Below are 115,343 nucleotides of genomic sequence, written 5' to 3'. Positions count from 1 at the left end.
TAAATGGAAAACTTACATCAACATATGTTGATGTTTATTCAGATAATCTGTATCAGTTGCTTCTTAGGAACGCTAGAGAAGCCAGAGAATTAAAAAAGAGTATTCGAAAAATAGATAAGCAGCTTGCAGAAGTTGGATATAGCCCTACTGAACTATCTGCAGATGTTGTTATGAATTTGGATTTCGCCAGAGCCAATATGAAATCAAATATCTATGATCAGGCTGTGTTGGAGGGAGTAGCAACGACCTTTCCACAGACAGAGGAAATATTGGAAAAAGGTATCGTCAATGGCATGACAGCAGATGATGTGCAAAAAATCCTGAATCTTAAGCATTCTTGGGAGTTTATTCTTGACCAGGATGTTATACAGGCTGAAACTGATTATCATTTACTTTGCCATGTAGCAAAGCTTGTTAATGAAGGATTTTTCTCTTATGGGGGAAAGATACGGAGTGTGCCTGTAACCATAGGCGGAACCAGTTATGTACCGCCTATTCCTATAGAGTCAATGGTTATAGAGAACATAAACGAAATAAGATCATCTGATAAGGTGGATATAGATAAAGCTATAGAATTATGCATGTATTGCATGAAAACGCAGGTCTTCGTTGACGGTAACAAAAGAGCTTCAGTAATATTTGCTAATCATTATCTTATATCCCATGGGCAAGGACTTCTTGTCATACCAGAGAAAGATGTGCCGGAGTTCAAGAAATTATTGGTTGCATACTATGAAGGTGAAGACATCAATGTGATAGCTACTTTTCTTAAAGAAAAATGCTGGAAACGGATGGACTAAAAATAAATTCTGTTATTTTATATTAACAAAATTTCCATAACTATGAAAAAATATGAATTGTGGAAGAAATGTTATCGTTTATATCCGAAGATAAATTGCCACGGAGGAGACAGAGTTTTAAAAGCTCTGTCTCCTTTTTGAAATAATACATTGACGAATATCTATGTATATGCTTTATCAACACATAGATAAACATCTATATAAGGAGAAGATTATGACCAAATTAGACGAAGTGCTGATATGTAAGGCTCTTGGAGATCCCAACAGAATGGAAATAGTTAAGATGCTTTCTGATCAGGAGAAATGCGGATGTAAGCTTCTTGAAAAGTTTGATATTACACAGCCGACTCTCTCTCATCACATGAAGATACTTGTGGATTCGGGCTTGGTTAAAGACAGGAAAGAAGGTAAGTGGCACTACTATTCAATAAACACGGACATCATGAAGGAATTCTGTGGTTTTATAAAAACTCTCTGTAATGAAACCACCGGCAAGTGCTGTAAGGGAGAACCGTAATGTGGAACTTTATTCAGACTCAGGTCTTTACCATATTCCCATTACATGCTGCATCAAAAGGCAGACAACTGTTATTCCGATCCAGCAACAGCCGCCAAGCAAAATCGGCTTCCCACCTGATTTAATTAGTTTGATTATGTTACTGTTCAAGCCAATAGCAGCCATGGCCATTATTATAAAGAACTTGCTAAGTTCCTTAAGTGGCTTAAAAACATAAGAAGGGACACCTGCTCTCAAGCAAATAGTTGTGATAATTGAAGCAATCACAAAGAAGACTATGAACATCGGAAATGCTCTTCTAAAGCTAAAGCCATTTGTCGAACTTCCATCCTTTTTTGCTTCCCTTGCCCTCAGATACGCAAGTACCAGTGTAATAGGTATGATAGCCAGTGTTCTTGTAAGCTTGACCGTAACTGCCTTATCAAGAGTCTGATTCCCCAGGTTCCACATACTATCCCAGGTTGATGCAGCTGCGGTGACGGAAGAAGTATCATTAACTGCAGTTCCCGCAAAAATACCGAAAGTCTCTCCTGTTGTGATATCAAAACCTATAAGCTTTCCCAGCGAAGGAAAAAGAAGTGCTGCCAGCACGTTAAAGAAAAATATCACAGAAATTGCCTGTGCCACTTCATCATCATCCGCATCAATGACAGGAGCCGTAGCTGCTATTGCTGAGCCGCCGCATATTGATGAGCCAACTCCGATAAGAGTAGCTGTGTTTCCTTTGATATTCATAACCTTATGAAGAATCCATGATAGGATAAGCGATGTTGAAATCGTGCAGATAATTATAGGAAGTGACTGTTTCCCGGTCTGAAGAACGACCGAAAGATTCATACCAAATCCAAGGAGGACAACAGCCTCCTGCAGAATTATCTTTGATGTGAACTTTATTCCATCAGCCGCCTTCCCCTTGTCATTCCAGAACAGGGCTATTATCATGCCCAGAATGATTGCAATCACCGCTCCGCCAACGACAGGGAAGCGCTTTCCCAGGAGCCATGAAGGAACTGCAATAGTGAAGCATACTATTACTCCCATGTAATTCTTTTTCAAAAAATCCATCTCAAGACCTCTCTCTCTTTTTAATCTGTTCTTTCGTAGGTCTTATTATATTCTGTCTTTTGAAAAAGATAAAATTATATATTATTATATATCCATAAACATTTCTTATCGTTAGGGAGGACTGATTATGCTGGATTTCAGAATAGATACTTTCCTCTGCGTTTGCAGACACCTCAATTTCACCAAGGCGGCTAAGGAGCTGAATATTACTCAGCCCGCTGTTTCTCAACACATACATCATCTTGAAAATGAATACGGGACAAAGCTGTTTACTCAGGATGGAAAAAAACTTTTTCTAACTGACAACGGAAAACTCCTGTATAAAAAAATGAATCAGATAAAAAATGATGATGAAAGTCTCAAAGAAATACTTTCACAGAATAACCATGGCTTAAAAGACATCTCTTTTGGTGTCACCATGACCATAGGAGAATACATAATTGCTGATCCGATCAGTGATTACATAAAAAATCACCCGGATACTAATCTTAAGATTACATTTGGCAACACATCGGAGCTTCTTAAAAAACTCTCCGAGGGGGTTATAGATTTTGCACTTGTAGAAGGATATTTTCCTGAAAATGATTATGAAACGCTGCTTTTTAGCAAAGAAGAGTTTGTTTCTGTCTGTTCGGCAAAGCACTCTTTCACTCAGAAACCGCGCGTGATAAAAGATCTCTTTCCCGAGCGAATTCTTATAAGAGAACCCGGTTCAGGAACGCGCAATATATTAGAAAGAGCTCTTGCCTTGAACAATTACTCTACAAGTGATTTTAGGAATTTTATCCAGGTGGAGAACATGCATGCCATAATAAGCCTTATTGAAAAAGACTGTGGCATCACCTTTTTATATAAAGCAGCGGTTGCATCCGGACTGCAGTCCGGATATCTGAAAACAATCCCCCTTGACGACTTTAGGGTAAAGCATGATTTTACCTTCATCTGGCCAAAAGATACTGTTTTCAGTGAAGAGATCCGTGCAATATGTGAGGAAATCCTACCGGTGGCATAAACATTTTAGTAAAATGAATAACGATAAGCATACCTATTCTTAAAAAAGCATTTAATGAGGAAGAGATGACCGCACTTGCATCATGGGACATATCAGATCTATGGGCGAACTGGCAGGGCGCATGTATCAATAGTGGAAGCATCTGGTTTAGGGATGTGGATACTGAAAAGAAAGAGTTTAAGATCGTTTCATTGTTTGATCTTAGAGAGGCTGGAGGAGAAATAACGGATTAATTAGAGCTGTGGGTACATTGTGAACCTTTGGTTTAAGTCCCGTGTGCTCCGCTAAGAAAGATATATCGGAAGATAATAACTTCAACTCTACTCTCCGTAGGTACCATCATTAGAAAAACTGATTTACAATCTATGCATGGAGGTGAGAACGAAAATGAACCAATATGTTACAGGTGCAGTTATTAAGGAATTGCGAGAAAAGAACAAGATGACACAGCTTCAGCTGGCAGAAAGGCTGGGAGTAACTGACAAAAGTATCTCAAAATGGGAAAACCTGAGAGGATTGCCGGATATTACTCTGCTGGAGCCTATAGCGAAGGCATTTAAGATTTCAGTTACAGAGCTGATATCGGGTAATACCATTCACAATGCGAATGTATCCGCAAATATGCTGCGGTCGAAGTTCTATGTTTGTCCAATCTGCGGTAATGTGATACACAGTATGGGGGAGGCGGCTATCCATTGTCACGGTATCCAGCTCATGCCTTTAGAGGCGGAACCAACAGATGAGCGTCACATGGTCTTTATCGAGCGTGTTGAAGATGAATATTATGTGCGTATCGATCACAGCATGACAAAGGAGCATTATATTTCGTTTGTGGCGGCGGCTTCATCCGATGATATGCAGATGGTGAAGCTCTATCCGGAAGGGAGCGCTGAAGCACGGTTTAAGATCAGGGGAGTCAGAAGGATATTCTTCTACTGCAACCGTGACGGCCTGTTTTTGATCGATCCGGTAAAGGGGATTGATGACAAGGAAAGCGGTTATGATGATTCTCAAGAGAGAAGAGAACTGGAAAAGGCTGCAGATATGCTGTTTGGATAGTGTGACGGAGGCCGGATTATGAAGAAATGGTTTGACGAAGAGTATGAATTTACCGTAGAGGTTGTGGGATTCCTTCGAGGGGATCATACTGAGCGATATTGCAGAAACGGAGAAGAAATCGACGATAAGTATACCTGCACATATGGCTGTCCTGTGAATCAAGATGGATACGGTATATGTTCTAAGACAATGATGATGCTTTATCCGTTGATGGAAGCAATACGGAGCGGCGGTGATTGGAGAATACATCATCTATTATCGTGGAAAAGTAGTCGGTGGCATTTATGATGACCGTTTTCTTGTGAAGCCTGTAAAGTCTGCTGTGAAAATGATGCCGGAAGTCGGTCTGGAACTTCCATACGAGGGAGCGAAGGAGATGCTCCTTGTCGATAATGTTGAGAACAAAGAGTTTCTTCGCAATCTGTTAGAGGCGATGTATGAAGAGCTACCTGCTCCAAAGAAAAAGAAGTGAGCTATAGTAAGGAAAATTTGAAGATAATCTTACAAAAGACAGACAAAGATTTAATGAGTAGAAAATAAAATAAGAGTATTATTTTTGATCGCAGTTATTAAAGTTGCCACCAGCAGCATACAGTAGCCCTGAGCTTTCTACCGTACGCAGCAGGTAAACAGCAACTCGTCCTAGAAATGCCACAAACACAGCACTTAAGGCAATGAAAAAGTTCTCAAAGAGATAATCTTTCGAGATTCAAAAAGAATTTACAAACCTCAGAAACTCAGTGTTTCTGGGGTTTTTCTTTTATCTATAGTTGATTGCTTCTACCAGAGACTGGATATGCAGGTGTGTCTTGTATCATGAGGAGTGTGCTCCATCCCAAGATTTTCAACTAGTGGTGTCCAGTAGCTGTCTTTATAATTTCTGTAGGTGAACTTTTTGTTTTCATCGGTGTGAAGAAGGTATTCGCAATCAGAGGATTCATACCAAGCCTTGTAGAATGGGAGAAGCTTGTCTGCTATAGGAACCTTTCTGATACCATTTTCTTCCAGTAAGACGTTCTAATTGAGGTGGCGAAAAAGTTGAATTTCTTGCCTGACGGATATACAATGTATATACAAAGGAGGTGTTGCTTATGCAAGCTCAAGTGAAAACATGGGGCAATAGTCAGGGGATTAGAATACCGAAAGAAGTACTTCAAGAAGCTGCATTTTCAGTTGATGATGTCCTTGATGTAAAGGTATCTAACGGAATGATTATGCTTGTTAAACCATTTAGACATAAGTCATTAGAGGAACGTGCTGCAGAGTATGGTGGGCAGCTCCATTTGGATGGCGAATTTGACTGGGGAGAACCGGTAGGAAGAGAGATTTGGTAATGAAGGAAGAGTTACATCAGGGGGATATACTTAAGATTGAGCATATCAAGAAGCCGGTTCTTGTTGTAAGCAAGGATTTCTTTAATCAGACCTATGAGATAATTGGCTGTCCTATTTACGAAAAAGGAGAAGCAGGGCCACTTCACATATATATCAAGACAGATGATGTTGAAGGATATGTGCAGTGTGAAAAAATGGCACTTCTTGATATGAACATTAGAGGATATTCAAAGATAGATAGGATACATTATCCAGACATTATAAATATTACAGATGCTATCCAAGGAATCTTTGATTACATCTGAGTATAAAACAACATATTCCAAGCAGATGCTTGAATAGAGTAATAAACTTGGCAGCATATGATTCGAATTACGGATTGTACGCTGCCTTTAATATGTATATAATAACCCGTAGACTCAAGATTATTTGATATGTTGAAAAAATGGAAAGAATCATCACAGATAGTAAACACGATAAATAGCAATAAATTGTTTGCTGTAAATACATATTTGTAAAAAACAATATATTTTTCCCTTGGCGATAGAGAGGCACGCACTCGCAACGCGCTTCTTAGCACAGTTGAAGATAAGACCGGAAAAGTTTATGATCAATACAAGAATAAGGGCATAGAAACTACGTTTGAAATGAATCCTGGAAATCATTTCAAAGATGCGGATCTGCGTCTTGCAAAGGGAATAGCCTAGATACTTAAATGATCTTAACTATTAAATAATTAACATCAAGAGAAAGACCAAAGAGAGCGGCCATGACAAATACAGAACAGACCACACAAAATATGACCTCAGGAAACAGTATGAAACAGATCATACTGTTCTTTTTGCCCTTATTATGGGGAAATCTTTTCCAACAACTATATAGTCTTGTGGATAGCATTATAGTTGGCAAGGGAATCTCGGATCAGGCGCTGGCTGCTGTTGGGGCAACCGGGACACTTAACTTCCTAATACTTGGATTTGTTGTGGGGATGACCAGAGGATTTGGCATAACCTTTGCCCAGAGCTTTGGAAAAAACGATATGGCTATGCTGAATGCATACATCAGAGCAGCCAAGAAGCTCAGTATCACGTTTGGAATAGCCTTTACTGTTGTATGCGTTTCTTTGCTCAATAAGATGTTGACGTTCTTGAACACTCCTGAAGATATCTTTGACGATTCGTATAGATATTTTGCTGTGATCTTATTGGGAATTGTAGTGACGGTTATGAATAACCTTGAGATTACAATTCTCCAGTCAATGGGAGATTCCAGAACGCCCCTCACTGCTATGATCTGTTCATCACTCGTGAACATCATGCTTGATATTATTTTCATAATGGCCTTTGGCACAGGAGTTGTCGGAGCAGCAGTGGCAACAGTGGTCTCTCAGTTTGTATCATACCTTTTGTGCCTTAAAAAGCTTAGAACCATCAATTTTATGAGTCTGGGAAAAAACACGCCAGAAATAGCAGATGAAAAGAATATATTGGTTGAACTGATGAAAATAGGACTTCCTGTGGCACTTATGAATTCGGTCACAGCTGCAGGGGCCATGGTATTGCAGTACTTCGTAAATCTTATGGGAAGCGCATATGTGGCAGCCTATTCAGCCTGCATGAAATTTGCATCACTCTTTGAGCAGTTCGGAATGTCCGTAGGTCTTTCCATGATGACCTTTGTGGGGCAAAATAAGGGCGCTGGCAAATATGACAGGATACGCACAGGAGTAAGACAGGGCCTGGTGCTCTCTACACTTGTGAATGTGCCTATATCGATCCTTATGATATTTGTGCCCGGAAGCCTGGCAAGGATGCTGCTGACTGACAACATGATAATCGGTTATTGTACCGATTTCATGCCGATCATGGGAATAAGCTTTTTTGCCCTGGGCTGGCTTTTTGTATACAGATACTCTGTTCAGGGGTTAGGCAATACCTTTATACCAATGCTCTCAGGCGGGCTCGAAGTCATTATGAGACTGATCTTTGGCTTTTTGGTAGGAAGGAACGGATTTAAGGGAATTGCCATTTCTGAAGTATCTGCATGGATAGGCGCTTTTCTGATGCTCATGGTGACATACTATTGTTTAATTGGCAAAAGAATTAAAGCAATAGCATAAAGTAGCAATAAAAAGACTCCCTGGATTTTTTATAAAATGTAAGAAAGCACCATGGAATAATATTGGATTAACCGATGAGAGAAGATAGATTATGGACAAATCATGGTCAGAAAACAATAAAGAAATACAGAAATTGTTGACAAAGGAAGCAACCTTTAAAGAGGCTATTCAGAAGCTTTTGGCTTTCCGTGAGGAAATGTTTGAGCAGATCACACAGATTGTGAGTGGATATCCGGATGAGGCCTTTGCTCAAATGCCCTTTGCGGGTGCGAACGGATATCACAGTAAAACCCTTGCCTATTCTATATGGCATATTTTCAGGATTGAAGATATAGTTGCCCATGAGATGATAGCAGAGGATAATCAAATTCTTTTTACACATGACTTTCATAATCGCATTGGCGCACCTATTATTACTACGGGTAATGAACTTCAGGGAAACGAGATTGCAGAGTTTTCAGAAAAACTGAATATTAAAGAACTATATCTGTATGTAAAAGCTGTAAAGGAGTCTACGGATCAGATTCTTGGAAATCTGACATACAAGGATTTAAAGCAAAAATTCGGCGGCGATGTAAAGGAAAAACTTATCCGCAGTAAATGTGTCAGTGAGAATGAGAATGCCTTTTGGCTGATTGATTACTGGTGCGGTAAGGATATAAAATGACTGATTCAGATGCCATTTAGCCGTCACTGGATCATGCATATCGAAGCCATGCGCCGCATCAAGAATAAACTCTGCAAGATAGCACGAAAGGGTGTTGATCCTGTTGCTTATTGTGGCTTTTCCTGTAATCACTGTTTCCTTTCAGAGTGGTGCGGATCCTGCAGAACGAAGTACAATGTCTGCTCTTTTGCCACCTGTGCGGAGGACAGAATATGTCCGAATGTGAAATGCTGTAAGGAAAAAGATTTGGACGGATGTTATGAGTGCGATGAGCTCGAAAATTGCAATAAAGGGTTCTATATTCCATCAAATGACGGAGCAAATGCAGCAAAGGCTCAGGCATTATATATAAGGAAATACGGAAAGAAAGAGTTCTTAAAGGTTCATGACAGACTACATGAGAAGTATGACTTCCAAAAGACACAGGAAGTTTTGGGACAGGATTATAAGGAAGGACTGAGAATTCTGGAGGAAAGCTATATGGAATACAGTAGCCCTGAGCTTTGGATGATATGACTAAAGAAATGAAGCAGGATATCGAAAGTAAGGTCAACCAATATGTGGACTCAGTGGTGAATTCGGAAATGAAGAAGGAATTCATGAGATACGCAACACTTGAAAATCCCAAGACTACACTGGGAAAACTAGTCTCGAAAACATTCAAAGAATGGTGGGATAAAACCAAGAAGCCTGAGGTAGCTGAAAAGGCTAGGACAAGTCTCTTACAAAAGCTTAGAGAGAACCAGGCAATCGTAGATCAGAGGAAGGAAAAGCAAGGTCCGAATCTCAAAAGGAATAATCTCAGTCCGGAGAGATGAATACTATGATAGCAGTAGGCAGGGGCGTGAAAACGCCCTTGTTTTATGTGGGTACATTGGATAGAATAAGGAATATTGGTTATAAATTCAATCATACCAAAGAAGTAATGATTATATTTCAGTAAAACTTTCTAAGGGGATAGGGATTATGAAGTATATGAGAATACAAGGGCGAGAAGAATCATACATTACAAAATATCCAAAGGGCATATTTAGTTTGTGTTGGAACTTAATTAGGGATGATATCCTTACATCAGAAGAGAAGGAATTATTTATTTCGATAGATAACTGGTTTAAAGATAATCTTCCTGAACCTGAACCATGTGTAAATCATGAGAAGGTGATAACTTTCTTTAAGTGCGAGAGTACACAGGAAATGTATGAAAAACTTAAGCCAGCTATCGCGTTATTAGATAAATACAATAAGCCTTATGATGTTGTATATACCAATTTCATAGGTGAAATTGTTTATGAAGATAAATGGCAGGTAGCTGTCAGAGTAGAAAATAGAGAAATGGTATAATTAAATCTGACCAATAAAACTTAAGTGAGGCGATAATCTGTTGGAAGTATAAAAAAACCTACGAAGGCATAGTCATTATAAATCTCTGTGTGAGATTGCGCAAAATTTTAGAGGCAGGGCGAATAACAGCGTTCGTCAAGCCTCTTTGTTTTCCTGAAAAGATGTTTGTTTGACAGTATTATGAGTCTATGTTAACCTAAAGGCTAATGGTATTAGCTTACAAGCTAAAATGATTAGCAAGGAGGGAAAATGTCCAGAAAACAAGAAATCATTGAAGTGTGTGTCGAAATGATAGATAAAGATGGTTTTCAGAATCTTTCTGTAAAAACTATTGCTGATAGATTGGGCATAAAGCCACCATCTTTGTATAAGCATTTTCAAGGCGGTTTGGATGAGATAAAAGAGGCAATCATAGTATATGGTTGGAGCAATATTGATATAAAGATCGCTAAATCAGCAGTAGGAAAGTCACGGGAAGAAGGATTAAAGGCAATGTGCTATGCGCTTCGTGAATTTGCTCATGATCATCCCGGAGTTTTTGAGGCAATTTGCTGGCACAATTCATATACATCCGAACTGAACAATGAAATTACAAAAGGGGTTATATCATCATTGTATTCTATTTTGGATTCTCTTGAGTTTAGCGAAACCCGGAAAATGCATGTTCTGCGAAGCTTGCGAGGCTTTGTGGAAGGATTTTCGATGCTGGAGTTACATGGTAGTTTTGGAGATGAAATCTCTTTGGATGAAAGTTTTGCATATGGCGTAGAGGCATTGATCTCAGGGATTATGAAAGGACAAAAAAATGTGGACTGATGAAAAAAAGAAAGCACCGATAGCAGATTTTCTTGGTTGGCTTCTGTTTATAACTGTATTTTTTCAAATTATTATGTTTGTTCTCGAACCTGTATCGGTTAGTTATGCGGAGACAGGAAAGCTGACATTTGCATATATTATGTATGCAATCATAGGGATTCTCTTTACGACACCGGCTCCGGTTATTTCTCTTTTTATCGTACTTAGGAAAGAAGAGCATATCACTGTAAAAGAATATTTGAAGCGCTTTTTATATACCCCAAAAAAGATGAAAACGCTTCTGATAACAGGCCTGTTCTGCATATGTGCTTTGATATTTGCTCTTTTTTACGGTGAACCCAACGGTTCGCCCTTGTATATGATGCCGCTTGGGTTTCTTATCATGCTTCCGTTTGTCGGATTTGCGGAGGAAACCGGCTGGCGCGGCTTTCTGCAACCTATGCTGGAAAAAAGATTTCCATTCCCGGTTGCAACTACTATTGTGGCGGTGATTTGGTGTGTATGGCATTTTCCGATATGGCTGCAGCCGTCCTCTAACCACTATGGCGATAGCATTGTAGGTTTTGCTATGAACATATTTGTATGGGCTTTTGTGGCCGCTGCAATTTATAAAGCAACAAAGAGTGTCCTGGCATGTGCCATATATCATTCTTTTATAAATTCCATAGGCGCAATTTATGATTGGAATAGACTATTTGACGCGTATCCGAAATCAAATGCAGCTTACATATACTTTGGAATTCTTTTTATAGTTGCTTTGATAATTTGGTATAAGGAAGATAAAAATAAAATATAAAGACATTCATGTTTTTTCTGAAAAGGAATTGGAAGAACCCTAGATTTTATCCGGAGTATATTCCGAGGCTGATTGCCTATCAGCTTGAATATGAAAAAATGATGAAGGATAGAGGGGAAGTTAATGACAATGAATGAAATAGTTTTATTTACAGACGGAAATACAGAGATTGAGGTACAGATTAGTCCTGAACTAGAAACGGTTTGGTTGACACAGAAGCAAATGGGAGAATTATTTGGCGTTAAGCAAGCTACTCTCAGTGAGCATATAAAGAATATTATCGATACTGGGGAGCTGGATGAGACTTCTATCGGTTTTTCCGATAAAAGTTCCGGAGGAAGAAAACCTAAGATTTACAATCTTGATATGATACTTTCTGTTGGATATCGAGTTAATTCAAAAAGATATTATGACTGCTATGGTAATGAATTTATTGAGAATATAAAGAATCCTTAACTTCAAAGTATATTGATAATATTGTTGCAGTCATGATGCTTTTGATATTTATGATGGGAGGGCGTTAAATGTTTTATAACGCAAAAGAAGAGAATTTAAAGATAAGTACGGGAAATGTACACTATATAACCTTCGGTAAAGGTAATAAGCCTCTTGTTATGATACCGGGACTCAGACTTTCAAATATAGAAGGCGGTGCAAGACCGGTTGCCTGGTTTTACAGGATGTTTGCCAAGGATTATAAGGTTTATATGTTCGACAGAAAGGATAACATTAAAGATCCCGTTACCATACATGATCTGGCTGAGGATACTGCAGATGCTATGAAAACGCTCGGTATAGAGAATGCCTATATTTTCGGGGCTTCACAGGGAGGTTCCATTGCGCAGGATCTTGCCATACATCATCCTGAGCTGATAAAGAAAATGGTTCTGGGTGTTACACTCAGCAGACCGAATCCCACAGTGGAAAAGAGTATCAATCTTTGGATAGATATGGCAAAGAATAAGGGACTTGGCGCGGTAGCCGAGGACTATACATATAGGGGATTTTCGGAAAGCTATCTGAAGAAGAATAAGATGTTTATCCCACTGTCATTAAAGATGCAGAAGTTTATGGATAAGGACAGATTCATAGCTCTAGCTAGGGCAGTCCTTACAGTTGATACCTATGACAGACTTGATGAGATCAAATGCCCGGTTCTGGTTCTTGCCGGAGGACAGGATAAGATAGCATCAAGGGCAGCATCGGTAGAGATAGCCGAAAAGCTTGGATGCGACCATTACATTTACGAAGAACTGGGACACGAAGCATATAGTGAATCAGGGGATTTTAACAGAAGGATATACGAATTCTTCAAAAAGGAAAATGTGAAACCGGTTTTGGTTAAAAACAAAAATATTGCCGAGAAGGCGACTCCTATTGAGTTCTGGAAAAAGAATGCTTTAGCTTCTTTCAAATATGCCGAAGGAAAACAACAAAGAGTATTTCTTGGCCCAATGATAAGCATTTTTGGTTTTGAGGATGCCGGTGATGAACAAAAAGAAGCGGCACGACTGATATGCGATTATGTAAGCGGATTTAAGGCAAAAGCACTGTTGGGCTTAGATGATGTATACAGAGAATGCTATTATACATGGGATACGTATAGATACAGATCAGAACCGTGGGGTTATTCTTTAGTATGCAAAAACATTGTCAGTACATGCGAAGATACGGAAGACAAAAGAAGGTTACTGATACTTTGTACTATTGATAGTGATGGTTATGTTCGCCAGGATGGCGTTAATTACCTCTCAGAGCTTAAGGGAAGTCTTCCTTTTCTTTTATTACGGCTAAATGACTGGGTTGATGAAATTAAAGATGCAGCATACCTTGCTTCGAAAAAGAGAATCAATGAGGCAGACTTAGAAGAGCTGGTTTATTCTTTACCTGTGCTTGATAAAGTGAAAAACTCCTATCGAAGAAGGGAAGAAGTCATATTAGAAATCTCTGAATCTATTGGGGAGAAGATTATTGAAAAGAATAATGAGTTTGATTATTCTTCTTTTAAAGACTACGAGCAGTTTGCCAAAAATGCTTTTTACAAGTTCTTATACAACAATAATTCATATTCAAAGCAGCAGCTGCTTAATATACTGTCATTAACAACAGGTAAATATGACAGCATGATGATCATCAGCACAATAATCCATCATTTTGGGATTACTGAAGAAGACTTTTTGAAATACAAAGCTTCCGGGAATACTTTTATCAGAAAGCTGGCTATAAAAAGATGGATTTCGGATTATGGTTTATGGGATGGGGCTGAAGAGAGTCTGATGGATAAGTCGGCAGGCATTAGAAATCTGATCCAGTTTTACCTGCGAAAAGAGAATTTTGATATAACACGTTTTTATTTAGATCATTTGCAGAGCGACGACAAGAGGGTGGCAATCAAAGGCCTGGGCGAAACTTCCGGCAAAGAGATTGTGGATCATCTGATTCCTTTTTTAGATTCGGATAATGTGATAACGGTAAGAACTACCCTTGCTTCTATCGGCAGGATTTTGAAGGAAGAAGGAACTGAGTATTATTTACGATTTTTAAATAGTGACAATACGCTTTTAGTGTACGAAGCATGCCAACAAAGCTTGAAATGGGGCGTATATCACGGAGAAAAAATACTGCGGGATCGGTACTTGAAAACGGATGACGACAGGAAAGGTTTTTATTATCTTCTATTGATGTTTAAAGAACCCTTTTGGAGGAGTTTACCTTTCTATTTATCAATTTACGGCCGGATTCCTGGCAAGCATCAGATCATCCTCGAAAAAGCAATCAATAAAAGGCCTATGTACAGCAGAATATCGAATGATTTAAAGGCAGAAATACTTGCAGCGATTGAAAATAACAAAAAATATTTACCGGAATCTTTGATAAATGATATTAAATTTGACATGGAACATTTATAGTTATATATGAAATGATTTTAGCAAATGAAGGAAATTATGGAACCTGAAGTGTTGGTGGAAGAGTGGTCACCTGTAGCTAATATACAAGCAATAGTTGAGAAGGAGAAAACACTATGGGACTTTTGGGTAAAAAAGATGATACTTTAGAAGTGTACAAGGAAATTGCAGATATTCTGGGAATACCGGAACAGAAGCAGGGAATGATCGACAATCCAAGGCAGTACTACGCTGATAATGCCGAGCGATACGAAGAAAGAAGTATTGAAGGCGATGATGTGGATGATGATGAAATCAGGTGGTTTGGTATTATTGATGAACTGATGGATATGCAAAAGGGGTGGAGCTTTGACTTTAGCTTTTATTTGGAAGATTTTACGGATTGCATTGAAGTAATAAAGCCAAAAGAGCTGTCATTAGACGGTATTTCACTTAATGAAGACGATGATATTACAATATGGGCAAAAGCCATTAATAATTCATGGGAACCCTTAGGATATGTATTTGCCGCGCTTGAAATAGACGGCGACGAGTTTAACACGTTTGTCTGCACAAAGAGTGATTTCGAGAAATTGGCTGATCTGGCAAAAAGAATCGGCCACAGGATCGATCTGGTCCAGAATTTGTAAAAGATAATCAAACAGGCAGCAATCAAGAATATCATAATGCCCTAATAAAGCGGGCTGTCATTATTGATGGCCACTTTTTTGTGCCCGGAAATCCTGCAAATTCCTGTATAATGGTTGTACTGGGGCATGGCATATGTCTCGGTACAGCAACTTTTGTTTCAGCGGATTTAGGAGAGAAAAAATATGAAGAAAAGAAAGGCACTGTTGTCATATATCTTAATTATATTCGGAGCTGTAATGGCGAGTTTTGCGGTCGCTCTGATACTGCTTCCGAATGATGCGATAGATTACGGAACAGCCGGCGTTGCGATCATTATCAGTAAACTTACCGGATTGCAATTATCGCTGTGCGTTCTCTTTGTCTTTTTGCCATTTATAATTGCAGGTTACGTATTTCTGGGGAAAAAGTTCACTGTAAAAGCTGCCGTGGGCTCGGTGGTTTACATGGTAGGACTGGAATTTTTTGAGAAAATTCCTTTTGAACTTAATACAGAGCACTTTCTTGCAGTTGCATTCGGCGGAGCAATTCTTGGCGCAGGCCTTGCGCTGATCCTCAGAAACGGAGGGTGCATTGACGGATCGGAGATACTTGCGAACATAGTGGTAAAAAAGCTTTCTGATAAGACTGGACGTAACTATAGCCTTACACCGATGCTTCTTGGATTTAACGCTCTGGTCTATATCACGGTATTCGTAGTCATTGATGCCACTGCGGCGCTCCTTAGCCTCTTAGTTTATGTTGTTGCTACAGCAGTTATCGACCACTACACCGATCACTTCGAAGCTATCAAGCAGGTAACGATAATAACCCAGGATCCAGACGGAATAATCAAGGACATAAAGGATAAACTGAACAAGACATGCACCATCATGGATTCCCGCGGCGCAATCGCCGGAGAGAACAACACCCTCATTTGCTATATCAGCTATTTTGAACTTCCGCTCATGAAGGAAATCATCTCAACTCATTCGGGAAGTTTTAGTACGGTTTCTACGATTGATGAGATTTTGAGATAGGAGCTTTATTTTCCGAAAGACGATTGGCTTTCGGTTTTCTATAATATACGTACAACGGAGGAATATGGGCATACTGATATGTGGTCTTAACGGAGTCGGAAAGAGTACGATTGGAAAAAAGCTGGCAGAACGCTTGTCATACTGCTTCATAGATAATGAAGACTTATATTTTCCGAAGGATGATAATTCATACATGTTTTCTAATCCAAGAAGCAAAGATGAAGTAATACATTTACTTGAAGAAAAAATAGAAACTGATGACAAATTTGTTTTTGCAGCGGTAAAAGGAGATTACGGAGACAAACTGCTTACAAAACTGGATTACGTTATCCTCGTTGAAGTTCCTAAAGAAACAAGAATGGAGCGGGTAAAGAGACGCTCGGCTCAAAAGTTTGGTGATAGAATTCTTGCTGACGGAGATCTTTCCGATGCAGAAAATTCATGGTTTGCGAAGGTTAATAGCAGACCGGAGGACTTTGTCACATCATGGCTTGAAGGAATTGAATGTCCGGTGATCAGGATCGACGGGATGGTTCCTGTTGAAGAGAACGTAGAATATATCCTTTCATTACAAGATAGAGCTTGTGTGTGAAGACAATGATCCCAAGCTCAGTAAGTTTTTTATATAAAAGAAATATGAGGAGAGTTATAGGCAAGTGGGGAGAGGATTGTTTTTTTCTCAAGTATGCATTGTTTGATATGTTATAAGCTTTTCTGTATTCTGAATTCAGAAGATGATTCTGCAGACATTTTCCGATACACAACGAGTTTATGCGGTTGATGAGTCAATCGGGAAAGGGAAAAAAGTGAAAAACAATCTGGGTGCCAATATACGAGGTTTTAGAAAAAATAAAGGTTTTACACAGGAAGAACTGGCAGGGATGCTGGGAGTTACACCACAGGCAGTAAGCAGGTGGGAGTCAGAAGCGGGACTTCCGGATGTTTCTATGGTCGTGCCGATTGCGCAGGCACTTAATGTCACTACTGACATGCTGCTTGGATACAATCCTTCTGACAAAGATGATTATCTTTTGGAAACTGTAAAAAACAAAATTAAGGCGATGCATGATATTTCCGATGCACGGGGAAGTGCGCTTAAGAAGGTGGAGTATCTTGCGGGTGAAGTCAGCAGAAATCCGATGAATTTTGAAATGAATCTATTGTATGTTCAGCAGGTTGCCGAATTGAGCTATTACATTGACATGGAGGGATTACTGGCTGAGGACCCTGAGAGAGCGAATGCTCTTTTAGAAGACGGAATAAAAAAGGGTGTAACTATAATCCGCTACACTGACAGTAGAAGTCTTGCGGAAAAAGCACATTACGCTCTTGCATGGATTTATATTCATAGGAAAGATTTTGAGAATGCCAGAGAGCATATCAACGTGTTGCCAAGCCTTGAAAATGCAAAGGTCAGGGAATTCTTATATTCTGAGCTTATCTTTTTTGAACATGGTTTTGAAGAAATGAAAGATAGTCTGACCGCGACCAATAAGAAGTTATGCAGTGTCTTGCTAAGCCAGCTTAATTGCATGATGGAAAACTATGCATATTGGGGAGAAAAGGACGAGGCGCTCAAAAATCTTGAGTGGTGCGAGCATGTTGCCAAAGCTTTTTCTTCAATTCCGGAATATACGTCTGACGATATGAAGCATTTTTGGAAGAAATTCAATCATAACCTCATGATCGTATACGAGAAGTTCGGAGAAAAAGAGAAAGCAAACGAAATCTGTGAGGAATATCTGAAAACGATAAGTGAGTCAAAAGAGTTTTCGAAAGAAGAATATGAATCCATCGCAAAAGAATTAAGAGAGAGGGTATATCTGTTTTAATATGCTATGATAGCGTAAGAGAGAATTATGTGTTTGAAGTGTTGACAGTAAGTTTTCTGTTACCATAAAGGAGACACCTTATGAAAACAAGAGAAGAAGCCCTAACCTACGGTATGTCTTTCCCGGACACCTACAGGGAGGCACCGTTTCATGATCCCAATTGGCAGCTTGTTCGGGTAAAAAAGTCCAAGAAAGCCTTTTTGTGGACATATGAAAAGGACGGCTATATCAATTTGAATCTAAAGGTTGATCCGCAGTGGCGCGACCTTTGGCGAAAGACATATAAATCGGTGCTTCCCGCATATCATCAGAACAAGGAGCATTGGAATACGGTTGTTCTCGATGGCTCGATTCCCGATGATGTCATAAAGCGGATGATCGCTGAGAGCTACGATCTTGTTACGGACTCTCCGACAAAAAGAATATATGAAGCGGTAAAAAAGATTCCTAAAGGGAAAGTTGCAACGTATGCAGATGTTGCAGAAATGGCCGGCGACAGGAAGATGGCAAGGGCTGTTGGGAATGCGCTTCATAAAAATCCCGATCCAAGCACGATTCCCTGTCACCGCGTTGTGAATGCCAAGGGTGAACTTGCCGGCGAATATGCATTCGGCGGAGCGTGGAAGCAAGCACAGATATTGGAGAGCGAGGGAGTTGAGATAACAGAAGGCAAGGTGAATTTGAAGAAATACAGGATTAGACTGTAAGAAAGGCATAACATAAACCGGATGTACATCGATTCATTTAAATTCCCTGGAGTTGACGCGGAAGAACAATTTGTAAACTACATAGAAAGAAGCTGCTACAGCTCTTTCTACCCATTTGGCGTGTTTGCCGAAAACATGCTGGAGTCTTTATCTTTCTCGGAAATAACGATTCTGTACGGAAATAACGGCTCCGGAAAAAGCACGGCGCTTAATCTGATGGCGGAAAAAATAGGGGCTAAGCGGGATACACTGTTTAATAAGACCAGCTTTTTTGGCGATTATCTGAAAATGTGCTCGTTTGAGATGACTCCCGGAGAAAAGCCCGAAGAGATCAGAATGATCACAAGCGATGATGTGTTTGATTTCATGCTCAATCTGCGTGCGCTTAATGAAGGTGTGGACCGCAAGAGAGAGCAGGTTTTTGATGAGTGGATAGAGAATAAGAATTCCACATTCCGGATGCAGTCGCTGGATGATTATGAGCAGCTCAAAAAAATAGTAGACGCCCGCTCAAAGACTCAATCGAGATATGTCAGAGAATCGATTGGAAAAAACGTTATTACACACAGCAACGGCGAAAGCGCTTTGCAATACTTTGCTGAGAAGATCAAGGACAACGGCTTGTATTTGCTGGACGAGCCTGAAAACTCACTTTCTCCGCAGAGGCAGTTTGAACTATTGGAGTTCATCCAGAACTCGGCGAGGTTTTTCGGTTGCCAGTTTATCATTGCGACTCATTCACCGTTTCTGCTTGCACTTAAAGGGGCACGGATCTACGATCTGGATGAAAGCCCGGTTGATATCAAGAAGTGGACGGAGCTTGAAGGAGTAAGGACATACTTTGAGTTTTTTGAGCAACACAGAGGTGAATTCGAATAAACATAGAATAATTCAGCCCAAAAATGCAATTGCAGAAAAACCGGTGTACAACGCGTGGGAACGGTAGAGGAAATTGATTGATATGTAGCGTAGAGACCTCAATCTCCAAAAAAAGGGATAGAGGCCTCTTTTTATAAATATTTATGAAACTCTATATTCCATCAAAGTAGTATTTTGCCAGTTGCCAAATCTGTCTTTGGCGATTCTTTCGCGGTAGCCGATTTCGCGGAAACCGCATTTTTTATGTAATTTTATACTTGCTTCGTTTATGGAGATTATTGCTGAATAGATGCTCCAATAACCGGCCTTTTGGCTCTCCGAGATTAGATGATTTACCAAAGCGGTGCCTATCCCTTTGCCGCGATAAGCCGAATCAATATAGATGCTCATTTCGACACATCCTTTATAAACGCAGCGGCTGGATGTCGGGCTTATGGCGATCCATCCAACAACTTTGCCGGACTCTTCGTAAACGTACCTGCATTCTTTGATGTGGCTGTTATTCCAGTCTTCATAGCTGGGACATTCGGTGTTGAAAGTCGCTGTCCCGCTTGATAAGCCCTGTTCATATATTTCAGCCACTCTTTTCCAATCTGTTTCACACATTTCCCTGATCACAACAATTTTCCTCCGTTTTTCTGCAAGCTTCATTAAAGATTTGTAGTGCTTCAAGAACCATATCTTTTTTATCTTTAGCAATATTAGAGAATACCCTTTTGAATTTCTTGTACATGTCCGCTTCTATTTTGTTAAAATGCGATGCTCCGATATCGGTAAGTGTCAAAACAACGCTGCGGCGATCGGATTTAGAAGGCTCTCTGATAACATAATCTTTTTGAACAAGCTCCTCTATGGCTCTGCTTATACCGCTTTTGTCAACGTGGAGCAGGCTGGCCAGATCTTTTAAACAAATACCGGGAGTCCTGCCTATTTCAACAACTATATAGCATTGCAAAGTATTAACATTGCACTGGCAACAATCGCTTCTATCCATATTTTCAAGATTACGATAGAGCTGTCGTGTATATTCTCTAAAAAGCTTCACTTGGTCCATTAAGATACAACCTCCTTTAGGTGATAATATTAGATGATATAGTTGCGGATGTCAACAATTTGTTATTGCAACTAAATATAAACTACCGTGTCATACCGCCTTCGCGAAAGATTCGCAAGATATTTTTTGTTCTGCTATAGTATATCTATATCTTTGCATCCGGATGAATCAATAACAACGAAGGACAGCTATGGATGATTTTTTAAGAGAAAGTTTTAGCTACTCAGCGATTTATAAAGAAATCGGGAAACACAGATCAGAATTGAGCGGGTGATATCATTTATCTGTGTTTGAATGAGGAATCCCGAGGGAAACAGCAGAAAAACACAGATAAGAACCGTAGAAATGCATATCGTTATCTGTGTTTGAATGAGGAATCCCGAGGGGAACAGCAGAAAAACACAGATAAGAACCGTAGAAGTGAATATCGTTATCTGTGTTTGAACGAGGAATCCCGAGGAAAACAGCAGAAAAACACAGATAAGGACCGTAGAAGTGAATATCGTTATCTGTGTTTGGCAAAAAGATGCTCGGGATGAGGTGTACAAAATGTCAGGAAAGAGGAGCTGTGGAAAGTCACAATAGGAGATTTTTTATGAAATCAATTCTTATAAAAGATACTACAAGAGAAGAGAGAGAACAGATCATCCGTTCATCGCTTGATTGCGGCGGGGGGTGTGAGAATTGTTCATCATGCTGGCTCGGCGGAGGAAGTCCCTGGGATATTTATCAGGATTATATCGATGGGAAAAAAGAAATTCGCGAAATAAACATGGAATATATGGAGAAGTACCGCCAGGACAGGCAGATTCATTGAGGAGATTAGAGCTTATGGGAGATGCGCCTGAGATAGCAGAATCTACATCTGAAGAACGAAGAGATTATATAAAAAAGAGATTCCCGTGCATTGCGGATTGCGATATGTGCGGTCTTTGTAAAGTTTTTCACGGAAAAGACGCCGAGACGGCTTATGCTGACTACATAAATGGCAGCAGGTCGTTTGTGGACGTATCGTCAGACTATAAATAATCAGTCTTTTTTTCACAAGAAGCAATTTAATAAAAAACAGACAGATTCAGCATATTGACTTATATCGAATATCGATATAGAATATTGACTATCGATATATATTGATAATCGATATAGGAGGAATACTGCGATGAATAATATAGACAAGACGCTGTTATCGGGAAGCATGGGCACAATGCTGCTTAAACTTCTTTCGGAAAAAGACATGTACGGCTATGAAATGATCGAGACACTTAGCGAGAGATCTCAAAATGTCTTTGAACTCAAAGTCGGTACGCTTTATCCTCTTTTGCATTCGCTGGAATCAAAGAAATATCTCGTGTCGTATGAGAAAGCCGGTTATGGGAAAGTAAGAAAGTATTACTCCATAACAGGTGAGGGAAAAAAGTATCTCAAGAGCAAACTTGAGGAATGGGACACTTATACGGCGGCGGTTGCAAATGTACTTGCGCTTTCGGTGTGATGTTACATTGATTGACAATTATCAACACATTGCAACTAACATGAGAGAGAGGAGACATAATGGGAATAGAAGAGTATTTGACTGAGATTAAGAATCAGATCCGTGATAAAAAGGCAAGGGAATTTGCGAGTGATGAATTAAAGGCTCATATAGAGGATCGCGCCGAAGGCTTGCAAAAGAAAGGCATGGATCATGACAGTGCGGTATTACAGGCGGTAAAAGAGATGGGAGATCCCGTGAGCGTTGGAGTGAATCTTGACCGCATACACAGACCTCGCCTGGAATGGAAGTTTTTGTTGTATGTTATTTACATAAGCATCCTCAGTGTGGGAGTGCTGGGGGTATTATTTGCCGCTATGCCTCGTGAAAGCGTTATCGGTAATCAGTTTGCCGAAGGCTTATTGCTTAAGCATACAATTGGTGTTTTATTCGGGCTGGTAATGATGATCATAGTCTATCGATTGGATTATACTATTCTGGCCGGAAAGAGCAGGTTGATCGCTGCTGTCTTATTGATTTCATTGGCAGTTCTGGTTTTTATATTCGGAGTATCAATAAATGGGGCTAAAAGATATATTTGCATTTTGGGGATAGCTTTTCAAACACATGCTCTTTATTTACTATATCTGCCAATGTTTGCAGGAATATTGTATGACTATAGAAACAAAGGCGCAGGTGCACTGTTCAAGATTTTTTTATGGATGATCGCGCCTGCTTTTTTACAAAGTTTATATGATGCCGGATGGATGCCTTTTGTAATATTCATGCTGTTTTCAGAGAGCATACTTTTTATGATCGCACTTAATAAGAACTGGTATAGAGTTAATAAGCGTAAAGTTTTTATAGGGATTGGAATCGGCTTTATAGCAGTTATTACGTATTTTTTTGGTAGTATGACTGCTGATTACCAAAAGGCACGTATACAGGCATGGCTTTCGCATTGGGGATTGAATTTTGGAAGTATTGACGGAAATACGATTAAGTATATGAATTATATCAATACATGCCTGGATAATATTTTTCTAAGAAGCAATTTCATAGGAAAAAGTGACAGTGCGATTGAAGCTGTACAATTAACGCCTGAAGCTTCGGTAGATTATATATTGGTATCAATTGCTGCCACATGCGGCAAATTGACAGTTGCAGTAATAATGATCAGCTTGATCATACTGGCAGTTTACGTATTCAGAATTTCTGTTAAGCAGAAAAACAGTCTCGGATCTATAGTTGGATGCAGCTGCGGAATTGTAATAGCAGTACAGGCGGTTTCGAATATTTTGATTGTAACAGGTCTTTTTCCGCTGACAGGGACAACACTTCCTTTTTTCAGCCTTGGCATCACCAATATCATAATCGACTACATCCTCCTCGGCCTTGTCCTGTCAATCTACAGATACCAGGACATCCGCGTGGAAAAAGAGCCTGTAACCACATTATTGGCATAATCAGAAAATTTTTTGACATGAATCCAGGCGACAATCTTATCGTACTTGGGAGCGAATGCAAGGCAATTTAAGTATTTGAAAACGGGTGTGAGATACATCAGCTGCTTAACTTAAAGAATTTCACAAGCGCTTCTTCAAAAAGCAGCGCCTCATTGCTGAGAATATTATTCTTGTTGTGGACGATGAACAGCTTCTTCGATAGCCAGTCCTCGTCGAAAGGAATGACTTTTATCTTGTCTGAGCGGATCTTGCGGGCGAGATACATGAGACTGATGCCAACAATCTGAGAATCCTCGGCCATTTGATGAATTAGATGAACGTCGGAAGTTTCAAGAATGATACTTGGTGCGTTCTTTGAACCGAGAAAAGTATAGATCTGATTGATGCTTGTAAAGGATGAAGAATCCTTGATGACGAGCGATTCGTTTGCTATTTTTGAAAAAGGAACGGAGTCGTATTCTGCCAAAGGATGAGTTTTATTTACCACAATACAAAAAGATTCCGTACACAAATGAGTATAAGAAATTTTGTGAGGGTTGAACGGGCCGGGAAGTATGGCCAGTTCAACTTCATTATTTTCAACCTTTTTAAGAGCATAGTCATCCGGATACTCTTTTATATTTATCCTTATGTTCGGAAAAGATTCATTAAACTCTCTGAAAAAAGATGCTGATATAAGCTGAGGAACATCGTAAGAACAGTATATTGTAACGGTCTTTACTGTGGATTTTTCCTGGAAAAGCCTGTTTGTTATCACATCATATTCATCGATTATATATTTCGCGTGGATCGCAAGTCGCGCAGCTTCTGCGGTCGGCAGGATCCTGTTGCTTTTATGTTTGAACAATTGCACACCCAGCTCTTTTTCAAGAGTTGAGATGGTCTTACTAAGTCCCTGTGGAGTGACAAAAAGATTGTTCGCAGCCTTGGTGATGCTGTTCTGCGAGTATACTTCCAAAAAATAATGTAACTGACGCTGATTCATTAGTATTCCCCCTGCGGTGCACTGCGTTACATTCAATGCACCAATACATATAATTACCGATCAAATAAAAAATAGTACGAAAAAAGGCGCGCGTTCTAAAAAACGTGCGCCTTTGCAAATTTGTTTTATATGATATATCAATCGGCTAAAAAAGTCAAAAAAGAACTTTGGCTAAACATTTTGGTTTAACTGCTAAATCCTTTTTCTGTTTTTCAAGAGCGGAATTAAATGTTATAACATACGAAAAGCAAGACATACAGCAGACAAGAACAAAGGCGTTCACACAAAAAAGTGTGAGCGCTCTTTTTTTACAAATTACTAATTTACGAAAGGCAGGGCAAGGATATGAAAATGGAAAGAACAAATTATAGCTCGGGAGCTCCGCTTGAGGAGAAGGTTGGATACTCCAGAATGGTAAAGATCGGACCGTATATAAAGATTGGCGGAACCACATCTGTTCAGCCCGACGGAACCGTTTACGGAGAAGACGCTTACGAGCAGACCAAATACGTACTCGAAAAACAGATCAAACTGTTGGAGCAGGCAAATGTCTCTGCCAAAGATGTATTTTCAGTTTTCATCTATACGACGGATATATCGCAGGGGGCGCGGATATGTGAAGCTTATTCGGAATTTTTCCACGATATAAAGCCGCTAAACACAATGGTTGAGATTTCAAGACTTAACAGACCTACACAGTTTGTAGAGATAGAACTTGAAGCAATGCTTTCAGAATAGGAGGAACAGGAAATGTCTAGAATATCGGAACATCCTATTTTAGGGAAAAAAGAAGAAGGCAGAGAAGTCGAATTTACCTTTGACGGTCAGAAGATGAAAGGCTTTGAGAATGAGCCTATCGCGATAGCACTAAAGGCAAACGGAGTGATGATCCACAGATATACAAAGAAAGAACACAAACCGAGAGGTCTCTTTTGTGCAATAGGAAGATGTACCGACTGCGTAATGGTAGTGGACGGGAAGCCAAATATCAGAACCTGCGTAACACCTCTTAAAGAAGGAATGGTAGTCAACACGCAGGACGGAGTCAAAGCAGTAGGCATGTAGGAGGTAACGTTCTATGAAAAGATACGAGGTAATAATCGTCGGTGCCGGCCCGGCAGGACTTTCGGCAGCTATTGAGGCAGCCAAGAAAGGACTTAAGGTAGTCGTATTCGATGAGAATGATAAACCGGGCGGACAGCTCTTTAAGCAGATTCATAAATTTTTCGGATCAAAAGAGCATCACGCCAAGATAAGAGGATATAAGATCGGCGAAGAACTCTTGAAAGAAGCAGGTGAGCTCGGAGTAGAAGTTGTTCTTAACGCAACGGTCGTAGGCTTATATCCTGACAAAGAAGTAAATGTAAGGATCAACGATGAGATACATCACTTTAAGGGCGACACGGTGATAATCGCGACCGGAGCATCCGAGAATATGGTTACTTTCCCGGGATGGACGCTCCCCGGAGTTATCGGAGCCGGTGCGGCGCAGACAATGATGAACATACACGGCATTCGTCCCGGAAAAAAGATCCTGATGCTCGGTTCCGGAAATGTAGGACTTGTAGTTTCATTCCAGCTCTTGCAGGCAGGATGCGAAGTGGTAGCAATTGTTGATGCGGCTCCGAGAATCGGAGGATACGGAGTTCACGCATCAAAGGTTTCAAGGACGGGAGTTCCTTTCTACCTCTCACACACGATCAAGCAGGTTCACGGAGAAGATTGTGTTACAGGCGTAACCATTACAGAGGTCGACGACCATTTTGCACCGATACCGGATACCGAGAAGTTCTTCGAAGTTGATACAGTCTGCATGGCGGTTGGCTTATCGCCCATGTCACAGCTTCTTAAGATGGCAGGTTGTGTTATGGAAGATAATCCAAAGCGCGGAGGTCAGGTGCCTATCGTTGATGAATATGGTGAGACATCCGTTTCCGGCATATTTGCGGCAGGTGACGTATCCGGAATCGAGGAAGCTTCATCGGCCATGATCGAAGGAAAAATGGCAGGCGTGTGCGTTGCTGAGTACCTCGGATATATCGATGAGGAAGAAAAAGACAGTCTCCTTAAAGTATTCGATGCGGACCTAAACAGCCTGAGACAGGGAATGTTTGCTCCAAAGAACAGAGGAAAACTCATAGAGAGCACCGAAGAAGGAATCGAGATATCCAAGAACCTTCTTAAAAAAGGATATGTAAAAGACGATGAGATCGAGAGATTCCCCGGTGTCGTTCATAAGTCGGGAGTTCATCCTGTGATCGAATGTACGCAGAATATACCCTGCAACCCGTGTCAGGATGCATGCAAAAAAGGCTGTATCTCAACAGGAAAGAATATCACATACCTTCCTTTTGTTAAGGACGGAAGCGAATGTATCAACTGCGGAATGTGCGTAGCAAGTTGTTCGGGACAGGCAATATTCCTTGTAAACGAAGATTGCGGCGACGGAAGCGCAACCGTAACTCTTCCATATGAATTCTTCCCGCTTCCCGAAGTCGGAACGGTCGGATTCGGACTTTCAAGAAAAGGCGAGAAGCTCTGTGAGGCGGAAGTTGTTTCCGTAAAGAGCGTCGGAGCATTCGATCATACAAATCTTCTTACCATGAAGGTTCCGAAGGAATATGCGATGAAAGCAAGGTTTTTCAAATGTAGTTAAAGAAGTGAAAAGGAGCGATCGTTATGAATACTGTAGTTGACAGATCAATAGATATAGGTGAATTCATCGCACAGCCGGATGACGACATGCTTATCTGCAGATGTGAGGAAATTACAAAAGGTGAGATCAGAAAAGCCGTACATGACGGGATGTGGACGCTCACGGAAATAAGAAGATATTTGCGAACGGGAATGGGACTTTGCCAGGGACAGACCTGCTCCAGACTTGTAAAAGGTATTGTTGCGAGAGAACTTGGTGTATCTCCTGCAGAGCTTGAGCCTGCAACTGCAAGATCTCCGATGCGTCCTACAGAAATGAGAATATTTGGCACAGAGGAGGTATAGGCTATGGTAATGGAAAATAAAGCGGATGTAGTAATTGTCGGTGCCGGAATCATCGGTTGTGCCATTAGTTATTATCTGAGTAAACGTGGAAAAAGCGTAATTGTTCTGGAGGGAAGCGATAATATCGGAAACGGTGGCTCATCCAGAAACGGCGGTGGTGTAAGACAGTCAGGAAGAGACCCAAGGGAACTTCCGCTTGCGATGTACGGAATAAAAGAGCTGTGGCCGACACTTTCGGAAGAGCTCGGAGTTAACTGTGAATATCACAAAGAAGGAAATCTTCGTCTTGGCAAGACACCCGAGCACCTCAAGATCTTGCAGGGACTTACAGATAGAGCGGTAGCTTGCGGACTTGATGTCAGAATGATTGATTCTGATGAGGTAAAAGAGATCAATCCTTACCTTTCTGATGAAGTTATAGGAGCAAGCTGGTGTCCTACAGACGGACATGCAAACCCGATGGTCACAACACTTGCTTTTTACAAAAAGGCAAGAGAGATGGGCGTTAGATTTATCACAGGTGAAAAGGTTGAGAGACTTAGAAAAGTAAAAGGACGCCTTCGCAAAGTTTATACAAAAGAGAATGAATATGAAGGAGAGTTCGTAGTTGTAGCTGCAGGTTACGAATCAAGAGAGATTCTCGGAACGATAGGAGTTGACGTTCCGATGCACAAGGAACTGTGTGAGTGCCTTGTGACCGAGGCTGAACCTCATATGTTCAACCAGATGCTCGGTACCGCAGAGGCAGATTTCTACGGACATCAGGCAGATCACGGATCATTCGTATTTGGCGGAATGTCGGGACTTGAGCTTAATAACAAAGACTGCGGACCTGTAAATTCACCGAGTAATGCGGCGATAACGGCACCGTGCATATGCAGAGGAATCATGAAATACTTCCCTGCACTTGAGGATGCCAAGATCGTAAGAACCTGGGCAGGATACCTTGATATCTGTCAGGACGGCGTACCGGTACTTGGATTTGTCGATGAAGTTCCGGGACTCGTTGTAGCATGTGCCTTTTCGGGACATGGATTTGGAATAGCACCGGCTGTCGGAGAGCAGCTGGCAATGCTTATAGATGAAGGAAAGACGGCAGTGGATATATCGGGGCTACGATACGGTAGATTCAAAGCCAAAATATAAGTAGTAAAAAAGGAGGCACATATTATGAAAGTTGCGATCGAAGAATTATCAAAAGTTGAGATTATCACAAAAGAAGCCAAGGTTGCAGAGCTTACAAAGAACTTCGGTAAGTTCGGTATTACCGGAATGACTATTTACGAAGCCAAAGGATGCGGTGTCCAGCTTGGAACACAGGAATATGAAGCAGAAAAAAATACAACACCTCAACTTTTGTCCAAGCAGGTTGTGATGGTTGTGCTCCCTTCAAGAGAAGTCGACGGCTTTTTGGATTTTGTGGAGAAATCACTTTACACAGGTCACATAGGTGACGGAAAGATTTTTGTTACTCCGGTTACAAATGCGGTAAGGGTAAGGACCGGTGAAGAAGGAATGGATGCGCTGAAAGAGGGCGCACTGGATTGAGAAAGGAGGCTTGTTGCCTATGAATGATAAAAAGATTGGTTTGGGTAGTGTCATAGCAACGGGAGTAGGACTCGTGGTGGCATCAAGTTGTCTTTTAACCCTTGGCATTGGTGCGGGCAGCATAGGAACTCCTTTCATAATAACTATGATAATCGCGTGTTGCGTAAACATATTTACTTTATTGTCAATTGCTGAATTAAACTCGATGATGCCCGACTTAACGGGCGGACTTGCACAGTTTTCACTTGCTTGTGTCGGACCTTTTATCACCATCATCTGTATGGTGGGCGGATATCTTCTCTGCAACTCGCTTGCGGGATCCGTTGAAGGAGCTGTTTTCGGAAATACCTTTGCGGAGATGTTCGCGGGACTGGGACTTCCGGCTTGGGTGTTCTCGCTGGTGCTTATAGCTTTTTTGGCAATTACGAATCTAAACGGCGTCGATGTGTTTATCAAGGTTCAGGATTTTGTGGCCTATGCACTTATCTTTTCACTGGCTGCAATGGGTGTTCTCGGAGCTCTTGGAATCGGAACAGGAGAGGTTATCGAACAGCCCGCGGCGCTTGCAACAGATTTTAAGAGTGTTACCGGATTGTGCGGACTTGCGTTCTTCCTGTTTGTCGGAGGCGAATACGTAATCCCTCTCAACAAGAGTTGTAAGAATGCAAAAAGAGATATCCCCCTCGGAATGGTGCTTAGCATGCTGATCATTTTGGCGATGCAGACATTTTTGACACTCGGATTTAAGAACTACACCGCATGGGAAGATATGACGGGAAGCACGACACCGCAGATGCTGTACGGAATGGCTCTTTTGGGACCGATGGGAAGATACTGGATGCTGATCATCACACTTTTGGCAGCAATAAGTTCCGTAAATACGATAATGGGCTCGCTCGCATACATCCTTATGGGAATGTCCAAGATCGGCCTTCTTCCCGAATTTTTTCAAAAGAAAAATTCAAAGGGCGCACCTTACATAGGGATCCTGCTTGAAGCTTCGATATTTCTGGTGCTTAATATCACGGGACTTTCATCGACAGATTCTATCTCATATATGATCTCGGTTTTGGCGGTGCTTTGGCTTATAAGCTACATTGTTTCAAATATAAACGTGATCCTTTTGAGAAAAAGACTCCCCGCGGCGCCAAGAAACTTTAAAACACCGGGCGGATATCTCGTTCCGATACTTGGAATTGCAGGATCTGCATATATGATCTACAACATTGACCCTTCGTGGGATGTAAAGCTCTCACTTTACAGAGTTGTGCTGATAACCATGGCGGCACTTGCGGTTTACTCATTCACATGGGTCAAATTCAGAATAAACAGACCGCTCTTCAAGCCATATCCGATAAAGGAAGTAATGGCGATGGAGAACGAATTGTACTTTAGATTTCATAGCCGTAAAGGACTTGATGAAATAGATAAAAAGGCGAATAGGAGGAAAGCAGTATGAGTGATACAAAATTAGATCTTTTATATTTAAGTGAGCCTGACATGATCAAGGCAGGTGTAAATGATGTGGTAAGTTGTACATCATGTATGGAGGAACTTCTGGTAACTCTCGATAAAGGAGATTACCTGATGGGCGGAGAAAACGGAAACTCTCACGGAACAATGATTACTTTCCCTGACAATCCTATTTTCCCCAACATGCCAAAAAGCGGCCCCGACAGAAGATTCATGGCGATGCCGGCTTATGTGGGCGGTGAGACGGCCATGGCAGGAATGAAGTGGTATGGCTCAAACGTTGAGAACAGAGAAAAAGGACTTCCGAGGTCTATCCTTATGGTGATGCTAAATGACAAGGATACGGGCGCTCCGCTGTCTCTTATGTCTGCCAACCTTCTCTCAGCCTATCGTACATCCGGTATCCCCGGAGCGGGCGTAAAAAACCTCGCTGTTAAGGATGCCAAAGTACTTGGAATTGTAGGCCCCGGCGTTATCAATATCACGGCTATAGAGACATTCGCGGCTTTAAGACCGACACTTGATACACTCAAGATCAAAGGCAGGGGCAAAGCTTCGATTGACAGATGTATATCTTTTGTAAAAGAGCACCTGCCTCAGTTCACAACTATCAAAGTAGTGGATACTCTTGAGGAGTGCGTAAGAGATTCTGATATCCTCAGCTTTGCGACTTCAACATCAATGGGTATGGACAGAAGTCAGTATCCTTTTGTAGAAGAAGAGTGGATCAAGCCAGGTGCACTGTTCTGCGTTCCCGGTTCCTGCGACTTCTCCGATGAGTATATCTGCAGCGGCAAAGCAAAACTTGTATGTGATAACATTAAACTCTATGAGGCATGGGCAGAAGAGTACCCTTACCCGACATACAACCAAATCTATATTCCCGGTTGTCTGTGGCTTGACCTTGTTCACGACGGTAAACTCACAAAGGACAAGATCATAAACCTCGGAGCTATCCTTGCAGGAAAGGAAGAAGGAAGAAAATCGGACGATGAGGTTATTATCTATTCTGTAGGCGGAATGCCTGTAGAGGACGTTGCCTGGGGCAAAAAGTGCTATGAAAAGGCACTTGAACTCGGTATCGGAACAAAGCTTAACTTGTGGGAGCAGCCTTATCTTTTCTGATAATAATTGCAATAATAAATAACAAAATAATTCGGTACACAAAGAGTCATCCCAATAAGAGGATGGCTCTTTTTTCCATAAATGTGAACTGCGCGTTTGTTGAATCGCCTGTGGCAATTAAATATAATATATGTGTTTTGAGTTTAGATTTTATATGCAAAGATAAGGATAAATATGGAAAAGAATATTGATTTTACCGAAGGGAAAATAGTAGCACCCCTTTTAAAATTTGCAGGCCCCGTTCTGATGGCTCTGTTTTTGCAGGCAATGTACGGCGCGGTCGATCTTCTTGTTGTAGGTAAGTTCGCAGGTTCCGCGGAGACCTTCCGGCATCTATCTTTTCGAACGATCACGATGTCATTCTTGCTGCGGCGGATTATCTTAGAGCTTATGCGATCGACTGTCTGTTTACATGTTTCTTGTTCTGCTTTATCGGCTTTTTTAACGGAATGGGACATACAAGGTTTGTAATGGTGCAGGGAATCATAGGCGCATTTGCGATTCGTGTTCCGTTTTCATTTATTATGAGTAAGTTTGAGCCCGTGACTCTTTTCCGCATCGGGCTTGCAACACCTTGCTCTACAATAGTACAGATAGCATTGTGCTTTGGATATCTAATGTTCATGAGAAGGAAAAAAGAATTATGAAAAAAGTTTTTATCGTTGAGGATGATGAGATAATAGCAAGTCAGGTTGCAAAACACCTTGAGACCTGGCAGATGAAAGCAAAGGCAGCAGAGGATTTTCAGAATATCATGGCAGAATTTGAGGAATTTAAGCCTGACATTGTGCTTATGGACTTAAAGCTTCCTGCCTACAACGGATTCTACTGGTGCGGTGAGATCAGGAAGGTTTCGCAGGTCCCCATCGTATTCTTATCATCTGCGGATGAGAACATGAATATAGTAATGGCGATGAATATGGGAGCCGACGACTTTATATCAAAGCCCTTCGACCTCCAGGTTCTTACAGCCAAGATTCAGGCAGTTCTTAGAAGGAGCTACGGAGAGAGCATTTCGGTACATGAGCTTGAGGTAAAAAATGTGCGCCTTAATCTCGATGATACTTCCGTTTCTGCAGGTGACAACAGGCTTGAGCTTACAAAGAATGAGTATCTGATCTTAAAGACACTTATGGAACAGCCCGGCAAAGTCGTATCGAGAGAGAGCATAATGGAAAGACTTTGGGGCGCGGAGGAGTTTGTCGATGACAACACACTGACCGTCAATATTACGAGAATCCGCAAGAAGCTTGAAGGAGCGGGCACTGAAGGTTTTATCACAACTAAGAGAGGACTGGGGTACATCGTTGGTGATTAAAAAAATCTGGGAGAACAACCGAATTTATTTTGTGGCAAATCTCATATATATGCTTGCAGTATGGGGAATTGGAGTTCTCTATAATATTGAGACTGAATTCATTTTCTATGAAATATCTTTTGCCCTGATAATAACAGTAATTGCTGCAATCGTTAACCGTAAGCCCAATGTTGATACGACGGGGATTGGCGGTGAGCGCGACATCGAGCAGGAAAAAGATAAGATGAGGTGGGAGAAAGTAAGAGAAAAAGAGGATTTCTTCGCACTCTGGGCGCATCAGATAAAGACGCCTATCGCAGCGCTCAAGCTCCTTTTTGAGGATGAAGCTCCAAATACTTATGAATGTAAGAGCGAGCTCTTTAAAATAGAAAATTATGTTGAGATGGCGCTTAACTACTTGAGATTCGAAGAGATGTCGGGTGACCTTGTTCTTGAGAAGTGCAGTCTTGAGCCGCTTGTAAAGCAGACGGTAAAAAAGTTTTCGACAGTCTTTATCTTCCGGCATCTTTCGGTTGAGCTTAATAACCTTGACTGCGATATACTTACGGATGATAAGTGGTTTTCTTTTGTCCTTGAACAGGTTTTGTCAAATGCGCTTAAATACACCAAAGAGGGCGGCATCAAGATTTTTTCCCGTGATACGGATGAGGGAAAAGAGATCGTTGTAAGCGACAGCGGCGTCGGAATAAAGAGCGATGATCTTCCGAGAGTCTTTGAAAAAGGCTATACCGGCTACAACGGCCGTGTAGATAAGAAGGCAAGCGGGATTGGGCTGTATTTATGCAAAGGCGTGTGCAATAAGCTCGGCCACAGAATACGCATAGAGTCTGAGCTTGGCAAGGGATGCGATGTCATAATCACGGTCCGAAAAGAAACGGTAAATGCGCGGGATTCAAAGTATATCTGAAGAAATATCGCTTAACTTACATAAACGTAAGATTAGCAGTGGGAAATGTAAGCCAATGAAAAGGTATTGCATTTCCCTTTTTGTTATTATGATATAGGTTTCAAAAGTGTGTTGGCTATAGAATTGCGGGAATGACGATAGTTATGGAGCAATTCGTATATCATAATAAAGCAATTGGATGGGAATAAATACAACTACGGAGGATAATAAAATGGCAGTACTTGAAGTTGAGCACGTAAAAAAGGTATACAAGACAAAAATGGGAATAGATTCAGTCACAGCGCTTAAGGATGTGCATTTCAGCGTAGAGAAGGGCGAGTTCGTAGCAATCATGGGCGAGTCCGGAAGCGGTAAGACAACTCTTTTGAATATCCTTGCAAGCCTTGATGTTCCAACAGCCGGCAAAGTACTGGTTAACGGAAAGGACTTCTCGGCGCTAAAAGACAACGAGAGAGCGATTATGAGAAGAAACAACCTTGGATTTATCTTCCAGGATTTCAATCTCCTTGATAATTTCACAATCGAGGACAATATAAAGCTTCCGCTTGTTCTTGCAGGCGAAGACCACAGAACAATGGACGATAAGGTTGCACCTCTTGTAAAAGAGCTTGGAATTGCGGATCTAATTCACAAATATCCTTATGAAGTTTCGGGCGGACAGAAGCAGAGAACAGCAGTTGCAAGAGCACTTATTACCAAACCTCAGATACTCCTTGCAGATGAACCCACAGGAGCGCTTGATTCAAAGGCAGCTACAAACCTAATGCACCAGCTTCGTGACATCCACAAGAGCGGACAGACAATCCTTATGGTAACTCACAGTAATGTTGCGGCAAGCTATGCAGACAGAGTTATGTTCATAAGAGACGGCGAAGTGTTCCACCAGATCTACAGAGGAAACCTCAAGAGAAGCGAAATGCTTGATAAGATCTGCGATGCAGTTACAGTGCTCATGAGAGGAGGAGAGGACAGTGAATAACAATTTGCTTTCAAAACTTGCTTTTACGGGACTTAAGAATAATAAAAAAGCTGTGCTTCCTTATGTTTTGGTAAGTGCCATTACAGTTATGGTATTTCACATCTTACAGTCGCTGATCGACAGTAAGTTTCTTGTTAATAACGGAAAAACTGCTTTTTATGGAGCGGATTACATAGTTCTTTTCATGGGAATCGGAAGTATTGCGGTAGGTATATTCTCGGTAATATTTATCCTTTACGGCAATCAGTTTGTTATGAAAGGTCGCAAAAAAGAGATCGGACTTTACGGAGTACTCGGACTTAGCAAAAAGGATGTTTCTTTTGTTCTCTTTATCGAGAACCTTATTATGAGCGCATCTGCTATCGTAGGCGGAATACTCGCAGGAACTTTTCTTAATAAGCTCATGGTTCTTCTGCTTTACAGGATAATCAGACAGCCGATGGTAAAGGGAATGGATTTTTCTCTCAGAGCAACGATTCTTACGGCAGTATTCTTTTCGATTATCTACGCAGTATGCTTTATCTACAATGTGCTTACGGTAAGACTTGGGAACCCTATCACAATTCTTAAAAGCGAGAATATAGGTGAGAAAGAGCCAAAGGTAAAATATCCGCTTCTTATCATCGGAGTATTGGCGATTGCGTGTGGTTATTTCCTGGCTGTTATTGCAGATAACACCATGGTGGCGTTAAACAGTCTTTTCATCGCTATCATTTTTGTAACTTTGGGAACATATGCCCTCTTTATTGCGGGAACTATCTTTGTTCTTAAAATGCTAAAAAAGAACAAGAACTATTATTACAAGACAAAGCATTTTATCAGTATTTCAAACCTGATGTTCAGAATGAAACACAACGCTGCGGGACTTGCTTCAATCTGCATTCTTTCTACGGCTGTAATATTACTCCTTGTTTGCTCTACATCACTTATGATGCTAGGCGAACAGAATATTGATTCCATGTTCCCAAAAGATGTGATGGTTCGCGGAGTTGTAAATGAAAATTGTTCTTTAAGTGACGCCGATAATGCGGTTGATGAGGTACTTAAGACAGTGGGTATCACTGCTCAGGACAGATCATCGGTAAGCTTTTATATGGATGTTTGTGATGTAGAGGATGATGGACTTTCTGTTCATCCAAACGATTCATTTGATTTTACCAAGCTTCGCAGTATCTATATTGTTACAGCAGAGCAGTATGAACTTTATACAGGAAAGCAGGCGAGCCTTGCGCCAGGCGAGATATATCGTTACAGTTCGGCAGATGATGTCAAAGACGGCGATAAGATCAAGATATTCGGTAATGAGTACAGTGTAAAAAAGAGTATTGATGAGAGCGGTCTTGAAGAGTTTTTTGATTCATCAATGAGGCTTTTTGGTAAAGAGGTTATGGTCGTTGCGGATAACAATGAGAAATCTGCAATGCTTGCAGATTGTAACAGCGAAGAACTCGGTGAAGATCTGTTCTACATCGGCTTCAATGCAAAAGATGATATAAGTGATGAGCAGCTTCAGACTGTAAGAGATACATTAAGCGGAAAGCTTGGAACCGTTATGTGCAGATACAAAGAGGAAGAAAGAAGCTCTTTCTACAGCCTCTACGGCGGAACATTCTTTGTTGGAATCTTCCTTGCGGCATTGTTCCTTATCGCAACGGTAATGATCATTTTTTACAAGCAGATGTCTGAGGGTATGGAAGATAAAAAGAGATTTGAGATCCTGTCAAATGCAGGACTTTCAGATAAAGAAGCAAGAGGAGTAATAAAGAGTCAGGTAATGCTAATGTTCTTTTTACCTGTATGCACAGCAATCATTCATATAATATTTGCAAGCAATATTTTAAGACTCTTTATGGCAGCAATCCTTATAGTGGACACTTTTACATTTAATATGGCGGTTGCGATCGTCAGCCTTGTGTTCCTTGGGGTATATGCCCTTGTTTACAGAATTACTTCAAAGCAATACTACAACATAGTTTATGGGGAGAAAAAGAATAATGAAAGTATTAAAGAAAATCGCGAAAGTTTTGTTGGTAATAATAGTTATAATCAGTGCGGCGCTGGGAATAGGGCTTAATTATAAGACTGTACTTGCAAGTCACAAGATTAAGGAAGTTGTCGAGGCGGCGGTTCCTTTTGAGCAAATCGAGATTCCGGATAATGTTCAGATTGTGGGACTTGGAGAAGCAAGCCACGGAAGCAAAGAGTTTCAGAAGTCCAAGCTTGAAGTATTAAAGATGCTTGTGGAAAAGAAAGACTATCGTGCGATCGTGGTAGAAGCGGATTTCGGCGACTGCCTTGCTGCAAATGCTTATGTTCAGGGCGGCGACGGCGATGCAAGAGAGATAGTAAACAACATGAGTTTTGTGATCTATCACACTGAAGAAATGGCAAACATTCTTGAGTGGATGAGACAGTACAATTCTTCGGTTTCTGAGGACAAAAGACTTAGATTTTACGGTTTTGATATGCAAAATCCCGAGCAGGGCATAAAATTCCTTACAGATTACCTTGGAAAGAATGGCATAACAGGAACAGACCTTACGGCTACAAACAATTATGTTGATGAAAACAGAACAGAGCCTTTGACAGATGAGCAGCGTGCACAGGTAAAAAATGAGATGACTCAGGTGAAGAAAGCTGTTGAAGACGCTGCAGGGGAAAATCACGACTTTGATACAATATGTGCTCTTAAGGTAACTGACAATGTATGTACCACAATAGACTATGGAATGCAGGATTCTCAGGAAATGAGCGATTTTAGGGACGCTTCAATGGCTGATAATGTAAGCTGGATCCTTGATCTTGAAAAAGAGATAGGCTCAGGCAAGATAATGCTCGCAGGCCACGACGGACATATTGCAAAGAAGGGCCAGAGCGCGTTTATGAAGGTTACAATGGGCGGCGTTTTAAAGGAAAAGTACGGCGATGCTTACTACAGCCTCGGAACGGATTTCTTTAAGGGCAAATCCAATATAAGAGTATTCAGCGCGGCTACCGATGAATATGAGCGCAAAGACTACTACGTAACAACCGCGGATCCTATAGCTTATCAGGCTAAGTATGTTGACGGAAAGCGTTTCTTTATGGATTTTGGTTCGCTGTCACCTGAAAACAACGCAAAGCTCCATACAATGGTTAATTCAAAGGTTTCTATGGGCTCACTCGGAGAAGGATTTATGGGAATGTATTATCTTATCCATTCAAGCTATCGTGTGAATATGGCTCCCACGGAACTTTACGACGGAATGATATTCTACTATGAGGTAGGAGCAATAAATCCGCAGTATTGACTAAAAATATGATGGTTATTATAATTTACAAATATTTATAGACTATAATTGAAGTTATATATGATTAATCGAAAATTCTGAAGAAGGGTAATAGTTTGATCAAATGGAAAAGACAAATACTTTTTTTCTGGTGCACAATTATAATACTGTGCCAAGCGAACTGCTTGAATATTGTAACGATCATCTTATAATCGATTGTTCAGATGACGGAAAGACACCGGATGAGCTTAAGGCAGCAGGATATAATTTTATACATGTAGAGAATACGGGACATAATCTTACCAGTTATTTTCATTATTTTATCGATAATTATGATAATCTCCCCGGTTTCATAGCTCTTTTAAAGGGGAACATAATAGGAAGACATGTTTCCAAAGAATTTTTTGACAGAGTATATGACAATAAGTGGTTTACCTATCTTTATCAGGATAAGAAAATGTGGGAGAGGTACAAAAAAGGCGGTGACGGGGAATCAATAGCATCTCTTTTATCTGAGGAGGGATACATTGAGCTCAACAGTTCATGGTATATGAACCAGAGTCATGCGTACAGATACTTCTATGATATGGATGATTTCTACAGATTTGTATATAAGGATCCCGTAGTTCCGAGGCATTGCAACTTTAGCCCGGGCGGATGCTACATAATCAGTAAAGAGCAGGTGTTAAAAAACTCAAAGACCTTTTATAAGAATCTGAATACTCTCATGGAGTACAGAAAAGAAGTGAACTTTCCCGCCGAGGCGTATCTTGTCGAGAGACTTATGCCATGGATATTCACATCAAGATATGAAGTGAATCCCTGGATGGAGGACGAGGAAGAGTTTGCAAAGATGCTCGAAAAATGTGAAAAGAGCGTAGAGCGTTATCGCGCATGGAACAGCCTTAGACTTAAGAGATTCAGACTGATGCTTGGAGCAAAGGCACCGGTATTTCTTGAAGATTAAGGATATGGCTAAGACTTCCCACTTCTCCGATAGCTGTAAGTGCAGCAAAAAGACTGCGCTTACAGCTATTCGGGGGGGAAGTTTCAGGATATGATCTAAAAACTTTAGATAAACGTTTTTTAACAGCGTTTTTCTAAAGTTTTTTTTATTTTGACCGATATAAAGATAGAAAGCTGGTAGTGGGCTTATCAACAGGAAAGAGTTCGGAAATATTACTTTTAGACAATTTGTGATTATAACTTACAAGGAGGTATGTTATGAAGATTCAGCAGAGCACGGATGTTCAGGTTACTAATGCACAAAAGCAGGATAATATTTCTAAGAACGATGTCGGTACTTCAAAAGGAAGCGATAAGGGAACGATAAAATCGATTTCAGGTACGGAATTAACGGGCGAGAGTATTATTGTTCAGCGCAGAAAGCTTGCAAGAAAAATGGCTTTCAGAGTTGTTGCGGATGCTTTTGACAATGAGATGAAGATTGACGAAAGGCTAAGAGCCATAAAAGAAAATATACAAAAGATATCGGATGAAATAGGCGAAAACAACCGTGAAATTGCGGAGAGCTATGAAACGCTCAAAAAACTTCAGGAAGAATTACATGTCGATCCTGACAGCGAAGAACATAGGAAACTGATGGGGTATGGCTGTGGAATAGCCAGAGAAGATCGCAGAACGGACAATGCTAATAATAAAGATCCGTTATCTAAGGAGGAATACCACAATCTCACGGAATATCAGTGTAAGGGATTGTATTCTGTATACAAGATTGCAGATAGACTGAGAAAAAATGCAGATTTACAGGATGAGCTGACTAGAAATGTCATGATATATGAACAGGTAAGAATCGAGCGTGAAAAATCAAATAATATGCTCGATGCGCAGAATGAAGCAGAGACTATTATGGATGCTTCTGTTAAAGAGGCGATAGCTCTTCTTTACAAGGATGGTGTTGATCGTATTGATGAAGAGGAGAAGGAGCGCAAAGAGGAAGCTAAAGAGGCTGCTGAAAAGAAGATAGAAGAGAAGAAAAAAGAAGAGAAGATGGAAGAGTTGCAGCTTATTACGGAAGAAATTTCCAAGAAGACAGTGATTTCCGATACGACCTCTCTTGATGAAGCACAGGAAGCTGTAAATTCCGAGATTACCAACATTCTTAACAAGTTTATTCTTGTTCCAAATGATATAAAAGGAAGTGTCGTTGACGACCAGGTATAAAAAAGTATGTATTCTTTACTGTTGGCAGTAATATATTTGATTTTTGTAAGTCTGGGACTTCCCGATTCTTTGCTGGGATCGGGATGGCCTACGATGCAGGTGGCATTTGGTGTACCTTCGTCTTATGCGGGATATGTATCAATGTCGATCTCTTTTTTGACTATTATCTCAGCTCTTTTCAGCCCGAGATTTATCAGTAGATTTCATACTAAGAAGATCGTGGTCTTTTCTATCTTTTTGTCAATTGTGGGATTGCTCGGATTCTCTTATGCGACGTCATATGCAATCCTGTTTCTTTTTGCATTGCCGTACGGACTTGGTGCCGGTGCGATTGATGCGTCGATAAATCACTATGTGGCAAATAATTACTCGTCGTCTGTGATGAATTTTTTACACTGTTTCTATGGAGTTGGTGCGGTAATAAGCCCTAACATCATGGCGCTTGCGCTCAAATACGCGAGGTGGAACGAAGGATATAGATGGACTGCGTATATTCAGACGGCAATCCTGGTCATTGTAGTATTGTCTTTACCCTTATGGGCGCAGAATAATAACAAGGCCGATGAAGAGGAAGTACATCAGGCAGGGATAAGAAAGACAATATTTGTTCCTGGAGTGATTCCTACGCTTATTGCATTCTATGCTTACTGTTCAGGTGAGTGTACATGCTTTCTCTGGACATCGAGCTATTTTGCAGGGACAAAAGAGGGACTTTCCGACGGATTGATCGCATCTTTTGGCTCACTTATATTTGCGGGACTTATGCTTGGAAGACTAATATCAGGTTTTGTGTCCGACAAGCTCGGTGACAAGTTACTTATCAGAATCGGAATCACCATAGAGATAATCGGAATAATAATTGTCATGCTACCTGTAAACGGATACATACTTGCGGCAGCAGGCTTTGTTATCATAGGAACCGGAATGGGCCCTGTCTATCCTTCGATACAGCACATGGCGCCTGAGAAATTCGGTAAAGAGTACAGCGCCGCCGTTATCGGACTTCAGATGTCATCAGCATACGTCGGCAGTACTTTCATGCCCACCGTCTTTGGGATTCTCCAGCAGTACATCGGCATTGGAATCATGCCCATATACCTCATGATCTTCGCGCTCCTAAATATCGGACTTCTTGAGTATTCTTATAAAGTTTCAGGGAAAAAATCTTGACTGTAAACCTTCTTTACAGCTTAAAGTTAGGGCATAATTCATAAGGAGGCGACCTAAATGACAATCAAGGAAGTTGAGGAAATTCTGGAAGTTTCCAGAGCCACAATCAGATTTTATGAAAAAGAAGGACTCATTACTCCACAGCGCGAAGGTAACCGCTATAGGGATTACTCTGATGCAGATGTTGAGAAGTTAAAGAAGATAATTATTTTCCGCAAGGCAGGTCTGTCCGTGAGTGATATCGCGGATCTTTTTGACGGTACAATAGCGGCCGATTCGGTATTTGAAGACACTCTTCAAAATCTCCGTGAGCAGATGAAAGAGCTGCAGGGCTCAATAAATCTTTGCAAGAAGATAAAAGACGATTCGCCTGAGATAGATTCTTTTAATCCGGAAATATATTGGAACTATATTGATGAAGAAGAGAAGAAGGGCAATGCCTTTCTTGATATTGCCAAAGAACTTGCGTATGAAGAGAAGAAAATATTTGCCGCAAGACTTGGATGGAAGCTCGACAGAGATGGCAATATATATGATCTGAAACAGTGCGTAATAAGTACAATTGTAGTATTGGGATGTTTTGGAGCTATTTATTGCAAAATAGAGGGCTGGAATATAAAAACCATGTTTGAGGGTATGGTGAAATATGTATTTTCAATTATTTTGGGAGCTACGTTTTTAGAACTTCCCATAATTCTTCTTGGCAAGAAATATTCTTGGTCATCGCGAACAAAGACTATACTTGGGCTAATTATAGCGTTTTTGCTCCTGATAGGTTCATGCATAGCAAATTATTATGCACATCATCCGTTGTAAGCTCTGGCAAGTAACGAGCACCGCACGGAATCATTGTGTAGAAGCTGTACGGTGCGAAAACTGGAACAAGCACCACACAGAATCATAGCGTAGAAGCTGTACGGTGCGAAAACTGGAACAAGCACCACACAGAATCATAGCGTAGAAGCTGTACGGTGCGAAAACTGGAACAAGCACCACACAGAATCATTGTGTAGAAGCTGTACGGTGTGAAAACTGGAACAAGCACCACACAGAATCATCGCGTAGAAGTTGTACGGTGTGAAAACTGAAACATGCACCACACAGGATCATTGCGTAGAAGTTATACGGTGTGAAAACCAGAATATGCACCGCACGGAATCATCGCGTAGAAACTATACGGTGCATAGTGCGAATTGTAATCTTGCAAGAAAAAAGGATGAATGGCTATAGGGGAAGTGTATTTGCCTTTGAGTAAGTTGCTACATTCAAGAGAATAACCAGTATATGGTTTTGCATTCTGCTTTCGCTCCATCTGTCTGAGCGCATTTATGCGCGAGTTTGGAGCGAAGAATGTAAAACCATATACTGGTTATTCCTTGAATGTCAACTTACGAAACGGCAAATACACTTCCCCTATAGCCATTCATCCACCTGCTTTTCAGCAAGAACTTCCGCCTGCACATTCACATACGTAACGCGATTGTGATAAAGTAGTGGATAGGAGAAATGAAACAAGTGCTACTGTCACCAAATAAGTCGACTTTATTACTTGCCTAAATTGTTATTTGTTTCGTTGTCGTCAATCGTCGTACCGCCCGGTACGACTCATTCCTTCGGCTCACAAAATAACAATTTATTCTGCGTAAAAAGTCGAGTTATTTGATGACAGCAGCACAAGGAGTGCGCATGAATACAAGGATTTTTTTATTGGAAGATGATGATGCGATAGGGGTGGGGCTTACGTACTCGCTTGAGAAGCAAAGCTATGTGGTGACGCATGTGAAAACATGTGAAGAAGCACAAAAAGAGTGGGTACACGATAAGTACGATCTTGCAATTCTTGATATTAACCTTCCGGATGGAAACGGATATGATGTATGCAAGATGATCAAGAAAGACAGTGATGTTCCCGTGATATTCCTTACTGCGTCAGATGCTGAAGTTAACGTAGTTATGGGACTTGAACTTGGTGCGGATGATTATATTTGCAAGCCGTTCAGGGTGAACGAGCTCATGGCTAGGATCAGAGTCGTGCTAAGAAGAAGCAATGCTCAAAACTATAGTGCTCAAACAGGCAATGTTGCAATAGGCAATGCCCAAAACGGCGCTTTTGCAGCAAACACATCAAACACCACGAATACAGCAATCTCATCAAATGCGGCAGAGTCATTAAACACTGCAAATCCATCAACCACAGTAAAAATCGCCACCATCACCATATACACAAATGAAGCCAAAGTCAGAAAGCTGAACACGAACACCGGAAAAGAAGAAACTGTCGAACTCACAGCTCTTGAATACAGGCTTCTTCTTGCATTCTGCAACAACAGAGGCATTGTCCTTTCAAGGAAAAGTCTTCTTGAGGATATGTGGGATGTCAGCGGAGATTTTGTGAACGACAACACACTTACTGTCTATATAAAGAGACTTCGCGACAAGATAGAAGATGACCCCGCAGATCCGCAGATCATCAAGACGGTTCGCGGACTCGGATATATTCTAAATTAAAGACACGATGTACCAAAAGCTACATCTATCAGGAGCCCGACATGCTGAAAAACAAAGACTTCCACAACTTAATAATATTCGGAATGACAGGTACACTTCTTTTTGCTGCGTGTACCTTTATTTTTGGCGGTATCATACCGGCTCTTATCACGATATTTTTTGGCGCTGTGCTCACAGCCTTTTTTGCCCATATAACAAGTAAGCGACTTAAAGCATTGGAGCAGCTTAACGAGTATCTGACAGTTGTTCTTGCGGGAGGAAAGCTTCCCGAAACACAGGAGCAGGAAGAGGGCGAAGTTTCCATACTTCGTACGAACATATACAAGGCAGCATCAATGCTGAGCTATCAGAATGAACTTTTGAAAAAAGATAAGATCAGGCTTGCCGATTCTATCGCTGATATAAGTCATCAGCTCAAAACGCCGCTCACATCAATGATGGTGATGAATGACCTTATTAAGAGTGAGGATGATCCCGCAAAACGTGAAGAATTCCTTGAAACGCAGAGTAACCAGCTTGACAGGATGAACTGGCTTGTACAGACGCTTCTTAAGCTGTCTAAACTTGACGCAGGAACAATTGAACTTAAAAAGGCAGAAATCACGGCAAAAAATCTCATATCATCAGCTCTCAAGCCTTTCGAAATTCAGATGGAACTTAAAAACATCGAAACCAAAGCAGTAACCTCCGATATAACGCTTAACTGCGACATCAACTGGACTCTTGAAGCAATAAGGAACATCATAAAGAATTGCTACGAGCACATGGAGAGTGGCGGAACGCTGGAAATTGAAGCGGATGACACCAATCTTTTTTCACGGATAACTATAAAAGATACCGGATGCGGCATAGCTAAAGAGGATATTCCTCATATATTTGAGCGCTTTTATAAAGGCAAGAATTCAGGAAAAGACAGCGTGGGCATAGGACTTGCGCTCTCAAAAGCAATAATCGAAGATCAGCACGGCGAGATCCGTGTAAGCAGTACAGAAGGCGTCGGAACTACGTTTGACATACGCTTCTACAAGACAATCATCTGATAAAAATCAAAGCCGGTATCAAAGTGACTAAACTGTAATAATAAAAGTCACTTGATTGTAATCTGCGTAAGATAACCTATTCTCATAAAGGTTTATGAGAAAGGAGACTATATGAAAATACTCGAGATAAGAAATCTTAACAAGGTATACGGAAAGGGCGAGACAAGAGTTGACGCACTTAAAAATATATCTTTTGACATTGAACAGGGGGAGTTTGTTGCGATAGTAGGTCCTTCGGGATCGGGCAAATCGACACTTCTTCATATTCTTGGCGGAGTGGATTCTCCGACATCCGGAGTTGTAAATATTGCAGGTACAGACATCGGCAAGCTCGATGAGGGAAAACTTGCAATCTTCAGAAGAAGACATATCGGTCTTATTTATCAGTTCTACAATCTCATACCGATACTGAACGTTGAGGAGAACATGACACTTCCTCTTCTTTTGGATGGGAAAAAAGCTAATAAGGAGCTTTTGAATGATCTGGTAAAAAAGCTTGGACTTGAGAAAAGATTAAAACATCTTCCGAACCAGCTCTCAGGCGGACAGCAGCAGAGAGTTTCCATAGGGCGCGCACTTATGAATAATCCGGCACTTCTTTTGGCAGACGAACCCACAGGAAATCTTGATTCCGAGAACAGTAGGGAAATTATCTCACTTCTTAGAAAATTCAACAGAGAAAACAACCAGACGGTCATCATCATCACTCATGACGAGAGGATTGCTCTTTCTGCGGACAGAGTCATAACAATTGAAGACGGCAGGATCACTAAGGATTCAAAGACAGCGGAGGTGAGCGCGGTATGAATATCATGGCTAAGCTCACTTTAAAGCATCTTTTGGAAAATAAGAAAAGAACAGTTATAACGATCATAGGAGTTGCAATGTCCGTTGCACTTATAAGTTCGATATTTATGGGTGTTGCTTCTTTTTTTGAGTTTATAGCGGACATTTCGATAAAGACATCGGGCAACACTCATGCAGCTTTCTATGAAGTGACTGGGGAACAGGCGGATGCGCTTAAGGCAGATGACAGGATCGCTTTGGCGGGAGTAAAAGACAATAATAATAAGATCTCGGGAATTCGGATAAGCAGCGACCTTGAAGAAAGGTTCGTTGTTGGAAACATCCTTCACGCCGATGAGGATTTTTACAAGGAAGTTGTAAACTCCGGCTATGAGGGCGAACTTCCTGTAAATTCATCTGAAGTTGCCGTAAATAAGAGTTATCTTGAAAAGAACGGATTAGATCTTAATGTCGGGGATACAATCTCTTTTGAACAGGGAAATCGTTACTATATCGATGAAGATGGGAAAGTTATTTATTATGGCGGAGAATACAGATCAAACGAACAATTTGAAAAGATATCCGATGAACAATGCAGGATAACCGCTATCATTTCGGAAAACAGGCCCACATCGGACTATGACATGTTAAGAGGAATGGATAAGGGCTTTTTTCCTGAGAAAAAAGATGCGGAAGTAAGGATCTGCCTGAAAAAATGCGATCATACAGCGGCAGAAGAGATAAGGAAGATTGCAGCCGAATATGGGATTGCCAAAATTGAAATTAATCAGGAATATCTTATCGGAAAATTTGCTATTGATAAAAAGAATTCAAGTTTTGCAGCATTTTTTAGAGTTCTTGGAGCAGCGCTGTTTATTGCGGTTATGACTGCGATTATTCTTATGGTTAATTCATTTGGGATGTCACTTGCTGAGAAAATGCGCTATCTTGGGATGCTTGCAAGCGTAGGCGCGACAGGAAAGCAAAAGAGGTTTTCTGTGTTTTTTGAAGGGCTTATCCTTGCTGTTGTGGGGATTCCTATCGGTATGTTTATAGGATATATGGGAACGAAGCTCACGCTTTCTGTGCTTGGAAGGGCAATTCTTGAAGCAGATATGATTGTAGGCGCGGAGGGAATGAGAGGTAGCATACCCGTTGTCTGCACGCCTCTTGTTATTTTGCTGAGCGTAGGGCTCTCTGCCGTAACAGTATTTGTCTCTTCGCTTATTCCTGCGATAAAGGCGGCCAAAGTCATGCCCGTAGATGCCATCAGACAGACAGGTACGATCAGGATAAAATCAAAGAAACTTAAGGTAAATCCCCTTATTAGAGCCGTTTTTGGCTATGAAGGCGAACTTGCATATAAAAATATAAAAAGAAACGGAATTAAGGCATTTATTATCACGACTTCTATCGCAGTTTCTGTTATAATGTTTCTTACAATAACGTTTTTTTGCGATTCAGCCGAAAGAGCCAATAAATTTGATTTCGAACTGCCGTATCAGGTTGTTGTCTCATGTTCTTACGAAGAGAAAGACAAGTTGAGACAGGCTCTTGCGGATATGGAAGGCGTTGACAAAGTATTTTCCTGCGGGATGATAACTTATAATTATAAAGAAAACAAAGAAGAGCCGGACGCTCCGATTGCAAATAAAAAAATACTGAATAAAGATTTTTTGACATCTGCTTATTCGGAGCTTGATATAGATATGATATATCTTTGTATCACGGACGATGAAGATTTCAGAGCTCTTTTGACACAGAACGGATTATCCGAAGATAAATATTTTGGCGATAATTTAAAAGGCGTTTTATTGAATAATTATTTTCATGAAGAAGGCACAGAACCTATATTTAATGATAGAATATTAGGTGAGAGAATTTTTTATGACGCAGAGGAAGGGAATCCTCCGGCAGTTGAAGTTAGTGACTTTGTAGGGTATGATAAAAATAGCTATATTTTTAAAATCGTACCCAAAGGAACGGTGGCAGTATATGTTCCCGAGTCAATATTTTATGCAAAAGATATTGAATTTATTCCGAAAGATGAGCTTACTTGTGACTTCGGTGTTGTAACCAAAGACAGTAAGGAAGTTAGCGATAAAATATTTGCTATGTTGGAAGAAGACGGGTATCATAATTATACTTGTTCCGATCTTACGGATTCATTAAATGTAATGAAGACTGTGACGCTTATATTGAAGACGGCTATGTATGGATTTACTGTATTACTTACTCTCATAGCTGTTGCCAATATAGTTAATACGATATCCACAGGAGTACTTCTCCGGAGAAAAGAATTTGCTATGTATAAATCCGTTGGGATGGCGCAAGGCGGATTTAAGAAGATGATTTTTTTGGAGACGGTATTCTATGGACTGAAAGCTCTTATGGCAGGATTGCCGATTTCTGTTATTTTGAGCTATCTGATGTACAGAGCATTGGATAAAAAGATATATTCGTTTGACCTTGATATTATGACATACGTATTGGTTGTTGTAGTGGTATTTGTGGTTGTCAGCATAAGTATGATATTAGGACTTAATAAGATAAAAGATGACAGCATTATCGAAGCATTAAAAGAAGACGTTGTGTAACTTAGAGGGGCGAGTTCTATCGGCTAAATATTTTATAAAGGAAACTGAAATGAGCAAAGTCGCGATTTTTACAATGGGAACGCGTGGGGATGTTCAGCTATATATCTATCTGGCAAGGAAGCTGATAGAAAACGGAATCGACACAATTTTAGGTACACATCCCTACTGGAAGGATCTTATCGAAAAGGCGGGAGTTAAATTTGTTCCCATAGGTTCCAATATAAATATTGAGAGAGAAATGGCTGCAATAAGAGGAAATGGCGCCAATCCCATGAGTATGGGCAGGGAATTGGACTTTATTTCCGATTTTTTCCAGGATGCAACACATGATATCTTGAATGCATGTAAAGGAAGAGACCTGGTAGTTGTAAGCCACAGCCTTATAGGCGCCGTAGAAGCACAGGCACTTGGAATACCTACAGTAAACGTAACCATTCAAAAGGATGCAATTCCGGAGAAACTCAGACAGCAATCTGTTTCTGAGAAAGTATTAGAGAACATCGGCTCCAGCCGAATTATAAAACCTTATAATAATTTACGCAAAATATATGGTCTCAGACCAATTAAATTTATTGATGAGCTAATGTCTGATAAGCTTAATCTTATGCCGATCAGCAGAACAGTAAATGACAGAAATCCCTACTGGGAAGCCAAGAACGTGGTAACAGGTTTTTGGTATGAAGATGATATGGATTTTGTTCCTGATGAAAAACTCAGGACATTCATGGAAACCGGTGATAAGGCGGTTGTATTGTCATTTGGCGCAATGAATTATGAAGATGACGCCGAAGTTGAGAAGCTTGATAAGTATATCAAGGCATTTGAAGCTACAGATACCAAAGCAATCATTCAGGGCTTTCAGAGAAGTTTGGCTACGAATTACAAACTTCCTGATAAGATCATGTCTTGTGGGGATGTGCCGCATAGCTGGTTGTTTAGCCGTGCCAGATATGTAATCCACCATTGTGGTTTCGGTACATGTACTGCAACTATGGTCTACGGAGTTCCATCTATTCCTATTCCGTATATGCCCGAACAAATAAGATATGCAGCTAAGTTAAATGACATCGGGATAGCAACAAAGATGGTAAAGACGAGTAAAGTAAGCAAAAGAGCAATTATGGATGTACTTGATGAAATGAATTCATCATATTATTTCAAGAAGGAGAAGGCAGAAGATATTTCCAAAAAGGTCAGAGCTGAAAATGGCTTGGATGATGCAGTAAGACGCATTAAAGATATTTTACACGGCTAATAGGTTCTAGGGGGTTGCAATGAAATGGAGAGTTATTTTCGCAACAGTGTTATCTACAGTTCTATTCTGTGGATGTGCCGGTAAGTCAGAATCAGCAACGGAAGTAGCGGGAGCTATGTTTTCGTACGAATCAATGGAGGAAGGAGTAGAAGAAGTGGAGGAGGCAGAAGAAGAGTCTTCTGTCAGAGTAGTTTCACAGCGAGACCTGACCGGAAGTGGTGATAGTGGCGGTTCATCAGTCACGTACATTGCTGAAGGCGAAATTGTTTCTTTGTATGCTGAGAAAGCGCGTTTCTCGAATGCGGCAAAGTTTGAAGGAGATTGGCAAAGAGTTGAACTTGAATCAGATTCGGCGGGTGATATCCGTATAACCGATCAAAATAAAGAGGGTTTTTCTTTTGAAGGTTTCTTCGTTTATGCCATGAATACAGGTGATTGTAAGGGAACAGCATATTTTGTTTCTTCCGATACTGCAATAGCTTGTATTGATGAAGCTTCAGAAACATACGTAGCATTCCACAAAGTTGGCGGAACGCTGTATATATCACATATTGGAGATATTTCTACTATGGATATGGATGTAACGCCCGATGGCGAATATATTAAGAGCTAATAAAAAGGCTTCGCTTGGATCAAATCCGAGCGAAGCCTTTTTTGATAATTACTCTTCTGAAGATGCTGAGAAGCGGCTGACTTCTTCCTGCAGACGTTCGGATACTTCACGGTTACTTTCGGAATCATCGTGGATTGTTGTAATAGAAGCAAGGATTCCGGTCGTGCTTTCCGTTGCATCGGAAACACCTGTTGTACAGTCACTTATAACACGTGAGATATGATCGATCTGTTCGGCCATTTCTCCCATAGTTGAGTTAAGAACTATAGTATTTTCATTGACTGACTTAAGTACCTGATTGATATCTTCAGCATCCTGATAGTATTGCTGTGCAACATCTTCAAATTCATCGTAGTCTGCAAGAACTGATTCACTTACGTATGTAAGCATCTCATTTGAATCTTTTGCAAGTGATTCTACTGCGGATATAACCTGGTTACTGATCTCCTGGATTGAATTAGCTGTATCTTTACTGTGCTCGGCGAGCTGTCTGATCTCGTCAGCAACAACCGCAAAGCCTTTTCCTGCATCGCCTGCTCTTGCAGCCTCTATTGAAGCGTTGAGAGCAAGGAGGTTGGTCTGCGAAGCGATTGAAAGAATATCTTCTGTAAGAGTCTGGATCTGTGCAACGTTCTTGCTGTCTTCAATAGAACTTTCAAGGCCGTCTTTGATGGAAGATACCATTTCATTTGTAGAATTTCTCTTTTTCTCTGTATTTTCACGAATAACAGTGGCATGGTCCTTTATATCGGATACACGCTGATTTCCTGCTGCTACCTGATCGGAAACCTGGCCAACGGCGCTGTTTACATCTTTTGCTCCGTTATTAAGAGAAATGAGGGTACTGTTTGCAGTTTCCATACTTGCCGTAAGTTCCTCCATAACAGCGGATACATTGCTGACATCCTCTTTGGAGGTATTTACAAGACCGACGGTATTTTCAACCGATGAATAGATATGACCTGACTCTGATTTTATCTTTGCTATGATATCCTGAAGGGTTGCAAGGAAGTTGTTGATACCCGAAACCAGTATACCGACTTCATCATCCGAATGCTTTACGAGCCTGCGGGAAAGATTGGCATTTCCTGCATTCATTGCGGAAAGAATATCGTTAAGTTCTGTCGAAGCAGAACGCAAAGGTGAGATGGACTTGTTAACAACATAGATTCCTATGATCGATACAAGTATTGAAAGGATGGAACCGATTATGATTGATTTTTGAACGCTTTTTTCTGCTGCTTTTAAAGTTGCTTCGTTTTCGTCTACTAGAGTTTGCAGCTGTTCTTTCATAAGATTAACGTTCTCTTCGTACTGCAAGATTGCTTCATGGCAGTTTGCAAAGTACAGATCATAAGATTCTGAGAATTTCTTTGCATAGAACATTGTTTCCATCTCTTTATATGTAGAAAGAAACAGACTGCCTGCTGAATTCATTATCTGATATTCTGATGAGAAATCAGGATTATTAACTTTTTGTACCTGCACGCCGAGATCGGTCAAAGCAGCTTGCAACGCTTCCTGCTCGGGCTTTCCGGGGTCAACCATTGAAGCGACGCCATCATCTGTATCCAAAGCGCCTGTAGGAGCCATTGCCTGAACGAGGAAGAATCTTTTTACCAGATTCTGGAGATTGGTATTGGCATCTCCGAAATCTCTCTCGATTGCAAGATATGTTCCGGACATGGTATTTGCAGCTTGAACAGCACTTCGGAAACTAATTGCGATGAGAACAACGCCAATTATCATTACTAATGCCAGTAGAAAGAAACAAGAAAGAATTTTAGTTCTGAGACTCTTAATCATATAGTGCCTCCTTATAAAGAGGATGTACGGTTTTTAGTTGTTATATTCTCACATTATCATTGTTTCTTAGGGTAAGCAATAGATGCGAAACTTATTTTTCTTTTTTTTAATGATATTATTATATTCTCATGGTCATCAGCTCGGATAAAAGAATATTGGCGGCATCCGCTTTACTCATTATGCCAAGTTCTTTTTCACCGGAAGCTGTAATCAGAGTAAGAACGTTGGTGTCTACTTCGAAACCTGCACCTTCGACCTTTAAATTGTTGGCACATATCATATCGAGATTCTTTTTCTCAAGTTTCTTTCTGGAGTTCTCCAAAAGATCCTTTGTTTCCATTGAAAAACCGCACAGAATCTGGCCTTTTTTCTTATTTTTGCCAAGATATGCAAGAATGTCATCGGTTGACTTAAGCGGAATGGAAAGGTCACCTTTTTGCTCACTCTTTTTTATCTTGTCATCGGCGTAGGTAGCGGGAGTGTAGTCTGCGACGGCAGCGGCTTTTATAATGATATCCTGATCGCCGGATCTTTGTGTGACAGCTTCGTACATGTCTTTGGCGGAAGTGATGTCGACAAAATCAAGGTGAGAAGGAACCTCCAGATTGGTCTTGCCTGAAACGAGAGTGACATGAGCTCCCCTGCGGGCAGCGGCTGTTGCGATTGCATAACCCATTTTGCCCGAAGAATGGTTCGTTATATAGCGGACAGGATCGATTGATTCTCTGGTCGGTCCTGCTGTGACGAGAAGATTTATCCCTTCCATATCTTTTGGACAGGCGATTTCATATATTATCTCATCAAGAATCTTTGCGGGCTCTTCCATACGGCCTTTTCCGACAGTTCCGCATGCAAGGAAGCCTTCGCCCGGAGTTACTATAATATAACCGTAGCTTTTAAGTGTCTCTATATTTTTCTGTGTTGTGGGATTTTCAAACATCTTGGTGTTCATTGCGGGGGCTATGATCTTTTTGCAGGTGCAGGCGAGAGCTGTTGTTGTGAGCATGTCGTCCGCGATACCGTTTGCAAGTTTTGCGATACAATTGGCGGTTGCGGGCGCTATAACAAGAACATCTGCCTTATCGGCAAGTGCTATGTGTTCAACTTCCATGGGATGATTGCGCTCAAAAGTTCCCGTGATGCATCTTGTATGCGTAAGTGCTTCAAATGTAAGCGGAGTGATAAACTCAGTAGCATTCTCTGTCATTATGACATCGACATTTGCGTGCGCTTTTATGAGCTTTGAAGCAAGATCAGCTGATTTATATGCGGCAATTCCGCCGGTTACACCAAGAATTACATTTTTTCCCTTTAACATCTTTTCTCCAATCATATAATCTCATATACTTCGGCCGATCATGATGATGGCCGGTGCAGTTGTTTTTCGTAAATTCGATTTGAGTATAACCCGAATTTATCAGGGCTGTAAAGGCAGGAATGAGCCTGTTTAATATTTATGAAAAAAAGTGTTGACATTTCAAATTGCATACAATATAATTGCATTAAATCAAAACAAAGATTCGTTGATGTTGTTTCAAACGGAGGTCAAAATATGGGATTTTATGATTATTCGGTAACTGATGCTCAGGGTAATGAAGTTAAGCTTGATGCTTATAAAGGAAAAGTGGTTCTTGTAGTCAATACTGCTACAGGTTGCGGATTCACACCTCATTACAAGGATATTGAGGAAATGTATGAGAAGTTCCATGATGATGGATTCGAGGTTTTGGATATTCCCTGCAATCAGTTTGCGGGACAGACATCCGGAACAGATGAGGAAATCCACGAGTTCTGCCAGCTCCACTACAATACTAAATTTCCTCAGATGAAAAAATCTGATGTAAACGGTGAAAACCAGCTTCCCGTATACAAGTTTTTGAAGGAGCAGAAAGGCTTTGAGGGATTCGGTAAGGGCGCAGCAGCTATGGCCATGAGTGTAATGCTCAAGAAAATCGACAAAGATTACAAGAATAATCCTGATATAAAGTGGAATTTCACCAAGTTTGTAATAGACAGAGAGGGCAACGTCGTTGCACGCTTTGAGCCCACTCAGAAGATGGAAGATGTAGCTGCATATGTCGAGAAGCTCATCTGATAATTTTAGGTAAAAAGCCTTTACCGGCTTTTTATATGCACCCCGGCGGAAATGAAGTTTTTATTTTTCGGGGGCATGAGTCACAAGCGACTCATTACATACATAATACCTCTAAATCTCTTAAAAAATCTCATCGGATTAAATATCTCCCGTCCGATGGGATTTTTTACTTGCAAAAAAAAACTTCTGTGATATATTTATGGTGCGCGGTATTTGGCATGAGCTGAAACTGCAGCATTTATTTAAGGAGAATAAAAATGGATAGTACATCATCACTTGGCCGCAAGACTGAGGAGTTAGGCGGACTGAGCAAAAAAACGCAGTACATGGTGGAGACTGCACTTCTTGTTGCCGTTACCATTATCATGGGTAACACTCTTTTAGGCACAATTCCCACACCTTTTTTGAAGATTTCAATTGTAACCGTTCCGGTTGCGCTCGCAGCTATGCTGATTGGACCTGTTGCAGGCATTATCTGTGGCCTTGCATTTGGTATCAACAGCTTTATCGGTGCGCTCAACGGATCAAGCGGACTTCTTTCAACACTCTTTACGATAAGTCCTTTCGGAGTGTTTGTTACAGCGATTGTTGCCAGAGTTCTTGATGCAGCGGTTACATCATTTGTTTATAAGTTTGTACATAAGGGCAAGCTCAAGATAGCTTCCTATTATATTGCAGGAGCCATGATGCCTCTTCTTAATACAGTATTCTTTATGGGCTCACTTTGCCTGTTCTTCTTTAATACTGAATATGTACAGGGACTTGCAGCCAATTACAATGCTACAACACCTATGGCATTTGTTATCGGAATGGTAGGTGTTCAGGCAACAGTTGAAGCCGTTATAGGATGCGTTCTTGGCGGAACACTTGCTATGGTGCTTTCTAAGGCACTTCACAGGGGATAAATTAAAAGGCGATTTTCATGAGCAGAGTTTTGGCTGTAGATATCGGTAATTCAAATATTGTCATAGGTTCTTTTGAAGAATCTGATTACACGGAACTCGGAAGACTTAAGTCTGACAGGAATCTATCGGAAGATGAGATTTGGGAAGGGTTTGCGAATCTGATACATAAGGCGGGGTTAAAAGAAAATTCTTTTGACGGCTCGGTTTTATCAAGCGTTGTTTCTGAGATGACGGATAAGACGGCAGGGGCGCTTAAGAAGATAACCGGAAAAGATACCATGATTCCAAATACCACAATGAACACAGGAATAGATGTATCAAATTATGACACTGCCTGCCTTGGTTTTGATCGGATAGCAGACCTTGCGGCTGCTGTTTCCGAGTATGGGAGTCCCGTAATGGTATGTGATCTTGGAACCTGCACGACAATAACGGTTGCGGATGGAGATGCCAAACTTGTAGGCGGTATGATATGTCCCGGAGTTCAGCTTTCACTTGATGCAGAGGCACAGAGGACATCGAAGCTTCCACAGCTTTTTGCGCGAAAGACGGATATACTTCTGGGGACGGATACTGAGTCCAATATGATATCGGGAGCTGTAGCGGGTACCGGAATCATGCTGACCGGTCTGATAGACCGCGTTACAAAAGAGTATGGTTTTGATGATCTCACAGTTGTCGTAACAGGGGGAAATTCAGAGACCGTAGCGCAGTGGATAGATGCGGAAGTAATAAGAGACCCGGATCTTTTGATGCGCGGTTTGCTGACGATATATAACAAAAATAAATAATGGATATTTTGTAGAAGCTGTCACTTTATTTTATATGTGTGACAGCTTCTTTTTTCGATTATAGACTTCTTTTCAAGACGGCAAAAGAGGTCTATAATCAGATAGTCGAAATGAAAAAAGTTTTTGGAGGAAAATTGTAAAATGAAATCACCTGCGGAGATAGCAGCAAAGTATGAAGTAGTTGGAAAGGGGAAGACAGAAGGTAAGTTTTTACAGACTTTTATGCTTGCTATACTTGCTGGTTCTTTTATAGCGCTCGGTGGTCTTGGAAGTCAGATTGCGTCCAGTTGCGCGCAGAATCCGTCAAGTGGAAGAGTTATCAGCTCTGTTGTATTCCCTATTGGCCTTTTTATGGTACTTGTTGGAGGCGCTGAACTTTTTACCGGTAATTGTCTTATCACAATCCCTGTTTTATCAAAGAAAGCTTCCGTTAAGGGAATGATCAGAAACTGGATAATCGTATATTTCGGAAATATGGTCGGAGGATTTTTGATCGCGGCACTGGCTGCGTTCAGCCATATCTATTCTTTTAATGACGGCAATCTTGCGACACAGGTTGTGAGCACTGCTGTTACTAAATCTACCATTTCATTCGGAGATGCTTTTTTAAGAGGAATTCTTTGTAATGTGCTTGTTTGCATGGCTGTATGGTGTTCTTTTGCAGCTGATGAACTTGCAGGCAAAGTGTTTGCATTGTGGCTTCCTGTTATGCTCTTTATTATTTGCGGATTTGAGCACTGCGTTGCAAATATGTATTTTATTCCTGCAGGATTTCTTGCATCTTACGTTCATGGCATTCCTGCAGACGGATTGTCTGTTGTTGGATTTTTTGTCACCAATCTTATACCCGTTACGCTCGGAAATATAGTAGGCGGAGGTATCTGCGTAGGTGCGGCTTATCATTTGATCTATTTAAAGAAAAATTGACCGATTCGGTATATTATTAATCTTTTTTCTGAGGGGGAAGGAAAAGAGAGGTAGCATATGGGAGTACTTAATTACCCGGTCCTTATGGTCCACGGGATGGGCTTTAGGGATCACAAATATTTGAATTATTGGGGAAGAATACCGTCAAAGTTGGAGGGAGCAGGTTGCCGTGTTTTTTATGGAAACCAGGACAGCAATGCTGCTATAGAAACTAATGCCAAAGTGCTTGCTGACAGGATCAAAGAGGTATTGGCCAAGACAGGTGCACCAAAGCTCAATGTCATTGCCCATTCTAAGGGAGGTCTTGATATCAGGTGTGCGATAGCAAAGTATGGCCTTGGTGACAAGATTGCGTCGGTAACTACAATGAGCACGCCGCATAACGGATCTGTTACGGTGGATAAGCTATTGAAGTTGCCTGATCCTTTGGTTAGGTTTGCCGGAAAGTGTACGGACATTGTGTTTAGGGTGCTTGGAGATAAGAATCCCGATTCATATAGTGTCTTTAAGTCATTTACAACAGAGGAATCCCGCAAGTTCAATGAGAAATATCCAAATGCAGAAGGTACATATTATCAGAGCTATGCTTTTGCAATGAAATCCCCTTTTGGTGATATGTTCCTGTGGTTTCCAAGTCTTGTGGTATGGCTTGTTGAAGGAGAAAATGACGGGCTTTTAACGCCTGCTTCCGCGAAATGGGGAGATTTTAGGGGCGTTGTCTACAGTAATTCGAGGCGTGGAATCTCACATTGCGACGAAGTTGATATGCGAAGGTGCAGACTTACTGGGAAACAGGGGCAGGGTGTGTCTGATATCCCCGAGTTTTATAAGAATGTTGTATGTGAATTGGCTGAAAAAGGATTCTAAGGTATAAGAAACAGGAGAATTGTATGAAAAGTAGTATGAGTAATGCAGGGGGGAGAAAGAATCGCAGGGGGAGAAGACAAGATAGTGAGAAAATGGTAAAGATAATAATCGCCGGAGGGGCGGTATTGTTACTTGCCATAGGAATATTGGTTGGTTCTCTTATAGCAAAGGGATCTAAAAAAGAAGAGGAAGAATTGGATCTTGCTAAGATGGAGGAGTCTATTCCGGAAGAAGAGGAAGTTGCTGTAGAAGCGACAACCGAGGCTACGGAAGAGGAAGAAGCGGCTACAGAAGCAACATCTGCGGAGGAGGCTGCGACAGATCCTCAGACAGCTGCGCCTACAGAGACCGGTGCAAATATCAACATCAAAGACCTTGTGGGAGCAAGCAATGTCGGCGAGAATTCTAAAGTTACTTACGGAATAGATGTTTCGAAGTTCCAGGGAACTATTGATTGGGCGCAGGTTGCGGGAACGGGAATTGATTTTGCAATGGTCAGAGTCGGTTACAGAGATTCTGCGTCAGGCGAGATAAAGCCCGATACCAATGCCAAGTTCAACATGCAGGAAGCTGAGAAAAACGGAATAAAAGTTGGAGCATACTTTTTCTCAACTGCTGTAACCAAGGAAGAGGCGATAGAAGAGGCCAACTGGGTAAAAGATTATATCGCAAAATATTCAATAACATATCCTGTGGGATATAACTGTGAGGGCTTTGAAAAAGAGACAAGCAGACAGTTTAATCTTACCAAGGATGACAGAAGTAATATTGCGATCGCATTCCTTGATCAGATACACAAGTCGGGGTATACTCCGATTTTCTACGCGTCAAAGGGAGAATTGGAGGCGGATGCCAAATGGAATACATCTCAGATAGAGAAGTCATATAAGATTTGGATGGCCTGGTACAATCAGGATACGTCAAATATTGCAAAGGGACCTGCTTACGGCGGACAGTGCGCAATGTGGCAGTATACCAATCAGGGAGATGTTGCCGGTATTGGCAAGAAAGTCGATGTAGATGTGGCTTATTTTGGATATGACGGCACAGAAAAGGCAAAAGATACATCTGAAAGAGAAGTTGCTTCCGCAGACGTTGAAGCACTTATGAAATTTGATCCCGTAGATGAAACAGTCACTGCAAAGAGTACTACGAATCTTAGAGATAAGCCGAGTCAGGGTTCTGACAGTAAGGTTGTTGAGACACTTCAGAACGGTCAGACTGCGCAGCGCACGGGAACAAGCCCAAGCGGCTGGTCTAGAGTGACTTATAACGGTAAGACGCTTTATGCCGTATCAAGCTATCTGACAACCGACTTAAGTGCGCCCAAGCAGCAGACAGCGGCTCAGCCTGTAGAAGATAATTCGGGACTTAAGACTAAATTTACTTCCTGCAATGAAACGGTCACTGCCAAAGACGTGGTTAACCTAAGAACCAAGCCAAGTGTTACAGATGCTGATTCAACCGTTGCCGCTTCACTCAAAGCAGGAGAGACAGCAACCAGAACAGGTATCAACAACGATGTCGGCTGGTCCAGAGTAGAATATAACGGTCAGACACTTTACTGCGTAAGCAGTTACCTGAAAGTTGTTGAATAAACTGGACAGATATCATTATTTAGGGGGCTGTGAAAAAATGATTTCTCATTTTTTCACAGCCCCCTTTTTAAATACCTTCATCATCTCGTTTGTCAAACTGTATTCAAGCGGCTGGAGCTCAATCTCTTCGGGAGAGAGCCAGCTTGCAAATTTTAGTTCGTTGTTGTCCATTGTAATCTCACGGCTTCCGGTTACTTCACAGAAGAAGCCGACAAGGATATCACTTGCGATGCCCCATGGCTGTGACTTATAGTAGCGGATGTTGGTTACGGTAAGGCCGGTTTCCTCCATAACTTCACGGCTTACGGTTTCTTCTAGAGTTTCGCCGATTTCTGTAAAGCCTGCAACAAGGGCGTTATGGCCGTAGCCGACTCTGTATCTGGTAACAAGGAGTTTATTGGCTTCCTTGTCAATTACACCTATTATTACCGCGGGATTTATTCTGGGATAGATGATATTGCCGCATTTTGGACAGATCATTGCACGTTCAGTTTTTGAATGCTCGTTTTTGGCGCCGCACTTACCGCAGAATCTTGTGACCATGTACCATTCGGCGAGCTGATATGCCGTGAATGCAGCGTACACGTATGTTTGCGGATAGTAGTAGGCACTTCTGAACTTTCTGAAATCATGGAATATGTAGGAATCCGAATCCTGTGCAGAGACATCCAAAAAGTCCATGTTTTCGGAATCTGCGATCATCAAAAAGAAATCCTCGGAATCAATGCTGAAAAGATAAGTGAGTTTTTCTTTTGCAATATCTTTTACAACATTAAATCTTGGAAAAGAAATCTCTTGAGTGCCGTCGTCAAGGCGCCCCAGGAGCTTTTTTTCTTTTGTAAAAAACAATATTATTGAGTTTTCGTCCGCAGTCTTTGTCGGATCGTAGTGATTGTTAAGATGTGCCGGTGAAATATCCTGAATCATAGTCTGTCCTTGTATCTTGGATTATTTGTCCATAAATAATGTATCAAAGGAAGCACTGATTGAATCAGCACTTCCTTATTTTTTCATATATTGTGCCACATTACGGAATGAGGTTGTGTGAGTACAAACTCTGGTATTCCTTCGGAGACATTCCGTATTCTTTTTTGAATGCCTTAAAGAAGCTTGAGTAGTCTCTGAATCCGAATTTCTCGTAAGTTCCCGTGATGCTCGCACCGCCTGTGATAGCATTTCTGCACTCATCAAGGCGCTTTTTTATTATGTACTGATGAAGCGAAACGCCGAGCGTATCCTTGAACAGATGGGCAACATAGTATTTGCTTATAAAGAACTTGCCCGCAATATCGTCAAGAGTGAGCGATTCCTCAATATTTCCCTCGATATATGAAATGATATTCTGGAAAAGAGTAAGCTCGTCGCTTGAATTTTTCATATTTTCTTCATCGTAAACAATCCTGTTTATGGTGAGAATGAGGTCACACAGACACAGGTGTATGAATGCCGAACTTCCATATCTTTCACTGGATACTTCTTCGAGAAGACGCAGGAATTTGGACTCTATCATATGGAACTGTGCCGGAGTCATGTGATATATATATTTGTGGAATGCCTCTGCCTTCTGGATCAGGTACATATAGTCAACCGATTCCTGCATAAGTCTGTTACAGCAACTTTTGCTTATCCAAAAAAGGAAACGTCTGTAGTTTGCCTCGGGATTGTTCATGAGGGCGTGATGCATTATTCCGGGAGGAACCAGCATGAGGTCTCCGGGAGACATCTTGTATCTGGAAGCGACTCCTTCCGAATTGAATATTTCCATGGTGACATCGCCCTCGAGGAAAAGGTAACATTCATAGTAGTCGTGGGCGTGTGGCTTCAAGGTATTAAAGTTCTTGTCGGAATAGTAGTATACCTCGAAATCCGAAGATACCATGTATTGTCTTGTATTAAATGATGATCGTAATTTGTTTTTCATAACTACATAATAACGACCTGTGGCAATTTTTGCAAGGTGTGAAACAAAATATTCAATTCTATTTTTTTGATTAAAAAGTTATTGTATACGTATACGAATTATTAACGTTCGAAGACTGTTTTTATTTTAATGAGATTTTTTTATTCGACGAAGGGAGAAAATTAGTACCATGGAAATGACACTTCGCTGGTATGGCAGCAAATATGACACTGTTAAATTATGGCAGATCAGACAGGTTCCGGGTGTAAAGGGAGTTATCACAACTCTTTACAACAAGCAGGCAGGTGAGCTCTGGGAGCAGGATGAGATCAAGGCTCTCAAGAACGAGGTTGCAGCTGAGAATATGTACATCGCAGGAATTGAGTCTGTTAACGTTTCAGATGCTATCAAGGCAGCAACTCCTGAGAGAGATGAGCATATAGAAAATTACATCAAGACTCTTGAGAATCTTGGTAAAGAAGATATCCACATGGTTTGCTACAACTTCATGCCTGTTTTTGACTGGACAAGAAGTGAGCTTGCAAGAAAGAGACCCGATGGATCAACAGTTCTTGCATATACACAGGAAGCTATCGATGCTATCGATCCTGAGAAGATGTTTGAGTCACTTGCAGGTGATACAAACGGTGCGGTTATGCCTGGCTGGGAGCCTGAGCGTATGGAGCACGTTAAGGAACTCTTCGAGCTTTACAAGGGAATCGATGAAGAGAAGCTTTTCGAGAACATCGTTTATTTCTTAAAGGCTATTATGCCTGTTTGTAACAAATATGATATCAAGATGGCTATCCATCCCGATGATCCCGCTTGGTCTGTATTCGGACTTCCCAGAATCATCAACAACGAGAAGAACATCCTTAAGCTCATGAAGGCTGTAGATGATGTACACAACGGTGTTACATTCTGCTCAGGTTCATACGGAACAAGCCTTGAGAACGATCTTCCTCACATGATCAGAGCACTTGAGGGCAGAATTCATTTTGCACATGTTCGTAATCTTAAGTTTATTTCTCCTACAAACTTCGAGGAGTCAGCTCATCTTTCATCTGACGGAACATTCGATATGTATGAGATCGTTAAGGCTCTTTATGAGACAGGATTTGACGGACCTATCCGTCCCGATCACGGAAGAATGATCTGGGGTGAAGTTGCAATGCCCGGTTACGGTCTCTATGACAGAGCACTTGGCGCAACATACATCAACGGCCTTTGGGAGGCTATCGAGAAATCACATCAGCGTGGAATTTGATAAGCGACGACGCGGAAAGGGTTAATCATGAAATTAAATGCTAACAGCGTAGCAACAGATAATTCTTGGAAGGAGAAGGGATATTATCTCCCTACCTTCAACAAGGAAGATATGATAAAGAAGACAGTTGAAGCACCTGAGTGGGTACACTTCGGAGCAGGTAACATCTTCAGAGCTTTTCAGGCTAATCTTGCACAGAGGATGCTTGATGGCGGAATGAACGACAAGGGACTTACGGTAGTAGAGGGATTTGACTATGAGATCATCGAGAAGATGTACAGACCTCATGACAATCTTTCACTTCTTGTTACACTCAAGGCTGACGGTTCAGTTGAGAAGTCAGTTATTGCCAGCATCGCAGAGTCATGCATTCTTGATTCAAACGATGACAAGGAATTCAACAGATTAAAAGAGATCTTCAGATGCGATTCTCTTCAGCTTGCTACTTTCACTATCACAGAGAAGGGATATTCACTTGTAAATCCCGCAGGTGAGCTTCTTGCAGCAGTTAAGGATGATTTCGTAAACGGACCTTCCAAGCCTCAGAGCTATATCGGTAAGGTTGCAGCTCTTCTTTATGAGAGATTCCTTGCAGGAGAGAAGAAAATCGCCATGGTGAGCACAGATAACTGCTCACACAACGGAGACAAGCTTTTTGATGCAGTTCATGCGTTCGCAAAAGAGTGGGCTGCAAACGGTAAGGCAGAAGAAGGCTTTGTAGCTTACATCGAGGATGACAGCAAGGTTAGCTTCCCTTGGTCAATGATCGATAAGATCACACCCAGACCTGATGATTCAGTTAATGAGATTCTTAAGAACGACGGCGTAGAAGAGCTTGAGCCTGTAGTTACATCCAAGAAGACTTGGGTTGCTCCTTTCGTAAATGCTGAGGAGAGCGAGTACCTCGTAATCGAGGATAAGTTCCCCAACGGAAGACCTGCTCTTGAGAAGGTTGGTGTTATCTTCACAGATAAGGAGACAGTTGATAAGGTTGAGCGCATGAAGGTTTGCACATGCCTTAATCCTCTTCACACAGCACTTGCTGTATACGGATGCCTCCTTGGATATGACAAGATTTCAGAAGAAATGAAGGATGAGGAGCTTGTTAAGCTCGTTAAGACTATCGGATATGTAGAGGGACTTCCTGTTGTTACAGATCCCGGAGTTATCAAGCCTCAGGAGTTCATTGATACAGTAGTAAATGTAAGAATACCTAACAAGTTCATGCCTGATACACCTCAGAGAATTGCAACAGATACATCACAGAAGCTTGCAATCAGATTTGGTGAGACAATCAAGGCATATATGGCTTCAAGTGAGCTCAATGTAGCAGATCTTAAGTGCATTCCTCTTGTACATGCAGGATGGCTTCGCTATCTCATGGGAGTGGATGACAACGGCAACAGCTTTGAGCCCAGCCCCGATCCGCTTCTTGAGAAAGCACAGGCTTATGTACAGGATATTAAGCTTGGCGGAGAGTATGACAAAGAGACACTTAAGAACAAGGTTCTTCCTCTTCTTAAGGATGCGACAATCTTTGGAACAGATCTTGAAGCAGCAGGTCTTTCAGATATTATTATCGGATACTTCGAGGAACTTATCGCCGGCACAGGTGCTGTAAGAAATACTTTGAAGAATCACGTTTGATCTGTATCTATATTTAAGAAATAATCGTATTATATACTTTTTTATTGTAAACCCCCACAAAAATAATCCATCGCGTAACTGCGATGGATTATTTTTTTTAAATATGTAATGTAATTTACAGATATGATACTTTATCAGTTCTTTTTAAGAGAGCTTGTTCTGTAGATGATATCTGTTCTTGCGGGACCGTTACTTACCATTGTGATGGGATAACCGATCTGCTCTTCGATGAACTCGATGTACTTTCTGCAATTCTCAGGAAGCTCTTCGTAGTTCTTGATTCCTCTGATATCGCATTTCCATCCCGGAAGTGTCTTATAAACGGGCTTAGCCTTGTCGAGGAGGTGAGTAACAGGGAATTCTGTTGTAACTTCTCCGTCGATATCATAGCCTACGCATACAGGAATCTCATCGAGGTAGCCGAGTACGTCAAGTACTGTGAAAGCTACATCTGTTGTTCCCTGAAGTCTGCAACCGTATTTACTTGCAACACAGTCATACCAGCCTACACGTCTCGGACGTCCTGTTGTTGCACCGTATTCACCGCCGTCACCGCCGCGGTTTCTAAGTTCCTCAGCTTCATCACCAAAGAGTTCGGATACGAATGCACCTGCTCCTACAGCTGAAGAATAAGCTTTGGATACAGTTACGATCTCTTTTATCTCATAAGGAGGGATACCTGCTCCGATAGCACCGTATGCTGCAAGGGGAGAAGATGATGTAACCATGGGATAGATTCCGTGATCGGGATCCTTCATGGTTCCAAGCTGTCCCTCTAAAAGTATTGTCTTGCCTTCCTTGATAGCTTTATCGAGGTATAGAGATACGTTTCCGATGTAAGGCTTAACCTGCTCTCTCCATTCAACTATCTGGTTGAAGAGTGCGTCCTTGTCGATTGGCTCTGCGTGATAGAGATTAACAAGGATAACGTCCTTTATCTGGGCAATTCTGTCAATTTTTTCCTTGATAACTTCATCATCCTGGAAGAATTCATTGATCTGCCAGCCAATCTTGGAATATTTATCTGAATAAAAAGGCGCGATTCCTGACTTTGTTGAACCAAATGACTTTCCTGCAAGTCTTGCTTCTTCAAGTGAATCGAATTGTACATGGTAAGGCATCATAACCTGTACCCTGTCAGAAATCATGATCTGAGGAGCGGGAACGCCCTTTGATGTGATCTCGTTAAGCTCGTTCATGAACTTTGTAATATCAAAAGCAACACCATTTCCGATGATGTTCATTATATTCTGATGGAAAACGCCTGAAGGCATTGTATGAAGCGCAAATTTACCATAATCATTAACTATGGTATGTCCTGCGTTGGCACCTCCCTGGAAACGGATGACAACGTCAGCTTTATCAGCAAGAGTATCTGTGATCTTTCCCTTTCCTTCGTCGCCCCAGTTAGCGCCTACGACTGCTTTGACCATTTATTGTTCCTCCTTAAATAGAAAACATGTTTAAAAACGTACATTAGTATAATAACGGAAAATAAAATATAAGTAAAATCAATATTTTTTATGAAAGATATAAGTGCAACTTATTTTTCGAAATTTTATATAAAATTATACAGTTTATTGACACATTTTCATCAAAAAAGCGATACAATTAAACATATAATCTGCAAGTGGCTCTAAATTGAATTGATTCGTGTGTGAAAGAGTCGCATAAGCTTTTTATTTAACTTTGTCAGGAGGTCAATATGGAAAATTCGATCGACGATAAGAAAAAACTTGGAAATGAGGAATTCAATAATCTTTCCGTGGCGGATAAGCTCAAAAAGGTTTTTTACAAGCTTCAGAACAATCTGGTACTTGTTTTTGTTGTAGTTTTATTGATAGATGTTTTTTCAATATTCAATCTGCACAGTATATATAACATTTATTATGAGCAGAATACGCAGCAGGGCGAGATACGTATAACAATCCAGGCTCTTGCAAAGTATTATCTCTGGGCACTTAATGCCGAGGATGAAGCCGATCGCAGTGAGCAGATGACCGGAGCTTCCGAAAAGATCCAGGAATTGAATGACGGACTCGATACGCTCAGCAAAGTATATAAAGACGATCTTACTACGGTTTATGCGCATATAGCTGATATTGACAGCTACGGACAGACTCTAAACGGAATGTTTTCGTCGGGTGCATCGCACACTGAGTTGTATGAATATTATGTAGCCAATGTAAATGAGGCTATTAAGATAGTTGTAAAAGATTTTAAAGCAATTGGAATATCAGCTAAGGAACAAGCTCAGAAAGCATATAAAGGAGCGCTTACGATAGTTATCGTACTTACAGTTCTTTCAACGGCTATCGTTATATATGCAATTCTTTATTCAAATAAGGCGAAAGCTGCACTTGCAGGAAGTATCCTTGATCCTATCAGAGCTCTTTCAGAAGCTGCTGACGATATGGCAAAAGGTAAGATCGATATCAAGGTTGCTACCGATTCGAAGGATGAGCTTGGTAAACTTGCAGAGGATATTACATATTCGACCGATGTTATCGCGGATATTGTAAAAGACATTACAGATACGCTTGATCGCATGTCTACCGGAGATTTCTCCAGCGGATCCAAGAATGAGAAGCTATATATAGGCGATTATGTTGAGATAAAAAATGCTTTGAAGAAGATTTCCAACAATCTAAGTTCAACACTTCTTGAGGTTAAGAATTCTTCTTCGCGTGTTTCGAGCGGTGCGATGAATATGTCACAGGGAGCAACCGATCTGGCAGAGGGATCTACGGATCAGGCTGCAGCGGTTCAGGAGCTTACGGCATCTGTTAACTCGGTTACCGAGCAGACCAAGCAGCTTGCCGAAGTGGCACAGAAGAGCCATGGTATGGCAGGAGATGTTAAAGATAAGGCAGAAGTCAGTGCCAGAAAGATGCACCTTGTTACTGACGCTATGACAAGGATCACAGAAGCATCTGCAGAGATTGAGCAGGTTACAAATACAATCGAAGAGATTGCGAGCCAGACTTCACTCCTTGCCCTCAATGCTTCGATAGAGGCTGCAAGAGCGGGAGAGACCGGTAAAGGTTTCGCGGTTGTTGCGGATCAGATCGGAAAGCTTGCAGATCAGTCAAGTGAAGCTGCCAAGAATACACATCAGCTCATTGCGGATACGATGGAAGAAATCAAGAACGGAAATGCGGTTGTTGCCGAGACTACGGATGCACTTGATGCGATGCAGCACAGTGTAGAAGAGATCACGGACATGATCAAGAATACCGGAAACCTTGCTCAGGCACAGGCTCAGAGTATGGAAGAGATTGACAAGGGAATTGAGATGATCTCCGGCGTTGTTCAGAAGAACTCCGAGACAGCCGAGCAGTCAAGCGAAGTATCAAGAGAACTCTCAATTCAGTCAGAGAGTCTCAACGACCTTATCGGAAAATTTACAATAAGCAGTTAATTGCATATCCTAAATGTATTTTGGGGTAGTTTACAGAAAGTCCTTTGCGTAGACATGACTCTGCGTGGGGGACTTTTTTCAATGGGGTGGTGGCTTTCGGGACGCCCGGACGCAAAGGTATATATTCGGGAATGCGCTGTGTACGTCTGCGGTGTGATTTTCTGAAGTTTATAAAAAAGCAAATGCCTCATTTCACGTTGTTCAGAACAATCGGCATTTGCTTTTTTATAAACTTCGAAAATCAGCATCCTCGTCCGAAGACAGCGCATTCCCGAATATATACTTTTGTGTCCGGGCTGTTCGTCCGAAAGCAGCACGTTTACAAATGGTTTCCTTGTGGGCGGGATGGCTGGGGAAAGGGGAGCAAATGGCAAAATACGAGCTTTGAAAAAGCTCGGCTTGTTCTCAGGCGGAGGTATATTTTTTGTCTTAATTGATTTTGTTAATTGGCTACTTTATAATGTTCGTATTGCAAATATGTTTAATATATCTTATTGAGAGTATATAACTGAAAGGTATATAACTATGATTCATATACAGTCATTGGATGAAGGACTTGCGCTTTTTAAGGCGCTTGGATCGGATATAAGGGTTGAGATAGTGAAGATCCTTGTTGCTGAAGGAAGTTCCAATATGAACGATCTGGCGGCGCGTCTTAATATTACGAACGGAGCGCTTACGAGCCATATCAAGAAGCTTGAAGAGTGTGGGATTGTGCAGGTTACTTCGGAGACGACGGGGCACGGTAATCAGAAGATATGCTCTGTTCAGCCGGATAATATTCTTATTGATATCAGGGCGCCTAAAAAGAATGAGACGATCTATGAAACGGATATAAAGGTGGGGCATTTTTCGGACTGCCATATAGAGCCGACTTGCGGGCTTGCTTCAGCTGAGAAGGTTATTGGTGAAGTTGACGATCCAAGGTATTTTGCTCACGGGGAGAGATTTGATGCTGATATTCTCTGGTTTACGAGAGGATATGTCGAATATGATATTCCCAATTTTGTTCCGTTTAATCACAAGATAGATGAGCTCAGTATCTCGGCGGAGATGTGCTCTGAGGCTCCGGGGTATAATAACAATTATCCTTCCGATATCTATTTTTACCTAAATAATACATTTCTGGGAACATGGACTTCGCCGGGAGATTTTGGTGATGTGAAAGGTCTTTTCACCCCGGACTGGTGGTTCCCGCTTTGGAATCAGTACGGCCTTCTTAAGATGCTTGTCATAAATCACGAGGGCGTTTTTATAGACGGACAGAAGCTCTCCGATGTCACAGTCGACAAGCTCAAGCTGACTCATAAGACGCCGCTTAAACTGCGGCTCGAAGTTCCTGAGAATGCAGAACACGTCGGAGGTCTTACTATATTCGGGAAGGGCTTTGGAAATTACAACCGAGATATAAATGTCAAAATGAAATACAGTAATTCATAATAAACAGAAGGATGGTTTTGAAATGACGGATAATAATAAGACACCAATGGGCAAAAGAGTTATCGCAATAATCGGAATAGTAGCTCTTTTATCTACGTATGCGACACTTATTGTCATGGCTTTTCTTGGAACGGAGATGGACTACTTTATGGGAGCTGTTGCTGCGACGGTTGCGATTCCTATTTTTACATGGATCTGCATCTGGGCTTTCGGCAATATAACGGGAAGACACACTATTGCTTCACTTGATCCTCTTACATCTGACAAAGAGCATGACTTAAAGGGAAATGTAGTTCCTGGGGGCAAGATAGATACGGTTGTTTTCGATATCGGAAATGTGCTCACAGACTTTGTTTATATGGATTTTATCGAAAAGAAAGTTTCCGATAAAGAGCTGACAAAAAGAATCGCTGATGCCTCTGTACACAGCAAAGAGTGGACGGAATACGACCGCGGAGTTCTTTCTACGGAAGAGATAATTGACGGTTTTAAAAAGAACGATCCCGAGATTGCGGATGTTATTGAGAAGACCTTCGCGGATCTTACGGATATAGTTACCAAGAGGGAAAATGCGGTTCCCTGGATAAAAGCTCTTCAGGCAGCAGGATATAAGGTCTTGTATCTGTCAAACTTTTCATGGCAGGTTCTTGAAGCATGTCCCGATGCAATGGCTTTTATCGACGAAACAGACGGCGGAATATTAAGTTACAGAGATAAGGTCGTAAAACCCGACCACGCTATCTATAATCTGCTTGCGGAGCGTTATAACCTTGTTCCGGAAAAGACTGTATTCATCGATGATACCAAGGTAAATATCGATGCGGCCAAAGAACTTGGCTGGAATGGAATCGTGTATAAGGACTATGCGAGTACCAAAAAAGAACTTGAAGCGCTCGGAGTTATATATTAAAAAACTTCCCACACCAAGGGGCGCAGACTGCGTCTGCGCGCCCGCTCCGGCGTGGGAAGTTCTTATTTTGAAATATCTTCTTTTATAAGTTCATATAATTTACTTGCAGCAATTGAGAGAGGTCTTGTGTCATCAGTGATGACGCAGATCTCTCTTTTTGGGATCATCTTATTAAAACGAAGCTCAAATAAAATGCCGCTTTCAAGATATTCTTCCGCAAAGCTTTTTACGACGCAGCCTACACCTAAGTTTCTTAGTGCAAACTGAACGATCATATCGCTTGTTGCAAGTTCGAACTCGGGGCGTATTTCGGCGCCGTTTTCAGCAAGAAACGAGCTGATATAGCTTTTGGTACTTGTTTTTCCTTCGAGCATTATGAGAGGAACTTTTTCAAGGTCTGAGAAATCAAGCATTTTATTCTTGTATTGGATAAATTTGCGGCCTGCTACAAATATGTCTTCGACTTCAGTCACCGGCAAAGTAGAAATGTCTTCTTTCCTTATAAAAGGAGTCGAGACAACACCGAAATCAATCTTGTCATCGGCAAGGTAGTCAAGTGTCTCGGGAGTGGGGCCGTTTGTGACTGTGACCTTGATGTTCGGATATAGTTCGTGGAATTTCTCGAGATAGGGAAGCAGGAAGAATCTAAGCGTCATGTCGCTGGCACCGATCCTGACTTCGCCGGCGTCGAGGTGAAGGAGCTGCTTTAGGCGCTGCTCGCCTATTTCTATCTGCTCGTAACCTCTTTCTATATATCTGTAAAGAAGGCTCCCTTCTGTTGTAAGTCGTACACCTTTTGCTGTTCTGCGGAAAAGAGAGCATCCGAGAGCTTTTTCAAGCTGGTGTATGGACTGGCTTACGGCGGGCTGGGAGATGGAAAGCTCTTTGGAAGCGAGAGTTATGCTTGAGAGCTTGCCTACATAATAAAATACTTTGTAATATTCAAGGTTGTTGGTCATTTTTGACTCCTTTTTGAATCTTTTTTTATTTTAACAAATTGTAGTTGCTATTAGCAAACGGGCTTGTTATAATGTTTCAAGAACTCTGACAGGGAGTTTTTTTGAATGCAAAAAACTGATTGGTAAATGGCTGGAAGCCAGAACAGGAGCGAGTTTTCATGAATTTAGAAAATGACAACAATGTCAACGAGGGCAGTGTGGAAGATGTCGTTGAGAGATATCGTCCTGAGATACAGAAACTGACCCCTTTTTTAAAATGGCTTAGGAATAGTGCCAGAATTGATGTTGCACAGACATATTCTAACAGTGAGCTCAATAATACCATGTCTATTCCTGTTTATGATTCCAATCTGTTGGCTTTCGTGAAGGCGGCGCAGAGTACTAATCTGCTCGACCGTAACTACGTCTATGTCTACAGCAGAAATCGTCTGCGTGACTACAGGGATGAACTTCTTTTTATCGACCGCGCGGGAATTACCGATATGGATGACCTTGCGGGAATTTTGTCCAAGTATATCCTTTCCGGAATGACAAAGGGTAGCGTATGGGCAGAGGGCGTTAAGAACGGAGTCCTTTACACCGTAGTGACTAAAATGGATGAGCTTGTAAAGTTCTGGGACAAAACACTGGAAAACGAACAAAATCTGTAAGTAAGGACAGGGAAGTATGGGAGAGAAATCCGATATCAAGAGAAAGCACATTCTTGATAAGGCAAGAACAGTTTTTTCTGAAAAAGGCTTTAAGAGTGTAACAATGAAAGATATAGTTGATGCCTGCGAGATCAGTCGTGGGGGTCTTTATCTCTATTTCTCAAGTACGGACGAAATTTTCCTTGAGGTTCTTTCTTCAGAGACCGATGAGGACGATGAAGAGACCATTACTGCAGCTCTTACAGGAACTGCAACAGCCGGTGACATGTTGGCTCTTTTTTTGAAAGAACAGAAAAAAGAGATCCTTAGGAAGAAGAATAATCTCATTGTCGCTACATATGAATACTTTTCCGTTAACAAAGTATCGCCAAAAGACAATCCACTGAAGAATCAGTTCGATACTGCTGTTAGAATTATCGAAAAGCTTATTGAAAACGGTGTTGAAAATGGTGAATTCTATTGCGAGAACCCTTTGGGGTGTGCTCGTAATCTTATGTACGTTGTGGAAGGGCTCAAAATCACTTCCAAGACTGTCGGCATTTCCGAAGAAGCCATTGACAAAGAACTTATGTATGTTTTAGAGGGATTAGTGCCCGAAGAATTAAATATTAATGATGATTAATAGAGAGTGCTTTTTTTAAGGCACTCTATTATTATGAGTTAGCTATAAATTTATATGATTAACAAGGAGATATTATGAGCACTGTAAAACGAATCTATGTTGAAAAAAAAGCACCTTACGCAGGCAAGGCTAAGGAGCTTAAGGCTGAGATCAAGGGCTACCTTGGAATTAAGAGTGTTGAGGATGTCAGGATCTTTATCAGATATGATGTTGAAAATGTTTCTGATGAAGTATTCGAAAAAGCCTGCACAACAGTATTTTCCGAGCCTCCTGTAGATATTCTTTACAGAGAAGAGATCGAAGTTCCTGCTAATGCAAAGACATTCAGCATAGAAGCGCTTCCCGGTCAGTTTGACCAGAGAGCCGATTCTGCTGAGCAGTGCGTTCGCTTTATAAAGGGAGACGAAGAGCCTGTCATCAAGACAGCTGTTACATATATGCTTATCGGTAACGTCTCCGACGAAGAGGTTAAAAAGATCTGTGATTATACAATGAACCCTGTAGATTCAAGAATTGCAGATGCACAGAAGCCCGAGACACTTGTTTCTGTATTCGACGAGCCTGAAGACGTAAAGATCTTTGACGGATTCAAGGATATGGAAGAGGCTGAGCTTAGGAACCTCTACGAGTCACTCGGACTTGCTATGACATTTAATGACTTTAAGTGGATCCAGACTTATTTCCACGATGATGAGAACCGCGATCCTTCAATGACTGAGATCAGAGTTCTTGATACATACTGGTCAGATCACTGCCGTCACACAACATTCGGAACAGAACTCACAGAAGTTGAGTTCGAGGACGGCTTCTACAAAGAGCCTATCGTTAATGCTTACAACGAGTATCTTTCAGCAAGAGAAGACCTTTACAAGACAGATGAGAAGAAAAAAGAGAAGTTCATTTCTCTTATGGATATCGCCCTCATGGGTATGAAGAAGCTCAAGAAAGACGGAAAGCTCACAGACATGGAAGAGTCTGAAGAGAACAACGCCTGCACAGTTGTTGTGCCTATCGACGTAGATTACGGCGAGGGAACAAAGAGAGAGAATTGGCTTGTATTCTTCAAGAATGAGACACACAACCATCCTACCGAGATTGAGCCTTTCGGTGGCGCTGCAACATGTCTTGGCGGTGCTATCAGAGATCCGCTTTCAGGAAGAGGATATGTATATCAGGCTATGCGTGTAACAGGTGCTGCAGATCCTACAGTTCCCGTTGCCGAGACAATGAAGGGCAAACTTTCACAGAAGAAGCTCGTTCGCGGTGCTGCATCAGGTTATTCTTCATATGGTAACCAGATTGGACTTGCAACAGGATATGTAAAAGAAGTTTACCATCCCGGCTATGTTGCAAAGCGTATGGAAATCGGTGCTGTTATGGGTGCCGCTCCTCAGGAACATGTTATCAGAGAGTCAGCAGATCCCGGAGATATCATCATTCTCCTTGGCGGACGTACAGGTAGAGACGGCTGCGGCGGAGCTACAGGTTCTTCAAAGGCTCATGATTCCAAGTCACTTACAAGTTGCGGAGCAGAAGTTCAGAAGGGTAATGCACCTACAGAGAGAAAGCTCCAGAGACTCTTCAGAAGACCTGAAGTAAGTGAACTTATCAAGAAATGTAACGACTTTGGTGCCGGCGGTGTATCCGTAGCAATCGGTGAGCTTGCGCCCGGTCTTGATATCAACCTTGACCTTGTACCCAAGAAGTATGCAGGTCTTGACGGAACAGAACTTGCAATCTCAGAGTCGCAGGAGAGAATGGCAGTTGTTGTTGCTCCCGCTGATGCAGAGAAGTTCCTTGCATATGCAGCAGAGGAGAACCTCGAGGCAGTTAAGGTTGCCGTTGTAACAGAAGATCCCAGACTCGTGCTCAACTGGAGAGGTAAGAAGATCGTTAACCTTAAGAGAGCATTCCTTGATACAAACGGAGCTCATCAGGAGACAAAGGTTAAAGTTGACCTTCCCAAGGAAAATGATAACTACTTCAATAAAGTGGCTTCAGATAAAGTTAAGTCTGCACTTTCAGGTAATGACGCAAAGGCAGCATGGATCGCACAGCTTCAGGACCTCAACGTATGCTCACAGAAAGGTCTTGTCGAGATGTTCGACTCATCAATCGGCGCAGGATCTGTTCTTATGCCTTACGGTGGAAAGTACCAGCTTACAGAGACACAGACAATGATTGCAAAGCTTCCTGTTCTTTCAGGAAAGACTGATACGGTAACAATGATGAGCTACGGCTTCGATCCTTATCTTTCAAGCTGGAGCCCTTATCACGGAGCTGCTTATGCAGTAACAGAGTCTGTATCAAGAATTGTTGCATCAGGTGGTGATTACAAGAAGCTCCACTTCACATTCCAGGAGTACTTCAAGAGAATGACCGAGGATGCACAGCGTTGGAGCGAGCCTTTCACAGCACTTCTTGGAGCATTCGAAGCACAGCTTCGTTTCGGAATCGCTTCAATAGGTGGTAAGGATTCAATGTCTGGTTCCTTTAACGAGATCAACGTTCCGCCTACACTCGTATCTTTTGCGGTAGACGTTGCCAAGCTTTCGGATGTTATCACACCTGAGCTTAAGAAGGCAGGAAATAAGCTTGTACAGTTCAAGCTTCCAAGAGATTCATATGACCTTCCCGATTATGACAAGGTCATGGAGATATACAGTGCAATAACAGAGCTTATGAGAAACGGAAGCATCGTTTCTGCATATGCTGAGGACAGCTACGGAATTGCCGCTGCAGTAAGTAAGATGGCATTTGGTAACGGCCTCGGAGTTAAGATTGACGATAGCATCAAGGCTGAGGAGCTCTTTATAAACGATATGGCTGACATCGTTGCGGAAGTCAGTGCAGATAAGCTTGAGGATGCACTCAAGGTAGCAGGCGCACGCCTTGTCGGTGAAGTTACTGACAATGCTGCATTCGAGGTTCAGGGAGCGGTTATCACAATGGATGAAGCTCTTGCAGCATGGAAAGGAAGCCTTGAGAAGGTATTCCCTTCAACCGTAAACGAGGAAAAGACTGCTGTAGAGTCACCTCTCTTTAAGGCTGACAGCGTATATGTTTGCAAGAACAAGGTTGCTAAGCCTACAGTATTTATCCCTGTATTCCCGGGAAGTAACTGTGAGTACGACAGTGCACAGGCATTTGAGAGAGCGGGCGCAAATACAAACATCAAGATATTCAAGAACAGAAATGCAGAGGATATCGTGGAGTCTGTAGCAGAGTTTAAGAAAGCTATAAAGGATGCACAGATCATCATGTTCCCCGGCGGATTCTCAGCCGGGGACGAACCTGACGGAAGTGCTAAGTTCTTTGCGACAGCATTCCAGAATCAGGAGATAAAAGAGGCGGTTGAAGACCTCTTACAGAATAGAGACGGCCTTGCGCTTGGTATCTGTAACGGTTTCCAGGCTATGATAAAGCTCGGACTTGTTCCTAACGGAAAGATTACAGGCCAGACTCAGGATTCACCTACACTTACATTCAATACCATCGGAAGACATATTTCCAAGATGGCATATATCAAGGTGGTTTCAAACAACTCACCTTGGCTTCAGGAAGCAAAGCTCGGCGGAGTATATACAAACCCTGCTTCACACGGAGAAGGAAGATTTGTTGCTCCCGATGCGGTTCTTGATGAGCTTTTCAAGAATGGCCAGATTGCAACACAGTACTGCGACCTTGAAGGCAATGTAACAATGGATGATGAGTGGAATATCAACGGATCTTACAGAGCTGTAGAAGGTATTCTTTCACCCGATGGAAGGTGCCTTGGTAAGATGGCTCACTCAGAGAGAAGAGGCGACGGCGTAGCTGTGAACATCTTCGGAGATCAGGATATTAAGATATTTGAGTCAGGCGTTAAGTACTTCAAGTAATTGAAAAATTTCGGTCTTGGTTATACTGAGACCGAAGTACTTTAGCAAGACAGAACTTTAGCATAGAAAATCGGAGGTAGTAATGGAAGCTTTTTTGATATTAGAAGACGGAACAGTCTTTGAAGGCAAGCACATAGGTGCAGATAAAGATGTGATAAGCGAGATTGTTTTTAACACATCTATGGCAGGATATACAGAGGTATTCACAGATCCTTCATATGCAGGACAGGCGGTATGTATGACATATCCGCTTATCGGAAACTACGGAGTATGTCTCGATGATATGGAATCAGAGAGACCCTGGGTTGATGCGATCATCGTAAGAGAGCTTTCTCACATACCTTCAAACTTCCGCTGCGACATGTCCATTCAGGATTTTATGGATAAATATGAGATTCCCGGAATCGAAGGAATCGATACAAGAAAACTTGTGAGAATCCTCAGAGAAAAGGGAACAATGAACGGTATCATCACAACTAACAAGAATTTAAAGTACGATGATATCAAGGAAAAACTCCATGCTTATACAACAGGAGATGTTGTAAGCAAGGTTTCCTGCAAGGAAAAGAAGTTCTTAAAGGGCGTTTCAAGCCTTGAAGAGAACGGACCTCTTTCAGGAAGTGCGGTATTTAACGCAGAGAATTACAAGGCAGATCTTGCAGGAGATCATTCAAAAAGAGAAAAGAGACCTGCAATCGTTAAAGAACTTAACGGCAAAGGCCTTAAGGTAGCGCTTCTCGACGTAGGTGCCAAGAAGAATATCGCTGATTCACTTGCAGCAAGAGGATGTGATGTTACAATCTATCCTTCAAATACAACGGCCGAGGAGATCCTTAAGGACGCTCCCGACGGAATCATGCTCTCAAACGGCCCCGGAGACCCGAAGGAGTGTGTAGATGTAATTAAAGAGGTGAAAAAACTCTACGATTCAGAGACACCTATTTTTGCAATCTGCCTTGGACACCAGCTCATGGCTCTTGCAACAGGTGCGGATACATTCAAGATGAAGTACGGCCACAGAGGTGGTAACCACCCGGTAAAAGACCTTTCAAACGGCAGAGTTTACATCTCATCACAGAACCATGGCTATGTAGTAGATATGGACAAACTTGATAAGAACGTGGCTGAGCCAGCTTTTATCAACGTTAACGACGGAACAAACGAGGGACTTGCTTATGTCGGCAAGAACATCTTCACAGTGCAGTTCCATCCCGAAGCATGCCCCGGACCGCAGGATTCAAGCTATTTGTTTGACAGATTTATAGATATGATGAAAAAAGGAAAAGTAGGAGGTAAGAACTGATGCCAAAGAATAAGGATGTAAAAAAGGTACTGGTAATCGGTTCAGGACCTATCGTAATCGGACAGGCTGCTGAGTTCGACTATGCCGGAACTCAGGCATGCCGTTCACTTAAAGAGGAAGGAGTAGAGGTTATCCTCGTAAACTCTAACCCCGCTACAATCATGACAGATAAGGACATCGCCGATGAGGTTTATATCGAGCCTCTTACAGTCAAAGTCCTTGAGCAGATCATCGAAAAAGAAAAGCCCGACTCAATCCTTCCCACACTTGGAGGACAGGCAGGACTTAACCTTGGTATGGAGCTTGATGAGTCAGGTTTCCTTAAGTCACATAATGTAAAGCTCCTTGGAACAACAGCTGAGACAATCAGAAAGGCTGAGGACAGACAGGAATTCAAGGACACCATGGAGAGAATCGGTGAGCCTTGTGCAGCTTCACTCGTTGTTCATAACGTACAGGATGGTGTTGAGTTTGCCAACAAGATCGGATATCCCGTAGTTCTTCGTCCCGCGTTCACACTCGGTGGATCGGGCGGCGGTATCGCCCACAACCAGCTTGAGTGCGAGGAGATACTTGAGAACGGACTCAGACTTTCACGTGCAAACGAAGTTCTCGTAGAGAGATGTATTGCAGGATGGAAAGAGATTGAGTACGAGGTAATGCGTGACTCAGCAGGAAACTGCATCACAGTATGTAACATGGAGAATATCGATCCCGTCGGTGTACATACAGGTGACTCCATCGTTGTTGCTCCTTCTCAGACACTTTCTGACAAGGAATATCAGATGCTCAGAAGCGCAGCTCTCAATATTATCGATGAGCTCCAGATTACAGGTGGATGTAACGTTCAGTTCGCTCTTCACCCCACAAGCTTCGAGTATTGCGTAATCGAGGTTAATCCCCGAGTTAGCCGTTCATCTGCACTTGCTTCCAAGGCAACAGGTTATCCTATCGCAAAGGTTGCAGCTAAGATCGCGCTCGGTTATACACTTGATGAGATCAAGAATGCAATTACAGGTAAGACATATGCAAGTTTCGAGCCTACACTTGACTATTGCGTAGTTAAGTTCCCGAGACTTCCTTTCGATAAATTCATCACTGCAAAGAGAACTCTTACAACACAGATGAAAGCTACAGGTGAGGTAATGAGTATCTGCACCAACTTTGAAGGTGCCATGATGAAGGCTATCCGCTCACTTGAGCAGCACGTTGACTGTCTTACAAGCTATGACTTCTCAGAACTTGATGATGAAGAGCTCAGAGAGCGCCTTAAGATCGTAGACGATCAGAGAATCTGGGTTATCGCTGAGGCACTCAGAAGAGGAATCTCACACGAAGAGATTCATGACATCACACTCATCGACATCTGGTTCATTGATAAGCTTCATTCACTTGTTAAGATGGAACTTAAGCTCCTCAGAATCGGTGAGAAGAATACAATGGGTAAGGATGCAGATCTTGCGGAAGCAAAGAAGATCATCAGCTTTGAGACACTTCTCGAGGCTAAGCGTCTTGAGTATCCCGATGCTGTTATCAGCAGATTTACACGCTTCTCTGAGGATGTGTTAAAAGAGCTCAGATATGACTACAACATCAAGGCTACATTTAAGATCGTTGATACATGTGCAGCTGAGTTTGCAGCTGAGACACCTTACTACTACTCAGTTTACAACGGACCCGATTCAGAGGATGAGGCAGCACTTAAGAGCGGCACTGACAAGAAAAAGATCCTTGTACTCGGTTCAGGCCCTATCAGAATCGGACAGGGTATCGAGTTCGACTATTGCTCTGTTCACGCAACATGGGCATTTAAGAGAGCCGGATTTGAGACAATTATCATAAATAACAACCCTGAGACTGTAAGTACCGACTTCGATATCGCCGATAAGCTTTATTTCGAGCCTCTTACACCCGAGGATGTTGAGAATATCGTAAGACTTGAGAAGCCCGACGGAGCGGTTGTTCAGTTCGGTGGACAGACAGCTATCAAGCTCACTCAGGATCTCATGAAGATGGGCGTAAAGATCTACGGAACAGATGCTAAGGATGTAGATGCGGCAGAAGACAGAGAGATCTTCGATCAGATTCTTGAAGAGACTCAGATCAAGCGCGCACAGGGTGCTACTGTTTATACTGCAGAGGAAGCAAAAGAAGTTGCCAACCGCCTCGGATATCCTGTACTCGTAAGACCTTCTTATGTACTTGGCGGACAGGGCATGCAGATAGCTCTTTGCGATGAAGAGATAGAAGAGTTCATGAACATCATCAACAGATATGCTCAGGATCATCCTATCCTTGTAGATAAGTACCTTCAGGGTGTTGAGACTGAAGTTGATGCGGTTTGCGACGGTGAGGATATTGTTATCCCCGGTATCATGGAACATATCGAGAGATCGGGTATCCACTCAGGAGATTCAATCTCTGTATATCCCGCACAGTCTCTTTCCGATAAGGTTAAGCAGACAATTGCTGAATATACAAGAAGACTTGCAAAGGCTCTTCATGTAATAGGACTTATAAATGTACAGTTCATCGCTGTAGGAGATGATGTTTATATCATCGAGGCTAATCCAAGATCATCACGTACAGTTCCTTATATCAGTAAGGTAACAGGTATTCCGATCGTTGATCTTGCCGCAGAAGTAATGCTCGGTAAGAAGCTCAAAGACCTCGGATATACACCGGGACTTCAGCCTGAAGCTGGCTATGTTGCCATAAAGATGCCTGTATTCTCATTTGAGAAGATCAGAGGAGCTGAGATCAGTCTCGGACCTGAGATGAAGTCTACAGGTGAGTGTCTTGGTATCAGTAAGAACTTTAATGAAGCTCTTTATAAGGCATTCCTTGGCGCAGGAGTTAACCTTCCTAAGTATAAACAGATGGTTATCACCGTTAAGGATTCCGATAAGGGCGAGATCATTGATATCGCAAGACGTTATGAGAAACTTGGCTATATCATTTATGCTACAAGATCAACAGCCGATACACTTACAGAAAACGGCGTAAAGGCAAGAAGAATCAACCGTATCAATCAGGAATCGCCTACGGTTATCGATCTTATCCTCGGACACAAGATCGACCTTGTTATCGACACACCTACACAGGGTAGAGATAAGACACGTGACGGATTCCTTATCAGAAGAACTGCGATCGAGACAGGTGTAAATGTTATCACAGCGCTTGATACTGCAAGAGCACTTGTTACAAGTCTTGAGAACGAGAGCACGGAAGAAGGACTTGAGCTTGTTGATATCGCTAAGCTTTGATAGATGGTTTCTACAATTAAATATTAAGTAAATGCCGGCTAATTCGGTGTTTATTAGGTAAAACTAATCCCGGTCTTAAGTTATTAAGGCCGGGGTTTTTAGTTTAAAAGGGTGCGTAGCTTATTGAATTATTTTTAATTCATTTTTAACATAATTCACCTCAGAGCCATAAAATATGCTATAATTATGAAATGAGTTATGGGGAAAAAATATGTCTAAATTAATCTACGAAAATCCACTTGGATCAAAAGAAAATATTAAAGATTTTGTATGCGAGCACATAGCCGAGATTTCTTTCTCGGGGGATGCTATGCGTCTTTCGGGCAAAAGAGCAAATGACATGCCGGTTGTTTTGTGGTGTCCTGTTACTTTTCCCGCCGATATTAAGATAGAATGGGAATTCAGACCGATAAAAGAACCCGGAGAGGCTACGTTTATCTTTGCAATCAAGGATGAAAACGCATTTTATGTGTCTTATTTTAGAAGGAAAGACGATAAGGAAAGAGCTTTCCATATGTGCAAGCTTATAAAAGATAAGGGAGAGTTTCTGGTGGCGGAAGGACCGGACCCGATACCTTCGGCATCTGAGGAACTTCCGTGGTACAGAATGTGCGTTGTCAAGCAGGGGAACAGGGTGACTTTTTCAGAGAATGAGACTGTTATACTTGAGTTCAGGGATGACGGTATCAGCAGCGGAGATATTCTGACAGGCGGAAGCATCGGATTTAAGCAGAGCAGCAATCTTACAGCTGAATATAGGAATTTAAGTGTTACATGGATATAATATAAGCGAGGAGATAAAATCATGAAAATACTTGTTATTAACGGACCAAATCTCAATTTTCTTGGGATAAGGGAGAAGGCAGTCTACGGAAATCAGGATTACGACTATCTCTGCAATATGATAAAAGAGAAGGCTGAAGCTGAAAATGATGAAGTAATTCTTTTTCAGTCAAATCATGAAGGAGCAATAATTGACAGACTTCAGGAAGCGTATTTTGACGGAACTGAAGGAATCGTGATAAATCCGGGAGCGTATACCCATTACAGCTATGCTATTCATGATGCTTTAAAGAGCCTTGAGAATATTACCAAGGTAGAAGTTCATATTTCGGATATAACATCCAGAGAAGAGTTCAGAAAGGTGTCTGTTACTGCACCTGCTTGTGATAAGCAGATTTATGGGCATGGGCTTGACGGATATCTGGAAGCAATAGATTTTTGTAAAAAATAATTTATAAAATATGACCGCGAATGATTGACTTATAATTATAATGTGTTAAATTGTTAAAGAGATATTAAGATATGTGAAGAAATATTTCTTTAAAAGGAGTAAGCTATGAAAACTATTATAAGAGTGAGTGCGATGTTTTTCGCGGTATTATTTTTGAGCGTTATATATACAGTTCCGGCTCATGCAAGTGATACGGATGATTTTGACGCAGATTATTATGCGGCTGCATATCCTGATGTACGTGCGGTTTACGGTAATAATGCGGTAGAATTGTATCACCACTATCTCAACTACGGCATGAAAGAGGGACGCTTTAAGAATGCGGAGGAAGAGGCTTCGGGGGTTGCTTCTTGCTCAATCGATACATATGTGGATGTCGACATTGCCAATCAGACAATGACATATTATCGTGACGGCGAAGTAGTTCTTACATCATCTTGTGTAACAGGTAATCCCAATACGGGAAATTCCACACCAAGAGGAAGCTTTGTTGTAAGAACCAAAATTCCCGGTAAGTATCTCGTAGGGCCTACATGGAATGTATGGGTTGACAGATGGATGAGATTCACAGGAAATGTTGGACTTCATGATGCAAGCTGGAGAGGAAAGTTTGGCGGAAATATCTATAAGTCCGACGGATCTCACGGATGTGTAAATCTTCCTTCTGACATCGCATATTCATTATATGATATGATAGATGTAGGTACGGCTGTTATCGTTCATTAAAAACTGAGGGAAAACATATGGCATTTGACATATCTGCGATCACCGGAGCGGTGAATAAGTATTTAAACTCAATATCGGATACGAACAAGTATCTTGCGCAAAAAGAGGCTGAGACAGCTGCAGATTCAAGCATCAGCGGATTATTTGAGAAATACTTAAGCAAGGCTATGTTGGACGAAGCCGGTAAGAGTGCATCCGGCCTTGAAAAAGAAAATGCCTTTAATGAAATATCGGACATGATGGGAATAAACGGAACCAATTCTTTTGCATATACCAAGGCAGATGTTGCGCCGGCCCCTAATAAGGAAGCTGTGAGCAAATCTGTAGATGTGAGACGCATCGACACATCTGTTCCGTTTCCCAAGTTCGATATAGGCAATATGATAGCCGACAGTATCGCTGCACACAGCAGAATTGATGCCAATACTTTTTCGGAATCAGCGCATCAGACACATAGAGAATTCTCTGCAAAGGGCATTGATCCTTTTTATACCAATATGATCAGAAGCTCGATTTTTGATATAAGTGATGACGGGGAAGATTCAAATTTGATAGATTCCAAGCTTCCGTCTGAAAAAAATAGTTGAAAAATCAAATACTATAGTTTAATATAAACTAGTTGTTTGATGTAAAGTTTTAGGAGGATTATTATATGATTTCTGCAAGTGATTTCAGAAATGGTATGACCATCGAAATCGATGGCAATGTATGTCAGATTATTGAATTTCAGCACGTTAAGCCCGGTAAAGGCGCTGCTTTCGTAAGAACTAAGCTCAAGGATATCATCAACGGTGGTGTTAAGGAGACAACTTTCCGTCCCACTGAGAAATTCCCTGCAGCTCGTATCGATAAGAAGGATATGCAGTATCTCTATCAGGATGGCGATATTTATAACTTTATGGATTCAGAGACTTATGAGCAGATCGGACTCACAGCCGATCAGATCGGTGATTCTCTTAAGTTCGTTAAAGAGAACGAGATCTGCAAGGTTAACTCTTATAACGGAAACGTATTCGCAGTTGAGCCTCCTATGTTCGTAGAGCTTGCTATTTCAGAGACTGAGCCCGGATTCAAGGGTGACACAGCAACAGGTGCTACAAAGCCTGCAACAGTTGAGACTGGTGCTACAGTAGCAGTTCCTCTCTTCGTTAACGAGGGAGACGTAATTAAGATTGATACAAGAACAGGCGAGTATCTTTCAAGAGTATAATCTGATACACAATACCTAACTGACACGTATAACGGTCATATTAAATTTATAAAGAAACTAATGTAAGACAATAGGTTTTCGCGTTTTTCGCGAATCTCTGTTGTCTTATTTTTTTGTTTGATAGGAAATTCCTATCAAACAAAAAAACGCTCCGCTATGGATGCGACCGATGCGCAGAAGTATTATGCAAGCTAAAGCTTGCGCGCATCGGCGCGCAACGAGTTGCAAAGCAACTCGTTGTTCTCTAATAACCTGATGAATTGAAAGGAAAAGAAATATGAAGCATATAGATGTAAGTTTTTTTAGTGATTTTGATAAAGTTGAGAAGAAGTTGTCTTTTAAATTGATGGGAATAAATGATAATGAAGAGTATCTTGCAAACATTCCCTTTAGGAGGATTGAGGACCTTGCCATGGTTCCTGTATGTATTGTCAGGAACGATTCAATAGGCGAAGGGCTTATAACCATAAATGACTCTCATCTGGATATGTGGGGGATAACTTATGAAGAACTTTGGAAAAATCTAATGAAGAGTGCCGGAAAGGTGACTCCGGTAAAAACATTTGGTATGGGAGATTTTTTAGGTGAAGATATAATTAACGACCCTGAGACATTAAATAATCTTATTGTGGTCACGAATAAGGGACAAAATTATGGTGCGGGTGCCATTTTGTATCCGGGAGTTTTGGAGGATATTTCAGAGAAATACGGGGTAAATCTGTATATTCTTCCTGCGTCGATTCATGAAGTAATCGTGGTGCCTGAAAAAGGAGTTCCGGATGAAGCTGAAATGCTTAAAGCAATTGTGCATGAAGTTAACGCAGGAGTTCTAAGCAGAGAGGAGTTTTTAAGCGATAATATTTATTTTTATGAAAAGAATACAGGTATTTTCAAGGTTTTCGGGTAAGCATTTGCTGTAAGGCGCATAAATACTGAATTTAGAAGGTACTTTATTTTATTCTCTTAAAATGTTAAAATATCTATTGTAATTAGATTAATTGTTTTGCAACAAAATAATCTTGAATATCATACACATCGACCGGTATAAAAACCTGTAAGTTCGCTTCGGTTGGACATTGTAGTGCCCTTATGTTATTATTGTTTGGTATGCACCCGTAGTCTAATGGATAGAACGGAGGCCTCCGACGCCTTTAATGCAGGTTCGATTCCTGTCGGGTGTATTTTCGAGAGGTAATATAGTAATTCCTCAATTAAGAAATGAGCAGGGGTAGATCATGAAACGAAAAAAACACACGTACACACTGGACAAGGAAGGACGTAAGAACACAGGCTGGAAAAGGGATAAACATGGAATTCTGGTTATTTTTGCCGATAATAAGCGTTTTCTTATGCCTGTAATGTTTTTTATTGCAGTTCTTATAACTTTTGTTATTGCGTTCAAAGCTAACCGTTTAGCGGCTGAGTCAGCAATGGCCGGAAACGATAATTCTGTGGAAGTAAACGATGCACAGGATGCTCAGATGGCGGAGTGTACAGATCCGGCTGTAAATGACCTTATTAATAAGTATTACACAGCAACAGCTGAAGGTGATGAAGATGTAATAAGAAGTATTTACAGAGGACTTGTTGATTCCGAAGTGATCAAAGCTCAGCAGACATCCGGATATATTGAGGGATATGAATCTATAAAGGTATACACGAAGCAGGGACCTATCGCAGGAAGTTACATTGCTTATGTATACAATATGGTTAAGCTTTATAATTACGAAAAAGCAATTCCGGGACTTGAAACGCTTTATATTTGTACCGATGAAGCAACAGGAGAGTTGTATATCAATGGTGAAACAGAAGAAGCGCAGATCCTTGAATATATTAAGAAGTGTAGTATGCAGGCTGATGTAATCGATCTTAACAATAAGATTGCTTCTCAGTTCAATGAAATGATCAATTCAGATGAAAAGCTGGCAGCAGAGCTTACAAGTATGAGAAAAGAGCTTCAGGAAGCTGTCGGAAGAGAATTGGCAGCACGTGCCAGTGAAGATGCTTCCACTGCAACAAGCAGTGATGCGGCAACGGAAGAAACTTCTGAAACTGAGACAGAGACAAAGACTGTATATACGATCAGAGCTACGGGCGATTCAATAAGAATCAGACAGACCGATTCTACAGAAGGAGAAATCCTTGAAGAGGTCAATGCCGGAGCTGAATTTAAAGAAATTGAGGCACAGCCTAACGGTTGGAGTAAGATTGAATATAACGGCGGAGAGGCTTATGTAAAGACTGATCTGTTTGAACGTGTCGGCTCGGAAGAAGTAGCAGTTCCTAAGGACGAAACGGTTGAAGAGGAAACGGATGTTGCAGATGCAGCGGCAAATGCAGCAGCTAAGCTTGTTGAAGCAAATAATGCCAATAAGAATAATGAGAAAACAGACAATAAAGATGCCGGAACTGATAAGAATAATTCAAGCAAGACAGGCAAAATGACAGTCAATGATACAGTCAGACTTCGTAAAGGACAGGGCACAGACTCTGCTATCCTGACAAACATATTTGCAGGCTCAACCGTAAATGTGCTGGAACAGTATTCCAACGGATGGGCAAAAGTTGAATATGATGGACAGACAGGATATATTAAGAGTGAATTCATCGACCAGTAATTTTGGAGGTTTCTGACTATGTTTGGACGAGTTAAGGTAGCTATTATGGGGACGGGCAGGATAGCCGGGACAATGGCAGAAACGCTTAAACATATGAGAGGCGTTACTTGTTATGCGGTTGGCTCCAGGACAAAGGAGAGCGCAGACAAATTTGCTTCGAAATTTGGCATCAAGAAGGCTTATGGTTCTTACGAAGAATTGGTTAAAGATCCCAAGATAGACCTTATCTACGTTGCGACACCTCATTCTGAGCATTTTAATAATGTTAAATTAGCTCTTTTGGCGAATAAAAATGTATTGTGCGAAAAGGCTTTTATGCTTAATTCAAAGCAGGCTGAAGCGATTTTTAAGTACGCTGAAGAAAAGAATTTGCTTGTTTCCGAAGCAATGTGGACAAGATTCCATCCTATGCGTAAGAAACTTAAGGAGATACTTGAAAGCGAGGTTATAGGTGAGCCAACAATGCTTACCGCAAGTCTTGGATATAATGTTGCGGAAAAAGAGCGAATAGCCAAGCCTGAGTTGGGAGGCGGCGCGCTTCTTGATCTTGGTGTGTATACGCTTAATTTCGCATCAATGGTATTTGGAAATGATGTTGATGATATTATTTCTGTATGTACCTATAATGACAATGGTATGGACATGCATGACAGTATAACTTTGACATACAAGGATGGCAAGATGGCTGTTCTTAATGCGTCTGCGCTTGCTGTGAGTGACAGAAGCGGTGTTATATATGGAAGCAAGGGCTATATTATTGTAGATAATATCAACAATATTGAGGGAATCTCGGTTTACGATTCCGATCATAATGAGATTTCTTACTACAAAAGACCAAGGCAGAAGACCGGATATGAGTATGAGGTAGAAGCTTGTGTTAAGGCAATGGCACAGAAATTAACTGAATGTCCGGATATGCCTCATTCTGAGTCAATCAAGATGCTCAATTTTATGGACTTCATCAGGAAAAGTAATGATATATCTTTCCCCGGGGAATGGAAAGGTATTGAGATACATGATGAAGAACCTTTGGATATTGATGATTCCGATGAGGAAGATTATGAATAAACTTTAAGCAAACGGGATAATAAAGTCAGTTGAGCAGAAGAAAAATGAAAAATAAGTATTTTTTGGGGACACTTGTATTTATACTTGCGTGGACAAATCTTCCTGTATATAGCATTGCTGATGAGTATAATGATACGATTGCATCAATGCGTCAGCAGGAAGAGCAGACACAGCAGGCTATTTCTGATCTTCAGAAGCAGTCCAAAGAAACTCAGGACGCTATAAACAACCTTCAGAGTCAGAAACAAAAAACACAGTCTAATGTGGAAAATCTTAAAAATCAAAAAGAGGGTTTTCAGAGCCAGATCAATGAATATTCCAACAAATTAAATGGTCTAAATAAGGAAATATCTAGTAACGTTGCGAAGATGGATGAAGTTTCGGAACGTATTATTACTTTGGATAATGAACTTATGGAGGCCAAAGAACAGGAAAAAGAGCGATATAAGAATCTTAAGCTCCGCATGAAATCATCCTATGAAAACGGCGGTGAGCGAGGGATGATGAGAACTCTTTTAGAAGCCGGAAGTTTTCATGATTTTTTGACAAAAGTTGAATATCTGAATGCCATTGTTGCCTATGATAACAGGAAGATTACCGAGTTACAGACCTTACAGAAAAACATAAAAGAAAAGACTGAAGAGGTTAAGGTTAAAGAGGCTGAGCTTAATGAAATACAGAGCGTACTCGATGAGCAGCATGATGAGCTCACGCAGCTTACCAATACTGTAAACGGGCAGCTTAAGACAACCAATAAGAATCTGACGAGCGAACAAAACAATCTTGCGGATTATGATAAAAAGCTTGAAGAATTAGACAAGAAAATGAAGGAACTTAATGCTCAGTCCGCGAAGGCACAGGCAGAACTTGCTAAACAGATTGCAAACAGACTTGCTCTTACCAAGGAAGATACATCAGGATCTTATTCTGCTTCCGATTCCGAGCTTGTTATGCTTGCTGCTACCATACAGGCGGAAGCTGATGGAGAGACTTATACGGGAAAATTGGGCGTTGGCTCGGTTATTATGAACAGAGTTAAGAGCTCAGCTTTTCCCAATAGTGTAGAAGGTGTTATTACGCAACAGATGCAGTTTGCTTCATGGCGTTCGGGTAAGGTGTCACTGATAATGCAAAGAGGTCCGAATGCTATATGTGTAAAAGCAGCGCAGGAAGTTCTGAGTGGAAAACGTATTGGAGATTATCTGTTCTTTATGACAAGATACTGGGCAGATCATTATGGAATTGCAGAGTATCAGATGATCGGTAATCATGCATTCTTTTACAGATGGGTTGTTAAAGAAAAACCGCCTGAGGAACCTGAGCAGCAGGAACAACCTGCGGAAGCTCCGGCAGAAGAACATCATGATGAGAATAATTCCGGAGAAGAGGAACATCATGAAGAAGAGCATAATGACGAAGAATCGGATGATAGCAGTGATGATGACGATGATAGTGATGATGAGTAAATATCGCGGCTTGAAAAAAACGGAAAGATTTTTTTGATTTAATGTAATAAAGACTATTGCACTTTAAAAGTCTAAAGCGTATAATACCATTCAGACAATGATGTTTGCGCAATGGGGCGTGGAGACCACTGGTTTCCTACGCCCTTTTTCTATAGGATTTTTAGATGAATTGCTTATAACTCTTTGTTGTATAGTGCTCTTTATAGAGTCGGTTAACGTTAATACGAGTTTTTTTACTCAGTAATTAAATGTTTTATGTGCCTTGGCACAGGAAGGAGAACTAAAAATGTCATATGTAGACGAGATTTACGATTATGTCGTAGCAAAGAACCCTGCTCAGCCTGAGTTCCACCAGGCAGTAAAGGAAGTGCTTGAGTCACTTCGTGTTGTTATTGAAGCTAACGAGGATGAGTATCGTAAGGATGCACTTCTTGAGAGACTTGTAACTCCCGAGAGACAGATCCTCTTCAGAGTACCTTGGGTAGATGATAAGGGACAGGTTCAGGTTAACAACGGTTTCCGTGTACAGTTTAACTCAGCTATCGGACCTTACAAGGGAGGACTTCGTTTCCATCCTTCAGTAAACCTTGGTATCATCAAGTTCCTTGGTTTCGAGCAGATTTTCAAGAACTCTCTTACAAGCCTTCCTATCGGTGGTGGTAAGGGTGGTTCAGACTTCGACCCTAAGGGCAAGTCAGACCGCGAAGTTATGGCTTTCTGCCAGAGCTTCATGACAGAGCTTTACAGACACATCGGTGCTGATACAGACGTTCCTGCCGGAGATATCGGTGTTGGCGGACGTGAGATCGGATATATGTACGGTCAGTACAAGAGAATCAGAGACGTATACGAAGGCGTACTTACAGGTAAGGGTCTTACATATGGCGGATCTCTTGCTCGTACACAGGCTACAGGATATGGACTTCTTTACCTTACAGAGGAGCTTCTTAAGTGCAACGGCTCTGATATCAAGGGCAAGACAGTTGCAGTTTCAGGTGCAGGTAACGTTGCTATCTACGCTATCGAGAAGGCACAGCAGCTTGGTGCTAAGCCTGTAACATGTTCAGATTCAACAGGTTGGATCTATGATCCCGAAGGAATCGATGTTGAGCTTCTTAAGGAAGTTAAGGAAGTTAAGAGAGCACGTCTTACAGAGTATGCTGCAGCAAGAAAGTCTGCTGAGTACCACGAAGGTAAGGGTGTATGGTCAGTTAAGTGTGATGTAGCTCTTCCTTGCGCTACACAGAACGAGCTTCTTCTTGAGGATGCTAAGCAGCTTGTAGCTAACGGTGTTCAGGCTGTATGTGAGGGTGCTAACATGCCTACATCTATCGAGGCTACTGAGTATCTTCAGGCTAACAAAGTTCTCTTTGTTTGCGGTAAGGCATCAAATGCAGGTGGTGTTGCTACATCAGCTCTTGAGATGTCACAGAACAGCGAGAGACTTTCATGGACATTCGAAGAGGTTGATTCTAAGCTTAAGCAGATCATGGTTAACATCTTCCACAGCATTGATGATGCTGCTAAGAAGTACGGCCTTGAAGGCAACTACGTTGCAGGTGCTAACATCGCAGGCTTCCTTAAGGTTGCAGAGGCAATGAAGGCTCAGGGTATTGTTTAATAAATAAAGACTTTAATAAGAGCTTTAATAGATAAGTAATTTACCGGAATCCGGCAAATGCTGATTTTTCAGTGTTTGCCGGTTTTATGTGCTTGCAAACCAGTCCGCCGATGATCCCGACAATGATTCCGCTTACTGTTCCGGTAATCCAGAGAATTGCGAGATACCAGAGGATGCTCGAAGTGCCTGTGACGAACATGGCAACTATTATCTGACCGATGTTGTGGGTTACTCCGCCTATAGCACTTACGCCGACAGGGCTGAATTTGCCGGTCTTTTTTAATATAATCATCACTGTTGTGCTGAGGATGCCGCCTACTGCTGAGAACAGGAAGGCCATCAGAGTTCCGAAAAGCATGGAAACTATGGCGATTCTTACGAAGTTGATAAAGAGGGAGCTCTTGTTACCAAGGGAATAGAGAGCGACAACGACAACGATATTTGTCAGTCCGGGCTTTATTCCGGGGATGGCGAAAAAGGCGGGAAGCTGCATCTCTACATAGCCGAGTATTATTGCGAGCGCGGTAAGTACGCCGTATATTGCTATTTTACTTGTTTTTGTCTTTATATTCATAAATTCTATTACTCCGATATGGTGTCAAAGTTATTTTTTTCTTCGGTATTACCTTTTATTTCAATGACTACTTTGTTGGGAAGACATATGATAGATTGCCCTGTCTTGCTTATATAGCCCATGTTGACACAGAGTTTGTCGGGGCAGGATGCGTCTGTAAGATGAGCCTTTCCGTCTTTTATCTCGAGAATATTCTCTCCTCCGTGGTAGCCGCTTATATTGTAGACGTTATCTTCACTTAGGGGAAAAGAAGCTAATTCCTTTCCGTCAACACTGACAACTGCTTTTGCACCTTTTTTGGAAAAAAGAGAGATGCCGGTCAGGATAACGGCTGAAACCAAAGCTAAACAGATTATGAGAATAAGATCATTTTTGTTGAACAGTTTTTTATTCACTAAAAACCTCTCAAAAGAAATAATTTCATACTAAAGTATATCAGAAAATATGCGAAAATTGTGAAGCCTGCCTTTTTTCAGAAAATCAGAAGTTGTAATTTTGAAAAAAACAGGTTGCAATTTTGATTATTATATGTATAATAAATTCCTGTCGGTTTTCTACTGACATAAGCTTGGATGTTCATCCGGGCAAATTCCACTTTTATTTATAATAATTTATTACTGTTTGGTGCGGTAAGATCAGGCTTCTTTTCCGTGTCCGAATAGTACGGAAAGGAACGAAATGAAATTAAAAGAAAGATGGGAAAAGCAGAATAATTCTGTCAAACTGCTTTTGAGAAAACTTAGAAGACATGACACTTTTGTTGTAGCGGTTGCTGTAATGATCGCGCTTGTATTGTGTGGAGGACTCATTTATATGAGTACCCCTGTTGTGGCGGCAAGTGCCAGGGACCAGGTTGTACAATCGGAAAATGAAAATAATGAGAAGACCACTGAAAAGCTTGATGAACTTCATAACTGCCTTACGGATCTTGATGAGATGATCGTTAAGAATCAGAAGGGTATAGATTCATATTATGAAAAGACAAAGAACGAGAGGCTTTCCGATGCCAAAAACGCGAATGATGTAAATGAGAAAGTTTCCGGACTTGGGACAAATCTTAAGAATATACATTCTTCTGTAAATAGTACAGAGAGCAGAATCGAGAGCTTAAAAGAACTCATAGAAAGCGGAAACGGGGAGACACGCGACAAGGCGGCGAAAGAGTTTGATGCGATAAACAAAGAGCTTTCGAATATTCAAGTTGAGTATGAGAATTTGAAGAAGCATAATAAGGAACTCATGGATGATCTTGATAAAGAGATCAGAAGAGAGGTTAAAGACGGAGATGACAAGATAACAAATGATACATCGGCAAGGTATTCAGAACTTTTTGATAAGCTTGCCAAATTCGATGAAGAGCTTGAAAAAAGAAATATTGAGTCGGTTTCCGATCTGAAAAATGAGTTTGAATCACTCAGCAAATCGCTTGGAGACAGAATTGATGAGAAGATTGATGATTATAATTCCGAGAATAAAGCGATGGGTGACCGTATCAATGAGAAGATAGAAAATTTCAACTCGGAAAGTAAGACAAGAGGCGATGAGATAAATAAGAAGATAGAGAATTATAACTCCGAGAGTCAGGTCAGAGGAGATAAGTTAAATGAAAAGATCGAGAATATCAATACCGAGATAGTTGCTGATATGGCCGGATTAAAGGGATATATCGATGAAAAAACTACAGGAATAAATACTAAACTTGATCAGGTTTTTCAGCGTGTGAGTAATGGAAAAAAGCTTTTGGCATCCGCATTGCTCACTAAGGGTGTAAAGATAAGCGAGGATGCCACATTTACAGAAATTGCAAGGGCTATAGAAAAAATACCTTCAAAGGTAGTTGTTGATTCGGGTGATACCGCAGCCAGCATTGAATATGATTATCACTATCATAAAGACGGACACGGACAGGTATGCGGTGATGCTTATGTTTCTCCTTCAAGAAAAGGCGGATGTTATGGAACTCCTGTATATCACAGGCACAGTGACAGCTGCTATGCCACACAGAATAAGTATGTTATAAAGACGAAAAAAAGTACGAGGAATATATGTCATGTAAAGGACTATTCGGATGGAACGCCTGTATTTGCTTATGAATGTTCGCATTGCGGAGCAAGATATAATAATACCGATCCATATCATGATGAAACGGTTGATTCTATCGAGGAAGTAAGAGAAAGAAACGGAAAACTTTTGGATATCATTACCAAGAGAGTAATGGTTTGCGGCAAAAATGAGAATTACATAGAATATTATGCTCCTTCCTGCGGATATGTGCATGGTCAGGTTGTTTCTGCTTATATCAAATTTAAAGGAAGAAATGCTCAGTACAATTCAAGCATTCCTGCGATAAACACATCGAAGGGGCTTGCTATGCAGAGCATATCAACGAGGGCAATGATGATGCCGTTTGAGAGTATTGATTTTGACGAGGAGAGAATTGAGAGAAGCCTTGATGCCATAAAAGGCTATGAGGAGCCGGCGTCGGATGATACGGAGGAGAGTTTTCCGGATACATCGGAAAGTGTTAATGAAAAAGAAGATGAAAATGAGACGGGCACAGATGGGCATAATACTCCTAAAGAAGGCTCTGAGAGCAACGCTGAGATTGTAACAAAGGTTGAAGAGAATACCGAAGAATCTGAAAAAGATAAGACAGATGAAACTGCTGAAATTACCACGGATATTATTGATAAAAATTGTTCGGAAGATGAATCCGCAGATGAAGGTGAGGAAGAGGTAATCGCCGGTGAAGATATTGAAGAAAAAGAAGAAAATAACGAATAGAGGCAGTTTGCACCAGGCATCAGCAACGCTGTGCGATTCCTTGACATTTTGATACTCTGTTAATAGAATATACTTTGTTGTAGTAGATGTAGCACAGACTAACATGTGCGGAATGGAGTACAAATGACAAAGATTGATATAATATCAGGTTTTCTGGGTGCCGGAAAGACCACCCTTATAAAGAAACTTCTTAAGGAAGCGCTTAACGGAACCAAGGTAGTTCTTATTGAGAACGAGTTTGGTGAAATTGGTATCGATGGCGGCTTTTTGAAGGAATCAGGAATAGAGATCACAGAGATGAATTCAGGTTGTATCTGCTGCTCACTTGTAGGAGATTTTGAGACATCTCTTAAAGAAGTTATGGACACATATGCTCCCGAGAGAATTCTTATCGAGCCTTCGGGAGTTGGTAAGCTTTCAGATGTAATGAGAGCAATTCAGAACATTGCAGATACAGACGATAATATGGAACTTAACAGTGCGGTTACCGTTGTTGATGTATCCAAGGCTAAGGTTTACATAAAGAACTTTGGCGAGTTCTTTATCAATCAGATTGAAAATGCCGGAACAGTTATTCTTTCAAGAACGGATAAGGCAGATCAGAAGAAGATTGAGGAGGCTGTTAAGCTTATTCGCAGCCATAATGAGAAAGCAACCATTATAACAACTCCTCTAGATCAGATCACAGGAAAAGAAATCCTTGATACATTTGAAGGAAACAGTGATCTTGAGGCGGAACTTCTTAAACTTGTAATGGAAGAAGCACATGAGCATCATCACCACCATCATCATGGAAGCCACAAAGAGGTAAATGAGGATGGTACCGTAGTATACAGATCTCATCACGATGATGAAGATGAAGAGGAGCATGAGCATTGCTGTCACCATCATCATGACGAAGATGAAGAGGAGCATGAGCATTGCTGCCACCATCATCATGACGAAGATGAAGAAGAGCATGGACATTGCTGCCACCATCATCACGATGAAGATGAAGATGAAGACGAGCACGAGCATTGCTGCCATCATCATCATGATGAAGATGAAGAGGAGCATGGACATTGCTGCCACTATCATCATGATGAGGACGAAGAGGAGCATGAGCATTGTTGCCATCATCATCACGATGAAGATGAAGAAGAACACGATCACTGCTGCTGTCACGGTCATGGACATGACCATGCGGCTCATGATGTATTCACAAGCTGGGGAATGGAAACTCCCGTTAAGTACACAGCTGAAGAAATTACAGAGATGCTTGAGAAGCTTGATGAAGACTCCGATTACGGAATTGTACTTCGTTCTAAGGGCGTTGTTCCTGCAACGGATGGTACATGGATTGAATTTGATTATGTTCCCGGTGAAGCTGACGTAAGAGCAGGTGCTGCTGATGTTACAGGAAAGATCTGCGTTATAGGATCCGGACTTGATGAGGATAAGCTTGAACAGCTTTTTCGTAAGCTTTGATAAGGAGAAATAAATTGAAACCGGTATATATTATCAATGGATTTCTGGACAGCGGAAAAACTGATTTCTTCCGCTATACAATAGCTCAGCCTTATTTCAGGACAAGCGGTAAGACACTTCTTATTGTCTGTGAAGAGGGCGAGAATGATTATGAGGAGAAACTTCTTAAATCAACCAATACTGTTATTGAGAAGATAGAAGATGAAGAAGACTTTACTCCGGACAATCTTATAAAACTTGATGCCAAGCACAATCCGGAACGTATTCTTATAGAATATAACGGAATGTGGAACTTTAAGAATATGAAGCTTCCTATTATGTGGAAGCGTGAGCAGCAGATTACTGTTATAGATGCTTCAAATTTTGAATTATATTTCAATAATATGAAGTCTCTTTTGGCAGAGCAGCTGCGCGGATCAGATCTTATCCTGTTTAACAGATGCGACGGAATAGAAGATCTCGCTTCATTTAAGAGAAATGTCAAAGCAATAAATCAGATGGCTGATATTATCTTTGAAGATATGAACGGCGAGGTGGATGTTACACTTGATGAGGATCTTCCGTTTGATCTTAATGCCGATCCCATTGAGCTTAATAATTTCGGGTATGGCATGTTCTACCTTGATGCGCTTGAGCATGTTGACAGGTATGAAGGTAAAAATATAAAGTTCAAAGCTATGGTGCTTATTCCGCCGGATTTTCCGAAGAACAGATTTGTTCCCGGAAGGATGGCGATGACTTGCTGTGCCGAGGATATGCAGTTCCTTGGATTTGCCTGCGAATATGACAAGGTGGATTCTCTTACAGAGAAGGAATGGATACTTGTGACTGCAAAGGTTACCAGAAAATTTGTGCCTGAGTACAATGGAGAAGGACCGGTTCTTGAAGCTATTTCAATAGAAAAGACCGACGCTCCGGAATATCCTGTGATTGATTTCTCCAATCCTCAGCAATAAATCATTTTTTGTTATTATCAGGAGTTTATAATGTTCGAATATCTTCCTATACAGTGGTTATTTCTGTTTTATTTTTACAGCTTTTTTGGATGGTGTTTCGAATCTGCATATGTTTCAATTTTAGAGAAAAAACCGGTTAACAGGGGCTTTATGAGAGGCCCCTTTTTGCCATTATACGGATGCGGCGGAGTAATGATGCTGGTGGTGTCAAAGCCTTTTTACGGCAATATACTTTTGGTATATCTGGCCGGGTGTATAGGCGCGACGCTTCTTGAGTATATTACCGGAGTTACCATGGAAGCGTTGTTTAAGGTGAGATATTGGGATTATTCCCATAAGCCGCTGAATTTTAAAGGGCATATCTGTCTTGAATCCACACTTTTTTGGGGAGTCTTGACGGTCCTGTTTTCTCATTTTTTGCAGATTCCCATAGAGTATATTGTTTGCTCTATTCCTTACCATGCGCTTTCTATTATTACTCTTGTGATCACTTTCTGCATAGGCGGTGATTTTATGATCGCATTTAAAACGGCTCTCGATCTTAGAGATGTTCTCATCTATATGGAGAAAGCCAAGGACGAGATGAGAAAGATGCAGAAGAGACTGGATGCGCTTGTTACGTCTAAGAGTGAGAATGTTAAAGGCGGAATAGAAACAAGAGTGGATGCGCTCAGTGCAACACTTGAGAGTTCATTCAAAAAGATAAGAGAGAAGATAAATGTAAATCCTTCAGGATATGTAAGTGATGTGAAGGATGAAATATCTGAACTTTATGCAAAGTATCGCATTCTTATGTCTAAACTTACACCGGAGCCTATAAAGGGATTTTTTGAGTGGTACAGAGAAAGAACTATCATGGGAAATCCCAGCATGGTATCTGAGAAGTTCAAGATCAGTCTGGAAGAAATAAAAGAGAAAGTTTCAAGCATACGTAAGAAATAATAAAGATTGAAAAAGATGAACAAAGATGAACAAAGAGTTATTTATTTGATTTCCTATCAAATAAATAAAAAACCTCATGTCGGTGAGAAGACATGAGGTTTTATTATATACACATTTAAAATTTATTAAGCCATTTTGTTTACGGCCTGAGCAAGACGAGAAACTTTTCTTGAAGCTGTGTTCTTCTTGAAAACGCCCTTTGACTCAGCCTTATCGATTGCAGATGTAGCAGCGAGAAGAGCCTTAGCAGCCTCATCCTTGTTACCTGCCTCGATAGCAGTTCTAACTTTCTTGATCTCAGTCTTAACTGCTGACTTGATCATCTGATTTCTTTCTGCTTTTTTCTTATTAACTAAAACTCTTTTCTTGGCGGATTTAATATTTGCCATAGTTACCTCCGAAAAATAATATGATTATTATTTGTAAGTTCGTGTGCGCATTAAGCCGGACACGGACAGTTAATGCTACATACGGTAAATATATTAGATGAATTTCAAGAAACTGTCAATAGATTTTTGGCTTTTATCATGGTATCATATGGTGATGTATGGAAATTAGATGATGAATAGAGGTAGTTTTGTGGACCAGAGTAAAATAAGAAATTTTTGTATAGTTGCACATATCGATCATGGTAAATCTACTCTTGCAGACAGGATGATTGAGAAGACGGGTGTTCTCACAAGCAGAGAGATGCAGAATCAGGTTCTCGACAATATGGATATTGAGAGAGAAAGAGGAATTACCATAAAGTCACAGGCTGTCAGAATGATCTATAAGGCCAAGGACGGAGAGGAGTATACTTTCAATATGATAGATACTCCCGGTCATGTTGACTTTGGATACGAGGTTTCGCGAAGCCTTGCCGCATGTGACGGAGCTATTCTTGTAGTAGACGCCACACAGGGTGTTGAGGCGCAGACTCTTGCAAATGTGTATATGGCACTTGATCATGATCTCGATGTTTTTCCGGTTATCAATAAGATAGATCTTCCCAGCGCACAGCCGCAGGAAGTAAAGGACGAGATAGAGGATGTTATAGGCATAGAAGCTCAGGACGCACCTCTTATTTCCGCGAAGAACGGAATAGGAATTGAGGAAGTTCTTGAGGCGGTAGTAAATAAGATCCCAGCTCCTACGGGAGACGCAGACAAACCTCTTACAGCTTTGATATTTGACAGCATCTATGATTCTTACAGAGGAGTTATTGTATTTGTAAGAGTAAGAGACGGTGTTCTCAAGAAGGGGATGAAAGTTCGCTTTATGGCTACAGGTGCAGAATCTGATGTCGTTGAGGTGGGCTATTTCGGACCCGGAAGATTTATTCCGAACGACGAACTTACAGCGGGCGATGTCGGATATTTCACGGCATCCATTAAGAATATTCAGGATACAAGAGTCGGCGATACAGTAACTGATTCTACAAAACCTTGCGCAGAGGCACTTCCCGGATACAAGAAGGTTATGCCTATGGTTTATTGCGGACTTTACCCCGCAGATTCAGCGCACTACTCAGACCTTAGAGACGCTCTGGAAAAATTGCAGCTCAACGATGCATCGCTTTTCTATGAGCCCGAGACATCACAAGCTCTCGGATTTGGATTCAGAGCGGGATTTTTGGGACTTTTGCACCTTGAAGTTATTCAGGAGAGACTTGAGAGAGAGTATGACCTTAACCTTGTGACAACAGCTCCCGGCGTTGTTTATAAGGTACATAAGAATGACGGAACAGTCTTTGATCTTACCAATCCTTCCAACCTTCCCGATCCTACAGAGATCGAATATATGGAAGAACCTATGGTTAACGGCGAGATCATGGTGACTACCGATTATGTCGGTGCTATCATGCAGCTTTGTCAGGAGAGACGAGGCAAATACATAAGTACCGATTATATCGAGCAGACAAGAGCAATACTCAAATATGAGCTTCCACTCAATGAGATAATCTATGATTTCTTTGATGCACTTAAGTCAAGATCAAGAGGTTATGCTTCGTTTGACTATGAGCTCAAGGGATATGAGAGATCCGATCTTGTTAAGCTTGATATTCTCATCAACAGAGAAGAGGTCGATGCTCTCTCATTTATCGTACACAAAGACGGTGCTTACGAGCGCGGACGCAAGATGTGTGAGAAGCTCAAGGAAGAGATTCCGAGACACCTTTTCGAAGTGCCTATTCAGGCAGCCGTTGGCGGTAAGATTATCGCAAGAGAGACGGTAAAAGCTTACAGAAAAGATGTCCTTGCAAAGTGCTACGGTGGTGATATATCCCGTAAGAAGAAACTTCTTGAGAAACAGAAAGAGGGTAAAAAGAAAATGCGTCAGATCGGTAACGTTGAAGTTCCGCAGGCAGCATTCCTCAGTGTGCTTAAACTTGACAGCACAGACTGATAAGGCGGTATAGATGAATAAAGATCTTTCTTTATACGTACATATACCTTTTTGTGTGCGGAAGTGCCTGTACTGTGACTTTTTGTCATTCAGTGCAAATGAAGATGTCATGAAGGCATATTTTGAAGCACTTTCGCAGGAAATCATAAGAAGCGCAGAAGATTATAGTGACAGCATGGTTAAAACGGTGTTCTTCGGTGGAGGGACACCTTCTTTTCCAAATGAGAACTATATCTGCGGCATTTTATCGGATATAAGAGATAATTACAATCTTGCCGGTGACGCGGAGATAAGTATTGAACTAAACCCGGGAACAGCTTCTTTTGACAAGATGAAAAGATATAAAGAAGCTGGTTTCAACAGGCTCAGCATGGGCGTGCAGTCTTTTAACGACGATGAGCTTAAAAGAATCGGCAGGATACATGACTGCGCGACGGCGCAAAAGACCTACGAAGATGCGAGAAATGCAGGTTTTACCAATATAAATCTTGATATCATGAGCGCGCTTCCCGGGCAGAGCCTTAAGTCGTATTTAAGTACCGTCAAGAAAGCAGTTTCGCTTGAACCGGAGCATATATCGGCTTACAGCCTTATTGTGGAGGAGGGAACACCTTTTTATGACATGGACCTGGATCTTCCGGGTGAGGAAGAGGACAGGGAAATGTACCACAAAACGGCTGAGATTTTGCAGGACTTTGGATATCACAGGTATGAGATATCTAATTATGCCAGGGACGGATTTGAGTGTGAGCACAACAAAGTCTATTGGAAAAGAGGAAATTACCTAGGATTGGGACTTGGAGCGGCCTCAATGGTGGATGATGTAAGGTGGACCAACAAGAGAAATACAGATGATTACATATCTTGCTTTTTGGCAAAAGGTTCTTATGCCGGAGTAAGAGAGAATGTTGAGAAACTGACACTTGAAGATCGTATGGAAGAGTTTATGTTCTTGGGACTTCGCCTTACGACAGGCGTTGACCTTGTCGAATTTGAAACTCTTTTTGGTAAAAAAATAGAAGAAGTTTATTCTGAAGTAATTTGTAAGTACGCAGAATGGGGATTACTGCGACGTTTTGTAGAAGAAAAAACAGGCCATGAGCATCTTTGCCTTACAACCAAAGGGCTGGATGTGAGCAATACGGTGATGGCGGATTTTATTATTCAATAGAAATTCCTATTGAATAAAAACATTAAGAAAGTTATAAAAGGAGAACATTATGAAAAGGAAAGAGTTGATTGCGGCTGTTCTTTTTGCTGCAGTTTTGACAGGATGCACACCCGGTGCATCAAAGGAGCTTGCGGGAAACGGGAGCTCACAGGAGATATCAATTGATAACACAGTAGAGGCTGCAATTGAGGCTTCAAGTGAAGTAGTGGTTGAAGCACCTGTTGAAGTATCAGTGGACGAATCGGTTGCTGAAGCATCTGTAGAGGAAATCAAAGCAGAAAGACCTGAGAAGGCTAATTCCGATTATCCCTTTTTGTTTATTGACGCAAATTGGAATACTTCAAAAAATATTTCTGTAAAAGATCTTGGATTTACAGATGGTGAGAAATCTAACATGAGTAGCGTTCTTAGCCAATCAAACGGCGATATGCTTGTTTACTCGGATTGCAAGGGAGAAGAAGATTTTTCTATGGTTAATCTCTTTTACTCGGATGATGGAGGACTTATGTATGTTACTTTACATGATGATAACGGGGCAGACAGACTTGCGAAATACAAGGAATTATTTATAAATTATTACGGAGAACCTGACGTTAAGACTGATGATAATACTGCGTTTATGTGGTATACGGACGAGTGTATCGCAACTCTTGATGCTTTCCCTAATTTTGACGGCGATTCAAGACTTGAGATATCATATATGCCGGCAGCAAAAAGCGAATCTGACAAGGAAAAGGCTAAGATGCTCTTTGATGCACAGCATGGAACGGTCAAGATAGAAATTACTACGAATTAAGATTATCATCCGGGTGTCAAATGTTTTTTTGGCACCCGGATTGTTATAAAAACTTAGATGTATATTGGGGGTCAAACGATGAATTATAATTTTTTTGCACTTATTTCAAGAATGAAATACATCGACAGATGGGCACTTATGAGAAATACAAGGCAGGAGAATCTGTGTGAACACTGCATGGAAGTTGCCATGATAGCCCATGCTCTTTGTGTTATAGGTAATACAAGATACGGAAGACATCTTGATGCCAATAAAGCTGCTCTTGTGGGGCTTTATCACGATGCGTCCGAGATTATCACAGGAGATATGCCGACTCCCGTAAAATATTACAATAAGGAATTAAAAGAAGCATATAAGCAGGTGGAGGCAATTGCAGACGATAAGCTGCTTGAGAAACTTCCCGATGACCTCAGACCTGCTTTTGAAGAGGTGTTTAAGGCTGAAGACAGTGAAGATGAGCGCTATATGAGAAAACTAGTTAAAGCTGCCGATAAACTTTCGGCACTTATTAAGTGTATGGCAGAGACGAGTGCCGGAAACAATGAGTTCAGAACGGCCAAAGAGAGTACTGAGAAGGCAGTAAGGAGCTTGTATATGGAATGCCCCGAGGTACTTGATTTTGTAAATGAGTTTCTTTCGTCTTACGGCAATACTTTAGATGAATTAACATAAGCTTTTATTTATTGATTTTTACGCGCAATAGCGCGATAATTAGAGTATAAATTGGGGTGTTAGGCTTTGTATATAGGGAGGATATTTTTACCATGCTTTTTATTAAGTGTGATGAACTGAGACCGGGGATGAGACTTGCAAGACCGATATACAGTAGAAAAGGAGCACTTTTATACGACAGGGCTCATGTTCTTAAAGATGAACAGAGTATCGAGAATATAAGAAACTTTGGGCTTATGGGAGTTTTTATTCTGGAGCCGGCAGAGCCTGTTCCGCCTATGACTCAGGAAGACATAGAATTCGAGCGTTTTCAGACGGTCATGTATCACGAGATCATGGAAGAACTTGGACGTATTGTCAAGACACACAGGCAGGAGAAGTTTCCTAATATCTGCGCGCAGATTATAAAGAGCTATGGTAATCTCAAAAAGAAGATTACATTCCAGCAGGGACTTAGGAGTACGGAAGATTATATTTATAAGCATAGCCTGAATGTCGGAATAATTGCGGCGATGATCACTCATTCGCTCGGAGCGTCACTTGCTGAGCAGAATGAAGCTGTTATGGCAGGTGTCATACATGATATAGGAAAGCTGACACTTTCATTTGACCTTCAGTCCAAGCTTAGATGCACATCTGAAGAGATAAATACGATAGATGCACATGAGATGGCAGGATATCCTATTATTGATGATGCGTTTTCTTCTTTACCTAATGTGAAAAGAGCGTGTAATCAGGCCAGAAAGGCACTGCTGGATTATGTGAAAGGCAATGAAGTTGATGTTTCCAAGACACTTCTTTCCGCAAGGGTACTTATAGTTGCGGGGATATTTGACAAGGAAACGGCTGCAAGAGTGGATGATGCGCCTATCTCTGAAGTTCTTGTTATAAAAAGAATGATGCAGAGAAACGATGTTTTTGATCCTAAGGTTGTTCAGGCGCTTGTCGATTCACTTAATATTCTTGTTCCGGGAGTCAGTGTTGAGCTTAATACCGGTGAGAAGGCATTGGTCATCAAGACAAACGATCTTGATTTCCTTCGTCCCACTATTTTGAGCTTTAAAGATAACAGCATTATTGATCTTTCTAACAGAAGAGCGTACGGCGATATTGAGATAATTGATATTATGAAGACTATGGATAACAGATATATGATGGATCTGTCCAAGATCAAAGGTCTCGGGATCACCGTGGAAGAGCCAGAGTATGTGTGAAGGCTTGTATTATGCTGAGTGCTTTTTGCACAAATAGAATTTTTCAGAACAGGGATGGAAGTATATGTCTAAAATTGAAGAAATCCTGAAGGAAGCAAAGTTAAAAGGTGCTTCGGACGTTCATATTACGGTAGGTCTACCGCCCAAGATGAGACTTAACGGTAAGCTCATAGCGATGGAAAGCTATGGGAAAATGATGCCGAATGATACTCAGGAGATCGCACACGAAGTTACAAATGATAAACAGAAGCAATTGCTTGAAGAGAACGGCCAGCACGATCTGTCTTTTGCGATTATGGGTGTGGGACGATTCAGACTTAATATCTTTAAGCAAAGAGGATCTATAGCAATGGCTTTCAGAGTTGTTGCGACAGAGATTCCTACTGCAGAGAGCCTTGGTATACCTGAGACGGTTATAGATCTTTATAAGAAAAAGAGAGGTCTGGTACTGGTTACGGGACCTACAGGAAGCGGTAAGTCTACGACACTTGCTTCCATAATTGACATGATAAACAACAATAGGGAAGCTCATGTCATAACACTTGAGGATCCCATTGAGTTTACTTATCAGCACAGATTGTCGATTGTAAATCAGAGAGAAATCGGAACTGATTCAGACTCATATGCCAACGCTTTGAGAGCGGCGCTTAGAGAAGATCCCGATGTTATTCTTGTCGGAGAAATGAGAGATCTTGAGACTATAAGTACTGCGATAACAGCGGCAGAGACAGGACACCTTGTGCTATCTACTGTTCATACGATCGGATCGACCAATACAGTGGACAGACTTATAGATGTTTTCCCTTCTCATCAGCAACAGCAGATAAGAATACAGCTTGCGAGCGTGCTTGAGGCTATCATTTCACAGCAGCTTTTGCCTGCTGCCGATGATTCGTCAAGACTTGCCGCATTTGAAGTTCTTCATGTAAACAGTGCTGTGAGAAACCTTATTCGTGAGGGCAAATCTCATCAGCTTATAACTTATATGCAGACTTACAGGAAACAGGGAATGATAACCATGGATGAGGCTATCATCGAACTTTACAGACAACAGAAGATCACAAGAGAGGTTGCTCTTCAGTTTGCTCAGGATCCTGAAACAATGCAGAATAAGATGCTCAGATAATAACTACAAAGAATCTTAAGAAAATTCTAAGAAAGTCTTAAAGACTTTATATGCAGACCTGCTATATAATCAGCAGGTCTGTTTTTTATTGAATAGGAAATTTCTCTGAAATTCCCTATTCAATAAAAAAGCTCCGCAGGGATGCGCAGCTCGCGGTAAGGAATATATTGCTTACGCAATCCGCTCGCGCGCTAGCATTTCGCGAGCGAAATGCTCTTTTTGTTTATGCTCAAATCAGAAAAGAGGAAAATATGTACAGTTCTATTACATCCGGTGGCGTCAGGGGAATCATTTCCTACCTGATGCAGATTGAAGTGGATGTATCTTCCGGTTTACCCGGATTCAACATGGTGGGATTCATGAGCGGCGATGTCAGAGAATCGGGTGACAGAGTAAAGGTTGCCCTAAAGAACGCCGGCATTAAAATTCCTGCATCCAAGATAACGGTAAATCTTTCTCCGGCAGATATTAAGAAAGAAGGAGTTGTGGTCGATCTGCCGCTTGCAGTCGGAATATTGGAGGCGATAGGCGAGATAAAGCCTGAGTCTACAAGCGAAACGGTTGTGATCGGAGAGGTCGGTCTTGACGGAGAGATCAAAGAAGTAAAGGGAGTCCTTCCCATAGTCACCAAAGCTAAAGAATCAGGCTATAAAACAGTCATTCTTCCAAAGGAAAATGCCAGGGAGGGCGCGGTTGTAAGCGATATGAAGATTGTCGGAGTCTCATCGCTTCAGGAAGTCATAATGTATCTTTCATCGGATAGTAATGAAAGAGATGAACTTATAGAGCCTACAAAGGTTGATCTTAGTAAGCTTTTTTCGGAAGATGAAGAGGAAAAAGAAACTGTAGATTTCGCCGATATAAATGGGCAATCTGCAGTAAAAAGAGCGGCGATGGTTGCGGCTGCGGGCTTTCATCACATACTGATCGTCGGACCTCCGGGTTCGGGAAAAAGTATGGTGGCAAAGCGCATTCCGACTATATTGCCGAGGCTTTCTCTTGAAGAAAGCATAGAAGTTTCAACAATTTATTCGGTTGCGGGAATGATGGGAGATAACAAGGCACTAATAACAAAGAGGCCTTTTGTAAGCCCACATCATCTTATAACCGAAGCATCTTTAGTTGGAGGCGGAACAATTCCAAGACCGGGCGCCATTTCTCTGGCTCACAGAGGCATTCTCTTTCTCGATGAAATGCCTGAATTCCCAAGAACCAAACTTGATATGCTAAGACAGCCGATTGAGGACAGAAATGTCCATATAGTTAGGAACAGGGGGACTTTCACATATCCTTCAGACTTCCAGCTTGTTGGCGCACTTAATCCATGCCCGTGCGGTTACTATCCCGACAGGAACAAATGTAAATGCACTTCAAATGAGATAAGAAGGTATCTTGGGCGAATATCCGGACCAATCCTTGACAGAATAGATATCTGCATAGAGGCGCCCAAGGTTGATATTTCAGACCTTTCGGGAAGGAGCGAAAAATGCAACGAATCAAGTGAGATTATGAGAAAAAGAGTTCTTTCCGCAAGGAAGATACAGGAAGAGAGATTTAAAGGGACGGATCTTAGGTACAATTCCGAGATGACACCTTCGGATATCAGGAAATACTGCGTACTCGGAATGAAAGAAAAAGCTTTTTTGGAAAGAGTTTTTTGTTCAATGGACTTAAGTGCAAGAGCCTACCATAAGGTTCTTAGGCTGGCTAGGACGATAGCGGATTTGGACGGATCCGAAATGATAAAAGAAATACATCTTATGGAGGCTGTCAGCTACAGAATGACAGACGGAAAATATTGGAGACAGGAGGAAAACTAATGAAGGCAGCAGAGGCGAAGATAACGGAAAATGAGTATGCCCATTGGCTTTTTAATACTCCGGGCATAGGAATAGCCTCTACAGACAGGCTTTTGTGCGGAGGAAGAACATGCAGAGAAGTATATGAAATGGGGGAAGCGGAGCTAAAAAAGATCCTTAAGCCAAAGCAGGTCACATCAGTGCTTGAAGCAAGGGAGAAGTGGGATTTTGCTGCGGAGAAAAAGAAACTTGAGGACAGCGGAATAAGATTTATCTCGAGGATAGATCCTGAATTTCCCGAAAAACTTAAAAATATCCCCAATCCGCCGTTTGCAATATATGTAAAAGGAGAGCTTCCCGGGGAGGATGGTCCGTCTGTAGCCATAATAGGTGCGAGACTGTGTTCCGAGTACGGCAGATATATGGCAAGACAGCTTGGAAGAGGGCTTGCGCTGGCCGGAGTTAAGGTGATAAGCGGAATGGCTAGGGGAGTTGACGGAGTAAGTCAGAAGGCTGCCATATGTGCAGGCGGAAAGTCATACGCGGTTGTAGGGTGCGGAGCGGATATCTGTTATCCTGATGAGAATCGGGAGATATACGAGGAACTTGTCATGAATGGCGGTATCATCTCGGAATATGCTCCGGGTACAATGCCGAAAGCTTCTTTTTTCCCTATGAGAAACAGGATAATAAGCGCATTGTCAGATATAGTGGTTGTTGTAGAAGCAAGGCTTCATTCGGGAACACAGATAACGGTGGATACAGCTCTTGAACAGGGAAGGGAAGTACTCGCGGTTCCCGGAAGGGTGACGGACAGACTGAGTGATGGATGCAACCGCCTTATCAATCAGGGGGCCGGGGTGGTACTGGATGTCGATGATGTGATCGAAAGGCTTGCATCCTGGAATTACAGAAAAGAGGAAGCTGAGATCGGCCGTGAAATACGAAGTATATCCTTAATTGAAAATGCCATACTCGAGATACTTGATGTAGTTCCTGTGTCTTTTTCCTATATATCTGACAAACTCAGTGTTAAAGGAATAGATATTGCGGTTCCGGAACTTTTGAAGCAATTGTTTGATATGTGCGGCAAAGGACTTATTACACAGACAGGCTCATATTACATGAGAAAATTAGGGTGATTATTGTATATCGTATGAAAATGTTACAATTTGACGTATAATAGTATTGTCGGATATAGTTTGGGTTTATAACGGTTGCGGAGCTTTGCATGCAATATAATTTTTATTTTGACTCATGTGCGCTTTTTATATTGGCAACGATAGGAATAATCTCTCTGTCAAGAAAAAGAGTTCCTTCTTCAAGGGAGAAAGTCTATTCGATGCTTGTTTTTGCTGCTTTTCTTGCAACCTTTTTTGAAAGAATAGAGACTTTTCTGCAAATGAATCCGTATAACGGTGCCTGGTATCACTATGCGGAGATGCTATGCGGAAGCTGTTATTTTATATCGCATTTGGGTTCGGGCATCTGTTATCTGCTTTACATTATGGCTGTGCTTGATATATTTTACGACACGAAATCACTAAAAGGCTTTTTTGTGGTATATCTTGGGTATGTTTTCGGATTTTTGATGGTTATTTCAAATTTATTCAGTCCGATGCTGTTTAGATATGATGAGAACGGGGTGTATCACAGGGGGAATTTTATAGTCGCTTTTTATGTGATCGCCATATATTACATGTTATACGGAGTCGCACTTACACTTAAGTACGGCAATTTGATGAGAAAGAAAACGAAGATAATTATCCTGACTCATGTAGTATTTGTGGCTATGGGTATTTACCTGCAATATCGTTTTCCACAACTTCTTATTGAGAATTTCCTTACCACTATAAGCATAACCCTGGTATTTATCACACTTCAAAATCCCAGTGAGATGGTCGACGGCAAGATAAACGTGCTCAACCGCAGAGCTTTTTTTGAAGCGATCGGGCTTAAGATAAAGAAGAAAACTCCGCATTTCATTGTTTTTATTACTATTGATAATGTGAGGGCGCTTAGTTCCGAGATAGGTAATTCACAGACGGACGGCGTTATCAAAACAATTGCCGAATATCTTAAAAAGGTAGGGAAAAAGGAACTTAATGTCGTTACTTATGTTTACAGATACAGCGATAATATATTCGCGATATCGGTGAATACAACCGATGTAAAAAAAGCTGAAGCCTTGATGGGCAAGATCTCGCGCAGAGTATGCGAGCCGTGGAGTTATATGGACATGACCATAAAGGCAGAGTGTCACTGCTTTCTTATGAGCTATCCGGACAGGTTTGAAAGCCTTGCGGAGCTTATGACAAAGATTGAATTCCTGACAGAGGATATGTCGCAGTGGTCGGATGTGATCATCGATACAGGTAAGATCAGTTTTGCGGAAAGACTTGGCGCATATGACTATGAGATCCTTGCAAAGAAGAACATTGAGGAAAAGAAGGCTGTGGTCAAGTTTCAACCTATTCTTTCAAAAATTTACAGGATTGATTATACCGCCGAAGCTGTTTGTTATATTTACAGCGATGATGGAAAAGAAGTTGATGTGAGAAAACATATAGAGGATTCCAGAGCAACTCAGACAATAATGGATATTGATGAATATGTTCTTAAAAGTGTACTGAGGTCGCTCTCTTTTTGGAATGCCGGTGACAAAAACGGGAAATACAGGGCAATTGTCCCAATGTCACAGGGAGAAGTTTCAAAAAGTGATTTTCTCAGAAAGTTTAAGATTTTGCTTAAAGAAGAAAAGGTTGAGGGATCCTGGATAAGTATAAAGATGACTGAGACGGCTATTACGACGATGAACAGTATCGCTGAGAGAAATCTTAAGATGTTAAAGGAGCTGAATGTCAGCATTATAGTTGATGATTATGGAATCGGATATGGAAATATCGAGAGAATAATGGCACTTCCCGTTATGCAGATAAATTTTGCAAAAAGTTTTCTGAGGATGGCAGGGAATTCGAAGCGTATGATGAATGTGATAAGCGGACTTGTGAATATGTTCCATGATATCAGCCTTTTTGTGTGTGCTTCGGGTGTGGATACCCCGGAGGATAAGGATATAGCAGAGGAACTGGGATGTGATTATCTGATCGGTAATTATATGTGCAGACCTGTAAGTGACAATTCATATGTGGACAGGATTGATGAGTATTTTGAAAAGGGGTACTGATGGAAATTTTGACCGATCCAAACAATTATGATGTTTGCATATCGATATCGGCACTTGTGCTGATGGCGGTCATCATAGTCATACATTTAGTGGGGGAGTTCTCTTACGGTAAGCAGAGTCGTATTTTTGGCGGACTTATTATCGTTGCAACTTTGCTGAATGTGATGGGACTCATACATGTATTGTGGATAGACGATAAGGCGCTACGGGAATTATTATCCTATGATATGAACTGTCTTGTTGTTATTGTTGAAAAAGTGATGTCGTATCTTATGGGATACTTTTCCATAATCTACCTGATGGCTATTTTCGGAATACAACAGAATAAGTTTTGGAAAAAGCTTGTGATCATAGTTCCTTCGGCTTTTACAACTTTGATACTTCTATCGGGGGTATTTACCGAATTCTTTTATTATTTCGATAGAAATGGCGAGATTGTCTACTTTTTCCCGAATAATATATTGGTAAATATAGGAATTGTGCTTTATCTCATCTTTGCGTTATATCTTATCGTGAAATATAAAAGAATCCTTACAAGTGAAAAGACGGTGGCAATTTATACCTATTTTATTCTGATGCTGCTTGGCTTTCCCATGCGTGTGGTGTTCAAGCTTGGAACGGTATTTGGATTTTGTGTTGCATTATCTCTTTTGTTATGTGTTTTTACCTTTCAGAATCCAAGTGAGTTCGTCGACAGAATGTCGGGAATCGGAACAAAGAATGCGCTTAATTTTGCTGTTTATACCAAACTTATCCAGAAAAAGACATTTACTCTTTTGGAGATAAGAGTTGATAAACTTCTGATAATGCTTGGGAGTGAATCGGTGGAGGCTGCGTCGGATCTTTTGAGACAAATGACGGATTTTTTGAAAAAGACTGCGCAGGATGTGGAAGTTTTTTTGCCAAGAGACGGCTTTTTTGCCCTGCTGATACCAAATGTTCAATCGGGATCTGACATTATAGATAAGCTTTCAGATACTATAAAAGTCGGATTTAAGGATAACTTCAAGCTAAGAGACCTCAAGGTGGGATTTGATGTAAGTACAAGCGCAATCGGATTTCCCGATGATGTAAAGTCAATAGACCGTTTTGATGAGGTCAGCAGCATGATGTACAAAGCGCTTTCGAGGGAAAGCAGATATGTGCTCAGAGTATCGGATCTTAATTTAAAGCATATCGAATATGATAAAAAGATTGGAAATCTGGTAAGACATGCGGTTGATAGCGGATTGCTGGAAGTTTATTATCAGCCTATATATTCGCCGGGTACGGGAAAATTTTCTTCCTGTGAGGCGCTTATCAGGCTTAATGACCCGAGATCCGGCTATATTTCACCTGCGGTGTTTATGCCTATAGCCGAGAAGAACGGCATGGTGCTTGGAATAGACAGATTTGTGCTGGCTTCGGTATGTGATATGCTTGCAAATACCAAGGCTATAAGTTACGGCCTTGAATATGTCGAAGTCAATCTTTCGGTAGTTGACTGTATTCAGACCAATCTTGCCGAGAATGTTCTTGGGACACTGAAAAAATATAATATAGGACCTTCGAGGATAAATCTGGAGATCACGGAGACTTGGGATAAAGGAGTTACATCGGTTATTGACCAGAATATCAATAAGTTAATGAGCGCGGGAATCACTTTTTCTATGGATGATTTCGGAACCGGCTATTCCAATTTTTCGAGAATGGCTGAGATGCCAGTTAAGATTTTTAAACTGGACAAAGGCACGGTTCAGGCGGCTTTTGAATCGGAAAATTCATATATGATAATGTATAACATGATCAAGATAATCAAGAGTCTCGGAAAAGAGATCGTTGCTGAAGGAGTTGAAACGGGAGAGCAGGCTAAGCAGATAATAAGGCTCGGATGCGACCATATACAGGGCTTTTTCTATGCAAGGCCGATGCCGCGTGATCAGTTTATTGAGTTTTTGCATAATAGTAATTTGGGAGGCTGATTTAATCAGTATTTCCTTGCAAAGGGGACTGTGTGAGTGTAAAATTTATGCTTGATTATAAATTAAGGATGGTAAAGTATGGCACTGATAAAGAAACCGGTTACCGGAATGAAGGACATTCTTCCTTCCGAGATGCAACTTAGAGACTATTGTATAGGAATTATCAAGAAGACATATGCTGAATTTGGCTTCACTTCTATAGAGACACCCTGTGTCGAGTCGCTTGCAAACTTGAACAGCAAGCAGGGCGGAGAGAATGAGAAGCTTATTTTCAAGGTTATGAAGAGAGGAGAGAAGCTTAATCTGGCTGAAGCTAAGGAAGAAAACGACCTTACAGATTCAGGACTTCGCTATGATCTTACGGTTCCTCTTGTTCGTTTTTATGCGAATCATGCAAATGAGCTTCCTGCACCTTTTAAAGCACTTCAGATGGGAAATGTATGGAGAGCTGACAGACCTCAGAAGGGCAGATACCGTCAGTTCATGCAGTGCGATATAGATATATTGGGCGAGCCGTCCAATCTTGCAGAGATAGAGCTTATTCTTGCAACAACAACCACACTTGGTAATCTTGGTTTTAAGGATTTCAAGATTCGTATAAATGATAGAAGAATCCTTAAGGCAATGGCTGCATACAGCGGATTTCCCGAGGAAAAATATGATGATGTATTCATAACTCTGGACAAGATGGACAAGATCGGACTTGACGGAGTAAAAGAAGAGCTTATTAAGGATGGCTATGATGCAGGCTCTGTTGATAAGTACATTGAGCTTTTTGAACTTATCGGTGACAAGAGCGGAATAGATGCGCTTAAGGCTGTTGCTGACAAGATTAATGATAATCTTGATGCTGAGGTCAGCGAAGGTCTTACCGAGATTATCGATAGCGTAGAGAAAACAAAATCAGCACAGTTTGAGATGGTATTCGATCCCACGCTTGTTCGTGGAATGAGCTATTACACAGGAACAATCTTTGAAGTATCAATGCCTCAGTACGGCGGAAGCTGCGGTGGCGGCGGAAGATATGATAAGATGGTCGGAAAATTCCTCGGACAGGATACACCTGCCTGCGGTTTCTCAATCGGATTTGAGAGAATCATCATGATAATGATGGATGAGGGATTTAAGATCCCCGGAGCGAGCACAAAGGTTGCTTACCTTATCGAAAAAGGAATAAAGGGTGACAGACTTGCTGATATTATATCCGAAGCACAGAAAGAGAGAGCGGAAGGAAAGCAGGTTCTTGTCGTTCGCATGAACAAGAACAAGAAGTTCCAGAAGCAGAGCCTTACTGAGCAGGGATATGAAGAATTCAGGGATTTTTACGACAAACCACTTGCTTAAGACTAGAGGAGGAATGTGATTGGACACTCACATAGTCAGAATAATTACTTTGGTAATATTGGTTCTATTGTCCGCGTTTTTTTCATCTGCCGAGACGGCCTATATGACGATAAACAGAGTCCGGATCAAGGCACTTGCAGATGATGGAAATAAAAAGGCGGGACGAATTCTTGCCATATATGACGATCCGCAGAAGATGCTTTCGGCAATTCTTATCGGTAACAATATAGTGAATTTAAGTGCTTCGGCTCTTATGACGGTGTTTGTTACGGATGTGTGGGGAAATATCTACATAGGTATCGGAACAGGCGCACTTACTTTGGTCGTGCTGATATTCGGTGAGATCGTTCCCAAAACAATAGCCAAAGCGTATGCGGAGAGCATGGCACTTTTGTATGAACCGCTTATTGCTACGGTAATGTTTTTGATGGCTCCGTTTAGCTTTGTTATCAACGGGATCGCGACCGCGATATTAAAGATTTTCAGAGTTGATACAACCAAGCAGCAGAAAGTAACCGAGAATGAACTTAAGACATATGTGGACGTAAGTCATGAGGATGGCGTTATTGAAAGCGATGAGAAGAAGATGATCTTTAATCTTTTTGATTTCAGTGATGCGCTTGCCAAAGATATTATGATTCCCAGGATCGATATGAGTTGTGTGAGCTCTGATGCTGATTACAACGAGGTCATGAGGGTATTCAAAGAGGATATGTACACCAGAATTCCCGTATATGACGGCAACGATCAGGATAATATCATAGGCTTGATCAACGTAAAAGATCTTATTCTTATCAAGGATAAAGAGAATTTCAAGGTAAAAGACCACATAAGAAAAGCGTATTACACATACGAATACAAGAAAACGTCGGATCTTCTCGTGGAAATGAGAGAGAAGACACGGAGCGTGGCTTTTGTTCTTTCGGAATACGGATCGACGGTCGGAATGATCACACTTGAGGATCTTCTTGAGGAAATCGTCGGCGAGATCAGAGATGAATATGATTCTGATGAGGCGGAACTTATCAAGAATGTGGGCGGAAGAAAATTCCTTGTAGAAGGAAACATGAAACTGGCTGATATCAATGATGCGCTCGGAACCGAGCTTTCGTCAGAAGATTATGATTCTATAGGTGGTCTTATGATAGAGAATCTCGACAGACTGCCAAGCTATGGAGAAACGGTCACTCTTGACAGCGGAATAACTCTCACGGCAAGAGGAATCAAGCGAAACAGGATAACGAAAGTGCTCATGACGGTGAACACTGAGCTATCGAAGGAACAAAAAGAAACACTTTAATATTTCACAAATATATGATATACTGAGTCGATGTAAAAGGCTCAGAAACTATAAGTATTTTGAGGCAATCAGTAGGAGGAAAATCGATGAAGCACGTTAAGTCTTTGATTACAAGAAATCTTAAAGAGTCAATGAAGAAGGGCGGATGCGGTGAGTGCCAGACATCATGCCAGTCAGCATGCAAGACATCATGCACAGTTGGAAATCAGAGCTGTGAGCAGCTTAGCAAATAATATTGTTTAATTAAAGTAAAATTAGGCGGGCAGCGGCCATGGTCGCTGCCCGCCGTATGTAGGTTACAGGAGATATTATGATTCACGCATATAAGAACAATGGGTATAATATTGTTCTGGATGTTAATAGCGGATCGGTACATGTTGTTGACGATGTAGTTTTTGACCTTGTCAAGATCATTGAGGATAAGCTTAAGAGAACATACGGTACTGCAGCGGCACCCGAAGGTCAGACTACGGTTATTACGGGCGAACTTGACAGGTTGTATAAAGGTGTCCTGGCGAATACAGATCTGGCATCTAAATATTCAACCGAGGATATAAAAGAGGGAATCGAAGAGATTCTTGAACTGAGAGCTTCACAGGTTCTTTTTACAGATGATGTGTATGAAGGATATGTGGAGGATTTTCAGAATAGAGAAACCGTTGTTAAGGCACTTTGCCTGAATGTGGCTCACGACTGCAATTTAAGATGCAAATACTGCTTTGCGGATGAAGGTGAGTATCACGGCAGAAGAGCGCTTATGAGCGAAGAGGTCGGAAAGGCTGCGCTTGATTTCCTTGTAAAGAATTCAGGCGGAAGGAAGAACCTTGAAGTCGATTTCTTTGGCGGCGAACCCCTTATGAACTGGGGAGTTGTCAAGAAGCTCGTTGAGTACGGCCGCTCAATTGAAAAAGAATATAACAAGAATTTCCGTTTCACACTTACTACAAACGGAACTCTTTTAAATGATGAGATACTTGAGTTTGTTAATAAGGAGATGGGCAATATAGTTCTTTCCATTGACGGACGAAAGGAAGTTAATGACGCTATGCGTCCCAGAGCAGGCGGACAGGGTTGCTATGATGACATTGTTCCCAAGTATCAGAAGGTTGCGGAGAGTCGCCACCAGCTCAGATACTTCGTTCGCGGAACATTTACTCATGCAAACCTTGATTTCTCAGAGGATGTTAAGCATCTTGCGGAGCTTGGATTTAAGCAGATAT

General features: G+C 41.3%; 109 protein-coding genes, 1 tRNA gene and 2 pseudogenes (2 of these 112 cut by a window edge). 98 read left to right on the top strand and 14 right to left on the bottom strand.

The features are described 5' to 3' along the window. A protein-coding gene (locus tag T356_RS0117235) for a Fic family protein (protein WP_024865252.1) crosses the window boundary here: on the top strand, positions 1 to 800 show its 3' portion. The gene continues 142 nt to the left of window position 1, outside the view; only the last 800 of its 942 coding nucleotides appear in the window; its start codon lies beyond the left edge, outside the window; it ends in the stop codon at positions 798 to 800. A 214-nt stretch (positions 801 to 1,014) separates the two neighbouring features. Further along, entirely contained in the window at positions 1,015 to 1,317 is a 303-nt protein-coding gene (locus T356_RS0117230; protein ID WP_026515576.1) for an ArsR/SmtB family transcription factor, read from the top strand. A 27-nt stretch (positions 1,318 to 1,344) separates the two neighbouring features. On the opposite strand, the gene T356_RS0117225 is transcribed toward T356_RS0117230, so the two are convergent. Further along, positions 1,345 to 2,382: a YeiH family protein gene (locus T356_RS0117225; RefSeq protein WP_026515575.1), complete on the bottom strand. Its 1,038-nt coding sequence runs from the start codon at positions 2,380 to 2,382 to the stop codon at positions 1,345 to 1,347. Between the two features lie 127 nt (positions 2,383 to 2,509). Between T356_RS0117225 and T356_RS0117220 the strand changes: the two genes are divergently transcribed. The 22 genes and pseudogenes from T356_RS0117220 (at position 2,510) to T356_RS0117115 (ending at position 19,496) form a co-directional block, all read left to right on the top strand. Next, positions 2,510 to 3,394, top strand: coding sequence for a LysR family transcriptional regulator (locus T356_RS0117220; protein ID WP_022780006.1), 885 nt, complete (start codon positions 2,510 to 2,512; stop codon positions 3,392 to 3,394). A gap of 65 nt (positions 3,395 to 3,459) precedes the next feature. Further along, positions 3,460 to 3,627 (top strand): hypothetical protein, encoded by a 168-nt coding sequence (locus T356_RS21205; protein WP_015550812.1) that lies wholly within the window; start codon positions 3,460 to 3,462, stop codon positions 3,625 to 3,627. Positions 3,628 to 3,781: 154 nt separating this feature from the next. Continuing rightward, on the top strand, positions 3,782 to 4,453 hold the full coding sequence (locus T356_RS19955) for a helix-turn-helix domain-containing protein (protein WP_081668237.1): 672 nt from the start codon (positions 3,782 to 3,784) through the stop codon (positions 4,451 to 4,453). A gap of 18 nt (positions 4,454 to 4,471) precedes the next feature. Next, a pseudogene (locus T356_RS20970) lies at positions 4,472 to 4,690 on the top strand (TIGR04076 family protein); the annotation flags it as partial. Then, positions 4,683 to 4,925, top strand: a pseudogene (locus T356_RS19950) (TfoX/Sxy family protein); the annotation flags it as partial. The pseudogenes T356_RS20970 and T356_RS19950, both read left to right, overlap by 8 nt. 619 nt (positions 4,926 to 5,544) lie before the next feature. Beyond that, a complete protein-coding gene (locus T356_RS0117200; RefSeq protein ID WP_026515574.1) occupies positions 5,545 to 5,787 on the top strand; it encodes an AbrB/MazE/SpoVT family DNA-binding domain-containing protein in 243 nt (80 codons plus the stop codon). Continuing rightward, entirely contained in the window at positions 5,787 to 6,092 is a 306-nt protein-coding gene (locus tag T356_RS0117195) for a type II toxin-antitoxin system PemK/MazF family toxin (protein ID WP_026515573.1), read from the top strand. The genes T356_RS0117200 and T356_RS0117195 overlap by 1 nt, the downstream gene beginning before the upstream one ends. Positions 6,093 to 6,556: 464 nt before the next feature. After that, positions 6,557 to 7,906 carry an MATE family efflux transporter gene (locus tag T356_RS0117190; RefSeq protein WP_026515572.1) on the top strand — a complete coding sequence of 450 codons (1,350 nt, stop codon included), beginning with the start codon at positions 6,557 to 6,559 and terminating at the stop codon, positions 7,904 to 7,906. 91 nt (positions 7,907 to 7,997) lie between these two features. Then, positions 7,998 to 8,573: a hypothetical protein gene (locus tag T356_RS21605; protein WP_051563532.1), complete on the top strand. Its 576-nt coding sequence runs from the start codon at positions 7,998 to 8,000 to the stop codon at positions 8,571 to 8,573. Positions 8,574 to 8,582: 9 nt separating this feature from the next. Further along, positions 8,583 to 9,089 carry a hypothetical protein gene (locus T356_RS21745; RefSeq protein WP_330370978.1) on the top strand — a complete coding sequence of 169 codons (507 nt, stop codon included), beginning with the start codon at positions 8,583 to 8,585 and terminating at the stop codon, positions 9,087 to 9,089. After that, complete coding sequence (locus T356_RS0117180; RefSeq protein WP_242846640.1) at positions 9,086 to 9,391, top strand: hypothetical protein; 306 nt, start codon at positions 9,086 to 9,088, stop codon at positions 9,389 to 9,391. Before T356_RS21745 ends, T356_RS0117180 begins: the two co-directional genes overlap by 4 nt. Before the next feature lie 148 nt (positions 9,392 to 9,539). Beyond that, positions 9,540 to 9,914 carry a hypothetical protein gene (locus T356_RS0117170; protein WP_026515570.1) on the top strand — a complete coding sequence of 125 codons (375 nt, stop codon included), beginning with the start codon at positions 9,540 to 9,542 and terminating at the stop codon, positions 9,912 to 9,914. Positions 9,915 to 10,163: 249 nt separating this feature from the next. Next, a complete protein-coding gene (locus tag T356_RS0117165; RefSeq protein WP_026515569.1) occupies positions 10,164 to 10,730 on the top strand; it encodes a TetR/AcrR family transcriptional regulator in 567 nt (188 codons plus the stop codon). Then, positions 10,720 to 11,526 carry a CPBP family intramembrane glutamic endopeptidase gene (locus T356_RS20670; protein ID WP_051563530.1) on the top strand — a complete coding sequence of 269 codons (807 nt, stop codon included), beginning with the start codon at positions 10,720 to 10,722 and terminating at the stop codon, positions 11,524 to 11,526. Before T356_RS0117165 ends, T356_RS20670 begins: the two co-directional genes overlap by 11 nt. Before the next feature lie 129 nt (positions 11,527 to 11,655). Continuing rightward, complete coding sequence (locus T356_RS19930; RefSeq protein ID WP_242846639.1) at positions 11,656 to 11,982, top strand: hypothetical protein; 327 nt, start codon at positions 11,656 to 11,658, stop codon at positions 11,980 to 11,982. A gap of 68 nt (positions 11,983 to 12,050) precedes the next feature. After that, positions 12,051 to 14,435: an alpha/beta fold hydrolase gene (locus T356_RS20665; RefSeq protein ID WP_051563529.1), complete on the top strand. Its 2,385-nt coding sequence runs from the start codon at positions 12,051 to 12,053 to the stop codon at positions 14,433 to 14,435. Positions 14,436 to 14,548: 113 nt separating this feature from the next. Beyond that, positions 14,549 to 15,061: a DUF6630 family protein gene (locus tag T356_RS0117140; protein WP_026515567.1), complete on the top strand. Its 513-nt coding sequence runs from the start codon at positions 14,549 to 14,551 to the stop codon at positions 15,059 to 15,061. Between the two features lie 183 nt (positions 15,062 to 15,244). Continuing rightward, positions 15,245 to 16,078: a YitT family protein gene (locus T356_RS0117135; protein ID WP_026515566.1), complete on the top strand. Its 834-nt coding sequence runs from the start codon at positions 15,245 to 15,247 to the stop codon at positions 16,076 to 16,078. 64 nt (positions 16,079 to 16,142) lie between these two features. Further along, positions 16,143 to 16,670: an AAA family ATPase gene (locus tag T356_RS0117130; protein ID WP_035781562.1), complete on the top strand. Its 528-nt coding sequence runs from the start codon at positions 16,143 to 16,145 to the stop codon at positions 16,668 to 16,670. Between the two features lie 214 nt (positions 16,671 to 16,884). After that, complete coding sequence (locus T356_RS0117125; protein ID WP_197020938.1) at positions 16,885 to 17,910, top strand: helix-turn-helix domain-containing protein; 1,026 nt, start codon at positions 16,885 to 16,887, stop codon at positions 17,908 to 17,910. Between the two features lie 80 nt (positions 17,911 to 17,990). After that, positions 17,991 to 18,617, top strand: coding sequence for a methylated-DNA--[protein]-cysteine S-methyltransferase (locus T356_RS0117120; protein ID WP_026515563.1), 627 nt, complete (start codon positions 17,991 to 17,993; stop codon positions 18,615 to 18,617). Positions 18,618 to 18,638: 21 nt separating this feature from the next. After that, positions 18,639 to 19,496: an AAA family ATPase gene (locus T356_RS0117115; protein WP_035781558.1), complete on the top strand. Its 858-nt coding sequence runs from the start codon at positions 18,639 to 18,641 to the stop codon at positions 19,494 to 19,496. Positions 19,497 to 19,637: 141 nt separating this feature from the next. On the opposite strand, the gene T356_RS0117110 is transcribed toward T356_RS0117115, so the two are convergent. From T356_RS0117110 to T356_RS21200, 3 genes are all read right to left on the bottom strand, one after another. Continuing rightward, complete coding sequence (locus T356_RS0117110) at positions 19,638 to 20,114, bottom strand: GNAT family N-acetyltransferase (protein ID WP_242846638.1); 477 nt, start codon at positions 20,112 to 20,114, stop codon at positions 19,638 to 19,640. Next, complete coding sequence (locus tag T356_RS0117105; protein ID WP_026515560.1) at positions 20,095 to 20,550, bottom strand: MarR family winged helix-turn-helix transcriptional regulator; 456 nt, start codon at positions 20,548 to 20,550, stop codon at positions 20,095 to 20,097. Before T356_RS0117105 ends, T356_RS0117110 begins: the two co-directional genes overlap by 20 nt. A gap of 276 nt (positions 20,551 to 20,826) precedes the next feature. Further along, positions 20,827 to 21,072 carry a hypothetical protein gene (locus tag T356_RS21200; RefSeq protein WP_155839064.1) on the bottom strand — a complete coding sequence of 82 codons (246 nt, stop codon included), beginning with the start codon at positions 21,070 to 21,072 and terminating at the stop codon, positions 20,827 to 20,829. A 73-nt stretch (positions 21,073 to 21,145) separates the two neighbouring features. Between T356_RS21200 and T356_RS0117100 the strand changes: the two genes are divergently transcribed. The 4 genes from T356_RS0117100 to T356_RS0117085 all read left to right on the top strand — a co-directional run bounded on the left by T356_RS0117100 (position 21,146) and on the right by T356_RS0117085 (position 23,487). Then, positions 21,146 to 21,367 (top strand): hypothetical protein, encoded by a 222-nt coding sequence (locus T356_RS0117100; RefSeq protein WP_026515559.1) that lies wholly within the window; start codon positions 21,146 to 21,148, stop codon positions 21,365 to 21,367. 14 nt (positions 21,368 to 21,381) lie between these two features. Next, on the top strand, positions 21,382 to 21,579 hold the full coding sequence (locus T356_RS0117095) for a hypothetical protein (RefSeq protein ID WP_026515558.1): 198 nt from the start codon (positions 21,382 to 21,384) through the stop codon (positions 21,577 to 21,579). Positions 21,580 to 21,709: 130 nt separating this feature from the next. Beyond that, complete coding sequence (locus tag T356_RS0117090) at positions 21,710 to 22,042, top strand: PadR family transcriptional regulator (RefSeq protein WP_026515557.1); 333 nt, start codon at positions 21,710 to 21,712, stop codon at positions 22,040 to 22,042. A gap of 59 nt (positions 22,043 to 22,101) precedes the next feature. Further along, positions 22,102 to 23,487 (top strand): FtsW/RodA/SpoVE family cell cycle protein, encoded by a 1,386-nt coding sequence (locus T356_RS0117085; protein ID WP_026515556.1) that lies wholly within the window; start codon positions 22,102 to 22,104, stop codon positions 23,485 to 23,487. 97 nt (positions 23,488 to 23,584) lie between these two features. On the opposite strand, the gene T356_RS0117080 is transcribed toward T356_RS0117085, so the two are convergent. Next, complete coding sequence (locus T356_RS0117080) at positions 23,585 to 24,472, bottom strand: LysR family transcriptional regulator (protein ID WP_026515555.1); 888 nt, start codon at positions 24,470 to 24,472, stop codon at positions 23,585 to 23,587. Between the two features lie 351 nt (positions 24,473 to 24,823). Between T356_RS0117080 and T356_RS0117075 the strand changes: the two genes are divergently transcribed. From T356_RS0117075 to T356_RS0116950, 25 genes are all read left to right on the top strand, one after another. Next, positions 24,824 to 25,210 (top strand): Rid family hydrolase, encoded by a 387-nt coding sequence (locus T356_RS0117075; RefSeq protein ID WP_442856051.1) that lies wholly within the window; start codon positions 24,824 to 24,826, stop codon positions 25,208 to 25,210. Positions 25,211 to 25,222: 12 nt separating this feature from the next. Continuing rightward, positions 25,223 to 25,537 carry a (2Fe-2S)-binding protein gene (locus tag T356_RS0117070; RefSeq protein ID WP_026515553.1) on the top strand — a complete coding sequence of 105 codons (315 nt, stop codon included), beginning with the start codon at positions 25,223 to 25,225 and terminating at the stop codon, positions 25,535 to 25,537. A 13-nt stretch (positions 25,538 to 25,550) separates the two neighbouring features. Then, complete coding sequence (locus T356_RS0117065) at positions 25,551 to 27,128, top strand: FAD-dependent oxidoreductase (RefSeq protein WP_026515552.1); 1,578 nt, start codon at positions 25,551 to 25,553, stop codon at positions 27,126 to 27,128. Between the two features lie 23 nt (positions 27,129 to 27,151). Further along, the gene (locus tag T356_RS0117060) at positions 27,152 to 27,472 is read left to right on the top strand and encodes a (2Fe-2S)-binding protein (RefSeq protein ID WP_026515551.1); all 321 of its coding nucleotides are present in this window, start codon (positions 27,152 to 27,154) and stop codon (positions 27,470 to 27,472) included. A gap of 3 nt (positions 27,473 to 27,475) precedes the next feature. Further along, positions 27,476 to 28,618: an NAD(P)/FAD-dependent oxidoreductase gene (locus T356_RS0117055; protein WP_330365429.1), complete on the top strand. Its 1,143-nt coding sequence runs from the start codon at positions 27,476 to 27,478 to the stop codon at positions 28,616 to 28,618. Positions 28,619 to 28,642: 24 nt separating this feature from the next. Next, complete coding sequence (locus T356_RS0117050; protein ID WP_081670574.1) at positions 28,643 to 29,020, top strand: P-II family nitrogen regulator; 378 nt, start codon at positions 28,643 to 28,645, stop codon at positions 29,018 to 29,020. A 19-nt stretch (positions 29,021 to 29,039) separates the two neighbouring features. Beyond that, on the top strand, positions 29,040 to 30,479 hold the full coding sequence (locus T356_RS19920) for an APC family permease (RefSeq protein WP_051563527.1): 1,440 nt from the start codon (positions 29,040 to 29,042) through the stop codon (positions 30,477 to 30,479). Next, positions 30,476 to 31,618: a tyramine oxidase subunit B gene (locus T356_RS0117040; RefSeq protein ID WP_026515548.1), complete on the top strand. Its 1,143-nt coding sequence runs from the start codon at positions 30,476 to 30,478 to the stop codon at positions 31,616 to 31,618. The genes T356_RS19920 and T356_RS0117040 overlap by 4 nt, the downstream gene beginning before the upstream one ends. Before the next feature lie 174 nt (positions 31,619 to 31,792). After that, positions 31,793 to 32,089, top strand: coding sequence for a hypothetical protein (locus tag T356_RS21740; protein ID WP_026515547.1), 297 nt, complete (start codon positions 31,793 to 31,795; stop codon positions 32,087 to 32,089). Continuing rightward, a complete protein-coding gene (locus T356_RS21775) occupies positions 31,978 to 32,265 on the top strand; it encodes an MATE family efflux transporter (protein WP_334291246.1) in 288 nt (95 codons plus the stop codon). Before T356_RS21740 ends, T356_RS21775 begins: the two co-directional genes overlap by 112 nt. Then, positions 32,262 to 32,936: a response regulator transcription factor gene (locus tag T356_RS0117020; RefSeq protein ID WP_026515546.1), complete on the top strand. Its 675-nt coding sequence runs from the start codon at positions 32,262 to 32,264 to the stop codon at positions 32,934 to 32,936. Before T356_RS21775 ends, T356_RS0117020 begins: the two co-directional genes overlap by 4 nt. Continuing rightward, positions 32,929 to 33,843, top strand: a complete 915-nt coding sequence (locus T356_RS0117015) for a sensor histidine kinase (protein WP_242846637.1) — start codon at positions 32,929 to 32,931, stop codon at positions 33,841 to 33,843. The genes T356_RS0117020 and T356_RS0117015 overlap by 8 nt, the downstream gene beginning before the upstream one ends. A 211-nt stretch (positions 33,844 to 34,054) precedes the next feature. Then, positions 34,055 to 34,822, top strand: a complete 768-nt coding sequence (locus T356_RS0117010) for an ABC transporter ATP-binding protein (RefSeq protein WP_026515544.1) — start codon at positions 34,055 to 34,057, stop codon at positions 34,820 to 34,822. Next, positions 34,815 to 36,896 carry an ABC transporter permease gene (locus T356_RS0117005; protein ID WP_026515543.1) on the top strand — a complete coding sequence of 694 codons (2,082 nt, stop codon included), beginning with the start codon at positions 34,815 to 34,817 and terminating at the stop codon, positions 36,894 to 36,896. Before T356_RS0117010 ends, T356_RS0117005 begins: the two co-directional genes overlap by 8 nt. After that, positions 36,817 to 38,112, top strand: coding sequence for an erythromycin esterase family protein (locus tag T356_RS0117000; protein ID WP_026515542.1), 1,296 nt, complete (start codon positions 36,817 to 36,819; stop codon positions 38,110 to 38,112). Before T356_RS0117005 ends, T356_RS0117000 begins: the two co-directional genes overlap by 80 nt. 103 nt (positions 38,113 to 38,215) lie before the next feature. Further along, on the top strand, positions 38,216 to 39,058 hold the full coding sequence (locus T356_RS19915; RefSeq protein ID WP_051563526.1) for a DUF3431 domain-containing protein: 843 nt from the start codon (positions 38,216 to 38,218) through the stop codon (positions 39,056 to 39,058). Positions 39,059 to 39,315: 257 nt separating this feature from the next. Continuing rightward, a complete protein-coding gene (locus tag T356_RS0116990) occupies positions 39,316 to 40,275 on the top strand; it encodes a hypothetical protein (protein ID WP_026515541.1) in 960 nt (319 codons plus the stop codon). A gap of 6 nt (positions 40,276 to 40,281) precedes the next feature. After that, on the top strand, positions 40,282 to 41,445 hold the full coding sequence (locus T356_RS0116985; RefSeq protein WP_026515540.1) for an MFS transporter: 1,164 nt from the start codon (positions 40,282 to 40,284) through the stop codon (positions 41,443 to 41,445). A gap of 57 nt (positions 41,446 to 41,502) precedes the next feature. After that, a complete protein-coding gene (locus T356_RS20660) occupies positions 41,503 to 42,261 on the top strand; it encodes a MerR family transcriptional regulator (RefSeq protein ID WP_051563525.1) in 759 nt (252 codons plus the stop codon). Positions 42,262 to 43,131: 870 nt separating this feature from the next. Next, a complete protein-coding gene (locus T356_RS0116975; protein ID WP_026515539.1) occupies positions 43,132 to 43,953 on the top strand; it encodes a response regulator transcription factor in 822 nt (273 codons plus the stop codon). Between the two features lie 41 nt (positions 43,954 to 43,994). After that, complete coding sequence (locus tag T356_RS0116970; protein ID WP_026515538.1) at positions 43,995 to 44,993, top strand: sensor histidine kinase; 999 nt, start codon at positions 43,995 to 43,997, stop codon at positions 44,991 to 44,993. A 111-nt stretch (positions 44,994 to 45,104) separates the two neighbouring features. Further along, complete coding sequence (locus tag T356_RS0116965; protein ID WP_026515537.1) at positions 45,105 to 45,800, top strand: ABC transporter ATP-binding protein; 696 nt, start codon at positions 45,105 to 45,107, stop codon at positions 45,798 to 45,800. Further along, positions 45,797 to 48,376: an ABC transporter permease gene (locus tag T356_RS0116960; RefSeq protein ID WP_026515536.1), complete on the top strand. Its 2,580-nt coding sequence runs from the start codon at positions 45,797 to 45,799 to the stop codon at positions 48,374 to 48,376. Before T356_RS0116965 ends, T356_RS0116960 begins: the two co-directional genes overlap by 4 nt. Positions 48,377 to 48,425: 49 nt before the next feature. Further along, positions 48,426 to 49,631 carry a glycosyltransferase gene (locus T356_RS0116955; protein WP_026515535.1) on the top strand — a complete coding sequence of 402 codons (1,206 nt, stop codon included), beginning with the start codon at positions 48,426 to 48,428 and terminating at the stop codon, positions 49,629 to 49,631. A gap of 19 nt (positions 49,632 to 49,650) precedes the next feature. Continuing rightward, entirely contained in the window at positions 49,651 to 50,244 is a 594-nt protein-coding gene (locus T356_RS0116950; protein ID WP_026515534.1) for a hypothetical protein, read from the top strand. A 48-nt stretch (positions 50,245 to 50,292) separates the two neighbouring features. Here the strand turns inward: T356_RS0116950 and T356_RS0116945 are convergent, their stop codons facing one another. Both T356_RS0116945 and coaBC read right to left on the bottom strand, forming a co-directional pair. Continuing rightward, on the bottom strand, positions 50,293 to 52,050 hold the full coding sequence (locus tag T356_RS0116945; RefSeq protein WP_026515533.1) for a methyl-accepting chemotaxis protein: 1,758 nt from the start codon (positions 52,048 to 52,050) through the stop codon (positions 50,293 to 50,295). A 118-nt stretch (positions 52,051 to 52,168) separates the two neighbouring features. Beyond that, positions 52,169 to 53,368 (bottom strand): bifunctional phosphopantothenoylcysteine decarboxylase/phosphopantothenate--cysteine ligase CoaBC, encoded by a 1,200-nt coding sequence (coaBC, locus tag T356_RS0116940; RefSeq protein ID WP_026515532.1) that lies wholly within the window; start codon positions 53,366 to 53,368, stop codon positions 52,169 to 52,171. A gap of 234 nt (positions 53,369 to 53,602) precedes the next feature. Between coaBC and T356_RS0116935 the strand changes: the two genes are divergently transcribed. The 6 genes from T356_RS0116935 (at position 53,603) to T356_RS0116910 (ending at position 59,233) form a co-directional block, all read left to right on the top strand. Continuing rightward, on the top strand, positions 53,603 to 54,145 hold the full coding sequence (locus T356_RS0116935; protein ID WP_026515531.1) for a glutathione peroxidase: 543 nt from the start codon (positions 53,603 to 53,605) through the stop codon (positions 54,143 to 54,145). Between the two features lie 257 nt (positions 54,146 to 54,402). After that, entirely contained in the window at positions 54,403 to 55,050 is a 648-nt protein-coding gene (locus T356_RS0116930) for an ECF transporter S component (protein ID WP_026515530.1), read from the top strand. A 17-nt stretch (positions 55,051 to 55,067) separates the two neighbouring features. Further along, positions 55,068 to 55,841, top strand: a complete 774-nt coding sequence (locus tag T356_RS0116925) for a type III pantothenate kinase (protein WP_026515529.1) — start codon at positions 55,068 to 55,070, stop codon at positions 55,839 to 55,841. A 141-nt stretch (positions 55,842 to 55,982) separates the two neighbouring features. Then, the gene (locus tag T356_RS0116920) at positions 55,983 to 56,768 is read left to right on the top strand and encodes a formate/nitrite transporter family protein (RefSeq protein WP_026515528.1); all 786 of its coding nucleotides are present in this window, start codon (positions 55,983 to 55,985) and stop codon (positions 56,766 to 56,768) included. 57 nt (positions 56,769 to 56,825) lie between these two features. After that, on the top strand, positions 56,826 to 57,635 hold the full coding sequence (locus T356_RS19905; RefSeq protein WP_051563524.1) for a lipase family alpha/beta hydrolase: 810 nt from the start codon (positions 56,826 to 56,828) through the stop codon (positions 57,633 to 57,635). A gap of 23 nt (positions 57,636 to 57,658) precedes the next feature. Beyond that, on the top strand, positions 57,659 to 59,233 hold the full coding sequence (locus tag T356_RS0116910) for a GH25 family lysozyme (RefSeq protein WP_242846635.1): 1,575 nt from the start codon (positions 57,659 to 57,661) through the stop codon (positions 59,231 to 59,233). Between the two features lie 45 nt (positions 59,234 to 59,278). Here the strand turns inward: T356_RS0116910 and nudC are convergent, their stop codons facing one another. Continuing rightward, a complete protein-coding gene (gene nudC / locus T356_RS0116905; RefSeq protein WP_026515526.1) occupies positions 59,279 to 60,160 on the bottom strand; it encodes an NAD(+) diphosphatase in 882 nt (293 codons plus the stop codon). Positions 60,161 to 60,260: 100 nt separating this feature from the next. Further along, positions 60,261 to 61,154, bottom strand: a complete 894-nt coding sequence (locus tag T356_RS0116900; protein ID WP_026515525.1) for an AraC family transcriptional regulator — start codon at positions 61,152 to 61,154, stop codon at positions 60,261 to 60,263. Between the two features lie 169 nt (positions 61,155 to 61,323). Between T356_RS0116900 and uxuA the strand changes: the two genes are divergently transcribed. Further along, positions 61,324 to 62,400 (top strand): mannonate dehydratase, encoded by a 1,077-nt coding sequence (gene uxuA, locus T356_RS0116895; protein WP_026515524.1) that lies wholly within the window; start codon positions 61,324 to 61,326, stop codon positions 62,398 to 62,400. Between the two features lie 27 nt (positions 62,401 to 62,427). Beyond that, entirely contained in the window at positions 62,428 to 64,047 is a 1,620-nt protein-coding gene (locus T356_RS0116890) for a mannitol dehydrogenase family protein (protein ID WP_026515523.1), read from the top strand. Between the two features lie 134 nt (positions 64,048 to 64,181). On the opposite strand, the gene T356_RS0116885 is transcribed toward T356_RS0116890, so the two are convergent. Continuing rightward, the gene (locus tag T356_RS0116885) at positions 64,182 to 65,480 is read right to left on the bottom strand and encodes an adenylosuccinate synthase (RefSeq protein WP_026515522.1); all 1,299 of its coding nucleotides are present in this window, start codon (positions 65,478 to 65,480) and stop codon (positions 64,182 to 64,184) included. A 272-nt stretch (positions 65,481 to 65,752) separates the two neighbouring features. Here T356_RS0116885 and T356_RS0116880 point away from each other — a divergent pair, with 272 nt between their 5' ends. The 3 genes from T356_RS0116880 (at position 65,753) to T356_RS0116870 (ending at position 69,818) form a co-directional block, all read left to right on the top strand. Then, on the top strand, positions 65,753 to 67,468 hold the full coding sequence (locus T356_RS0116880) for a methyl-accepting chemotaxis protein (RefSeq protein ID WP_026515521.1): 1,716 nt from the start codon (positions 65,753 to 65,755) through the stop codon (positions 67,466 to 67,468). A 525-nt stretch (positions 67,469 to 67,993) separates the two neighbouring features. After that, entirely contained in the window at positions 67,994 to 68,908 is a 915-nt protein-coding gene (locus T356_RS0116875) for an ArsR/SmtB family transcription factor (RefSeq protein WP_026515520.1), read from the top strand. 22 nt (positions 68,909 to 68,930) lie between these two features. Continuing rightward, positions 68,931 to 69,818, top strand: coding sequence for an HAD family hydrolase (locus T356_RS0116870; RefSeq protein WP_051563523.1), 888 nt, complete (start codon positions 68,931 to 68,933; stop codon positions 69,816 to 69,818). A 62-nt stretch (positions 69,819 to 69,880) separates the two neighbouring features. Here the strand turns inward: T356_RS0116870 and T356_RS0116865 are convergent, their stop codons facing one another. After that, on the bottom strand, positions 69,881 to 70,777 hold the full coding sequence (locus T356_RS0116865; RefSeq protein WP_026515518.1) for a LysR family transcriptional regulator: 897 nt from the start codon (positions 70,775 to 70,777) through the stop codon (positions 69,881 to 69,883). Positions 70,778 to 70,935: 158 nt separating this feature from the next. Here T356_RS0116865 and T356_RS0116860 point away from each other — a divergent pair, with 158 nt between their 5' ends. From T356_RS0116860 to gdhA, 16 genes are all read left to right on the top strand, one after another. Next, complete coding sequence (locus T356_RS0116860) at positions 70,936 to 71,427, top strand: hypothetical protein (protein ID WP_051563522.1); 492 nt, start codon at positions 70,936 to 70,938, stop codon at positions 71,425 to 71,427. A gap of 16 nt (positions 71,428 to 71,443) precedes the next feature. Continuing rightward, on the top strand, positions 71,444 to 72,049 hold the full coding sequence (locus tag T356_RS0116855) for a TetR/AcrR family transcriptional regulator (protein ID WP_026515516.1): 606 nt from the start codon (positions 71,444 to 71,446) through the stop codon (positions 72,047 to 72,049). A gap of 74 nt (positions 72,050 to 72,123) precedes the next feature. Beyond that, on the top strand, positions 72,124 to 75,930 hold the full coding sequence (locus T356_RS0116850; RefSeq protein WP_026515515.1) for a phosphoribosylformylglycinamidine synthase: 3,807 nt from the start codon (positions 72,124 to 72,126) through the stop codon (positions 75,928 to 75,930). Between the two features lie 82 nt (positions 75,931 to 76,012). Beyond that, positions 76,013 to 77,233 (top strand): carbamoyl phosphate synthase small subunit, encoded by a 1,221-nt coding sequence (locus tag T356_RS0116845; RefSeq protein ID WP_026515514.1) that lies wholly within the window; start codon positions 76,013 to 76,015, stop codon positions 77,231 to 77,233. Further along, positions 77,233 to 80,499: a carbamoyl-phosphate synthase large subunit gene (gene carB, locus T356_RS0116840; protein ID WP_026515513.1), complete on the top strand. Its 3,267-nt coding sequence runs from the start codon at positions 77,233 to 77,235 to the stop codon at positions 80,497 to 80,499. The genes T356_RS0116845 and carB overlap by 1 nt, the downstream gene beginning before the upstream one ends. Before the next feature lie 211 nt (positions 80,500 to 80,710). Then, positions 80,711 to 81,283, top strand: a complete 573-nt coding sequence (locus T356_RS0116835) for a DUF1961 family protein (protein ID WP_026515512.1) — start codon at positions 80,711 to 80,713, stop codon at positions 81,281 to 81,283. 21 nt (positions 81,284 to 81,304) lie between these two features. After that, positions 81,305 to 81,733, top strand: coding sequence for a type II 3-dehydroquinate dehydratase (locus T356_RS0116830; RefSeq protein WP_026515511.1), 429 nt, complete (start codon positions 81,305 to 81,307; stop codon positions 81,731 to 81,733). Positions 81,734 to 81,838: 105 nt separating this feature from the next. Continuing rightward, positions 81,839 to 82,459 carry a L,D-transpeptidase gene (locus T356_RS0116825; protein WP_026515510.1) on the top strand — a complete coding sequence of 207 codons (621 nt, stop codon included), beginning with the start codon at positions 81,839 to 81,841 and terminating at the stop codon, positions 82,457 to 82,459. Positions 82,460 to 82,476: 17 nt separating this feature from the next. Beyond that, the gene (locus T356_RS0116820) at positions 82,477 to 83,046 is read left to right on the top strand and encodes a hypothetical protein (protein WP_026515509.1); all 570 of its coding nucleotides are present in this window, start codon (positions 82,477 to 82,479) and stop codon (positions 83,044 to 83,046) included. A 65-nt stretch (positions 83,047 to 83,111) separates the two neighbouring features. Then, entirely contained in the window at positions 83,112 to 83,669 is a 558-nt protein-coding gene (efp, locus tag T356_RS0116815; RefSeq protein ID WP_026515508.1) for an elongation factor P, read from the top strand. Between the two features lie 277 nt (positions 83,670 to 83,946). After that, complete coding sequence (locus T356_RS0116810; RefSeq protein ID WP_026515507.1) at positions 83,947 to 84,576, top strand: DUF5688 family protein; 630 nt, start codon at positions 83,947 to 83,949, stop codon at positions 84,574 to 84,576. Positions 84,577 to 84,778: 202 nt separating this feature from the next. Further along, a tRNA-Arg gene (locus tag T356_RS0116805) sits at positions 84,779 to 84,850 on the top strand. A gap of 54 nt (positions 84,851 to 84,904) precedes the next feature. Continuing rightward, positions 84,905 to 86,287, top strand: a complete 1,383-nt coding sequence (locus T356_RS0116800) for an SH3 domain-containing protein (RefSeq protein WP_026515506.1) — start codon at positions 84,905 to 84,907, stop codon at positions 86,285 to 86,287. 18 nt (positions 86,288 to 86,305) lie between these two features. Continuing rightward, positions 86,306 to 87,355, top strand: coding sequence for a Gfo/Idh/MocA family protein (locus T356_RS19900; RefSeq protein ID WP_081777901.1), 1,050 nt, complete (start codon positions 86,306 to 86,308; stop codon positions 87,353 to 87,355). 44 nt (positions 87,356 to 87,399) lie between these two features. After that, positions 87,400 to 88,821, top strand: a complete 1,422-nt coding sequence (locus T356_RS20655) for a cell wall hydrolase (RefSeq protein ID WP_026515505.1) — start codon at positions 87,400 to 87,402, stop codon at positions 88,819 to 88,821. Between the two features lie 286 nt (positions 88,822 to 89,107). After that, positions 89,108 to 90,442, top strand: coding sequence for an NADP-specific glutamate dehydrogenase (gdhA, locus tag T356_RS0116785; protein ID WP_026515504.1), 1,335 nt, complete (start codon positions 89,108 to 89,110; stop codon positions 90,440 to 90,442). A gap of 40 nt (positions 90,443 to 90,482) precedes the next feature. On the opposite strand, the gene T356_RS19890 is transcribed toward gdhA, so the two are convergent. Together T356_RS19890 and T356_RS0116775 are read right to left on the bottom strand one after the other, a co-directional pair. Further along, on the bottom strand, positions 90,483 to 91,016 hold the full coding sequence (locus T356_RS19890; protein WP_051563521.1) for a Gx transporter family protein: 534 nt from the start codon (positions 91,014 to 91,016) through the stop codon (positions 90,483 to 90,485). Between the two features lie 8 nt (positions 91,017 to 91,024). Further along, positions 91,025 to 91,411: a NusG domain II-containing protein gene (locus tag T356_RS0116775; protein WP_026515503.1), complete on the bottom strand. Its 387-nt coding sequence runs from the start codon at positions 91,409 to 91,411 to the stop codon at positions 91,025 to 91,027. 283 nt (positions 91,412 to 91,694) lie between these two features. Here T356_RS0116775 and T356_RS0116770 point away from each other — a divergent pair, with 283 nt between their 5' ends. From T356_RS0116770 to T356_RS0116755, 4 genes are all read left to right on the top strand, one after another. After that, a complete protein-coding gene (locus tag T356_RS0116770; RefSeq protein WP_026515502.1) occupies positions 91,695 to 93,800 on the top strand; it encodes a hypothetical protein in 2,106 nt (701 codons plus the stop codon). A 123-nt stretch (positions 93,801 to 93,923) separates the two neighbouring features. Further along, positions 93,924 to 95,267 carry a CobW family GTP-binding protein gene (locus tag T356_RS0116765; RefSeq protein ID WP_026515501.1) on the top strand — a complete coding sequence of 448 codons (1,344 nt, stop codon included), beginning with the start codon at positions 93,924 to 93,926 and terminating at the stop codon, positions 95,265 to 95,267. A gap of 14 nt (positions 95,268 to 95,281) precedes the next feature. Further along, positions 95,282 to 96,223, top strand: coding sequence for a TIGR03943 family putative permease subunit (locus T356_RS0116760; protein WP_026515500.1), 942 nt, complete (start codon positions 95,282 to 95,284; stop codon positions 96,221 to 96,223). 30 nt (positions 96,224 to 96,253) lie between these two features. Continuing rightward, positions 96,254 to 97,165 carry a putative ABC transporter permease gene (locus T356_RS0116755; RefSeq protein WP_026515499.1) on the top strand — a complete coding sequence of 304 codons (912 nt, stop codon included), beginning with the start codon at positions 96,254 to 96,256 and terminating at the stop codon, positions 97,163 to 97,165. Positions 97,166 to 97,290: 125 nt separating this feature from the next. Here the strand turns inward: T356_RS0116755 and rpsT are convergent, their stop codons facing one another. Beyond that, complete coding sequence (rpsT, locus tag T356_RS0116750) at positions 97,291 to 97,554, bottom strand: 30S ribosomal protein S20 (RefSeq protein ID WP_026515498.1); 264 nt, start codon at positions 97,552 to 97,554, stop codon at positions 97,291 to 97,293. 172 nt (positions 97,555 to 97,726) lie between these two features. Here rpsT and lepA point away from each other — a divergent pair, with 172 nt between their 5' ends. The 14 genes from lepA to scfB all read left to right on the top strand — a co-directional run. Beyond that, on the top strand, positions 97,727 to 99,553 hold the full coding sequence (gene lepA, locus T356_RS0116745; RefSeq protein WP_035781545.1) for a translation elongation factor 4: 1,827 nt from the start codon (positions 97,727 to 97,729) through the stop codon (positions 99,551 to 99,553). Positions 99,554 to 99,566: 13 nt separating this feature from the next. Continuing rightward, positions 99,567 to 100,724, top strand: a complete 1,158-nt coding sequence (hemW, locus tag T356_RS0116740; protein ID WP_026515496.1) for a radical SAM family heme chaperone HemW — start codon at positions 99,567 to 99,569, stop codon at positions 100,722 to 100,724. 49 nt (positions 100,725 to 100,773) lie between these two features. Then, positions 100,774 to 101,520 carry a hypothetical protein gene (locus tag T356_RS0116735; RefSeq protein ID WP_026515495.1) on the top strand — a complete coding sequence of 249 codons (747 nt, stop codon included), beginning with the start codon at positions 100,774 to 100,776 and terminating at the stop codon, positions 101,518 to 101,520. 78 nt (positions 101,521 to 101,598) lie between these two features. Then, positions 101,599 to 102,192: a 5'-deoxynucleotidase gene (yfbR, locus tag T356_RS0116730; protein ID WP_026515494.1), complete on the top strand. Its 594-nt coding sequence runs from the start codon at positions 101,599 to 101,601 to the stop codon at positions 102,190 to 102,192. Between the two features lie 92 nt (positions 102,193 to 102,284). Continuing rightward, the gene (locus T356_RS0116725) at positions 102,285 to 103,406 is read left to right on the top strand and encodes an HD-GYP domain-containing protein (RefSeq protein WP_026515493.1); all 1,122 of its coding nucleotides are present in this window, start codon (positions 102,285 to 102,287) and stop codon (positions 103,404 to 103,406) included. A 64-nt stretch (positions 103,407 to 103,470) separates the two neighbouring features. Next, positions 103,471 to 104,532 carry a type IV pilus twitching motility protein PilT gene (locus T356_RS0116720; RefSeq protein ID WP_026515492.1) on the top strand — a complete coding sequence of 354 codons (1,062 nt, stop codon included), beginning with the start codon at positions 103,471 to 103,473 and terminating at the stop codon, positions 104,530 to 104,532. Positions 104,533 to 104,783: 251 nt separating this feature from the next. Then, complete coding sequence (locus tag T356_RS0116715) at positions 104,784 to 106,352, top strand: YifB family Mg chelatase-like AAA ATPase (protein WP_026515491.1); 1,569 nt, start codon at positions 104,784 to 104,786, stop codon at positions 106,350 to 106,352. Next, entirely contained in the window at positions 106,352 to 107,473 is a 1,122-nt protein-coding gene (gene dprA / locus T356_RS0116710) for a DNA-processing protein DprA (RefSeq protein WP_051563520.1), read from the top strand. The genes T356_RS0116715 and dprA overlap by 1 nt, the downstream gene beginning before the upstream one ends. 89 nt (positions 107,474 to 107,562) lie before the next feature. Then, on the top strand, positions 107,563 to 109,518 hold the full coding sequence (locus T356_RS0116705) for an EAL domain-containing protein (protein WP_026515489.1): 1,956 nt from the start codon (positions 107,563 to 107,565) through the stop codon (positions 109,516 to 109,518). Continuing rightward, positions 109,518 to 111,479, top strand: coding sequence for an EAL domain-containing protein (locus T356_RS0116700; RefSeq protein ID WP_026515488.1), 1,962 nt, complete (start codon positions 109,518 to 109,520; stop codon positions 111,477 to 111,479). Before T356_RS0116705 ends, T356_RS0116700 begins: the two co-directional genes overlap by 1 nt. A gap of 78 nt (positions 111,480 to 111,557) precedes the next feature. Continuing rightward, complete coding sequence (gene hisS, locus T356_RS0116695; protein ID WP_026515487.1) at positions 111,558 to 112,823, top strand: histidine--tRNA ligase; 1,266 nt, start codon at positions 111,558 to 111,560, stop codon at positions 112,821 to 112,823. Between the two features lie 19 nt (positions 112,824 to 112,842). Further along, entirely contained in the window at positions 112,843 to 114,123 is a 1,281-nt protein-coding gene (locus T356_RS0116690; protein WP_026515486.1) for an HlyC/CorC family transporter, read from the top strand. A gap of 86 nt (positions 114,124 to 114,209) precedes the next feature. Next, the gene (scfA, locus tag T356_RS19885) at positions 114,210 to 114,356 is read left to right on the top strand and encodes a six-cysteine ranthipeptide SCIFF (protein ID WP_034462031.1); all 147 of its coding nucleotides are present in this window, start codon (positions 114,210 to 114,212) and stop codon (positions 114,354 to 114,356) included. Between the two features lie 77 nt (positions 114,357 to 114,433). Continuing rightward, a protein-coding gene (scfB, locus tag T356_RS0116680; protein ID WP_026515485.1) for a thioether cross-link-forming SCIFF peptide maturase crosses the window boundary here: on the top strand, positions 114,434 to 115,343 show its 5' portion. Its footprint extends 521 nt past the window's final position; only the first 910 of its 1,431 coding nucleotides appear in the window; its start codon is at positions 114,434 to 114,436; its stop codon lies off the right edge, out of view.

The sequence above is a fragment of the Butyrivibrio sp. LB2008 genome (genome assembly GCF_000621565.1).
GTDB lineage: Bacteria > Bacillota > Clostridia > Lachnospirales > Lachnospiraceae > Butyrivibrio.
Note: the sequence above shows the minus strand (reverse complement) of the source record. Positions and strands in the feature narration are given on the sequence as shown.

Bases quoted from the DNA above. Each gene is read 5' to 3' on its own strand.
- nudC (WP_026515526.1), bottom strand. From the start codon at position 60,160: ATGATTCAGGATATTTCACCGGCACATCTTAACAATCACTACGATCCG.
- T356_RS0116735 (WP_026515495.1), top strand. From the start codon at position 100,774: ATGAAAAGGAAAGAGTTGATTGCGGCTGTTCTTTTTGCTGCAGTTTTG.
- T356_RS0116860 (WP_051563522.1), top strand. From the start codon at position 70,936: ATGAATTTAGAAAATGACAACAATGTCAACGAGGGCAGTGTGGAAGAT.
- T356_RS0117085 (WP_026515556.1), top strand. From the start codon at position 22,102: ATGGGAATAGAAGAGTATTTGACTGAGATTAAGAATCAGATCCGTGAT.
- T356_RS19920 (WP_051563527.1), top strand. From the start codon at position 29,040: ATGAATGATAAAAAGATTGGTTTGGGTAGTGTCATAGCAACGGGAGTA.
- T356_RS0116850 (WP_026515515.1), top strand. From the start codon at position 72,124: ATGAGCACTGTAAAACGAATCTATGTTGAAAAAAAAGCACCTTACGCA.
- T356_RS0117065 (WP_026515552.1), top strand. From the start codon at position 25,551: ATGAAAAGATACGAGGTAATAATCGTCGGTGCCGGCCCGGCAGGACTT.
- T356_RS0116715 (WP_026515491.1), top strand. From the start codon at position 104,784: ATGTACAGTTCTATTACATCCGGTGGCGTCAGGGGAATCATTTCCTAC.
- T356_RS0116930 (WP_026515530.1), top strand. From the start codon at position 54,403: ATGGATAGTACATCATCACTTGGCCGCAAGACTGAGGAGTTAGGCGGA.
- yfbR (WP_026515494.1), top strand. From the start codon at position 101,599: ATGAATTATAATTTTTTTGCACTTATTTCAAGAATGAAATACATCGAC.
- T356_RS0117120 (WP_026515563.1), top strand. From the start codon at position 17,991: ATGAAAACAAGAGAAGAAGCCCTAACCTACGGTATGTCTTTCCCGGAC.
- T356_RS0117040 (WP_026515548.1), top strand. From the start codon at position 30,476: ATGAGTGATACAAAATTAGATCTTTTATATTTAAGTGAGCCTGACATG.
- carB (WP_026515513.1), top strand. From the start codon at position 77,233: ATGCCAAAGAATAAGGATGTAAAAAAGGTACTGGTAATCGGTTCAGGA.
- T356_RS0116825 (WP_026515510.1), top strand. From the start codon at position 81,839: ATGAAAACTATTATAAGAGTGAGTGCGATGTTTTTCGCGGTATTATTT.
- T356_RS0117100 (WP_026515559.1), top strand. From the start codon at position 21,146: ATGAAATCAATTCTTATAAAAGATACTACAAGAGAAGAGAGAGAACAG.
- T356_RS0117050 (WP_081670574.1), top strand. From the start codon at position 28,643: ATGAAAGTTGCGATCGAAGAATTATCAAAAGTTGAGATTATCACAAAA.
- T356_RS20655 (WP_026515505.1), top strand. From the start codon at position 87,400: ATGAAAAATAAGTATTTTTTGGGGACACTTGTATTTATACTTGCGTGG.
- T356_RS0116985 (WP_026515540.1), top strand. From the start codon at position 40,282: ATGTATTCTTTACTGTTGGCAGTAATATATTTGATTTTTGTAAGTCTG.
- T356_RS0116870 (WP_051563523.1), top strand. From the start codon at position 68,931: ATGACGGATAATAATAAGACACCAATGGGCAAAAGAGTTATCGCAATA.
- T356_RS0116990 (WP_026515541.1), top strand. From the start codon at position 39,316: ATGAAGATTCAGCAGAGCACGGATGTTCAGGTTACTAATGCACAAAAG.
- T356_RS0116720 (WP_026515492.1), top strand. From the start codon at position 103,471: ATGTCTAAAATTGAAGAAATCCTGAAGGAAGCAAAGTTAAAAGGTGCT.
- T356_RS0116880 (WP_026515521.1), top strand. From the start codon at position 65,753: ATGGAAAATTCGATCGACGATAAGAAAAAACTTGGAAATGAGGAATTC.
- T356_RS0116820 (WP_026515509.1), top strand. From the start codon at position 82,477: ATGGCATTTGACATATCTGCGATCACCGGAGCGGTGAATAAGTATTTA.
- T356_RS0117170 (WP_026515570.1), top strand. From the start codon at position 9,540: ATGAAGTATATGAGAATACAAGGGCGAGAAGAATCATACATTACAAAA.
- T356_RS0117095 (WP_026515558.1), top strand. From the start codon at position 21,382: ATGGGAGATGCGCCTGAGATAGCAGAATCTACATCTGAAGAACGAAGA.
- hemW (WP_026515496.1), top strand. From the start codon at position 99,567: ATGAATAAAGATCTTTCTTTATACGTACATATACCTTTTTGTGTGCGG.
- uxuA (WP_026515524.1), top strand. From the start codon at position 61,324: ATGGAAATGACACTTCGCTGGTATGGCAGCAAATATGACACTGTTAAA.
- T356_RS0117190 (WP_026515572.1), top strand. From the start codon at position 6,557: ATGACAAATACAGAACAGACCACACAAAATATGACCTCAGGAAACAGT.
- T356_RS0117075 (WP_442856051.1), top strand. From the start codon at position 24,824: ATGGAAAGAACAAATTATAGCTCGGGAGCTCCGCTTGAGGAGAAGGTT.
- T356_RS0116855 (WP_026515516.1), top strand. From the start codon at position 71,444: ATGGGAGAGAAATCCGATATCAAGAGAAAGCACATTCTTGATAAGGCA.
- T356_RS0117000 (WP_026515542.1), top strand. From the start codon at position 36,817: ATGAAAGTATTAAAGAAAATCGCGAAAGTTTTGTTGGTAATAATAGTT.
- rpsT (WP_026515498.1), bottom strand. From the start codon at position 97,554: ATGGCAAATATTAAATCCGCCAAGAAAAGAGTTTTAGTTAATAAGAAA.
- T356_RS0117130 (WP_035781562.1), top strand. From the start codon at position 16,143: ATGGGCATACTGATATGTGGTCTTAACGGAGTCGGAAAGAGTACGATT.
- T356_RS0117180 (WP_242846640.1), top strand. From the start codon at position 9,086: ATGACTAAAGAAATGAAGCAGGATATCGAAAGTAAGGTCAACCAATAT.
- T356_RS0116705 (WP_026515489.1), top strand. From the start codon at position 107,563: ATGCAATATAATTTTTATTTTGACTCATGTGCGCTTTTTATATTGGCA.
- T356_RS0116865 (WP_026515518.1), bottom strand. From the start codon at position 70,777: ATGACCAACAACCTTGAATATTACAAAGTATTTTATTATGTAGGCAAG.
- T356_RS0117220 (WP_022780006.1), top strand. From the start codon at position 2,510: ATGCTGGATTTCAGAATAGATACTTTCCTCTGCGTTTGCAGACACCTC.
- T356_RS0117090 (WP_026515557.1), top strand. From the start codon at position 21,710: ATGAATAATATAGACAAGACGCTGTTATCGGGAAGCATGGGCACAATG.
- T356_RS0116925 (WP_026515529.1), top strand. From the start codon at position 55,068: ATGAGCAGAGTTTTGGCTGTAGATATCGGTAATTCAAATATTGTCATA.
- T356_RS0117115 (WP_035781558.1), top strand. From the start codon at position 18,639: ATGTACATCGATTCATTTAAATTCCCTGGAGTTGACGCGGAAGAACAA.
- T356_RS0116910 (WP_242846635.1), top strand. From the start codon at position 57,659: ATGAAAAGTAGTATGAGTAATGCAGGGGGGAGAAAGAATCGCAGGGGG.
- T356_RS19905 (WP_051563524.1), top strand. From the start codon at position 56,826: ATGGGAGTACTTAATTACCCGGTCCTTATGGTCCACGGGATGGGCTTT.
- T356_RS0117140 (WP_026515567.1), top strand. From the start codon at position 14,549: ATGGGACTTTTGGGTAAAAAAGATGATACTTTAGAAGTGTACAAGGAA.
- T356_RS0116935 (WP_026515531.1), top strand. From the start codon at position 53,603: ATGGGATTTTATGATTATTCGGTAACTGATGCTCAGGGTAATGAAGTT.
- hisS (WP_026515487.1), top strand. From the start codon at position 111,558: ATGGCACTGATAAAGAAACCGGTTACCGGAATGAAGGACATTCTTCCT.
- T356_RS0116725 (WP_026515493.1), top strand. From the start codon at position 102,285: ATGCTTTTTATTAAGTGTGATGAACTGAGACCGGGGATGAGACTTGCA.
- coaBC (WP_026515532.1), bottom strand. From the start codon at position 53,368: ATGTTAAAGGGAAAAAATGTAATTCTTGGTGTAACCGGCGGAATTGCC.
- T356_RS0117195 (WP_026515573.1), top strand. From the start codon at position 5,787: ATGAAGGAAGAGTTACATCAGGGGGATATACTTAAGATTGAGCATATC.
- T356_RS0117135 (WP_026515566.1), top strand. From the start codon at position 15,245: ATGAAGAAAAGAAAGGCACTGTTGTCATATATCTTAATTATATTCGGA.
- dprA (WP_051563520.1), top strand. From the start codon at position 106,352: ATGAAGGCAGCAGAGGCGAAGATAACGGAAAATGAGTATGCCCATTGG.
- T356_RS0116835 (WP_026515512.1), top strand. From the start codon at position 80,711: ATGTCTAAATTAATCTACGAAAATCCACTTGGATCAAAAGAAAATATT.
- T356_RS0116970 (WP_026515538.1), top strand. From the start codon at position 43,995: ATGCTGAAAAACAAAGACTTCCACAACTTAATAATATTCGGAATGACA.
- T356_RS21740 (WP_026515547.1), top strand. From the start codon at position 31,793: ATGGAAAAGAATATTGATTTTACCGAAGGGAAAATAGTAGCACCCCTT.
- T356_RS0116700 (WP_026515488.1), top strand. From the start codon at position 109,518: ATGGAAATTTTGACCGATCCAAACAATTATGATGTTTGCATATCGATA.
- T356_RS0117070 (WP_026515553.1), top strand. From the start codon at position 25,223: ATGTCTAGAATATCGGAACATCCTATTTTAGGGAAAAAAGAAGAAGGC.
- T356_RS0116765 (WP_026515501.1), top strand. From the start codon at position 93,924: ATGACAAAGATTGATATAATATCAGGTTTTCTGGGTGCCGGAAAGACC.
- T356_RS19900 (WP_081777901.1), top strand. From the start codon at position 86,306: ATGTTTGGACGAGTTAAGGTAGCTATTATGGGGACGGGCAGGATAGCC.
- T356_RS19955 (WP_081668237.1), top strand. From the start codon at position 3,782: ATGAACCAATATGTTACAGGTGCAGTTATTAAGGAATTGCGAGAAAAG.
- T356_RS20660 (WP_051563525.1), top strand. From the start codon at position 41,503: ATGACAATCAAGGAAGTTGAGGAAATTCTGGAAGTTTCCAGAGCCACA.
- T356_RS0116890 (WP_026515523.1), top strand. From the start codon at position 62,428: ATGAAATTAAATGCTAACAGCGTAGCAACAGATAATTCTTGGAAGGAG.
- T356_RS19915 (WP_051563526.1), top strand. From the start codon at position 38,216: ATGGAAAAGACAAATACTTTTTTTCTGGTGCACAATTATAATACTGTG.
- T356_RS0117080 (WP_026515555.1), bottom strand. From the start codon at position 24,472: ATGAATCAGCGTCAGTTACATTATTTTTTGGAAGTATACTCGCAGAAC.
- T356_RS0116770 (WP_026515502.1), top strand. From the start codon at position 91,695: ATGAAATTAAAAGAAAGATGGGAAAAGCAGAATAATTCTGTCAAACTG.
- T356_RS0117020 (WP_026515546.1), top strand. From the start codon at position 32,262: ATGAAAAAAGTTTTTATCGTTGAGGATGATGAGATAATAGCAAGTCAG.
- T356_RS0117225 (WP_026515575.1), bottom strand. From the start codon at position 2,382: ATGGATTTTTTGAAAAAGAATTACATGGGAGTAATAGTATGCTTCACT.
- T356_RS0116960 (WP_026515536.1), top strand. From the start codon at position 45,797: ATGAATATCATGGCTAAGCTCACTTTAAAGCATCTTTTGGAAAATAAG.
- T356_RS0116845 (WP_026515514.1), top strand. From the start codon at position 76,013: ATGGAAGCTTTTTTGATATTAGAAGACGGAACAGTCTTTGAAGGCAAG.
- T356_RS0116900 (WP_026515525.1), bottom strand. From the start codon at position 61,154: ATGAAAAACAAATTACGATCATCATTTAATACAAGACAATACATGGTA.
- T356_RS0116920 (WP_026515528.1), top strand. From the start codon at position 55,983: ATGAAATCACCTGCGGAGATAGCAGCAAAGTATGAAGTAGTTGGAAAG.
- T356_RS0116965 (WP_026515537.1), top strand. From the start codon at position 45,105: ATGAAAATACTCGAGATAAGAAATCTTAACAAGGTATACGGAAAGGGC.
- gdhA (WP_026515504.1), top strand. From the start codon at position 89,108: ATGTCATATGTAGACGAGATTTACGATTATGTCGTAGCAAAGAACCCT.
- T356_RS19930 (WP_242846639.1), top strand. From the start codon at position 11,656: ATGAATGAAATAGTTTTATTTACAGACGGAAATACAGAGATTGAGGTA.
- T356_RS0116800 (WP_026515506.1), top strand. From the start codon at position 84,905: ATGAAACGAAAAAAACACACGTACACACTGGACAAGGAAGGACGTAAG.
- T356_RS0117010 (WP_026515544.1), top strand. From the start codon at position 34,055: ATGGCAGTACTTGAAGTTGAGCACGTAAAAAAGGTATACAAGACAAAA.
- T356_RS0116945 (WP_026515533.1), bottom strand. From the start codon at position 52,050: ATGATTAAGAGTCTCAGAACTAAAATTCTTTCTTGTTTCTTTCTACTG.
- T356_RS0117230 (WP_026515576.1), top strand. From the start codon at position 1,015: ATGACCAAATTAGACGAAGTGCTGATATGTAAGGCTCTTGGAGATCCC.
- T356_RS21205 (WP_015550812.1), top strand. From the start codon at position 3,460: ATGACCGCACTTGCATCATGGGACATATCAGATCTATGGGCGAACTGG.
- lepA (WP_035781545.1), top strand. From the start codon at position 97,727: ATGAATAGAGGTAGTTTTGTGGACCAGAGTAAAATAAGAAATTTTTGT.
- T356_RS0116975 (WP_026515539.1), top strand. From the start codon at position 43,132: ATGAATACAAGGATTTTTTTATTGGAAGATGATGATGCGATAGGGGTG.
- T356_RS0117060 (WP_026515551.1), top strand. From the start codon at position 27,152: ATGAATACTGTAGTTGACAGATCAATAGATATAGGTGAATTCATCGCA.
- T356_RS0116830 (WP_026515511.1), top strand. From the start codon at position 81,305: ATGAAAATACTTGTTATTAACGGACCAAATCTCAATTTTCTTGGGATA.
- efp (WP_026515508.1), top strand. From the start codon at position 83,112: ATGATTTCTGCAAGTGATTTCAGAAATGGTATGACCATCGAAATCGAT.
- T356_RS21605 (WP_051563532.1), top strand. From the start codon at position 7,998: ATGGACAAATCATGGTCAGAAAACAATAAAGAAATACAGAAATTGTTG.
- T356_RS0116875 (WP_026515520.1), top strand. From the start codon at position 67,994: ATGATTCATATACAGTCATTGGATGAAGGACTTGCGCTTTTTAAGGCG.
- T356_RS0117165 (WP_026515569.1), top strand. From the start codon at position 10,164: ATGTCCAGAAAACAAGAAATCATTGAAGTGTGTGTCGAAATGATAGAT.
- scfA (WP_034462031.1), top strand. From the start codon at position 114,210: ATGAAGCACGTTAAGTCTTTGATTACAAGAAATCTTAAAGAGTCAATG.
- T356_RS0116885 (WP_026515522.1), bottom strand. From the start codon at position 65,480: ATGGTCAAAGCAGTCGTAGGCGCTAACTGGGGCGACGAAGGAAAGGGA.
- T356_RS0117055 (WP_330365429.1), top strand. From the start codon at position 27,476: ATGGTAATGGAAAATAAAGCGGATGTAGTAATTGTCGGTGCCGGAATC.
- T356_RS0117200 (WP_026515574.1), top strand. From the start codon at position 5,545: ATGCAAGCTCAAGTGAAAACATGGGGCAATAGTCAGGGGATTAGAATA.
- T356_RS20665 (WP_051563529.1), top strand. From the start codon at position 12,051: ATGTTTTATAACGCAAAAGAAGAGAATTTAAAGATAAGTACGGGAAAT.
- T356_RS20670 (WP_051563530.1), top strand. From the start codon at position 10,720: ATGTGGACTGATGAAAAAAAGAAAGCACCGATAGCAGATTTTCTTGGT.
- T356_RS0116950 (WP_026515534.1), top strand. From the start codon at position 49,651: ATGAAATGGAGAGTTATTTTCGCAACAGTGTTATCTACAGTTCTATTC.
- T356_RS0116955 (WP_026515535.1), top strand. From the start codon at position 48,426: ATGAGCAAAGTCGCGATTTTTACAATGGGAACGCGTGGGGATGTTCAG.
- T356_RS0116755 (WP_026515499.1), top strand. From the start codon at position 96,254: ATGTTCGAATATCTTCCTATACAGTGGTTATTTCTGTTTTATTTTTAC.
- T356_RS19890 (WP_051563521.1), bottom strand. From the start codon at position 91,016: ATGAATATAAAGACAAAAACAAGTAAAATAGCAATATACGGCGTACTT.
- T356_RS21745 (WP_330370978.1), top strand. From the start codon at position 8,583: ATGCCATTTAGCCGTCACTGGATCATGCATATCGAAGCCATGCGCCGC.
- T356_RS0116810 (WP_026515507.1), top strand. From the start codon at position 83,947: ATGAAGCATATAGATGTAAGTTTTTTTAGTGATTTTGATAAAGTTGAG.
- T356_RS0117105 (WP_026515560.1), bottom strand. From the start codon at position 20,550: ATGGACCAAGTGAAGCTTTTTAGAGAATATACACGACAGCTCTATCGT.